The 114447-nt window shown below is 72.4% G+C and carries 97 protein-coding genes and 1 pseudogene (2 of these 98 only partly in view); 49 read left to right on the top strand and 49 right to left on the bottom strand.

All coding sequences use genetic code 11. The annotated features are described in order from the left end of the window. Positions 1-243, top strand: partial view of a hypothetical protein gene (locus tag ACWDZ7_RS09910; RefSeq protein ID WP_451796170.1) — the final stretch only. 264 nt of this gene lie to the left of the window's left edge; only the last 243 of its 507 coding nucleotides appear in the window; its start codon lies off the left edge, out of view; it ends in the stop codon at positions 241-243. Here ACWDZ7_RS09910 and ACWDZ7_RS09905 read toward each other — a convergent pair. The 6 genes from ACWDZ7_RS09905 to ACWDZ7_RS09880 are packed head-to-tail and all read right to left on the bottom strand — an operon-like array spanning position 176 to position 18718. Then, a complete protein-coding gene (locus tag ACWDZ7_RS09905) occupies positions 176-4231 on the bottom strand; it encodes a non-ribosomal peptide synthetase (RefSeq protein ID WP_451796169.1) in 4056 nt (1351 codons plus the stop codon). The genes ACWDZ7_RS09910 and ACWDZ7_RS09905 overlap by 68 nt on opposite strands. Continuing rightward, the gene (locus ACWDZ7_RS09900) at positions 4228-11205 is read right to left on the bottom strand and encodes an amino acid adenylation domain-containing protein (protein WP_451796168.1); all 6978 of its coding nucleotides are present in this window, start codon (positions 11203-11205) and stop codon (positions 4228-4230) included. The genes ACWDZ7_RS09905 and ACWDZ7_RS09900 overlap by 4 nt, the downstream gene beginning before the upstream one ends. Beyond that, positions 11202-14477, bottom strand: coding sequence for a non-ribosomal peptide synthetase (locus ACWDZ7_RS09895; RefSeq protein WP_451796167.1), 3276 nt, complete (start codon positions 14475-14477; stop codon positions 11202-11204). Before ACWDZ7_RS09895 ends, ACWDZ7_RS09900 begins: the two co-directional genes overlap by 4 nt. A 51-nt stretch (positions 14478-14528) precedes the next feature. Then, a complete protein-coding gene (locus ACWDZ7_RS09890) occupies positions 14529-15836 on the bottom strand; it encodes an MFS transporter (RefSeq protein ID WP_451796166.1) in 1308 nt (435 codons plus the stop codon). A 21-nt stretch (positions 15837-15857) separates the two neighbouring features. After that, on the bottom strand, positions 15858-16802 hold the full coding sequence (locus tag ACWDZ7_RS09885) for a TauD/TfdA family dioxygenase (RefSeq protein ID WP_451796165.1): 945 nt from the start codon (positions 16800-16802) through the stop codon (positions 15858-15860). After that, a complete protein-coding gene (locus tag ACWDZ7_RS09880) occupies positions 16799-18718 on the bottom strand; it encodes a RiPP maturation radical SAM C-methyltransferase (protein WP_451796245.1) in 1920 nt (639 codons plus the stop codon). Before ACWDZ7_RS09880 ends, ACWDZ7_RS09885 begins: the two co-directional genes overlap by 4 nt. A 400-nt stretch (positions 18719-19118) precedes the next feature. On the opposite strand from ACWDZ7_RS09880, the gene dhaK reads away from it, so the two are divergent. The 5 genes from dhaK to ACWDZ7_RS09855 all read left to right on the top strand — a co-directional run bounded on the left by dhaK (position 19119) and on the right by ACWDZ7_RS09855 (position 23047). After that, complete coding sequence (gene dhaK, locus ACWDZ7_RS09875; protein ID WP_451796164.1) at positions 19119-20111, top strand: dihydroxyacetone kinase subunit DhaK; 993 nt, start codon at positions 19119-19121, stop codon at positions 20109-20111. A gap of 46 nt (positions 20112-20157) precedes the next feature. Continuing rightward, complete coding sequence (dhaL, locus tag ACWDZ7_RS09870) at positions 20158-20784, top strand: dihydroxyacetone kinase subunit DhaL (RefSeq protein ID WP_451796163.1); 627 nt, start codon at positions 20158-20160, stop codon at positions 20782-20784. After that, entirely contained in the window at positions 20777-21205 is a 429-nt protein-coding gene (locus tag ACWDZ7_RS09865) for a PTS-dependent dihydroxyacetone kinase phosphotransferase subunit DhaM (RefSeq protein WP_451796162.1), read from the top strand. Before dhaL ends, ACWDZ7_RS09865 begins: the two co-directional genes overlap by 8 nt. Positions 21206-21374: 169 nt before the next feature. Continuing rightward, complete coding sequence (locus tag ACWDZ7_RS09860) at positions 21375-22340, top strand: fibronectin type III domain-containing protein (protein WP_451796244.1); 966 nt, start codon at positions 21375-21377, stop codon at positions 22338-22340. Between the two features lie 200 nt (positions 22341-22540). Continuing rightward, entirely contained in the window at positions 22541-23047 is a 507-nt protein-coding gene (locus ACWDZ7_RS09855; protein ID WP_451796161.1) for a hypothetical protein, read from the top strand. Between the two features lie 94 nt (positions 23048-23141). Here ACWDZ7_RS09855 and ACWDZ7_RS09850 read toward each other — a convergent pair whose 3' ends face one another. Next, positions 23142-23675, bottom strand: coding sequence for a PadR family transcriptional regulator (locus ACWDZ7_RS09850; RefSeq protein WP_451796160.1), 534 nt, complete (start codon positions 23673-23675; stop codon positions 23142-23144). Positions 23676-23708: 33 nt separating this feature from the next. Further along, positions 23709-25730 (bottom strand): oxidoreductase, encoded by a 2022-nt coding sequence (locus ACWDZ7_RS09845; protein ID WP_451796159.1) that lies wholly within the window; start codon positions 25728-25730, stop codon positions 23709-23711. A gap of 199 nt (positions 25731-25929) precedes the next feature. Between ACWDZ7_RS09845 and ACWDZ7_RS09840 the strand changes: the two genes are divergently transcribed. The 3 genes from ACWDZ7_RS09840 (at position 25930) to ACWDZ7_RS09830 (ending at position 27257) form a co-directional block, all read left to right on the top strand. Next, entirely contained in the window at positions 25930-26427 is a 498-nt protein-coding gene (locus ACWDZ7_RS09840; RefSeq protein ID WP_451796158.1) for a methylated-DNA--[protein]-cysteine S-methyltransferase, read from the top strand. After that, positions 26424-26594 carry a hypothetical protein gene (locus tag ACWDZ7_RS09835; RefSeq protein WP_451796157.1) on the top strand — a complete coding sequence of 57 codons (171 nt, stop codon included), beginning with the start codon at positions 26424-26426 and terminating at the stop codon, positions 26592-26594. Before ACWDZ7_RS09840 ends, ACWDZ7_RS09835 begins: the two co-directional genes overlap by 4 nt. 111 nt (positions 26595-26705) lie before the next feature. Continuing rightward, entirely contained in the window at positions 26706-27257 is a 552-nt protein-coding gene (locus ACWDZ7_RS09830; protein ID WP_451796156.1) for an EF-hand domain-containing protein, read from the top strand. Here ACWDZ7_RS09830 and ACWDZ7_RS09825 read toward each other — a convergent pair. The 6 genes from ACWDZ7_RS09825 to ACWDZ7_RS09800 all read right to left on the bottom strand — a co-directional run bounded on the left by ACWDZ7_RS09825 (position 27254) and on the right by ACWDZ7_RS09800 (position 34961). Beyond that, positions 27254-29629, bottom strand: a complete 2376-nt coding sequence (locus tag ACWDZ7_RS09825) for a phosphoketolase family protein (protein WP_451796155.1) — start codon at positions 29627-29629, stop codon at positions 27254-27256. The two genes, ACWDZ7_RS09830 and ACWDZ7_RS09825, sit on opposite strands and share 4 nt — an antisense overlap. Before the next feature lie 231 nt (positions 29630-29860). Then, positions 29861-31039 (bottom strand): methyltransferase, encoded by a 1179-nt coding sequence (locus tag ACWDZ7_RS09820; protein WP_451796154.1) that lies wholly within the window; start codon positions 31037-31039, stop codon positions 29861-29863. A 66-nt stretch (positions 31040-31105) separates the two neighbouring features. Continuing rightward, a complete protein-coding gene (locus tag ACWDZ7_RS09815) occupies positions 31106-31585 on the bottom strand; it encodes an NUDIX hydrolase (protein ID WP_451796153.1) in 480 nt (159 codons plus the stop codon). Positions 31586-31594: 9 nt separating this feature from the next. After that, positions 31595-33193: an apolipoprotein N-acyltransferase gene (lnt, locus tag ACWDZ7_RS09810; RefSeq protein WP_451796152.1), complete on the bottom strand. Its 1599-nt coding sequence runs from the start codon at positions 33191-33193 to the stop codon at positions 31595-31597. A gap of 334 nt (positions 33194-33527) precedes the next feature. Next, positions 33528-34091, bottom strand: a complete 564-nt coding sequence (locus tag ACWDZ7_RS09805; protein WP_451796151.1) for a hypothetical protein — start codon at positions 34089-34091, stop codon at positions 33528-33530. An 81-nt stretch (positions 34092-34172) separates the two neighbouring features. Continuing rightward, positions 34173-34961: a glutamate racemase gene (locus tag ACWDZ7_RS09800; protein WP_451796150.1), complete on the bottom strand. Its 789-nt coding sequence runs from the start codon at positions 34959-34961 to the stop codon at positions 34173-34175. Positions 34962-35019: 58 nt separating this feature from the next. On the opposite strand from ACWDZ7_RS09800, the gene ACWDZ7_RS09795 reads away from it, so the two are divergent. Beyond that, a complete protein-coding gene (locus ACWDZ7_RS09795; protein ID WP_451796149.1) occupies positions 35020-36231 on the top strand; it encodes a glycosyltransferase in 1212 nt (403 codons plus the stop codon). A 4-nt stretch (positions 36232-36235) separates the two neighbouring features. On the opposite strand, the gene ACWDZ7_RS09790 is transcribed toward ACWDZ7_RS09795, so the two are convergent. Next, the gene (locus tag ACWDZ7_RS09790) at positions 36236-37519 is read right to left on the bottom strand and encodes a TerD family protein (protein ID WP_451796148.1); all 1284 of its coding nucleotides are present in this window, start codon (positions 37517-37519) and stop codon (positions 36236-36238) included. Between the two features lie 307 nt (positions 37520-37826). On the opposite strand from ACWDZ7_RS09790, the gene ACWDZ7_RS09785 reads away from it, so the two are divergent. The 4 genes from ACWDZ7_RS09785 to ACWDZ7_RS09770 all read left to right on the top strand — a co-directional run bounded on the left by ACWDZ7_RS09785 (position 37827) and on the right by ACWDZ7_RS09770 (position 42456). Further along, the gene (locus tag ACWDZ7_RS09785; RefSeq protein WP_451796147.1) at positions 37827-38252 is read left to right on the top strand and encodes a DUF6643 family protein; all 426 of its coding nucleotides are present in this window, start codon (positions 37827-37829) and stop codon (positions 38250-38252) included. Between the two features lie 64 nt (positions 38253-38316). After that, a complete protein-coding gene (locus ACWDZ7_RS09780; protein WP_451796146.1) occupies positions 38317-39141 on the top strand; it encodes an MOSC domain-containing protein in 825 nt (274 codons plus the stop codon). 141 nt (positions 39142-39282) lie between these two features. After that, positions 39283-39888 (top strand): Rv1733c family protein, encoded by a 606-nt coding sequence (locus tag ACWDZ7_RS09775; RefSeq protein WP_451796145.1) that lies wholly within the window; start codon positions 39283-39285, stop codon positions 39886-39888. A 165-nt stretch (positions 39889-40053) separates the two neighbouring features. After that, on the top strand, positions 40054-42456 hold the full coding sequence (locus ACWDZ7_RS09770) for a right-handed parallel beta-helix repeat-containing protein (protein ID WP_451796144.1): 2403 nt from the start codon (positions 40054-40056) through the stop codon (positions 42454-42456). On the opposite strand, the gene ACWDZ7_RS09765 is transcribed toward ACWDZ7_RS09770, so the two are convergent. After that, positions 42416-44755 (bottom strand): hypothetical protein, encoded by a 2340-nt coding sequence (locus ACWDZ7_RS09765; RefSeq protein ID WP_451796143.1) that lies wholly within the window; start codon positions 44753-44755, stop codon positions 42416-42418. The two genes, ACWDZ7_RS09770 and ACWDZ7_RS09765, sit on opposite strands and share 41 nt — an antisense overlap. Before the next feature lie 214 nt (positions 44756-44969). On the opposite strand from ACWDZ7_RS09765, the gene ACWDZ7_RS09760 reads away from it, so the two are divergent. Together ACWDZ7_RS09760 and ACWDZ7_RS09755 are read left to right on the top strand one after the other, a co-directional pair. Then, positions 44970-45857, top strand: a complete 888-nt coding sequence (locus ACWDZ7_RS09760) for a DeoR/GlpR family DNA-binding transcription regulator (RefSeq protein WP_451796142.1) — start codon at positions 44970-44972, stop codon at positions 45855-45857. Between the two features lie 83 nt (positions 45858-45940). Continuing rightward, entirely contained in the window at positions 45941-46420 is a 480-nt protein-coding gene (locus ACWDZ7_RS09755; RefSeq protein WP_451796141.1) for an SRPBCC family protein, read from the top strand. A gap of 35 nt (positions 46421-46455) precedes the next feature. On the opposite strand, the gene ACWDZ7_RS09750 is transcribed toward ACWDZ7_RS09755, so the two are convergent. Next, positions 46456-47553, bottom strand: a complete 1098-nt coding sequence (locus ACWDZ7_RS09750; RefSeq protein WP_451796243.1) for a PLP-dependent cysteine synthase family protein — start codon at positions 47551-47553, stop codon at positions 46456-46458. A gap of 329 nt (positions 47554-47882) precedes the next feature. Between ACWDZ7_RS09750 and ACWDZ7_RS09745 the strand changes: the two genes are divergently transcribed. Further along, the gene (locus ACWDZ7_RS09745; protein ID WP_451796140.1) at positions 47883-48212 is read left to right on the top strand and encodes a hypothetical protein; all 330 of its coding nucleotides are present in this window, start codon (positions 47883-47885) and stop codon (positions 48210-48212) included. Between the two features lie 224 nt (positions 48213-48436). Then, the gene (locus ACWDZ7_RS09740; protein ID WP_451796139.1) at positions 48437-48910 is read left to right on the top strand and encodes an ATP-binding protein; all 474 of its coding nucleotides are present in this window, start codon (positions 48437-48439) and stop codon (positions 48908-48910) included. 119 nt (positions 48911-49029) lie between these two features. Here the strand turns inward: ACWDZ7_RS09740 and ACWDZ7_RS09735 are convergent, their stop codons facing one another. Genes ACWDZ7_RS09735 through ACWDZ7_RS09725 form a run of 3 tightly spaced genes read right to left on the bottom strand, consistent with a single transcriptional unit; the run spans position 49030 to position 52789 of the window. Beyond that, positions 49030-51591 (bottom strand): ABC transporter permease, encoded by a 2562-nt coding sequence (locus ACWDZ7_RS09735; protein ID WP_451796242.1) that lies wholly within the window; start codon positions 51589-51591, stop codon positions 49030-49032. Positions 51592-51605: 14 nt separating this feature from the next. Continuing rightward, a complete protein-coding gene (locus tag ACWDZ7_RS09730; RefSeq protein WP_451796138.1) occupies positions 51606-52499 on the bottom strand; it encodes an ABC transporter ATP-binding protein in 894 nt (297 codons plus the stop codon). Beyond that, entirely contained in the window at positions 52496-52789 is a 294-nt protein-coding gene (locus ACWDZ7_RS09725) for an SHOCT domain-containing protein (protein WP_451796137.1), read from the bottom strand. Before ACWDZ7_RS09725 ends, ACWDZ7_RS09730 begins: the two co-directional genes overlap by 4 nt. A 215-nt stretch (positions 52790-53004) precedes the next feature. On the opposite strand from ACWDZ7_RS09725, the gene ACWDZ7_RS09720 reads away from it, so the two are divergent. The 5 genes from ACWDZ7_RS09720 to ACWDZ7_RS09700 all read left to right on the top strand — a co-directional run bounded on the left by ACWDZ7_RS09720 (position 53005) and on the right by ACWDZ7_RS09700 (position 57252). Beyond that, positions 53005-53616, top strand: coding sequence for a TetR/AcrR family transcriptional regulator (locus tag ACWDZ7_RS09720; RefSeq protein WP_451796136.1), 612 nt, complete (start codon positions 53005-53007; stop codon positions 53614-53616). Positions 53617-53646: 30 nt separating this feature from the next. Then, a complete protein-coding gene (locus tag ACWDZ7_RS09715; RefSeq protein WP_451796135.1) occupies positions 53647-54231 on the top strand; it encodes a DUF4865 family protein in 585 nt (194 codons plus the stop codon). Beyond that, positions 54228-55151, top strand: a complete 924-nt coding sequence (locus ACWDZ7_RS09710; protein ID WP_451796134.1) for a phosphotriesterase family protein — start codon at positions 54228-54230, stop codon at positions 55149-55151. The genes ACWDZ7_RS09715 and ACWDZ7_RS09710 overlap by 4 nt, the downstream gene beginning before the upstream one ends. Positions 55152-55259: 108 nt before the next feature. Continuing rightward, the gene (locus ACWDZ7_RS09705) at positions 55260-55859 is read left to right on the top strand and encodes a TetR/AcrR family transcriptional regulator (RefSeq protein ID WP_451796133.1); all 600 of its coding nucleotides are present in this window, start codon (positions 55260-55262) and stop codon (positions 55857-55859) included. Between the two features lie 175 nt (positions 55860-56034). Then, complete coding sequence (locus ACWDZ7_RS09700; protein WP_451796132.1) at positions 56035-57252, top strand: MFS transporter; 1218 nt, start codon at positions 56035-56037, stop codon at positions 57250-57252. Here the strand turns inward: ACWDZ7_RS09700 and ACWDZ7_RS09695 are convergent. Further along, positions 57249-58481 (bottom strand): ROK family protein, encoded by a 1233-nt coding sequence (locus ACWDZ7_RS09695; RefSeq protein ID WP_451796131.1) that lies wholly within the window; start codon positions 58479-58481, stop codon positions 57249-57251. The genes ACWDZ7_RS09700 and ACWDZ7_RS09695 overlap by 4 nt on opposite strands. Beyond that, the gene (locus ACWDZ7_RS09690) at positions 58478-58651 is read right to left on the bottom strand and encodes a hypothetical protein (protein WP_451796130.1); all 174 of its coding nucleotides are present in this window, start codon (positions 58649-58651) and stop codon (positions 58478-58480) included. Before ACWDZ7_RS09690 ends, ACWDZ7_RS09695 begins: the two co-directional genes overlap by 4 nt. Before the next feature lie 25 nt (positions 58652-58676). Here ACWDZ7_RS09690 and ACWDZ7_RS09685 point away from each other — a divergent pair, with 25 nt between their 5' ends. Next, entirely contained in the window at positions 58677-59927 is a 1251-nt protein-coding gene (locus ACWDZ7_RS09685; protein ID WP_451796129.1) for an MFS transporter, read from the top strand. A gap of 51 nt (positions 59928-59978) precedes the next feature. Next, the gene (locus ACWDZ7_RS09680) at positions 59979-60722 is read left to right on the top strand and encodes a maleylpyruvate isomerase family mycothiol-dependent enzyme (protein WP_451796128.1); all 744 of its coding nucleotides are present in this window, start codon (positions 59979-59981) and stop codon (positions 60720-60722) included. Positions 60723-60801: 79 nt separating this feature from the next. Here ACWDZ7_RS09680 and ACWDZ7_RS09675 read toward each other — a convergent pair whose 3' ends face one another. Continuing rightward, on the bottom strand, positions 60802-61194 hold the full coding sequence (locus tag ACWDZ7_RS09675; RefSeq protein WP_451796127.1) for a MarR family winged helix-turn-helix transcriptional regulator: 393 nt from the start codon (positions 61192-61194) through the stop codon (positions 60802-60804). An 89-nt stretch (positions 61195-61283) separates the two neighbouring features. Between ACWDZ7_RS09675 and ACWDZ7_RS09670 the strand changes: the two genes are divergently transcribed. Together ACWDZ7_RS09670 and ACWDZ7_RS09665 are read left to right on the top strand one after the other, a co-directional pair. Beyond that, a complete protein-coding gene (locus ACWDZ7_RS09670; RefSeq protein WP_451796126.1) occupies positions 61284-62774 on the top strand; it encodes an MFS transporter in 1491 nt (496 codons plus the stop codon). 100 nt (positions 62775-62874) lie between these two features. After that, positions 62875-63180: a DUF6332 family protein gene (locus ACWDZ7_RS09665; RefSeq protein WP_451796125.1), complete on the top strand. Its 306-nt coding sequence runs from the start codon at positions 62875-62877 to the stop codon at positions 63178-63180. On the opposite strand, the gene ACWDZ7_RS09660 is transcribed toward ACWDZ7_RS09665, so the two are convergent. From ACWDZ7_RS09660 to ACWDZ7_RS09645, 4 genes are all read right to left on the bottom strand, one after another. Further along, positions 63141-63806, bottom strand: coding sequence for a response regulator (locus ACWDZ7_RS09660; RefSeq protein ID WP_451796124.1), 666 nt, complete (start codon positions 63804-63806; stop codon positions 63141-63143). The genes ACWDZ7_RS09665 and ACWDZ7_RS09660 overlap by 40 nt on opposite strands. Continuing rightward, complete coding sequence (locus ACWDZ7_RS09655) at positions 63803-65044, bottom strand: sensor histidine kinase (RefSeq protein ID WP_451796123.1); 1242 nt, start codon at positions 65042-65044, stop codon at positions 63803-63805. The genes ACWDZ7_RS09660 and ACWDZ7_RS09655 overlap by 4 nt, the downstream gene beginning before the upstream one ends. 102 nt (positions 65045-65146) lie before the next feature. Further along, complete coding sequence (locus ACWDZ7_RS09650; protein ID WP_451796122.1) at positions 65147-65989, bottom strand: EamA family transporter; 843 nt, start codon at positions 65987-65989, stop codon at positions 65147-65149. A 43-nt stretch (positions 65990-66032) separates the two neighbouring features. Further along, complete coding sequence (locus ACWDZ7_RS09645) at positions 66033-67235, bottom strand: geranylgeranyl reductase family protein (protein ID WP_451796121.1); 1203 nt, start codon at positions 67233-67235, stop codon at positions 66033-66035. Positions 67236-67370: 135 nt separating this feature from the next. Between ACWDZ7_RS09645 and ACWDZ7_RS09640 the strand changes: the two genes are divergently transcribed. Next, positions 67371-68726 (top strand): M20/M25/M40 family metallo-hydrolase, encoded by a 1356-nt coding sequence (locus ACWDZ7_RS09640; RefSeq protein WP_451796120.1) that lies wholly within the window; start codon positions 67371-67373, stop codon positions 68724-68726. On the opposite strand, the gene ACWDZ7_RS09635 is transcribed toward ACWDZ7_RS09640, so the two are convergent. Then, complete coding sequence (locus tag ACWDZ7_RS09635) at positions 68727-69803, bottom strand: NUDIX domain-containing protein (protein ID WP_451796119.1); 1077 nt, start codon at positions 69801-69803, stop codon at positions 68727-68729. Positions 69804-70132: 329 nt separating this feature from the next. Between ACWDZ7_RS09635 and ACWDZ7_RS09630 the strand changes: the two genes are divergently transcribed. The 6 genes and pseudogenes from ACWDZ7_RS09630 (at position 70133) to ACWDZ7_RS09605 (ending at position 74695) form a co-directional block, all read left to right on the top strand. Continuing rightward, the gene (locus tag ACWDZ7_RS09630) at positions 70133-70531 is read left to right on the top strand and encodes an STAS domain-containing protein (RefSeq protein WP_451796118.1); all 399 of its coding nucleotides are present in this window, start codon (positions 70133-70135) and stop codon (positions 70529-70531) included. A 76-nt stretch (positions 70532-70607) separates the two neighbouring features. Beyond that, positions 70608-70799 carry a CsbD family protein gene (locus ACWDZ7_RS09625; RefSeq protein ID WP_451796117.1) on the top strand — a complete coding sequence of 64 codons (192 nt, stop codon included), beginning with the start codon at positions 70608-70610 and terminating at the stop codon, positions 70797-70799. Positions 70800-70962: 163 nt separating this feature from the next. After that, entirely contained in the window at positions 70963-71337 is a 375-nt protein-coding gene (locus ACWDZ7_RS09620) for a hypothetical protein (RefSeq protein ID WP_451796116.1), read from the top strand. An 87-nt stretch (positions 71338-71424) separates the two neighbouring features. Further along, positions 71425-71994: pseudogene (locus ACWDZ7_RS09615) on the top strand (DinB family protein); the annotation flags it as partial. 9 nt (positions 71995-72003) lie between these two features. Continuing rightward, positions 72004-72471, top strand: coding sequence for an NUDIX hydrolase (locus ACWDZ7_RS09610; RefSeq protein ID WP_451796241.1), 468 nt, complete (start codon positions 72004-72006; stop codon positions 72469-72471). A gap of 136 nt (positions 72472-72607) precedes the next feature. Then, positions 72608-74695 (top strand): NPCBM/NEW2 domain-containing protein, encoded by a 2088-nt coding sequence (locus ACWDZ7_RS09605; protein WP_451796115.1) that lies wholly within the window; start codon positions 72608-72610, stop codon positions 74693-74695. A gap of 807 nt (positions 74696-75502) precedes the next feature. On the opposite strand, the gene ACWDZ7_RS09600 is transcribed toward ACWDZ7_RS09605, so the two are convergent. Then, positions 75503-76471, bottom strand: a complete 969-nt coding sequence (locus ACWDZ7_RS09600) for an ROK family protein (RefSeq protein ID WP_451796114.1) — start codon at positions 76469-76471, stop codon at positions 75503-75505. 172 nt (positions 76472-76643) lie between these two features. Between ACWDZ7_RS09600 and ACWDZ7_RS09595 the strand changes: the two genes are divergently transcribed. Then, entirely contained in the window at positions 76644-77684 is a 1041-nt protein-coding gene (locus ACWDZ7_RS09595; RefSeq protein ID WP_451796240.1) for a LacI family DNA-binding transcriptional regulator, read from the top strand. A 12-nt stretch (positions 77685-77696) separates the two neighbouring features. On the opposite strand, the gene ACWDZ7_RS09590 is transcribed toward ACWDZ7_RS09595, so the two are convergent. After that, a complete protein-coding gene (locus ACWDZ7_RS09590; RefSeq protein ID WP_451796113.1) occupies positions 77697-79451 on the bottom strand; it encodes a protein kinase domain-containing protein in 1755 nt (584 codons plus the stop codon). Positions 79452-79526: 75 nt separating this feature from the next. Next, entirely contained in the window at positions 79527-80819 is a 1293-nt protein-coding gene (locus ACWDZ7_RS09585) for a DUF6986 family protein (RefSeq protein ID WP_451796112.1), read from the bottom strand. A 251-nt stretch (positions 80820-81070) separates the two neighbouring features. Between ACWDZ7_RS09585 and ACWDZ7_RS09580 the strand changes: the two genes are divergently transcribed. Further along, a complete protein-coding gene (locus ACWDZ7_RS09580) occupies positions 81071-81970 on the top strand; it encodes an endonuclease/exonuclease/phosphatase family protein (protein ID WP_451796239.1) in 900 nt (299 codons plus the stop codon). Positions 81971-82026: 56 nt separating this feature from the next. On the opposite strand, the gene ACWDZ7_RS09575 is transcribed toward ACWDZ7_RS09580, so the two are convergent. The 4 genes from ACWDZ7_RS09575 to ACWDZ7_RS09560 form a co-directional block, all read right to left on the bottom strand. Then, positions 82027-82989, bottom strand: a complete 963-nt coding sequence (locus ACWDZ7_RS09575) for an electron transfer flavoprotein subunit alpha/FixB family protein (protein ID WP_451796111.1) — start codon at positions 82987-82989, stop codon at positions 82027-82029. A gap of 59 nt (positions 82990-83048) precedes the next feature. Then, positions 83049-83834 carry an electron transfer flavoprotein subunit beta/FixA family protein gene (locus tag ACWDZ7_RS09570; RefSeq protein ID WP_451796110.1) on the bottom strand — a complete coding sequence of 262 codons (786 nt, stop codon included), beginning with the start codon at positions 83832-83834 and terminating at the stop codon, positions 83049-83051. A gap of 230 nt (positions 83835-84064) precedes the next feature. Then, positions 84065-84589 carry a flavin reductase family protein gene (locus tag ACWDZ7_RS09565; protein ID WP_451796109.1) on the bottom strand — a complete coding sequence of 175 codons (525 nt, stop codon included), beginning with the start codon at positions 84587-84589 and terminating at the stop codon, positions 84065-84067. 219 nt (positions 84590-84808) lie between these two features. Continuing rightward, the gene (locus tag ACWDZ7_RS09560) at positions 84809-85162 is read right to left on the bottom strand and encodes a TlpA family protein disulfide reductase (RefSeq protein ID WP_451513826.1); all 354 of its coding nucleotides are present in this window, start codon (positions 85160-85162) and stop codon (positions 84809-84811) included. A gap of 210 nt (positions 85163-85372) precedes the next feature. Here ACWDZ7_RS09560 and ACWDZ7_RS09555 point away from each other — a divergent pair, with 210 nt between their 5' ends. Beyond that, complete coding sequence (locus ACWDZ7_RS09555) at positions 85373-86101, top strand: lysophospholipid acyltransferase family protein (protein ID WP_451513631.1); 729 nt, start codon at positions 85373-85375, stop codon at positions 86099-86101. Positions 86102-86113: 12 nt separating this feature from the next. Here the strand turns inward: ACWDZ7_RS09555 and ACWDZ7_RS09550 are convergent, their stop codons facing one another. The 8 genes from ACWDZ7_RS09550 to ACWDZ7_RS09515 form a co-directional block, all read right to left on the bottom strand. Continuing rightward, the gene (locus ACWDZ7_RS09550) at positions 86114-86809 is read right to left on the bottom strand and encodes a B3/B4 domain-containing protein (protein WP_451796108.1); all 696 of its coding nucleotides are present in this window, start codon (positions 86807-86809) and stop codon (positions 86114-86116) included. A 27-nt stretch (positions 86810-86836) separates the two neighbouring features. Then, complete coding sequence (locus tag ACWDZ7_RS09545) at positions 86837-87430, bottom strand: transglutaminase domain-containing protein (RefSeq protein WP_451796107.1); 594 nt, start codon at positions 87428-87430, stop codon at positions 86837-86839. Positions 87431-87503: 73 nt separating this feature from the next. Continuing rightward, positions 87504-88574, bottom strand: a complete 1071-nt coding sequence (locus ACWDZ7_RS09540; RefSeq protein WP_451796238.1) for a threonine aldolase family protein — start codon at positions 88572-88574, stop codon at positions 87504-87506. 38 nt (positions 88575-88612) lie between these two features. After that, positions 88613-89353 (bottom strand): SDR family NAD(P)-dependent oxidoreductase, encoded by a 741-nt coding sequence (locus ACWDZ7_RS09535; protein WP_451796106.1) that lies wholly within the window; start codon positions 89351-89353, stop codon positions 88613-88615. A 26-nt stretch (positions 89354-89379) separates the two neighbouring features. Next, positions 89380-90780 (bottom strand): DUF6421 family protein, encoded by a 1401-nt coding sequence (locus tag ACWDZ7_RS09530; RefSeq protein ID WP_451796105.1) that lies wholly within the window; start codon positions 90778-90780, stop codon positions 89380-89382. An 81-nt stretch (positions 90781-90861) separates the two neighbouring features. Further along, positions 90862-91986, bottom strand: a complete 1125-nt coding sequence (locus tag ACWDZ7_RS09525) for an alpha/beta hydrolase (protein WP_451796104.1) — start codon at positions 91984-91986, stop codon at positions 90862-90864. After that, positions 91983-93119, bottom strand: coding sequence for an LLM class flavin-dependent oxidoreductase (locus tag ACWDZ7_RS09520; protein WP_451796103.1), 1137 nt, complete (start codon positions 93117-93119; stop codon positions 91983-91985). The genes ACWDZ7_RS09525 and ACWDZ7_RS09520 overlap by 4 nt, the downstream gene beginning before the upstream one ends. A 121-nt stretch (positions 93120-93240) precedes the next feature. Further along, the gene (locus tag ACWDZ7_RS09515) at positions 93241-93657 is read right to left on the bottom strand and encodes an ATP-binding protein (protein WP_451796102.1); all 417 of its coding nucleotides are present in this window, start codon (positions 93655-93657) and stop codon (positions 93241-93243) included. Between the two features lie 212 nt (positions 93658-93869). Between ACWDZ7_RS09515 and ACWDZ7_RS09510 the strand changes: the two genes are divergently transcribed. Next, positions 93870-94715, top strand: coding sequence for an RNA polymerase sigma factor SigF (locus tag ACWDZ7_RS09510; protein ID WP_451796101.1), 846 nt, complete (start codon positions 93870-93872; stop codon positions 94713-94715). Between the two features lie 16 nt (positions 94716-94731). Here ACWDZ7_RS09510 and ACWDZ7_RS09505 read toward each other — a convergent pair whose 3' ends face one another. Then, positions 94732-95898, bottom strand: coding sequence for a PP2C family protein-serine/threonine phosphatase (locus tag ACWDZ7_RS09505; RefSeq protein WP_451796100.1), 1167 nt, complete (start codon positions 95896-95898; stop codon positions 94732-94734). Between the two features lie 103 nt (positions 95899-96001). Between ACWDZ7_RS09505 and ACWDZ7_RS09500 the strand changes: the two genes are divergently transcribed. The 6 genes from ACWDZ7_RS09500 to ACWDZ7_RS09475 all read left to right on the top strand — a co-directional run bounded on the left by ACWDZ7_RS09500 (position 96002) and on the right by ACWDZ7_RS09475 (position 100771). After that, positions 96002-96502 (top strand): MarR family winged helix-turn-helix transcriptional regulator, encoded by a 501-nt coding sequence (locus ACWDZ7_RS09500; RefSeq protein ID WP_451796099.1) that lies wholly within the window; start codon positions 96002-96004, stop codon positions 96500-96502. A 124-nt stretch (positions 96503-96626) separates the two neighbouring features. Then, entirely contained in the window at positions 96627-97505 is an 879-nt protein-coding gene (locus ACWDZ7_RS09495) for an STAS domain-containing protein (protein ID WP_451796098.1), read from the top strand. Continuing rightward, positions 97502-97903 (top strand): STAS domain-containing protein, encoded by a 402-nt coding sequence (locus tag ACWDZ7_RS09490; protein WP_451796097.1) that lies wholly within the window; start codon positions 97502-97504, stop codon positions 97901-97903. Before ACWDZ7_RS09495 ends, ACWDZ7_RS09490 begins: the two co-directional genes overlap by 4 nt. Before the next feature lie 122 nt (positions 97904-98025). Further along, positions 98026-98430: an anti-sigma regulatory factor gene (locus ACWDZ7_RS09485; protein ID WP_451796237.1), complete on the top strand. Its 405-nt coding sequence runs from the start codon at positions 98026-98028 to the stop codon at positions 98428-98430. Between the two features lie 29 nt (positions 98431-98459). After that, positions 98460-99467 carry a SpoIIE family protein phosphatase gene (locus tag ACWDZ7_RS09480; RefSeq protein ID WP_451796096.1) on the top strand — a complete coding sequence of 336 codons (1008 nt, stop codon included), beginning with the start codon at positions 98460-98462 and terminating at the stop codon, positions 99465-99467. After that, complete coding sequence (locus ACWDZ7_RS09475; RefSeq protein WP_451796095.1) at positions 99464-100771, top strand: PP2C family protein-serine/threonine phosphatase; 1308 nt, start codon at positions 99464-99466, stop codon at positions 100769-100771. Before ACWDZ7_RS09480 ends, ACWDZ7_RS09475 begins: the two co-directional genes overlap by 4 nt. On the opposite strand, the gene ACWDZ7_RS09470 is transcribed toward ACWDZ7_RS09475, so the two are convergent. Together ACWDZ7_RS09470 and ACWDZ7_RS09465 are read right to left on the bottom strand one after the other, a co-directional pair. Beyond that, positions 100768-101313 (bottom strand): FABP family protein, encoded by a 546-nt coding sequence (locus ACWDZ7_RS09470; RefSeq protein WP_451796094.1) that lies wholly within the window; start codon positions 101311-101313, stop codon positions 100768-100770. The two genes, ACWDZ7_RS09475 and ACWDZ7_RS09470, sit on opposite strands and share 4 nt — an antisense overlap. Before the next feature lie 67 nt (positions 101314-101380). Then, positions 101381-101776, bottom strand: a complete 396-nt coding sequence (locus ACWDZ7_RS09465; protein ID WP_451513646.1) for an STAS domain-containing protein — start codon at positions 101774-101776, stop codon at positions 101381-101383. A gap of 322 nt (positions 101777-102098) precedes the next feature. Between ACWDZ7_RS09465 and ACWDZ7_RS09460 the strand changes: the two genes are divergently transcribed. The 4 genes from ACWDZ7_RS09460 (at position 102099) to ACWDZ7_RS09445 (ending at position 109783) form a co-directional block, all read left to right on the top strand. Beyond that, positions 102099-105302, top strand: a complete 3204-nt coding sequence (locus ACWDZ7_RS09460) for an NACHT domain-containing protein (protein WP_451796093.1) — start codon at positions 102099-102101, stop codon at positions 105300-105302. A 96-nt stretch (positions 105303-105398) separates the two neighbouring features. Next, positions 105399-107465 (top strand): ATP-binding protein, encoded by a 2067-nt coding sequence (locus ACWDZ7_RS09455; protein WP_451796092.1) that lies wholly within the window; start codon positions 105399-105401, stop codon positions 107463-107465. 6 nt (positions 107466-107471) lie between these two features. After that, a complete protein-coding gene (locus ACWDZ7_RS09450) occupies positions 107472-109079 on the top strand; it encodes an ABC transporter substrate-binding protein (protein ID WP_451796091.1) in 1608 nt (535 codons plus the stop codon). Positions 109080-109135: 56 nt separating this feature from the next. After that, positions 109136-109783, top strand: coding sequence for a formylglycine-generating enzyme family protein (locus ACWDZ7_RS09445; protein ID WP_451796236.1), 648 nt, complete (start codon positions 109136-109138; stop codon positions 109781-109783). Here the strand turns inward: ACWDZ7_RS09445 and ACWDZ7_RS09440 are convergent. Next, on the bottom strand, positions 109775-110470 hold the full coding sequence (locus ACWDZ7_RS09440) for a GNAT family N-acetyltransferase (RefSeq protein WP_451796090.1): 696 nt from the start codon (positions 110468-110470) through the stop codon (positions 109775-109777). The genes ACWDZ7_RS09445 and ACWDZ7_RS09440 overlap by 9 nt on opposite strands. Before the next feature lie 59 nt (positions 110471-110529). Continuing rightward, complete coding sequence (locus ACWDZ7_RS09435) at positions 110530-112278, bottom strand: dihydroxyacetone kinase family protein (protein WP_451796089.1); 1749 nt, start codon at positions 112276-112278, stop codon at positions 110530-110532. Between the two features lie 287 nt (positions 112279-112565). Here ACWDZ7_RS09435 and ACWDZ7_RS09430 point away from each other — a divergent pair, with 287 nt between their 5' ends. After that, positions 112566-113363, top strand: coding sequence for an MmyB family transcriptional regulator (locus ACWDZ7_RS09430; RefSeq protein WP_451796088.1), 798 nt, complete (start codon positions 112566-112568; stop codon positions 113361-113363). A 27-nt stretch (positions 113364-113390) separates the two neighbouring features. Here the strand turns inward: ACWDZ7_RS09430 and ACWDZ7_RS09425 are convergent, their stop codons facing one another. After that, positions 113391-114447 carry the 3' portion of a diacylglycerol kinase family protein gene (locus ACWDZ7_RS09425; RefSeq protein WP_451796087.1) on the bottom strand. The gene runs 383 nt beyond the window's last position, so only the last 1057 of its 1440 coding nucleotides appear in the window; the start codon falls outside the window, past its right edge — the gene reads right to left on this strand; the stop codon is at positions 113391-113393.

Here is a 114447-nt window from a genome sequence, read left to right as displayed (position 1 = left end):
GACCGGCTCTCCCCCGGTGAGCTGCTCAACATGGCCTACTGGCTGCTCTTCGCCGCGGAACCGGTGGAGTTGGCGGGCGCCACCGTCACGGCCGGTGACAAGGTGCTCATCGTCCTCTCCGCGGCCTCAGACGATCGCCCTGCGACCTTCCGGTGCGCTACACCCCAGTGGGCCGCTAGTTGTCCCGGACCAGGTCCGCGGTTCTGGCCGAGGCACGGTCGATCAGGCGGGCGAGTTCGGTGACGTACGGCGGCTCGAACAGGGTCAGGTGGTCTCCTTCCAGGACGTGGTGGGTCAGGCGGGCGGGGGTGCAGACACGGGCCCAGGAGCGGATCGCGGCGCGCCGGAAGTCCTCGTCCTGTTTGTCGGCCTGGACGAGTGCGACCGGGCCCTCGTACCGCGACGGGCGGTAGGCCCGGGCGGCCCGCAGATGGACGCGGTTGGTGTGCCGTCGCAGGTCCAGCCGGAGCAGTTCGGCGGCGCTCATGTCCTCCTCCGCCACTATGGGGCCCGGCTCCTCCCGGTCGTCGTCCGCGTCGAACTCCGACAGCTGTGCGGAGAGGTAGCTCTCGACGAGGAAGACCATGTCCGCGCGCTCACCCCGAAGTTCGAGCAGCCGGGCCATCTCGAAGGCCACCAGACCGCCCATGGACCAGCCCAGCAGCCGATACGGGCCGGTCGGCGCCACCGCGCGTACGGCCGCCAGGTAGCGGGCGGCCAGTGCCTCGACGCTCCGGTCCTCCTCGCGGTCGGCGCCTTCCGGCGATGTCTGGAGGGCGTACAGCGGGCCGCGCAGTTCGTGGCAGGCGGCGAGGTGGCGGAAGCCGGTGGCCTCGCCGCCCGCCGGGTGGACGCAGAACAGCGGGGGGCCCTCGCCCCGGGGCCGCAGCGCCACGATGTCGTCGGGGAGGGCGGGAAGGGCCGGCAGAGCGGTGTTGCCCGCCTTGAGCAGCCGAGCCAGGTGCCTCGGCGTGGCCGCCCTTCCGGGCCCCCTCACCCCATGGGCCGTCCCCGGCTGCGGCTGCCGCTCCCGTTCCGGTTCCGATTCCGGTTCCGGTTCCGAGAACAGGACGGGGACCGGAAGCCTGGCGTGGAACTCCTCGTTGAGCCGGGCGATCAGCCGCACGGCCAGCAGGGAATGGCCGCCGAGCTCGAAGAAGTCGTCTTCCGCGCCGACGGCGGCGACTCCGAGCAGCTCCTCGAAGACCCGGGCCACGGCCGCCTCGACCGGGCCGGCCGTCGGCGGGCCCGTCCGACCCGCCGACGAGACGGGGGACCCGGTGGCGTCGGCCTGGACGAGTGACCGCACCGCGGCCTGGTCCACCTTGCCGTTCGGTGTGAGGGGTAGCGCCTCGGTCCTGGCATACGTGGCCGGCACCAGCTGCGACGGCAGCCGCTCCGCCAGGTGGTCCCGCAGGGCCCGCGGCGTCGTGGCGTGGACGTCGTCGGCGACGACACAGGCGGCCAGGCGGTCGCCGCGTTCCTCGTCCGCGACCAGGACGACGGCGGCGTCCCGCACGGCGGGGTGCCGCAGCAGCGCGGCCCGGATCTCCTCGGGCTCCACCCGCACCCCGTTGACCTTGATCTGGTCGTCCACCCGTCCCAGATACCGGATCAGGCCGTCCGGACCGACGCAGGCCAGGTCGCCCGAGCGGTAGAGACGGCGGCCGGGTTCCGGCGAGAAGGGGTGCGGTATGAACCGTTCGGCGGTGTCGGCGGGGGCGCCCAGATATCCGCGGGCGAGGCTTGTGCCGCCGACGTGGATCTCACCCGGCACGCCCACCGGTACGGGGGTGAGGTCCTCGTCCAGGACGAGGATCTCGGCGTGGTCCATGGGCCGGCCGATGGGCACCGGACCGGGGCCGTCGTGGGCGCCCACCTCGTGCACGCACACGCCGACGGCGGTCTCGGTCGGCCCGTACTCGTTGAAGATCCTCGTCCCCGGGGCGTGGGCGGTCCAGATGTCGACCGCGCCCCTGTCGAGGGCCTCACCGCCGAGGACGAGGGCGCCGGTGGTGCCGGCCAAGTCCTCCGGTTCCATGGACTGGTTGATCACCTTCAGGTGTGACGGGGTCAGCTTGAGCAGGTCCAGGCCGGTCCGGTCGGCCAGGTCCGCGGAGAGAGCGAGTGCGTCCCGCCAGGCGGGGTCGAGGAGGACGGGACGGCCGGTGACCAGCGGCAGGAACAGACTCGTCACGGTGAGGTCGAAGCCGATCGAGGAGTGCGCCATCGCACCGCCCTCGCCACCGCGGCCGTCCGCGGCGTCGCCGTCCTCGCCGTCGCCGCCTACGGCGTCTGAAGCGACGTACGTCCGAGCACTCCACAGCAGGTAGTCGCAGACGGCCCGGTGGGGCAGCATCACCCCTTTCGGCGTCCCGGAGGAGCCGGAGGTGAACATGATGTACGCGAGGTGGTCCGGCCCTGCCTCGCACGGCCGTCCGCGTTCGGCTTCCGCGTCCGTAGCCGCGGGCGGCGGCAGGTCGCGCAGGTCGACGCACGCGACGCCCTCGGCCGTCACCGCCTCGTCCGGCCGATCGGTGAGCAGCATGCGGCATCCGGCCCGTGCCAGGAGTTCCCGTGCCCGTAGGGGCGGGAGCCGCGGATCGAGCGGCACATACGCCCCGCCGGCCTTGAGCACGGCCAGCAGCGCCACGACCAGCGCGGCCGAGGGCGCCGCCCGCACCGCCACCGGGGATTCGACGCGGACGCCCCGGGCTCGCAGCGCTTCGCTCCACCGGGTCGCCCGCGCGTCGAGTTCCCGGAAGGTCAGCCGGTCGGTACCGGCCACGACGGCGAGGGCGTCCGGGGAGCGTCGGGCCTGCCGTTCGACGAGGCCGTGCAGGCAGCGGCCTTCCGCCGGGGCCGGGAGATGGTCCCGCGTCCGGGCGGCGCCGACCGCGGGAGGCAGGCCCGCCTCGCGTACGGGGGTGGCGGGCGCGGCCAGCAACTCGGCGAGCAGTGTGGCGTACTGGTCGGAGATCACCCGCACATAGGCGTCGTCGAACTGACGGCCGTCGTAGTGCCAGGCCGTGCGGCCTTCCGTCGCGCCCAGGGCGCAGGCCAGCCGCAGGGCGTGGGACTCGGTCTCGACGTCTTCGCAGGCCACGGCGTAGGTGATGCCGTCGGCGCACCGCGGTGCCGGGGTGTCCGCGCAGACGAAGCCGATGTCGCGCCCCGTCTGCTCCGCGGCACCGGAGGAAGGGGCGTCCTGCTGGGCCTCCTCGGCGTCGGACAGGGCGCGTTCCGCGCGTGCGGCGAGGGCGTCGAGGACCAGACCGGGGTCGATCCGCGCGGTGACCTCGGCCCACTGCGCGAAGTGGCCGAAGGCGGTGGCCGTCTCCTCGAACTCCCGCCCGCTGAGCAGCACGTCGACGGTGATGTCGGGCTGCCCGCCGATCCTGGCCAGCAGCGTCTGCCAGCAGGCGAGCAGCACGGCTCCCGGCCGCACGCGCCGCCGCAGCGCGTAGTTGTGGACGGCCGCCGTCATGCCGTCCGGCAGGGGCGCGGTGACGGTACGGCGCTCCGGCCGGCCGGAGCCGACCGGCCGCCGCAGCGGCAGGTACAGCCGTGGGGCGGCGTCGGGTGCCGGGTGCGGTGGTCCCTCACCGAAACCGCCGAAACCGCCGGGCCCGGCGGGCCCGGCGAACTCCTGGTGCTGCCACTCGGCGAACTGGCTGTACTGGAGCACCTCGTCGGTGGGCGGTGTGCCCGCGTATCGCTCGGTCAGTTCGTCGACGAGCAGGCGCAGCGTGTGGCCGTCGGCGGCCAGGGCGGTGGTGGTGAGCAGCAGTGCGTACCGGTGGGGGCCGAGGGTGAAGAGGGCCGCTCTCAGCACCGGGTCGTCAGGGCCGCCGTGGGGCAGCTCGCGCCGGGCGCGGGCCTCCTCGTCGATCCTGTGCGAGCGCGCCGTCTCGTCCAGGTGCCCCAGCTCCTCGTGGGACCAGGACGGGCCCGTACGGTCCGCGTCGTGGACGACGAGCAGCGCGGTGCGCGTGCCCGGCACCCGCCGGTAGACGGAGCGGAGGATCTCGTGCCGGGTCACCGTGTCGTGCAGCGCGGACGTGAGCCGGTCCGTGTCCAGTTCGCCGTCGATGGTGACGAGCACCTGCGCCCAGGACGGCACGCCGAGTTCGGCCAGCTCCCACAGCCGCTGTTGCTGGAACGACAGCCGGTAGCCCTCCACCTGCCGAGCCCGCTCCGTCCCCGCCCCCTTCGCCGTCTCCGCCGTCACCGGTACCTCACCATGCCGCCCATCGCGACGAGGAGTTCGCGTTCGCCGCGGAAAGGGTTGCGGGCGTGGGCGGCGAGGATGTTGTCCAGCAGCATCACGTCACCGCGCTCCCAGGGGAAGGAGACCTCCAACTCCTGGTAGACCCGCAGGATCCCGTGCATCGCCTCGTCGGGTATCGCGGTGCCGTCGCCGAACCGGCAGCCGCGCGGGAGTTCGTCCGGGGCCATGGTGGACAGCAGTGATTCCCGTGCCTCGGTGGAGAGGCAGGCGGTGTGCCAGTGCTGCGCCTGGTTGAACCAGGACCACTCGCCGGTGCGCGGATGGCGCAGCACGGCGGGCCGCACGGCGGTGGTGCGCAGCCGGTCGCCGTACCACTCGTGGCGCAGCCCCTGCCGGGCGCAGCGGGCCTCCGCCTCCGCCCGGTTCCCGGTGCGGAAGACGTCCCGCCAGTCGAGCCCGAGCCCGGTGCCGTAGTTGCGGACGTACATGACCCCCTTGGCGGTGAACTCCTCGCGGAGCGCCGGGTCGAGCGCGCCGTGGACGGCGCGGCTGTCGACCACGGGTGTCTCGCCGCCGGAGTCGGCCGGGCGGGCGCAGCAGAACCAGATGCGGGTGGGGCCCTCGTCGTTGAAGGAGTTCTCGTTGTGCCAGAGCAGCTTCTCCTCCGGCGGGAAGAACACCGGCGTGTAGACGTTGCCGCCGAGTGCGGCGCGCGGGTGCTCGCCGTTCTCTCCGAAGAGGTCGTCGACGAAGACGGAGGCGAAGCGTTCCAGGGCGTCCGGGTCGGTGATGTCGAAGCCCCGGAACAGCAGGGCGCCGTGCCGTTCCAGGTCGGCGTCGAGCCGGGTGCGGTGCGTCCGGGCCCAGGCCACCGGGTCGACGTCGGGGCGGGCCGGCCGCAGTACGAGCGGCAGGTCGGCTCCGTCCCGCAGCGGTTCCCTTACGACCACGTCGTCCGAGGCCACGGCGACCTTGGTGGGCTTGATCCCGCGCAGGGCGCCGGGGCCTCGCCGCCCGGACCGTCCCGGCGTGGAACGGGCCGGGCGGTGCGGGCGGACCGTCGTGGGCAGGGGCGCTTCGGCGATGGAGGCGTCCGGTCGGGCGGCCATGTCCGCGACCAGTGCGACGTACCGCTCGCGCAGTTCCGCCATGGTCGACGCGTCGAAGAGGTCGGGGTCGTAGTTGAGGAACCCGGCGATCCCGTCGTCGTCCTCTTCCAGGACGAGGGTGATGTCGAAGCGGCTGGTGTCGATGAGGTCCACCCGGAAGGGGCTCAGCCGCAGGCCGGCCATGGTGTCGGCGGCCCGCCGGTTGTTGTTGAGCACCAGCTTGATCTGGAACAGCGGGCTCTGGTTGCGGGTACGGGGCGGGCTGAGGGCCTTGACGACCTCCTCGAACGGCAGGTCCTGGTGCGCGTAGGCGTCCAGCGCCACTTCCTTGGTACGGCCCAGCAGGTCGCGCCAGGTCGGGGCGCCGGTGAGGTCGGCGCGCAGGACGATCTGGTTGACGAAGAAGCCGATCAGCGGTTCGGTCCTGCTGTCGGAGCGTCCTGCGACGTCCGAGCCCACAACGAGATCGGTCTCCCCCGTCTGCCGGTTCACCACGGCGAACAGCGCGGCGAGCAGCGCCATGAACAGGGTGCTGTCCTCCTCCCGGCACAGCGCGCGCATCCCGTCCGCGGCCGGGGCCGGGATGCGGAACCGCAGGCTCTCGCCCCGGTGTTCGGGGTGCGCCGGGCGTGGCCGGTCCAGGGGCAGCCCCGGCAGGTCGAGGATGCCGTTCAGGCGTGCGGTCCAGTGCTCCACCAGGCGGTCGAAGTGGCCGGCCTCGGCCAGTCGGCGCTGCCAGACCGCGTAGTCCGCGTACTGCACGGCCAGTTCGGCCAGTCGGGGCGAGCGCCGCTCGCGGTCCGCCGCGTACAGCTCGGCCAGTTCGTCAAGGAGGACGGCGGCCGACCAGCCGTCCACCGTCATGTGATGGGCCGTCAGCAGCAGTACGTGGTCCACCGGGCCGAGTCGGAGCAGCCCGGCCCGCAGTACGGGCCCGGTGGCCAAATCGAAAGCCTCGGTGTACTGCTCCTTCGCCAGCCGCCGCGCCTCCGTCTCCCGCCGCTCCGGCGGGTACGGCATCAGGTCGGTGAGCGGCAGCGCGGGTGGCTCGGCGGGCAGTACGGTCTGGAACGGCTGCCCGTCACGGACGGTGATCACGGTCCTGAGCACCTCGTGCCGACGTACGATCTCCGCCACCGCCCGGCGCAGCGCGCCGATGTCGAGTTCGCCCGTCAGCCGGACGAAGACCGGGAAGTTGTACTGGGCGGTGTCCGGGTCCATCTGGTGGAGGAACCACAGGCGTTCCTGGGCGAAGGAGGCAGGTACGGCCCCGTCCCGTTCGGTGGGGGCCAGGGCGGGCAGCACGGGCCGGTTCTTCTCGGCGGTCAGGCCGTCGACGAGGGCGGCCAGCGCGCCGAGGGTCGAGGCGTCGAACGGCCCGCGGATCGGCACCTCCACCTCGAACTCCTCCCGCAGCCGGAACACGAGCCGGAAGGTGAGCAGGGAGTGTCCGCCGAGGTCGAAGAAGTCGTCCTCGGCGCGGATGCCGTCGCGGCCGAGCAGTTCGCTCCAGATGGCGGCCATCCGGCGTTGTGTGGGCGTGAGTTCGGCCTCCGGCCGCGCTTCGGGGGCCCCGGTGGTGTCCGTGTTCTCGGGGTTCTCGGTTGTCAGCGGCAGGTCGGTGAGCGCGGCGCGATCGACTTTGCCGTTGGCGTTGAGCGGGAGCCGGCGCAGGACGACGTACCGGGAGGGAAGCAGGGGGCCGGGCAGCCGTTCGGCGAGCCGGGACTCGATTCCGGGCAGGGCGGCGAGCGCCGCGGGGCGCCAGAGCGGTGCGGTCGCCAGCCTGTGCGGTTCCGTGGCGGCGACCACCGGTGGCGGCATCGTCGGGGGCGTTCCCCGGCGGTGCAGCAGCAGGTCGTAGGAGCCGTCGGGCCGCCCCTCGGCCCAGCTCGGTTCGGCGTCGTACCCGTGGTGCCCGGCGAGGCGGCACAGCTCCTCCGGGTCGACGCCCGGCCGTACGGTGTCCGGCGCCGCGCCGGAGAGCCGGGCCAGCAGCCGCAGGTCTCCCGTCAGCCGGGCGTTGGGGATGCCGCGCAGCACGAGCCGGTCGGGGTGCTCGGCGCCGAGCAGCGTGTCCAGGGCGTCCGCGTCCAGGTGCTCCGTCTGCCAGTCCCGCTCCGGCGGTGACGCGGCCCCGGGGCCGTCGTCCGCCGTGCGCTCGCCGGTGACCGTGAGGATGACGTCGTAGCGGTACCGGGTCAGTTCGTTGTCGGCCGTTCCCCGCTTGGGCAGGACCCTGACCGGGCCGACCCGCGGCCACCGTGCGGCCAGCCCGCCGAAGAGCCGGGGATCGAGGCAGAGTTCGTTCTCGGTCTCCACGCCCCAGGTGGTCTCGCCGCGCAGGACGGCGTCGGACGTGCCCGGCTTCGCCCGGTGGGCGGCGACGGAGGCGTGGAAGGCGTCCAGGAGGGCGAGGTTGCGCAGGTCGCCGAGGAACACATGGCCACCGGCGGGCAGCGCGTCGATCGCCCGCTCCAGGACCGCCAGCAGATAGTCCACGGACGGGAAGTACTGGACCACGGAGTTCAGGATCACGGTGTCGTACGTCTCGCCCGGACGGATCGCGAGATGGGCGGGGTCGGCCCGCAGCCCGATCCGCTCGGGGGCGTCGGCGGTGGCGGCGACCTCGCGCCGCAGCCGTTCGACGACCTGCTCGGACAGGTCGACGCCCTGGTAGAAGTCGCAGTCGGGGGCGGTCCTGGCGAGGATGAGGCCGGTGCCGCAGCCGATCTCCAGAGCCCGGCGCGGCCGCAGCGTCCGTATGCGGTCGACCGTGGCGTCGAGCCACTCGCGCATCCCGTCGGCCTCCATCGGCTCGCCGGTATAGCTGCTGTTCCAGCCGGTCAGATCGAACGACGGGTCGGCGGGGCGCTCCGCGCAGCCGTAGGTGTCCTCGTACAGCGTCCGCCAGTGGTCCACCCAGGCCGTCTCCGCCGCCGCGTCCGACGGTGCGACGGCGCCGGTGTCGGTGTCCGGGCTGACGAAGGCGACCAGCTGCCGGGACTCGGGGGTGGAGCCGTGCGCGATCACGGCGGCCTCCCGGACCGCCGGGTCCCGGGCCAGCGCGGCGGCCACCTCCTGCGGCTCGACCCGGTGACCGCGGATCTTCACCTGGTCGTCGAGGCGGCCGAGGTATTCGAGGTCTCCGTCGGCCGTCCGGCGCACCCGGTCACCGGTCCGGTACAGGCGTGCGCCCGGCTCGCCGCCGAAGGGGTCGGGGACGAAACGCTCCGCCGTCAGGCCGGGGCGGTTCCAGTAGCCGTGGCAGACGCCATCGCCGCCGACGTACAGCTCTCCGGGCGCGCCCGGTGGCACCGGGTTCATCGCCTCGTCGAGCACGTACAACCGCGCGTGGTGCACGGGCCTGCCGATCGGCACCCGGCCGAAGCCGCCGGACGGGTGCGCGCTGTCGTACGCGGCGCAGGCCACGGCGGTCTCGGTGGGGCCGTACTCGTTGATGATCCGGGGCACTCCGGAGCCCGTGCGCCAGGCCGCGAGCCGCTCCTCGTGCAGTTCCTCGCCGCCGACGACCAGGGTGCGGGTCCACGCCCCGGCACGCGCGGGGGCCGCGGAGCCCTCCAGCATCTTCAGGTGCGAGGGGGTGAGCTTGACGAACGCGAGGCCGGTGTCCGCCTCGGCCGAGGCGCGCAGGGCCTCGCCGGGTATACCGGAGTCGTCGGCGAGCAGCAGGCGCCGGCCGGCGAGGAGCGGGGCGAACAGGCTCGTGACGGTCAGGTCGAAGGAGAGCGAGGAGTGCAGGGGGACGGCCCCGTCCGCCTCGGGCGGCAGGTACGTCTCCACCGCCCACAGCAGGTAGTTGGCGACCTGGCGGTGGGAGAGCATGGCGCCCTTGGGCCCGCCGGTCGAGCCGGAGGTGTACATCAGGTACATCAGGTCGTCGGGCCCGCCGTCGCCTTCTGGCGGGGCCCCGGTCGCCTCCTCGGCCACCCGGTCCGGGTCGAGCGCGACGACCGGGACGTCCAGGTCGCCCGGGTCGTCGGGCCCTGCTTCAGTGATCAGCAGTACGGCCCCGCTGTCGCGCAGCATGTGGCCGCGCCGGGCCGGCGGATAGGCCGGGTCGAGCGCCACGTACGCGGCGCCGCTCTTCAGTACGGCGAGCAGCGCGACCACCGCCTCGGGCGTGCGGGGCAACAGCACCGCGACGACGCGGCCGCGACCGGCGCCGAGGCCGCGCAGCCGGTGGGCGAGGCCGTTGGCGCGGCGGTCGAGACCGAGGTAGGTGAGGTCGGCGCGGCCGGGCGCCGACACCGCCACCGCGTCGGGGGCGGTGCGCGCCCGCTCGGCGAAGAGCCGGTCCACGCGTACGCCCTCGGGGCGGGGGGCGGTCGCGCCGTGGCCCTCGCGCAGGACCTGCTCGCGCTCCTCGGCCGTGAGCAGCGGCAGTTCACCGATCCGTGTGTCGGGGGCGGCGGCCACGGCGGCGAGCAGGACGCCCAGCGAACGGGCGAGCCGCTCACCGGTCGCCGTGTCGAACAGGTCCGTGGCGTGAATGAGCCGGCCCTCCAGTCCGGCGTCGGTCTCCCAGATGTTCAGGTCGAGGTCGAAGCGGGCGGCGTCGTGGTCCAGGTGGTCCAGCGGGGTGAGACCGATCCCGCCGGGCAGGGTGCGGACCGGGCGCAGTGGCGTGTTGTGGAGGGTGAAGTTGACCTGGTAGATCGGGTTCCGGCCGGTACCGCGCTCCGGGTGCAGCCGCCGGGCGACCAGGTCGAGGGGCACATCCTGGTTCTCGTACGCCTCCAGGCACGTCGTGCGGACCTCGGCGAGGAACTCCTCGAAGGACGCCCGCGGTGCGACCCGTGAGCGCAGCGGTACCGAGTTGGCGAAGAAGCCGACCAGATCGTGGAAGCCGCGGTAGCGCCGGTTGGCGACGGGGGTGCCGACCACCACGTCGTCGTGGCCGCCGTAGCGGGCGAGCACGATCTGGAACGCGGCGAGCAGCGCCATGAACAGGGTGCTGCCGGTGCGCGCCGACACCTCGCGCAACTCGTCGGCCACGGGCGCGGGAACGGTGAACACCGTGGACCCGGCGCGCCCCCCGGGACGCTCGGGCCGGGGACGGTCGGCGGGCAGCGGCATCGGGTCCGGGGCGCCGGCCAGTCTGCGCTCCCAGTAGTCCAACTGGCCTGCGGCCTCGTCGCCCTCCGCCCACTCGTGCTGCCAGCGCGCGTACTCGGCGTACTGCACCGTGTGGGCGGGCGGTTCGGGCGCCCGCCCGTCGAGGCGTGCCCCGTACGCGGTGCCCAGGTCGCTCAGGAGGACGCCCAGCGACCAGCCGTCGACGACCGCGTGGTGGAAGGTGAGCACCAGGACCGCGTCGTCGGCGGCGAGGCGCAGCAGCCGGAACCGCACCAGCGGTCCCTCGGCCAGGTCGAACCTCTCCTCGGCGTCCGCACGGGCGAGCCGCTCGGCCTCCGCCCGCCGGTCGTGGCCGGGCAGCGCGGTCAGGTCGACGACGGGCAGCGGCTGATGCCGGTGCGGCAGGACCCGCTGCACGGTGCGGCCTTCCCGGACCGGCAGGACGGTGCGCAGGACCGCGTGGTGGCGCAGCAGGTCGTTGAGGGCGGCTTCGAGAGCGGTGTCGTCCAGCGGTCCGGTGAGGCGGTGCACGACGGGACTGTGGTAGGCCGGGCTGTCCGGGTCGAGGCCGGACAGGAACGCCATCCGGCGCTGGGTGAAGGACGCGGGGGCCTCGCCGTCGTCGTCCCATGCGGGCAGCCCGGTCGGGGCGCCCTTCTCCCACAGACGCTGGCGCAGCAGGGCCCGCTGCCCGGCGGGGAGGCGTTCGATCCTGGCCCGCAGGTCCGCGTCGATCGCGTCGGCCGTCTTGGTAGTGCGCGTCATGCGGTTCCCCCCGCTCGTCCCTCGGCTCGCCGGGTCCCGGCGAGCCGCTCCAGTTCGGCCACCAGGCCGTCGAGTTGTCCCGGGTCGTCGTCCGCTCCCGCGGACGCTCGTACGGCCGCCGCCTCGTCGGTGGCCCGCTCGACCTCGACGGCGAGGCCGGCCAGCGTCGGCGCGTCGAACAGTGTCCGCAACGGCAGCGCCACGCCGAGCCGTTCGCGGATCGAGGCACGCACCACCGAGGCCAGCAGCGAGTGACCGCCGATGAGGAAGAAACTGTCGTACACCCCGAAGGACCGCACGCGCAGGGCGTCCGCCCAGATCTCCCACAGGGCGCGCTCCGTCGCCGTCCTCGGCGGCACCGTGTCCGCGTCCGGCGGGCCGCCGTCGATCTCGGCGATGCCGGGCAGCGCCCGCCCGTCGATCTTCCCGCTGGGCGTCGTGGGCAGCGCGTCCAGCAGGACGACATGGCCGGGCACCATGTGCGACGGCAGCCGGTCCCGGAGCCGGCCGAGCAGCTCCGGCGGGGACGGCCGACGCCCCGGCGCGGGGACGACGTAGGCGACGAGCCGCCGGTCCTCGGCGACGTCGACGGCCCGCACGACGCATTCGCGCACGTCGTCGCGGGCCAGCAGGGCCGCCTCGACCTCCCCGGGCTCGATGCGGTAGCCGCGGATCTTCACCTGTTGGTCGGCCCGGCCGAGGAAGTCCAGCGCCCCGTCCGGGAGCCTTCGCACCAGGTCGCCGGTGCGGTACATCAGCGCGCCCGGCCGGGGAGCGAACGGATCCGGCAGGAAGCGTTCCGCGGTCTGGCCCGGGCGGCCCAGATAGCCCCGGGCGACCCCGAGCCCGCCGACGTACAGCTCGCCGGCCACGCCGATCGGCACGGGGCCAAGCTCTTGGTCGAGGATGTGCAGCGTGGTGTTGGTGAGGGCGGAGCCGATGGGTACGCTCGTGGCGTCCTCCGGCAGCCGGTCCGCCAGGTGGGTCGTGGAGAACGTCGCGTTCTCGCTCGGGCCGTAACCGTTGTGCAGGCGCGCGGGCGGCGCGCCGCCGCGGAGCACCGCACGCGTGCGACGGGGGTCCATCACCTCTCCGACGACGAAGAGATGGCGCAGTCCGCCGAAGGCCGTCGGGTCGATGTCGGCCACCCGGTTGAAGAGCGTGCCGGTGAGGGCGACGATCGTGGGCCGCAGCTCACGCAGCGCGGCCAGCACCTCGTCGGGGCCGAGGGGTTCGTCGCCGGGCAGCACGTCCACCCGTGCGCCGTTGCACAGCGCCCCCCACACCTCGAAGGCGGTGATGTCGAAGGCCGGGTCGCCGAGGTGCAGCAGGACGTCGCCGGGGCCGATGGACACGTAGTCGGTCGCGGTGATCAGCCGTACGACGGCCCGATGGGGTATCCCGACGGCCTTGGGCCGCCCGGTCGACCCGGAGGTGTGCACCACGGCGGCCAGCCCGACGGGGTGTGAGCGCGGCCGCGGAAGCGGGCCGACGGCGCCGTCGCGTTCCGCGTCGGTGAGTCGCAGTACGGGTACGCCCGGACCGTGCGGCCAGGCGGGGGGTTCGGCGCGGCTGAGGACGGCCGTGATCTCGGCGTCGTCGGTCATGGACCGCAGTCGTTCCTCGGGGTGGCCGGGGTCGAGGACGAGGGGTGCGCCGCCGGCCAGGAGCACGCCGAGCATGCCCGTGACCAGGTCGGCGGAGCGTCGCATGTGCAGGGCGACGACGGAGTCCTGGGTGACCCCGGCCGCGATCAGGCTCCGTGCGACTCGGCCGGCCCGGTCCCGCAGCTGCTCGTACGTCCAGGTCCCCGTGCGGTCGGTGAGGGCGACGGCTTGTGGGGTGCGGTCCGCCCACACGCGGAACAGGCCGTCCACGGTGGCCGGTTCGGGCAGCGGACGGTCGGTCGTGTTCCAGGCGTCGATCCGGGCCCGGTCCTCGGGCGACAGTACGGGGATGTCCCCGATCCGCCGGTCGGGGTTCTCGGCGAGGGCGGTGAGCAGCGTGCGGAAGGCGGTCGCCATGCGGTCGGCCGACTCCGGCAGCCAGAGATCGGACGCGAGGCGCAGCTCGGCCTCGACGTCGCCCCGCCCGTCGGCCTCGGTCACCGTGCACTGCAGATCGCGGGGAACGGTCGTGTCGTCCAGGGTGAGCGCGGACGTGGTGAGCCCCGCCGCGGTGAAGCCCGTACGCCGCGCCTCCGTCACAGCGAAGACCGCCTGACAGAGGGGGGCTCCGGCGTGCCGCTCCGCCTCGTCCCGGGTGCGCGCGACACGACGGACCGCTTCCCGTAAAGAGGGACGGCCCGTCAGATCGGCCCGCAGCGGCAGCACATCCTCGTACGGCCCGAACGCCGTCCGCTCGGACGCCGGCGGGCGACGGTCCACGGGGGTGCCGAACACGACGTCGTACCGGCCCGTCCAGCGCGCCAGCAGCACGGCGAAGGCGGCGGCAGGTACCGCCCACGCGGGTACGTCCTCCTCGCGGGCGAGCAGCCGTAGGGCCTCGGCGTGCCGGGCGTCGATGACCAGCCTGCGGACCGTCGCCCGGTGGGTCGGCGTCCTCGGCCGGGTCCGGTCGAGCGGCAGGTCGAGTGATGGGGCGAGCGGCGGGTCGAGTGGTGGGTCGAGTGGTGGGTCGAGTGGTGGGGTCGCCTCCAACTGCCGCTTCCCCTCCGGCAACCCTTCGTCCATGCCCTCCCGCTCCAGGGCCGCCCGGTCCGTGTACGAGGGTGGGGGCTGCGCCGGTCCCTCGCTCAACCCCTCGTAACCGTGGGCCAGTTCACTCTCCAGCACGGTGAGCGAGGCCCGGTCGGCGACGATGCGGTGGGCCGTGAGCAGCAGCACGTGCCGCTCCTCGCCGGTGCGTACCAGGGTGGCGCGCATCGCGGGCCCTCGGTCGAGGGCGAAGGGCCGGGCGCTCTCCTCGGCGAGCACACCGTGCGGCTCCGCCTCGGGCAGGGCTTCGCCCGCGAGGTCCAGTCGCCGCAGGGGCACCTCGGCCGTGGCGCGGACGGTACGGCGCGGCCCGTCCCCGCGGTCGTCGAAGGTGCTGCGGAGCAGTTCGTGGCGGGAGACACAGTCCCGCAGCGCGGACGCGAGCCGGCCGGCGTCCAGTGGGCCCTCGACGAGGGTGGCGGCGGACACGTGGTGGACGGGGGCGCCGACGGCGGTCTGCTCCAGGTACCAGAGTCTTTCCTGGGTGTGGGAGAGCGGCAGCCGGGGCGCCTGTGCCGAGTGGGCCGTCGGTCGTATTTCCGGTTCGTCGTGCACGATGGCCTTCCCTGGTTCGCGGTGCGGCGGGGCGCGGTGACGGATCGGGAGTCAGTCCGGCCGGAGGCTCTCCTCCCGTGGTGCCGGCGCGTCGGTGGGCCCTTTCGGCGGGGGCTGTACGGCGGTCTGCTCCGGGTGGCGCTGTCGGATGGGAGTGAAGGCGGCGGCCACGACCACGGCCAGGAAGACGACGGCCACCGCGGTCAGCGGCCCGCGTGTCCCGAACCGGCCGACCAGGGCGGTGAGCAGGGCCGCACCGAGGGGCGCGAGGCTGCCGTGGATCGTCCAGAACGCGGAGGTGACCCGGCCGAGCAGATGGTCCGGCGTGACCTGTTGCCGCAGGGACATCGAGCAGACGCCCGCCAGCGCCATGCCGAAGGAGTACACGCAGATCGTCACGGCCGCCACGGATACCCGCCCGGTGCCGCCAAGGACCAGTACCGACACCGAACACAGACTCATCGCGCCGAGCCAGCAACGGCCGAACCCCCAGGAGCGGCGCAGCCTGGCGGTCGCGGCGGCGGCCACGCAGGTGCCGAGCCCGGCCAGCGCGAGGACGTAGCCCACCGTGCGTTCGTCCTGCTCCAGACCGTGCCGCAGGTGGTAGATGAACACGTCGGTCATGCCCAGGCTGAGGAAGGTGGTGACGGTCAGCAGCACGGTGAGCGACCGCAGTACCGGAGTGCGCCACAGGAACGCGGCGCCGACCCGGAAGCCGGAGCGCAGGTCCCGCGCCCGGGCCGCCTTGCTCCCGGCCTCGTCTCCCGACGGCCGCGCGGTGGGCCTGAGCCTGATGAACGCGAGGCCCACGAGGGAGATCCCGAAGCTGCCCGCGTTGATGGCGACGGCGGCCGTCGGCCCGAAGAACCCGGCCACCACACCGGCCAGGGCCGGGCCCGCGATGTACGCGATCGCGTTCGTCGCCTCCAGCCTGCCGTTCGCCGCGACGATCTGCTCCTTGTCGACGAGGTTGGCCACGGCGGTGACATAGGTGATCCTGAAGAGCATCTCGAAGACCGAGGCCAGCGCCATGACCACGTACAGCAGCCAGATCTGCGGGTTCAGGGCCCAGCAGAGCGGGATCACGCCGTACAGCACAAGACGGGCGGCGTCGCACAGCATCAGCAGACGCCGCCGGTCGAAGCGGTCGGCCCAGGCGCCGCCCACCAGACCGGTGAGCAGCGCGGCGACGCCCGCGACGGCCGTGAGCAGCCCCATCTGCGCCGCCGACCCGGTGGTGTGCAGCACCAGCAGCGGAAGCGCCACCAGGGAGAAGGCGTTGCCGACCTCGGAGAGCGCCTGGACCGCCCAGAAGACGGAGAAGTCCCGGTTGGACCGGAGGGAGCGCGCGGCGCACATGCGAGGTCTTCCGTCCTGGGGCTAGCGGTCGGGGGTGTACGGCTCCGCCATGGCGACCGCGATCCGGCGGGGCCCCGTGAACGGCTCGCGGCCGTGCGAGACCAGCATGTTGTCGATCACCAGGACGTCGTCCGCTCGGTAGTCGAAGCGGGTCGCCGCGGCCCGGTAGCAGGCCCTCAGGTGGTCCATGACGTCGTCCGGGATCGGTTCGCCGTCGCCGTAGTAGGTCTGGCTGGGGAGGTTCTCCTCGCCCAGCATCTCCAGGAGCCCGAGCCGGACGGACTCCGGCAGCGTGGTGGCGTGGAAGACCGCCGTGTGGTTGAACCACACCGGCTCTCCGGTCACCGGGTGCCGGTGCACGGCCTTGCGTACCGCCCGGGTGCGCAGCCCGCCGCCGGGCAGCCACTGTGCCTCGATGCCCCGCTCCCGGCAGTACCGCTCGACCTCCGCGCGGTCCGCGGTGGCGAACGCCTCCTGCCACTCCAGGCCGACCAGGTCGCCGTAGTTGCGTACGACCGTCCAGCCGCGCCGCTCGAACTCCCGGCGCACCCCGTCGTCGACGGCGGCCAGCACCCGGCGGGTGTCGGCCAGCGGGGTGGCGCCCTGGGTGAGCGGCGGGCGCACACAGTGGAAGTACAGCGTCAGCGGCCAACTGGCCTGGTACGAGTTCTCGTTGTGCAGGAAGATCTCTTCGCCGGGCGGGTAGTCGGTGGACGTGTAGACGTTCCCCTTGATCACGCTCCGCGGGGAGGAACGCTCGGTGTACGCCAGCGGCTCACCGGAGAGCGCGCGGACGATGTCCGCGAAACCGTCTGTACCGTCCACGTCGAAGCCGCGCAGCAGGAGCGCGCCGCGTTCGCGCAGCGCGGCCCGGAGTCCGTCGCGTCCGGCGCGCAGCCGTTCGACGGCCGGCTCGCCGTGCCCCTCGACGAGCAGCGGGAACATCGAGGTGCTCCCGACCGTCATCGCGGTGCCTCCGGCAGCAGCGGCAACAGCCGCCGGGCGCCGACCGCGGCGGGCTCCTCCCGGGGCGGCTCCTCGGTCTCGCCGTCCGCTCCGGTCAGGACGAGGCTCATCACCCGCCCGTTCTCCGCGAAGAGGTACCGCTGTTCGGTGAGCGTGTCCAGGCGCCGCCGCAGGTCTTCCGGCCCCTCCGGCCAGTCCCGGGCCAGCTGCTCGGGCTTGGCCGGCGAGGAAAGGCGGCGCAGCAGCCGGCCGGTGGCCGCGTCGACCGGACGCACCCGGAGAGTCCCGGAACGGGAGTCCCGGACCGCGAGCCGGCCGTCGTCACCGGTGACCAGCCGCAGCTCGTGACGGGCCGCTCCGTTTTCCCCGTACCAGGCCGCGCGCCACTGGGTGATCAGCGCGCTCAACTCGTCGTGCCACTCGACCGCGTCGAGCATGTACGGCGCCAGGTTCTGGTCGGCGAAGAAGTACGCGAGATCGGCCAGCGCCGACTCGTCGAAGGGGTACGTGAGGGAGTAGTAGTCCACCGGCTTCAGGGCGAGCCCGTACTCGTCGCTCCGCTTGAAGTAGGGGCTGAAGCGGTCGAAGCGCACCATGTACACGCCGTGCGGCGGCACCAGGTGGACGAAGTCGCGCATTTCCTCGACGTACTTGCGATAAACGTCCGCTTCCTCGCCGGGGAATCCGATGAGCAGGTTCCACTCGGGCTTGATCCCGAACTCCTCGCAGTTCTTGAGGAACTGCAGGTTCTGGAAAGCGGTCGTTCCCTTGCCCATCAGTTTGAGCGTCGAGGAGGACAGCGCCTCGATGCCGGGCTGGACGACGGTGACGCCCGCGTCCGTCATGGCACGCAGGTCCTGACGGCTCAGCGGGAGCTTGACCTCGTAGAAGATCTCGGTCCCCGGCGGCGGGTCGAGCCGGGGGAAGACCTCGCGCGAGTAATTGCGTGGCATGACATTGTCCGTGCAGAAAAGTGAGGTGTATTCGGGCGCGAAGCCGAACAGCCACTCGAACTGGCGGACGGCCAGGTCCGGAGCCATGGCCCGGAAGGCCATGCTTTCGCCGTTCAGTCCGCAGAAGGTGCAGTGTGAACGCTGTCCCCACCAGCAGCCGCGGGACGTCTCGAAGAACAGCATCGGTTTACTGGTCCCCGTGCGCTGCAGATCCGGATGGCTCTCCAGCGCCTCGAAGAAACTGTCGTAGTCGGGCAGGAAGAAGTCGTCGATATCGCGTTCCGCGCCGATGGCCTTGCGGAAGCGCTGGTCCCGGCAGTTCCGCTCGGAAAGGATTCCCGGAACGGCGTCGGCGCGCTCCACGTCGTCGTCGAGCACACACCGCATGAACGCACCGAAGGTGTTCAGCGCGGGCCCGGAGAAGACGAAGTCGACGGCCGGCACATGCTCGGCGACCACCGAGCCCATGGGTGCCTCGCAGTTCGCCCCGCCGAGCACGACGAGCGTCCGCGGGCTGCGCTCCTTGATCAGCCGCGCCAAAGCGATACTCGGCACATGCTGGGCGAACATCGAGCTGAACCCCACGATGTCGGCCTCGGCGAGCCGATATCGGTCGATCAGTTCCTCGCAGAAGTCCCGCAGTCCCTCCCGCGCCGACAGGATCCGCTCACGGAAGTCGGCCCACCGGGCACCCCGGTAGTAGCGCTGGAAGTACTCGGTGGCGGTGTCGGCCTCGTCGGGAAAGGCGATGTGCCGGAACAGCCAGTCCCCGATCCCTGTGTCCACATGATCGTGACTTACCGAGAGGGCCTCGTACAGACGTGTCCCGAAGAACTCGGCCATGTCCTGGTTGAGATAGCACACGCGCGCTTGCGCCTGGTCGTCGAACTCCCGGTGAACGAGAGTGGACAACTGTCCCAGGGCGAATGACGGACGATTCCAGTCGGCGAATGGCATGTTCACTAAAGCGACATGCAACAATTGCGGCCTCCCCGTGATCAATCATGGCGAGTCTAATGCGCCATGGCTTGAGTCGGCAGGGTTGTTCAGGCCAACGGGAGTTCCGACGGGCACGGGGTGAGGCCCGGTCGGACCCGGGTTCTCCTCCTGCTGCCGCACAGGTGCGTTCGCCGTGGTCGGACGTGTGTTCGCCGAAGATCTCGCGGGCGTGGCGGCCGGTCCGCGCGCGGGACGACGCGGTCGGTGCGGGGGATGATCCGGCCAGGCGTGACAAGCGCTTGAGCCCGCGGACGGAAGGGCAGTGGCCGAACAGGTCGATACTGCCCATGACAGCACTCCCGCTCACCCGCGGCCAACCGAGGCAGTCCGGCGGCCCACCTGCCGAGCCCACCAGGAGGTACCCGTGAAGATGCTGATCAACGTCGCCGAGACGGTCGTCGCCGACGCGCTGCGCGGCATGGCCGCCGCGCATCCCGAGTTGACGGTCGACGTCGAGAACCGCGTGATCGTCCGCGGGGACGCCCCCGTGGCGGGAAAGGTCGCCCTCGTCTCGGGCGGCGGGTCCGGGCACGAACCGTTGCACGCGGGGTTCGTGGGGCCGGGAATGTTGTCGGCCGCCTGTCCCGGGGAGGTCTACACCTCGCCCGTGCCGGACCAGATGGTGCGGGCAGCGGCCGCCGTGGACAGTGGTGCGGGCGTGCTGTTCGTCGTCAAGAACTACACGGGCGATGTGCTCAACTTCGACATGGCCGCGGAGCTGGCCGAGGACGAGGGCATCCAGATCGCGAAGGTGCTCGTCGACGACGACGTGGCGGTCACCGACAGCCTTTACACCGCCGGGCGCCGCGGCACCGGCGCCACGCTCTTCGTGGAGAAGCTGGCGGGCGCCGCGGCCGACGCGGGCATGCCGCTGGAGCGGGTCGAGGCGATCGCCCGGCGGGTCGACGAGAACGCGCGGAGTTTCGGGGTCGCGCTCAGCGCGTGCACCACGCCGGCCAAGGGCGGCCCCACCTTCGACCTGCCCGCGGGAGAGCTGGAGTTGGGCGTCGGCATCCACGGGGAGCCGGGCCGTGAGCGGCGCCCGATGATGACCTCCCGCGAGATCGCCGACTTCGCCGTGAACGCCGTACTGGAGGACCTGCGCCCGCGCAATCCCGTACTCCTGCTCGTCAACGGCATGGGAGCCACGCCTCTCCTGGAGCTCTACGGCTTCAACGCCGAGGTGCAGCGCGTACTCGTCGAGCGCGGCGTACCCGTGGCGCGCACCCTCGTCGGCAACTACGTGACGTCGCTGGACATGGCCGGGGCGTCCGTGACGCTGTGCCAGGTCGACGAGGAGCTGCTGCGGCTGTGGGACGCGCCGGTCAGCACGGCCGCGCTGCGTTGGGGCGCCTGATGGCCCCCGCAAGTATGGGCACGCCGATCGCGCAAAGGAGAGACCCGTGCTCGACGCCGACTTCTTCCGCCGCTGGCTGACGAACGCCGCCGCGGCCGTCGACCGTGAGGCGGCCCGGCTCACGGAGCTGGACTCGCCCATCGGTGACGCCGACCACGGCAGCAATCTGCGGCGCGGGTTCGCCGCTGTCGCGGCCGCCCTGGAGAAGGAGGCCCCGGCCACTCCGGGCGCCGTCCTCACACTGGCGGGGCGGCGCTTGATCTCCACCGTGGGCGGCGCGTCGGGGCCGCTCTACGGCACGCTGCTGCGCCGCACCGGCAAGGCGCTCGGTGACGCCGCCGAGGTCGATGAGGCGGCGTTCGCCGAAGCGCTGCGTACCGGCGTCGACGCCGTGGCCGCGCTCGGCGGTGCCGCGCCCGGCGACAAGACGATGCTGGACGCCCTCCTCCCCGGGGTGGACGCGCTCGGCGCCTCCTTCGGCGCCGCCCGGGACGCCGCGCGGGAGGGCGCGCTCGCGACGACGCCGTTGCGGGCGCGCAAGGGCCGGGCCAGCTATCTGGGCGAGCGCAGCGTCGGACACCAGGACCCGGGCGCGACCTCCTCGGCGCTGCTCTTCGAGGCGCTCGCGGGGACCGCGGGGGGCGTGGACGCGCACCCGGGCGATCATGGCTGACGGCCCGTCGGTCGACATGCCCGGCATGGTCGGCATCGTCCTCGTGTCGCACAGCGGCCCCGTCGCCGAGGCGGTCGCCGCCCTCGCCGCGGGGCTCGCCCAGGGCGGCGCCACCGCTCCCGTGGCGGCCGCCGGCGGGACGGAGGACGGAGGTCTCGGGACGAACGCGGAGCTGATCTCGGCGGCCGCCGCGCGGGTCGACCGGGGCGCGGGCGTCGCCGTCCTCGCCGATCTCGGCAGCGCCGTTCTCACCGTGAAGGCACTGCTGGCGGAGGGCGACGAACTTCCGGACGGCGCATGCTTGGTGGACGCCCCGTTCGTGGAAGGGGCGGTGGCGGCCGTGGTGACCGCGTCGGCCGGCGCGGACCTGGCCGCGGTCGCGGCGGCGGCCACGGAGGCGTACGGCTACCGCAAGGCGTGACCCCTGCCCGGTGAGCCACCGGTGCTTCCCTGCCCGCCGGAACCGACTCCGCACCGCCCAGCCCTTGATGTGACCCCGTCACCTGTGTCAAATAGGTCCGGACCAATGCCGTCGAGTGGAAGGCAGCCCCGTGCGACGGACCCCCCAGCTGTCCACCCCCCTGACCCCCGTGGCCTCCCTGACCCTGCTGACCGTCATCGCCGTGGCGGCGCTGAGCGGTTGCGCGTGGACCGGCCAGGACGACCGGCGGGACACCACGCCTCCCGCGGCACCCCGAGGCCTCACCGTCCAGGCGGGCAGCGCCACCACCGCCCACGTCATGTGGAACCAGGCCACCGACGACACCGAGGTCACCGGCTACGAGGTGTACCGCGACGCCAAGAAGGTCAAGGCGGTGCCGGGCAGGAAGCACATGGTGGACATCGTGGGCCTGAAGCCGTCGACCACGTACGCCTTCACCGTGCGCGCCCGCGACGCCGAGGGGAACGTCAGTCCGGACAGCAGGAAGCTGTCCGTCACGACGCCCGCCGCGGCCGCCGCCGACCGCGAGCCTCCGACGAGGCCCGCACGGCTCCGGGGCGAGGCCGAGGGGAGCCGGTCGGCGACGCTGTCCTGGGGGAAGTCGTCGGACAACCGGGGCGTGGCCTCTTACGAGATCTATCAGGGCGCCTCGAAGATCCACAGCGTGGGCGGCGGGCAGACCACGACGCTGGTCACGGGGCTGCGGCCCGGCACCGGCTACACGTTCACGGTCAAGGCGCGCGACGCCGCCGACAACTTCTCGCCCGCGAGCCGCGAGGTCCGTCTCACGACCGCCGCGGGCAAGGACTCGGGGCGCGGCACGGCGCCCACCGGGTTCCGTGCCGCGACGCACCGCGCCGACGGGGCGTACTACATCGATCTGTCCTGGGCGCCGCCGCGGACGGGCGGCGCGGTGACGGAGTACCAGATCCAGCTGGACGGCCGCACCGCCACCTCGCTCGTCTTCGGCGGCACGCCGCCACGGGGCAGGGCCGAGCACAACTTCTACATCGGCAAGAAGGCCGGGGAGCGGCACAAGGTGCGGATCCGCCCCAAGCTGCCGGACGGGACGTGGGGCGCCTACTCCCCCGAGCGGACCGTCACCACGGGCTGAGCCGGAGCGGCACCGGTCCGGCGCACAGGTGACGGCCGGTCAGCTGCGCCGGACGAAGGATTCCGTCACCTGCCCGGATGCAGTCCGCATGCGGTCCTCGCCCGCGGCACGTTGGCTCTTCGTCAGGTGGCACGGGCGTTCCCCGATCCCGCGGCGGCGCATGGGTTGTACCGCCTCCCGTGCCACCGGAGGGCAGACTCATGCGTACTACTCAGATATATGTCCGGGCCGGCCTGACCGTCGCCGCCGCCGCGCTGCCGCTGGGGCTTGCCGCTCCCTCGGCGTTCGCGGGCGGCGGGATCTCCGTCACCGCCTCCGGGTCCACCGTGCAGGTCACCACCGCCGCGTGCGCCACCGGCGGAACGGCCTCACTGATGGGCAACGGCAACGCGAGCTTCGCCGGAGGCCGACAGGTGCAGCTGACGAACGGCAGCGGCACCTGGCGGAATGTCAGCGCCGGCACCTACACGGTCCTGGTCGCCTGCCAGGACGGCTCGCAGGCCGGGCCTCAGACCGTCACCGTCGGCGGCACGCCGACGGCCTCCTCGACCGCCGCGCCCTCGCGTGGCGTCCGGGGTGGACTCGGGGGCGGTTCCGAGGACCGGGGCACGCTCACGCTCGTCACCGGCGGGACCCTGGTCGCCGCGGTGGCCGCGGGCGGCGGCGTCTGGTACCTGCGCCGACGCGGCGCGGGCCACCGGATCTGATCCCGGGTCCGGAGCAACAGGGGCATCAACGGCTGCCGCCCACCCGGCATCACTCCGGGTGGGCGGCAGCCGCCACGCGGACGTCGACACACGGCTAGGGTGCTTCCAGCTCCTCGATCGTCCGTATGAGCCACTGCGTCCAGAACGTCTCCAGATCGATGCCCGCGCGCAGGACCACATGGCGCAGCCGGTCCTCCACGGCGTCCTTCCCCGGCGGGAAGTCCCGCCGCTCGATCTCCTCGTACTCCGCCAACTGCCGCCTGTGCAGGTCGAGATGGCGGTGCAGGTCCTCCTGGATGCCGTCCGTGCCGACGACCGCGGCGGCGCGCAGGCGCAGCAGCAGGATGTCGCGCATCGGCTTGGGGTCCTGGCTCGTCGCGGTCCAGCGGGCCAGTTCGGCGCGGCCCGCGGGCAGCACCTCGTACTCCTTCTTCTGCCCGCGTGTCGCCCCCTGCCGCGGCAGCGCGCGGATCGCCCCCTCGCGCTCCAGTCTGCCCAGCTCGCGGTAGATCTGCTGGTGCGTGGCCGACCAGAAGTAGCCGATCGACTTGTCGAACCTGCGGGTCAGTTCGAGCCCCGACGACGGCTTCTCGAGGAGGGCGGTGAGGATCGCGTGCGGGAGTGACATGGGGGCAATCCTAGGGACGGGCGGGGGACGGACTCACAGGGCCGCGGCCAGCTCCGTGCCCTGCTTGATGGCGCGCTTGGCGTCCAGCTCGGCGGCGACGTCCGCGCCTCCGATGAGGTGCACGCCGCGCCGGGCGGCGAGCAGCTCCTCGTACAGGCCGCGGCGCGGTTCCTGGCCGGTGCACAGGACGACGGTGTCGACGGGGATGACGGAGGAGACGCCGTCGACGGTGATGTGCAGGCCCGCGTCGTCGATGAGGTCGTAGCTCGCGCCCGCCACCATCGCGACGCCGCGGTGTCGCAGTTCGGTCCGGTGGATCCAGCCGGTGGTCTTGCCGAGGCCCTGGCCGACCTTGGACGTCTTGCGCTGGAGCAGGTGGACGGTGCGCGGCGGCGTGGGCCGCTCGGGCTCCGTCAGGCCGCCGCGCTCGCGGTAGTCCATGTCGACGCCCCACTGGCGGAAGTACGTCGCCGGGTCCAGGCTCGCCTTCTCGCCGCCGTCGGTGAGGTACTCGGCGACGTCGAAGCCGATGCCGCCCGCGCCGATGATGGCGACCCGCTCCCCCACGGGCGCGCCGTCGCGCAGCACGTCGAGGTAGCTGACGACGCTGGGGTGGTCGATGCCGGGGATCTCGGGGGTGCGGGGGGTGACGCCGGTGGCGACGACCACATCGTCGTACGCCGTCCCCTTCAGGTCGTCGGCGGTGACGACGGTGTTCAGCTCGACGCGTACGCCGCGCAGTTCCAGCTGGGTGCGGAAGTAGCGCAGGGTCTCGTCGAACTCCTCCTTGCCGGGAACCTTGCGGGCGACGTTGAGCTGGCCGCCGATCTCGGAGGCGGCGTCGAAGAGCGTCACGTCGTGGCCGCGTTCGGCCGCCGAGACGGCGAAGGCGAGCCCGGCGGGGCCCGCGCCGACGACGGCGACGCTCTTCTTGGCGCGGGTCGGCGAGAGGACGAGTTCGGTCTCGTGGCAGGCGCGCGGGTTCACCAGGCAGGAGGTGATCTGGAGGTTGAAGGTGTGGTCCAGGCAGGCCTGGTTGCAGCCGATGCAGGTGTTGATCGCGTCGGACTGCTCGGCCTTCGCCTTGGCGACGAAGTCGGGGTCGGCGAGGAGCGGACGGGCCAGGGACACCATGTCGGCGGCGCCGTCGGCGAGCAGCTGCTCGGCGAGCTCGGGGGTGTTGATGCGGTTGGTGGTGACGAGCGGCACGGAGACCTCGCCCATCACCTTCTTCGTGACGAACGTGTACGCGCCGCGCGGCACCGACGTGGCGATGGTGGGGATGCGTGCCTCGTGCCAGCCGATGCCGGTGTTGATGATCGTGGCGCCCGCGGCCTCGATCTCCTTGGCGAGGTGGACGACCTCGTCGAGGGTGGAGCCCCCGGGGACCAGGTCGAGCATGGAGAGGCGGTAGATGATGATGAAGTCCGCGCCGACACGCTCGCGGGTGCGGCGGACGATCTCGACGGGGAAGCGGATGCGGTTCTCATAGGCGCCGCCCCAGCGGTCGGTGCGCCGGTTGGTGGGGGCCGCGACGAACTCGTTGATCAGATAGCCCTCGGAGCCCATGACCTCGACGCCGTCGTAACCGGCGAGCTTGGCCAGCTCGGCGGCGCGCACGAAGTCCTCGACGGTCTGCTCGACCTCGTCGTCGGTGAGTGCGCGGGGCACGAAGGGGCTGATGGGCGCCTGGAGGGCGCTCGGCGCGACGAGGTCCTGGTGGTAGGCGTACCGCCCGAAGTGCAGGATCTGCATCGCGATCCGGCCGCCCTCGGCGTGCACGGCGGCGGTGACGCCCGCGTGCCGCTTCGCCTCGGCCTCGGTGGTCATCTTGGCGCCGCCCTCGTAGGGGCGTCCCTCATCGTTCGGGGCGATGCCGCCGGTGACGATGAGGCCGACGCCGCCGCGCGCGCGGGTCGCGTAGAACTCCGCCATGCGCTCGAATCCGTTCGGCGCCTCCTCCAGACCCACGTGCATGGAGCCCATGAGGACCCGGTTGGGCAGGGTGGTGAAGCCCAGGTCGAGCGGGTTCAGCAGGTTCGGGTAACGGCTCATGCGGCCCCTCCGTACGCGGTGTCTACAGGACAGTTGTAGACGACGCGCGAAGCGTTGTGCAACTAGTTGCATAAAGCGTGAGCGGTGTCTCATGGCGGCCGGGTCCTGGCCGGTGAGCGCGGTGTCCGAATCCCGCCAGCCGCACCCTCGCGCGGGACGCAGACTGGACTCCAGTCACAGAACGCCGGAGGAGAGTCCGATGACCGTCCACACGACGATCGACAGCCCGCTGGGCGAGCTGCTGCTGGTGGGCGAGGCGTCGCCCACCGCCAAGGGCGGCACCGCGCTCGCCTCGCTGTCCATGCCGGGCCAGAAGGGCGCGGCCGTCGTCCGCGACGGCTGGGCCCGCGACGACGAGGCGTTCGCGGCGATCACCGCGCAGCTGCGTTCGTACTTCGCCGGGAGCCTGACCCACTTCGACATCGAGTACGCCGTCGGGGCGGGCACCCCCTTCCAGCGCAAGGTCTGGAAGGCCCTGGACACGCTGCCCTACGGCACCACGACCACCTACGGACGCCTCGCCGAACAGCTGGGCCTGTCCCGCGCGGCCGTCCGCGCCCTGGGCACGGCCATCGGCCGCAACCCGCTGCTCGTCGTGCGCCCCTGCCACCGGGTGATCGGCGCCGACGGCTCCCTGACCGGGTACGCGGGCGGCCTGGAGCGCAAGCGACACCTCCTCGACCTGGAGGCGGCGTGAGCACCGCGCGGCCGATCGCGGCGGCCGTCGACGCGGCGGGCCAGGCCAAGTCCTCGCAGATCCTGCTGCGCTACGAAGAGGGCGACTGGAACGTCCCTCACGGGGTGAGCACGGTGCGGTCGGGGCTGCGCAGGTCCCTGGGGCTGGTCTTCCACGACGCGGCCTAGCAGCGCCGCGTCGGCTCTCACTCATGTGGATGACCTGACGGCTGGCCGGGCGGAGGAGAGGGCACGTATGGCCCGACCGCCGCCGGACCACGGCCACGTACAGGAGCACTCATGCAGACGTCGGCACCCTCGACCGCATCGGCCACCGCTACCGCGACCGCGACCGCCAAGGGGCACATCTTCACCATGCTGGATGTGGACGGGGACGGTGTCATCTCCCGTCAGGAGTACCTCGCGCGTCCCCTTCGCGCGGCGACCGCCCTGGGACGCGACCAGGACGACCGGCTGGTCGTGGCCGCCCTCGCGGCGCACGAGCGCGTGTTCGCGTCGATGGACGCGGACGGCGACGGCCGGGTCACCTTCGAGGAGTACGCGGCGTGGGCGGGCGGCGAAGCCTTCGACGACGTCTGCCGGCAGGCGCTCGGGTCACTGTTCGACCTCGCCGACACCGACGCCGACGGAAATCTGGACCGGGCCCGGTTCACCCGGCTCCGTGCGGCACTGGGCAACCAGGCCGACAACGCCGATTCGGCGTTCGACGCGCTGGACACCGACGGCGACGGACGCGTGAGCCGGGACGAGTATCTCGCGTCGATTCGCGCCTACGTCGTCGAGGGGGTCTCGCCCATGGCCGAAGCCCTGCACACGAGCGGCAGCCGCTAGCGGGCGGCCGAGGCGTGCGGCCACGTCCAGCCGGCGACCTCGGGCAGGTCCGTGCCGTGCTCGCGGATCCACGCGTGGTGGCGGGTACGGGCGTCGGCCATCGCCTGGCGGACGGTCGTGGCGCGGACGGCGAGGCCGGGGACGCGGTCGATGACGTCCATGACCAGGCGGTAGCGGTCCAGGTCGTTGCGGACGACCATGTCGAAGGGCGTGGTCGTCGTGCCGGCCTCCTTGTAGCCGCGCACGTGCAGGTTCTCGTGGCCGGTGCGGCGGTAGGCGAGGCGGTGGATCAGCCACGGGTAGCCGTGGTAGGCGAAGATCACCGGCCGGTCCTGGGTGAAGAGCGCGTCGTACTCGGAGGCGGGCATGCCGTGCGGGTGTTCCTCGCGGGGCATGAGGCGGGCGATGTCGACGACGTTCACCACCCGGACGGCGAGTTCGGGAAGCAGCTCCCGCAGCAGACCCGCCGCGGCGAGGACCTCCTGCGTCGGCACGTCCCCCGCGCAGGCCAGGACCACGTCGGGGTCACGTGAGCCGTCGTCCGTGCCCGCCCACTCCCAGACGCCGGCGCCGCGCGCGCAGTGGGCGCGGGCCTCGTCGAGGGAGAGCCAGTCGAAGCAGGGCTGCTTCCCTGCGACGACCACGTTGACGTAGTCGCGGCTGCCCAGGACGTGCTCGGTCACCGAGAGCAGGGTGTTGGCGTCCGGCGGCAGGTAGACGCGTACGACATCGGGGCTCTTGTTGAGCACGTGGTCCACGAAGCCCGGGTCCTGGTGCGAGAAGCCGTTGTGGTCCTGGCGCCACACATGCGAGGTGAGCAGGTAGTTCAGGGACGGCACGGGCGCTCGCCAGGGCAGGGAGCGTGAGGTCTTCAGCCACTTGATGTGCTGGTTGACCATGGAGTCGACGATGTGGACGAACGCTTCGTAGCAGGAGAACAGGCCGTGCCGGCCGGTGAGGGTGTAACCCTCCAGCCAGCCCTGGCAGAGGTGTTCGGAGAGGACCTCCATCACGCGGCCGTCGGGGGCGAGATGCTCGTCGGTGTCGAGGGTCCGCTCCTGCCAGGCCTTGCCGGTGGCGTCGTAGAGAGCCCCCAGGCGGTTGGACTCGGTCTCGTCGGGCCCCACGACACGGAAGTCGCGCCGCCGCGCGGTGTCGGCCATGACGCGGGCGAGCAGACCGCCCGCGACCCGGGTCGGCTCGTGCGAGGTCGTGCCGGGACGGTCGACGGGGACGGCGAAGTCCTCCAGCGGCGGCAGCGGCAGCGGACGGCTGAGCAGGCCGCCGTTGGCGTGCCGGGTCGCGCCCAGCCGGCGCTCGCCCTCGGGCACGTACGACAGGACCTCCGGGGTGGGGGCGCCGTCCGCGCCGAAGAGTTCCTGGGGGCCGTAGGAGCGCAGCCACTCCTCCAGCTGCCGCAGGTGCTCGGGGTTCTCGCGGACCTTGGAGAGCGGCACCTGATGGGAGCGCCACGTGTTCTCGACGGGCTCTCCGTCCACGCTCTCCGGGCCCGTCCAGCCCTTGGGGGTGCGCAGCACGATCACGGGCCAGCGGTGGCGGCTGTGCGTGCCGCCGCTGCGGGCGGCCCGCTGGAGGGCGGAGATGCGGTCCAGCGCCTGGTCCATGGCCTCGGCCATCGTCTGGTGGACCGTGAGCGGGTCGTCGCCGGCGACGTACAGGGGCTCGTGGCCGTACCCCTTGAGCAGCGCGTCGAGTTCGGCGTCGGGGAGCCGGGCGAGCAGCGTCGGGTTGGCGATCTTGTAGCCGTTGAGGTGGAGGATCGGCAGGACGGCGCCGTCGTGCACGGGGTCGAGGAACTTGTTGGAGTGCCAGGAGCCGGCCAGCGGCCCGGTCTCCGCCTCGCCGTCGCCGATCACGCACGCCACGACGAGGTCCGGGTTGTCGAAGGCCGCTCCATAGGCGTGGGCGAGGGAGTAGCCCAGCTCGCCGCCCTCGTGGATCGAGCCGGGCGTCTCGGGCGCGACGTGGCTCGGCACGCCGCCGGGGAACGAGAACTGGCGGAACAGCCGCGCCATGCCCTCCGCGTCCCGGGGCACGGCCGGATACGTCTGCGTGTAGCTGCCCTCCAGCCAGGAGTTGGCGAGCACGGCGGGCCCGCCGTGGCCGGGGCCCCACACGCACAGCGCGTCCAGATCGCGCTCCTTGATGACGCGGTTGAGGTGGGTGTGGACGAGGTTGAGTCCGGGCGAGGTGCCCCAGTGTCCGAGGAGGCGCGGCTTGATGTGCTCGGGCCGCAGCGGTCCGGTCAGCAGGGGGTTGCTCATCAGATAGATCTGCCCGACGGACAGGTAGTTCGCGGCACGCCAGTGCGCGTCGAGTGCCGCCAGGTCTTCCTTCGCCATGGGCGCCATGAGGGTCTCCTCGCGAGGGTCGCGGGTGTGGCGGGATCCGGGGTACGTGGCTTCCGGGGGTACGTGGCTGGGGCGCGGGTTCCACAAGAGCGCCGGGTCAGTCGTCGGAACGGACCGGCCCGGCATTCCTCCCCCAGACGCTGCCACCGCCCGGGCGCCACCGCGAGCGCGGGGAGAGCCGTTCGGCCCCGCCCCGGAACGCGGGCGGAGTCCGACAGCGATCTGTGGCGCTCAGCGGTGGCCCTTCACCGCCCGCAGCACCACGAACTTCGGATCGCTCGCCACGACGTCCGCGTTGCCGAAGAGCTTGCGGAGCTTCACGTGGTAGCCGAGGTGGCGGTTGCCGATGACCCACAGTTCGCCACCGGGGCGCAGCGCGGCGCGCGCACCGCTGAACATACGCCAGGCGGTCGCGCCCGTCGTGGCCTGATGGCTGTGGAAGGGCGGATTGTTCAGGACCAGGTCCACCGTCCCCGGCGGCACGGCGGCGAGCGCGTCGCCCGCCACGAAGCCGGCCTTGGCGCCCTCGACGGCGTTGGCCCGGAAGGTGGCCTCGGCGGAGGCGACGGCCTGGAACGACTCGTCGATGAAGGTGACCGTGGCGTCGGGGTCGGCGACGGACGCGGCGGTGCCGAGCACTCCATTGCCGCAGCCCAGGTCCACGACGTGGGCGCCGCCGCGGGCGCGCGGCAGATGCTTCAGGAAGAAGCGGGTGCCGATGTCGAGCCGGTCGGCGCAGAAGACGCCGGCGTGGTTGACGACGGTCAGGCCGGCGCCCGCCCCGGAGTCGGCGGGCAGCACATAACGGCACGGCCAGGGCGTGGGCCCCGGGGCGCGTGCCGGGTCCGGGGTGCTGAGGACGAGCCGCGCCTTCTGCCGGGCGAGGGAGGTCCTGGTCGGGCCGACGAGCCGCTCGAAGAGCTCCAGCGTCGAGGTGTGGATCTCGGTGACCATGCCGGTGCCGACGACGACGGTGCCTTCGTGCAGGGCGGGCGCCAGCCGGTGGAGCTGGTCCTCCAGGAGCGCGAGGCTCTTCGGTACGCGGATCAGGAGTACGTCGATACGGGCGGGCGGAGCGTCCCTGGTCGTCAGGAGCCGCGCCGCGTCCGGCGCGTGGCCCGCCCGCGCCAGGTTGGCCCGCGTGGCCTGCTGGGCTAGGAAGGAGTCGGTGATCTGCACCGGCACACGCGCGTGGCCCGCGAGCACGGTGGTCAGCGCCCCCCACCGGTCGCCGACGACGACCACGGTGCCGGTGAGGTCGACGGCCGGCGTCTCCTCCTCCCCGGCTTCCCCGGCCAGGTGCCGCAGCAGATAGGCGTCGGCCGCCGACCAGGCGCGCAGCTGGTCGCGGGGGTCCTCCGGGAAGCGGGTGAGGTCGTACGCGCCCCATGACGTGCTCAAACGGTTCATCGTGCCCTCAGGCTAACGGAGGTCCCACAGGGCAAGGAGGTCAGCCCGCGAGCGGTACCGCGGACGTCACCGCCGGCCGGACGGCTCGAACCACGTGGGGCCGTCCGCCTGCGCCTGCTTGATGCGGGAGAGCGAGAACTCGTGCAGGTCCGGCAGCGCGTCCACGTCGAACCACGCCACTTCGAGCGACTCGTCGTCGTTGACACGCGCCTCGCCGCCGACGGCACGGCAGCGCAGGGTGATGTCCATGTACTGGCATGTGTCACCGTTGGGGTAGGTGACCGGGTCGAGCGCCTGCACCAGGACCACGCGTTCGGGTACGCAGTGCACGGCCGTCTCCTCGTACACCTCGCGCACCGCGCACTCGGCGGGCTGCTCCCCCGGGTCGGGGATCCCGCCGATCACCGACCACCTGCCGTTGTCGGAGCGCCGTCCGAGCAGCACTCTTCCCTCGTCGTCGAAGACGATGGCGGTGACACCGGGGAGCCAGAGCAGCTGCTGGCCCGCGTCGGCCCGGATGGTGCGGATGAAATCAGGAGTAGCCATGGTCCGACCCTAGCGGCGTCCCGCCACCGTCCTTGCCGCCCAGCCGAGTCCGCCGACGGCGATCAGCACCAGAACGCCCTCGGGCAGCACGCCGAGGCGGGTGGCCGGGGTCTGCGACGAGCGCAGCGGCACCTCCTCGACGAGCGAGTCGGCGGTGAACCACTTCGTCCTCGCCTTCACCGTGCCGTCCGGCATGATCACCGCGCTGACGCCGCTGGTCACCGGGACGGCGACGGCGCGGCTGTGTTCGACCGCGCGGACGCGGGACATGGCGAGCTGCTGGTACGTCATCTCGCTGCGGTCGAAGGTGGCGTTGTTGCTGGGCACCGAGATGATCTGGGCGCCGTTGGTCACGGTGTCGCGTACGGCCCAGTCGAAGGCGGCCTCGTAGCAGGTCGCGAGGCCCACCTTGGTGCCCGCCATGGTGAAGACGCCGGGCCGGGAGCCGCGGCTGAAGTCCTGGCGGACCATGTCGACGTCGCTGCTGAAGACGCTGATGAGGCCCCGCAGCGGGATGTACTCGCCGAAGGGCTGGATCTGCCGCTTGTCGTAGGTGTCGGTGGGGCCCTTCTCCGGGTCCCAGAGGATCTGCTCGTTGTACAGCTTTCCGTCCCGCGTCTCGACGACGCCGCCCACGGAGACCGGCACCCCGATCGCCTCGACGGCGCCCTCGATGACCCGCCGCGCGTCGGGGTTGGTGAACGGGTCGATGTCGGAGGAGTTCTCCGGCCACAGCACGAGGTCCGGGCGCTTGACCCTGCCGGCCTTCACCTCGGCGGCCAGGCGTTCGGTCTCGCGCGCGTGGTGGTCGAGGACGGCGCGGCGCTGCGCGTTGAAGCCGAGGCCCGCACGCGGGACGTTGCCCTGGATCGCGGCGATGGTCGCCGTGCCGTCCTGTGCCTCGTCGCTCACGAGCGGACGCGCGGCGAAGGCACCGAGGAGCGGGACGAGCACGCTGAGCACCGCCGCGGCCGCCGCACCGCGCCGCAGGACGCGCGTATCGCGTACGTGAAGGACCTGACGCACCGTCTCGAACAGCCCGAAGCCGCACAGCACGACCGCGAAGCCGAGCACGGGGGTGCCGCCGAGCGCGGCGAGCGGCAGGAAGACGCCGTCCGCCTGGCCGAAGGCGATCTTCCCCCAGGGGAATCCGCTGAAGGGCACACGCGCGCGTGCCGCCTCACCCGCGATCCACAGGGCCGCCGCCCAGAGCGGGTATCCGGGCAGCCGGGAGACGGCCGCGATGCCCGCGCCCACCAGGGCGACGAAGACGGCCTCGACGGCGGCGAGCGCCAGCCACGGGCCGGGGCCCACCTCGACGCCGGTCCACACCAGGAGCGGCAGCAGGAAGCCGAGGCCGAAGAGGTAGCCGAGGCCGAGGCCCGCCTTCCAGGTGCGGCCGTGCAGGGACCGGGCGAGGACGGCGAAGGCCGGGAGCGCCAGCCACCACAGCGTGCGGGGCGGGAAGCTGACGTAGAGCAGCACTCCGGAGAGGGCCGCCGCGGCGGCGGGCACGAGCCGTCGCAGGACGCGCTCGGCGCGGGAGGCCCGCGCGGGCTGCGGATCGAGCCGGCCCGGCTCGTCAACGGAGGTGGTGGTGGCGGTCACCCGGGGAGTCTACGGCGCGTCACCTGGGCGCCGACAGCTCGGCCGGGGGCGCCCTCGCCGTATCGTTCCCGCGCGACCGGTCCCGTGGCGGGGCGTCGGCCGTTGGCGTGTGGCCGAGTCCCTGACGCACGCCCGGCACGCCACCGCGAGCCGGTCCGCGCCGTCCGGGGCCGGCGGATACCGGGGGGCGACGGGGTGGGGTCAACGGGTGCGGCCGCGACGGCCGGTCCGGCGGGGGCGCGCGATCGGCGGGGCGCGTCCGACGCGGCGGGCGTGGCGCTGCTCGGCGCGTGTGCCGCTTGGGACAGGTGCCGGTGATGACGCCCCTGGCGGGTCAGAGCGTCTTGCCCCGGTGCTTCAGCCGGTGGCGGATCGCGCGGACCGCGGATTCGGCGTCGTCCACGGTCACCGTGAACTTGTGGCCGTCGCCGAGGCTGATCACCACGCCCTCGCCGCGCCGGACCACGACGGCCGTGCCCTTCTCGGGCCGCCAGCGGTAGCCCCAGCCGCCCCACTGCCGGGGCGTGACGGTCGGGGCGAAGTCCGCGCCGACGACATGGGAGAGCGGGATGTGGCGGCGCGGCAGGCCCAGATGGCCGCAGCGCACCTCCAGGAAGTCCTTGTCGACCTTCACGGCCACGTGGACGAAGGCGAGGGTCCCGAAGAGCATCAGGAGGCCTACGGCGATGCAGCCCACGACGGACATCACCAGGGGCGCGATGCCCGAGGTCCACATGGAGCCGACCGCAAGCTCGATGCCGAGCGCCAGGCAGGCGGCGCCCGCGCAGGCCAGCAGCCACTGGACGCGGTTGGTCGCGCGGCCGGTCCAGACCTCGGGCTGGCCTTCGGCCGCGGCTCGCTCGCCGTGCTCGTCATGAGCGCCTGAGTGGTCCCTCATGTCTCCGAGACTACTCACGTTCCGCCGCGAAGGCACGGCGTCACGCAGAGTGACCTTCCGGCCCGCGGAACCCCGCGGAAATCAGAGCGCGGGACTGACCGCCGCGAGCATGCGCCCCTCCGCGTACGCGAGCGCCGCCCCCGGCAGCGGCTCCTCGCGCCCGCTGAGCAGCACGGTGAGACCGGGCGCCACGGCGTCGTGGGCGGTGCCGGGACGTGCACCGATCCTGCGCAGCGCCTGGGCGGCGACGGCACCGGCCGAGCCGTGCAGGACGAGGGGCGGCAGATGCGGCTGCTGAACGGCGGCGCGGATACGTTCGGCCACCAGCTCGTAATGGGTGCAGCCAAGGACGACGGCCCTTACATCGGGCGGGGTGATGGCAGCGGCGGCGGCGATCGTCTCGTCGATGGCCTTCTCGTCCGCGTACTGCACGGCGTCGGCGAGGCCCGGACAGGGCACCTCGGTGACGGGGACGTCACCGGCGAACCGCTCGATGAGGCCGCGCTGGTAGGGGCTCCCGGTGGTGGCGGGCGTGGCCCAGATGGCGACAGGACCGACGCCCGCCGCGGCGGGCTTGATGGCCGGCACGGTCCCGATGACCGGGATCTCGGGCTCCAGGGCGGCCCGCAGCGCGGGCAGCGCGTGCACGGAAGCGGTGTTGCAGGCCACGATCAGCGCGTCGGGCCGGTGCGCGGCGGCGGCCTCGGCGACGGCGAGGGCCCGCCCGGTGAGGTCCTCCGGAGTACGCGGCCCCCACGGCATCCCGTCCGGGTCCGAGGAGAGCACGAGATCGGCGTCGGGCCGCAGGCGACGCACCACGGCCGCCGCGGCGAGCAGTCCGATACCGGAGTCCATGAGCGCGATCTTCACCCGGTCACCATAGTCGATGCGCCCCACAGCGACCGCCCTGTGGGGCAGACTTCGACGGATGAGCGCCGTTGCGTGGATCGCCGCCGGATCGCTTGCCGCGTGGCTGTGGCTGCTGTTGGGGCAGGGCTTCTTCTGGCGTACGGACGTGCGTCTCCCACCGCGCACGGACCCCGCCCACTGGCCGTCGGTCTGCGTCGTCGTACCCGCCAGGGACGAGGCCGACATGCTGCCCAAGAGCCTGCCGTCGCTGCTCGCGCAGGACTATCCGGGGCGGGCCGAGGTCTTCCTCGTCGACGACGGCAGCTCGGACGGCACGGGCGAGCTGGCCCGCGCGCTGGCCGAGCGGCACGGCGGCCTGCCGCTGACCGTCTGCTCCCCCGGCGAACCGCCCCCCGGGTGGACGGGCAAGCTCTGGGCGATGCGCCATGGCATCGGCCTCTCCCGCGCGCGGGACCCCCAGTATCTGCTCCTGACCGACGCGGACATCGCCCATGAACCGGACACCCTGCGGAACCTGGTGGCCGCCGCGCACGCGGGCGGCTTCGACCTCGTGTCCCAGATGGCCCGGCTGCGGGTGCGCAGCGTGTGGGAGCGCCTGGTGGTCCCGGCGTTCGTCTACTTCTTCGCGCAGCTCTACCCCTTCCGCCGGATCGCGCGGAAGGGGGCACGGACGGCCGCCGCGGCGGGCGGCTGCGTCCTGCTGCGCGCCGACGCCGCCGAGCGGGCGCGGATCCCCGGCGCCATCCGGCACGCGGTGATCGACGATGTCGCGCTCGCGCGGGCCGTGCGGCGCTCCGGCGGCCACATCTGGCTGGGGCTCGCCGAGCGCGTCGACAGTGTGCGCCCCTACCCGCGCCTCGCGGACCTGTGGCGCATGGTCTCGCGCAGCGCGTACGCCCAGCTGCGGCACAACCCGCTCCTGCTCGTCGGCACGGTCGCCGGACTGGTGCTCGTGTATCTCGCTCCGCCGGTCTGTCTGGTCGCGGGTCTCGCCATGGGCAGCCCGGCCGCCGTGGCGGCCGCGGGCCTGGCGTGGCTGGTGATGACCGGGACGTACCTGCCGATGCTCCGCTACTACCGGCAGCCGCTGTGGCTCGCCCCCCTGCTGCCCGCTACGGCCTTCCTGTACCTCCTGATGACCGTCGACTCGGCGGTCCAGCACTACAGGGGGCGGGGCGCGGCATGGAAGGGACGTACGTACGCGCGTCCGGACACCGCCACGAAGCCCGCCACGGAACCCTCCACCGAACCCGCGTCGGAGCAGCGGTGAGCGGTCACTTCCTGCCCGGCGTCCAGTTCATGCCCCAGCCGTAGGCGTGGTCGATGGTGCGCTGCGGGCTGACGCCGCGCTCGGGCACGAGGTAGCGGGCCTCCCGCTGGACGACGAGGTCGCCGCCGTCGTTGGTGAGGAGAGCCAGCGCGCACACCGTCGAAGGGACCGTGCACTCGTCGAGCGAGAAGTCGACCGCGGCGCCGTGCTGCGGCTGGAGCGTGACCGTGGCGTTGAGGTCGGCGAAGCTGCGCGCGCCCTCGTAGATGGTGACGAAGATGACGATGCGGCGGAAGTCCTTGATGTGGTCGAGGTTGATGGTGAGGTTCTCGCCGCTGTCGACCGCGCCGGTGCGGTCGTCGCCGTCGAGCAGCATGTACGGCGGCTGGTGCAGCGCCCCGAAGGCGTTGCCGAGGGCCTGGACGACTCCTTTGCGGCCGTCGGCGAGTTCGTAGAGCGCGCAGAGATCCAGATCGAGGTCGGCGTGCATGGCGACGGCTCTGCCGAGCTTCGCGCCCCATCCCTTGAACTGCTTGCGCGTCTGCCAGTTGAGGTTCACGCGCATGCCGCCCGAGGTGCCGCCCTGTTTCGTCAGTGAGACGGACGGGGCGTCTTTCGTCAGGGTGACCTTGGTCAGGCGCACGGGCTCGGCCGGGGCGGGGGCGGGAGGGGTGACGGGTGAGGGGGGCGTCGCGGCGCGTGCGGGAGGCGTCGCGGCGGGCGCGGGCGCAGGCGAGACCGCGGGGCGCGCCGCCTGTTGTGGCTCGTCCACCGTGATCCCGTAATCCGTGGCGAGGCCTTCCAGCCCGCTGCCGTACCCCTGGCCGACGGCGCGGAACTTCCAGGCGCCCTGGCGCCGGTAGAGTTCCCCGAGGACGAAGGCCCTCTCCACGGTCGCGTCCGCGCTGTCGTAGCGCGCGAGTTCGGCGCCGCTCGCCGCGTCAAGCAGACGGATGTACAGGCCGGGGACCTGCCCGAATGTACCGCTGTCGGCCGACGCCGCGAGCACCACGGTCTCGATCGTGGGCTCCACGCGCGCGAGGTCGACCGTCAGCACATCGCGCACACCACCGTCGAAACGCTGCTTGCCCTCGTACCGCACCGCTCCGGAGGAGTGCGTCGGCTGGTTGTAAAAGACGAAGTCCGCGTCCGAGCGCACCTTTCCGGAAGAGGCCAACAACAGCGCGGACGCGTCGGCGTCGGGCAGTCCCGCGCCGGAACCCCACCCCAATTCCACCCGTACCACGGGTGCCGGTACGGGAACATTCGATCCTTTAGGCATTGTCATGTCCGCCCCCATCGCAAGTCGCCGCGTCCGGCGGAGCCGCCGAAGAGCCGTCGATTCCGTTCGCGGCCAACCTATTACCCGGATCACCGTGAGGCCCACGCACCGCGCCCCACGGGCCTGCGGGCCCCTATCACGGCCGACCCCGGGTAACCCGCCGAGAGCTCGGCCTTTACACGATCCGTACGCCGTTCGACGACCGATTTTCCCAAGTTCGCTCGCATTGGGGATCGATCGCCACGGGCGACACGTAAAACAACCCTCTTATCGGTCTCCCCAACCAGCACATCAAGGGCTTAACTTATGGAGCATGACCTCCCCCCGCTCCACCTATGGCGGCGGTTACTACTCCGCGCCGTCCTTCACGGACACTCCGATCTACGACTCCCTCGTCGCAGAGCGGGGCACTCCTCAGATCGCCCCGATTCGGGTTCCTTCCGCGTACGACACGGGCAGCCATCTGCCCGCACTCCCGGCCGCGCTGCCCGCCCTGCCGGCCGCCCCTTCCCACCACAACCCGGTGTACGGCTACCCGCAGGCCCAGCAGCCCGCCCCCATGCAGCAGCCGCACACGCCGTACATCCCGCAGCAGGCCGCAGGCCCGCGCGGGTACCCGGGCGCCCAGCCCCAGCGGCCGGCCACCGGCACGGGGTACGAGGCGATGCGCCCCGCGGCGCCCCGTCCCGCCCCCGCGCCGTACGAGGATCCGTACAACCGCCCGTATCGCGGGTACTGACCGCCTGTCGCGGACACCGCCGCCTGAGGGCATCACTGTCAGTGGCTGCTGGCAGGATGTCCTCATGTCGAATCCAGCACTGCGGTCGATCCACGTCCACCCGCTCAAGGCGGCCCGGGGACTCTCTCCTCGTGAGGCCGCCGTGGAGCCCTGGGGACTCGCGGGTGACCGACGGTGGATGCTGGTCGACCAGGACGGCCGGTTCGTCTCCCAGCGGCCGCATCCGCGCATGGCCCTGGCCGCCGCCGAGCTTCTGCCCGACGGCGGCCTTCGCGTGTCCGCGCCCGGCCGAAAGGCCCTGACGGTCGCGGTGCCCGAGCCCATCGGGACGGTGACGGCGGAGATCTGGCGGGACAAGGTCGAGGGGGTGCCCGCGAGCGCCGAGGCGCACGCCTGGTTCAGCGCCTACTTGGACACGGACGTGACCCTCCTTCACCTCGACGATCCCGAGAAGCGACGGCCCCTCGACCCCGCGTATGCCGAGGAGGGCGAGACGGTCAGCTTCGCGGACGGCTTCCCGCTGCTGCTCACCACGCTCTCCTCGCTCGACGCCCTCAACTCCCTGATCGCCCAGGGGGACCACGCGGACGAGGGCCCGCTGCCGATGGACCGCTTCCGGCCCAACGTCGTCGTGGACGGCACCCCGCCCTGGGCCGAGGACGACTGGAAGCGCGTGGCCATAGGTGACGTCACCTTCCGCGTCGCCAAGAAGTGCGGGCGCTGCGTCGTGACGACCACCGACCAGAACACCGCGGAGCGCGGCAAGGAGCCGCTGCGCACGCTCGCCCGTCACCGCCGCTTCGGCGACCAGCTCGTCTTCGGGCAGAACCTGGTGCCCGAATCGACCGGAACGATCCGCCTCGGTGACGCGTTCACGATCCTCGAATGATTCCTCGAATGTCCGGCGTCCGGATGGGGAACCCCATGGCGGAGCACGGACGTTGAGCTTCGTGGACACGCCGGGAACCGCCACCCGCGTGTGGGCCGTGCCGTTCCTGGTCGTGACGGACGCGGAAAGGGGTGCAGGGCTGTGCGAGCAGTCGTCGGGCTCTGGCGCTGGCGGCACAACCCGCTGCGCCGCGGCACCGACATCGTGGAGGCCTGGGTGGCCCTCGCCGCCCTGGTGCTGATCGTCGTCGCCGCCCCCGTCATCGGCACGCTCACCACCGGCCTGACGCGGGACGCCCTCCTGGCCTCGGTGCGGGAGCAGCGCGAGGACCGCCACGCGGTCGTCGGCACGGTCCTGCGGAAGGTTTCCTCTCCCCCGCTCGACCCGGACCCCGAGACCGCCTCGGCGCGCGACGCCCACAGCCGGGTCCTCGCGCGCTGGACGGCACCGGACGGCACCGACCGCTCCGGAGTCGTCATGGCCAAGCTCGGCGCCCCGGGCCCCGGCGACCGCTTCAGGCTGTGGACCGACGAGCGCGGCCGGGTCGTCGGCCGCCCGCTGGACACCGCGACGGCGACCACGCACGCGGCGCTCGCCGGATTCGGCGCGGCCGCGGCGAGCGCCGCCCTCATCGAGGGCACCCGCAGACTCGTCCTCTGGCGCATCGTGCGCGGGCGTCATGCCCGGCTGGACCGGGCCTGGGCCAAGGCCGGCCCCGACTGGGGCAGGACCGGTACCGGCCCCTGACCGGCCCCGTGGCCGGGCCACGCGGCCGGGAGCCGGGCGATCGGGTCAACTCGCCCTGCCCACGCGCGCTACGGTGGACCGGCCGAACTCTTCGGCTCCTTGCGCAGCGAAGCGGCACATCGGCGCAGGGTCCCGCGTACGACCAGGTGGGGGCAGAGCAACTCCATGGCACAGGGCACGGTCCAGGTGACGCACACCGGCACGTCGCGGTGGCGGCGCCGCACCGGCGAATACGCATCGCTCGCCGCCGCCTTGGAGGCCGCGAGCGACGGCGACATACTGACCGTCGCCGCCGGCACCTACCGCGAGAACCTCGTCGTCGAGCGCGCGGTGACCCTGCGCGGCCCCGATGGTTCGGCGGGCTCCGTGCGCATCGCGCCGTCCGACGGAGTACCGCTCACGGTGCGCGCCTCCGCCGTCGTCCAGGACCTGCACGTCGAGGGCCAGGACTCGTCCGCGCCCGCGCTGCTCGTCGAGGACGGCGCCCCCGAGCTGACCGGCATCCGTGTCGTGACCCGCTCCGCGGCCGGCATAGAGGTCCGCGGCGGCGCCCGTCCCACGGTGCGCCGCTGCACCGTCGACAACCCCGGCGGCATCGGCATCGCGGTGCTCGACGGCGGCGGCGGTGTCTTCGAGGAGTGCGAGATCGTCGCGGCGGGCCAGTCCGGCGTCGCGGTGGGCGGCGGCGCGCACCCCCGTCTGGAGCGCTGCCGGGTGCACCACGCCTCGGGCGCCGGGCTGTCGGTGACCGGCGAGCACACCGGCCTGGAGGCCATCGGCTGCGAGGTGTACGAGGTCAAGGGCTCGGGCGTGCAGGTCACCGGGCGGGCCACGGCGCATCTGACCGACTGCGACGTGCACCGCACCACCTCCGACGGCGTCACGCTCGACACGGACGCCGTGCTGACCCTGGCGGACTGCCGCATCCACGACATCCCGGAGAACGCGATCGATCTGCGCTCGCGTTCCGTGCTCACGCTGACCCGCTCCACGGTCCGCCGGTTCGGGCGCAACGGCCTGTCGGTGTGGGACCCGGGCACGCGCGTGGACGCCAACCAGTGCGAGATCCAGGAGAGTACGGGCGACTATCCGGCGGTCTGGGTCAGTGACGGCGCGACGGTCGTCCTGGAGTCGTGCCGGGTGCGGGACGTGCCGGACGCGCTGTTCGTCCTGGACCGCGGCTCCCGCGCCGACGTCGTCGACAGCGACCTCACCCAGGTGCGCAACACGGCGGTGTCGGTGAGCGACGGCGCGACGGCGCAGCTCGACGACTGCCGCATCCGCGAGGCCGCGACGGGCGCGTGGTTCCGCGACCACGGCAGCGGTGGCACCCTCGCCGACTGCACGATCGACGCCGTCCAGACGGGCGTGATCGTCACCAAGGGCGCGGACCCCACCATCGAGCGCTGCACGGTCACCTCGCCCGCCGAGGCCGGTTTCTACGTCTCCGCGGGCGGCCGGGGCAGCTTCCACGGCTGTCGCGTCGGCGACAGCGGTGGCTACGGCTTCCACGTCATCGACGGCTGCCGTACGACGCTGACGAAGTGCCGCACGGAGCGGTGCGCGCGCGGCGGCTTCGAGTTCTCGGAGGAGGGCCCGCTGGTCGAGGAGTGCGCGAGCGACGAGAGCGGCGGCCCGCGCACCCCGGTGGCGGCGCCTGAGCCGCCCGCCGTACGGACGGCCACACAGAGCGTCGGACTGCTCGGCTCCGTCCCCGTCCAGCAGGCCCCGCGGCCGCCGGGACCCGAGAAGACCACCCGCGCCTCCAAGGAGGTCCTCGGCGAACTGGACACCCTGGTCGGCCTGGACAGCGTCAAGCGGGAGGTGCGCGCCCTCACCGACATGATCGAGGTGGGCCGCCGCAGGCAGCAGGCCGGGCTGAAGGCCGCCTCCGTCCGCCGCCACCTGGTCTTCACCGGCTCGCCGGGCACGGGCAAGACGACCGTCGCCCGTCTCTACGGCGAGATCCTGGCCTCGCTCGGCGTCCTGGAGAGCGGCCACCTCGTCGAGGTCTCGCGCGTCGACCTGGTCGGCGAGCACATCGGTTCGACGGCGATCCGCACCCAGGAGGCCTTCGACCGGGCGCGCGGCGGCGTGCTGTTCATCGACGAGGCGTACGCGCTCTCCCCCGAGGACTCCGGGCGCGACTTCGGCCGTGAGGCCATCGACACGCTCGTGAAGCTGATGGAGGACCACCGCGAGGCCGTCGTGGTGATCGTCGCGGGCTATACGGCGGAGATGCGGCGCTTCCTCTCCGTCAACCCGGGTGTGGCGTCCCGCTTCTCGCGGACCATCACCTTCAGCGACTACGTCCCCGAGGAGTTGCTGCGGATCGTGGAGCAGCAGGCCGAGGAGCACGAGTACCGCCTGGGCACGGGCGCCGGCGAGGCGCTCCTGAAGTACTTCACGGCGCTCCCGAAGGGTCCCGCGTTCGGCAACGGCCGCACCGCGCGGCAGACGTTCGAGGCGATGGTGGAGCGGCACGCGGGCCGGGTCGCCCAGTTGCCCGAGCCGAGCACGGACGACCTCACCCTGCTGTATCCGGAGGATCTGCCGGAGCTGGTGTGACCGCTTCCGTCGCCGCGGGCCTCGGGGACGGCACGACCGCCTTGAGGCGCGCGAGGAGCCGTGCGCGCTCCTCGGCGAACGCGGGGTCCGCCTGGTAGTCGCTGTGGCCGTGGATCGGCGCCGGGAGCGGGTGGGCCTCCGTACGGCCGTAGGCGAGGGGGTCCTTGAGGGCGGCGCGGTCGACCTGTGGGCCGCAGTCGCCGCGCAGGCTGATGGGGCCGCCTATCGGGTCGGTGGGGCGGTGCAGATTGCGCCAGCAGTCGACCTCGCGGTGCAGGGAGGTGAGCGCCGCCGGGCCGAAGTGGGCGGGGAACCAGCGGCTGTAGAGGCGCTCCAGGGGCGAGCCGTAGGTCAGCAGGGCGACACGCCTGCGGACCGAGGGGCGCAGCTGCCAGGCGGCCGCCGCCGCGAGGACGCTGCCCTGGGAGTGCCCGGAGATGACGAGGCGGCCGCCCGTGGCGCTGGTGGCGCGGGTCCAGGCGGCCATGCGCCAGGTCAGGTCGGGGACCGCGCGCTCGGCGTAGCAGGGCGGTGCGAAGGGATGGGCCGCGCGCGGCCAGAACGTACCGACGTCCCAGAGGATGCCGATGGTGCGGCGGGCCGAGGCGTCCTTGTAGGCGCGACGGCCCCAGGTGACGAACAGTATGAAGCCGAAGCCGATCAGCCAGGAGCCGAGCGCCTGGGACGTCTCCGCGGCGCCCTCCACGATGTCGGGCGTGCCCTGCGCGGCCTTGGCGGGGACCTTCTCCGTCAGCCACGCGCCGGCGAGGGCTCCCGTGCCGAGCAGCAGCGTGACGGCGGAGACGAGGCCGACGAGCAGGGGCGCGCGGTCGGTGAGGGCGGCACGCGCGCGTGTCCCCGCGATGCGGCGGGTGCGGGCGGTGTCCTTGGGCTCTCCGGGGTAGTCGGCCGCCACCTTCGCCATCTCGCGGCGCTTGCGTTGGAAGGTGCGTACGCCTAACCAGAGGCAGAGCACGGCGACGACGGCCAGGAGCGGCGGGATGACGGACGCCTGCCAGGTGAGCAGCACGGGCGGTCCGTCGATGGAGCCCTGGGTGCCGTCCAGCCAGTCGGCCACCCGCTGCGCGCCGCCGCCGGACATGACGCCGGCCAGGGCGCAGGACAGCATGGCGACGGCGGGGCCGCCGAGGCCGCGGATGGCGGTACGCGCGTTCGGCGAGGTGCGGTACAGGGAGTGCGCCACCACCGCGAGGGCGATGACCAGGAGGCCCTGGACGAGGGCGATGCCGCCGAAGGTCGCGTCGCCCGGCAGCCTGCCGTCGGACCGCCAGCCGGGGCGTGACCAGCCCGCGTACAGCAGGGTCAGGACGAGCAGGGCCAGCGCGGCGAGGGGAAGCCCGCGCACGAGCGCCCGGTCCAGCTTGCGGTCGAGCCTGTGCTCGCTGCGGCCCCTGCGGCACACCACCCACACGACGAATCCCCCGCCGAGGACGAGCGTGGTGACGAGGGTCCAGCCGATGACGTGGAGGAACGCGGGGCCTCCGGGGCGCCGGTCGTGGCGTGCGGCCGACGCGCCGACCGCCGCCGCGACGGTGACCAGCCCCGCGGCGGTGTGGGCGGCGCGCAGCCGGGCGACGAGGCGGCGGCCGTACCAGAAGCCGGGCCTGCCGAGCGCGGTGCGGCTCGTCTCCTCCTCCGGGTCCGGCTCGTGGGGCAGCGGCTGCTGGGACTCGTACGCGTTCCAGGTGCGGTGGGAGAGGTACCAGAGCAGACCGGTGAGCGCGGCGGGCAGCAGGCCGGCGAGGGCCAGGCGGCGTCCGGGCTGCGACCACCAGCCGCCGTGCCCCGAGTCGTCGGTGGCGAGGAAGCCGAGCCAGGCACGGTCGGCGGCGCACTCGGGGGTACCCGCGCACTGCCAGGCCGTGAGGTCGAGCGCGACTTCGCAGGCGGCGGCGACGAGCAGCACGGTGAGGGTGAGCCCGATCAGCCGCACCAGGAGGCCGTAGGCGCGCGCGAGCCGTCGGCGGTGGCGCGAGGTGGGGCGCATCCAGTGGGCGAGGTTGACGACCATGAAGGGCAGCAGCAGGAGCCACAGGGCGCGGGAGCCGTTGCCGGAGGTCAGGTTGCACCAGACGTACGCCTCGGGCACCGGTTTGCCGCGGTAGTCGTCGGGGCGCCGCTCCGCGTCGGCGTCCTCGGCGCGGCGGAAGACGGCCGCCGTGTCGTCGCCGGAGATCCGCACGGTACGCGGGTCGCCGAGCATCTGTTGCGGTGTGGTGCCCCCCACTCCATGGACCAGAAGTTCCAGGGCTGTCTCGTCCTGCGTCGCACGCTCCACTGTTCCGCTTCCCCCGACATGTGCGTGGTGAGGTGAGGAACAAGAATCCCGGCTCTCCGCCGTCGGCGCACCCCTCGTCACGCAATCTCCCCTTCCGGGGGGTGGGCGTGAACCCGCGCGGGTGCCGGCACGGCTGTCGGTGGCACATGCGAGGATGAGGCTGTGCGCCGGTCGGGCGCGGCGGGTGTGACGGGGCAGAAGGGCCGGGCCTGGCGTGAGTGAGAATCAGAACCTTCTCGCCGAGCAGCGCCGTGCCCTGATCCTCGACGAGGTACGCCGCCGGGGCGGGGTCCGGGTCAATGAACTGACGCGGAAGCTCGGCGTCTCGGACATGACGGTCCGCCGTGATCTCGACGCGCTGGCCCGCCAGGGCGTCCTGGAGAAGGTCCACGGCGGCGCGGTGCCGGTCGTCGAGGCGAGCACGCACGAGCCGGGGTTCGAGGCGAAGTCGGGCCTGGAGCCGACCGCCAAGGAGGACATCGCGCGGGCGGCGGCGTCCCTGGTGGCGCCGGGTTCGGCGATCGCGCTGTCCGGCGGCACGACGACGTACACGCTGGCGCACCGTCTCCTGGACGTGCCGGACCTGACGGTGGTGACCAACTCGGTGCGGGTCGCGGATGTCTTCCACTCCGCGCAGCGCACCTCGGGGCAGCGGCAGGGCGCGGCCACGGTCGTGCTGACCGGTGGGGTGCGCACCCCGTCGGACTCGCTGGTCGGGCCGGTCGCGGACCAGGCGATCGCGTCGCTCCACTTCGATGTGCTCTTCCTCGGCGTGCACGGCATATCGCCGGAGGCGGGCCTGTCGACGCCGAATCTGGCGGAGGCGGAGACGAACCGGCGCCTGGTGCGGTCGGCGCGGCGGGTGGTGGTGGTCGCGGACCACACCAAGTGGGGCACGGTGGGCCTGAGTTCGTTCGCCACGCTGTCGCAGGTCGACACGCTGGTGACCGACGCGGGGCTGCCCGCGGAGGCGCGCGCGGAGATCTCCGAGCATCTGCACCGGCTCGTGGTGGCGGGCGAGCGCGAAGGTCGCGACGACGCGGACGCCGACGCCGGCGAGGCAGAGGACATGGGGGGCACCGAGGGGACCCGAGCCCCTTAGCAGCCCCGCAGACATCTGACGGGCCGCCAGCTATGGTGACCGTGCCCGGTCAACTGCCGCACTCCGCTGGGGGGCCACGTTCGATGGCACGCCGACTGAGCCCCGTAGGGCTTGAGTTCATCGAGTCCGCCGCGCTGCGTCTGGTGTTCGCGCGCGAAGTGAACGCCCCGCCCGAGGCGGTCTACCGCGCCCTCGCCGATGACGTGGCGGGCTGGCCCACGTGGTTCACCGCGGTCACGCACTGCCGTCCGACGGACGGGGGCAGGGGCCGCGAGGTCCGGCTCAAGGGCGGTACGCGCTTTCGGGAGACGGTACTCGCGGCCGACGAGCCGGGGCGGTACGCCTACCGCGTCGACGAGACGAGCGCGCCGGGGCCGCGCGCCCTCGCGGAGGAGTGGCGGCTCACCCCGGCCGGGACCGGCACCCGCGTCCAGTGGACGTTCGCCGCGGACGGCACCGCGCCCTTCCGCCTCACGCTGAGGCTCGCCCGCGCGGGCCTGGACCGGGCCTTCCGCGACGCGGTCACGACCCTGGACCGGCGGCTGGCGGCGGCCTCCGCGTAGGGCGGGGCTGTTGTACGGGCCGGGTGGGGCTCGCGCTACCGAGGCCACCGTCCGGTCGTGAGCAGCGTGTCGATCGCCTCCGCGTAGGGCCTGATGTCCAGGCGCTGTCCGGCCAGCCACGCGTCGGAGTAGTACTTGTCCAGGTAGCGGTCGCCCGGGTCGCAGATCAGTGTGACGACGCTGCCCGTGCGGCCCGCGGCCACCATCTCGGCGACGATCTTCAGCGAGCTCCACAGGCCCGTGCCGGTGGAGCCGCCCGCCCTGCGGCCGATGGCCCGGTCCAGGGCGCGCACGGCGGCGACGGACGCCGCGTCCGGGACCTTCATCATGCGGTCGATCGCTCCGGGCACGAAGCTCGGTTCCATGCGGGGGCGGCCGATGCCCTCGATGCGGGAGCCGCAGTCGCTCGTGGCGTCCGGGTCGTTCTTCGTCCAGCCGTCGAAGAAGCAGGAGTTCTCCGGGTCCGCGACGCAGATGCGGGTGTCGTGCTGCATGTAGTGGACGTAGCGCGCGATGGTCGCCGAGGTGCCGCCGGTGCCCGCCGTGGCGACGATCCACGCGGGCTCGGGGTAGCGCTCCAGTCTCAGCTGCTGGTAGATCGATTCGGCGATGTTGTTGTTGCCGCGCCAGTCGGTGGCCCGCTCCGCGTACGTGAACTGGTCCATGTAGTGGCCGCCGGTCTCGACGGCGAGGGCGGCCGACTCGGCGTACATCGTGCGCGGGTCGTCCACGAAGTGGCACCGGCCGCCGTGGAATTCGATCAGTCGGATCTTCTCGGCGCTGGTCGTGCGCGGCATCACCGCGATGAAGGGCACCCCGATCAGCTTGGCGAAGTACGCCTCGGAGACGGCCGTGGAGCCGCTGGAGGCCTCGATGACCGGACGCCCTGGCCTGATCCAGCCGTTGCACAGGCCGTAGAGGAAGAGCGAGCGGGCGAGGCGGTGCTTGAGGCTGCCCGTCGGGTGCGTCGACTCGTCCTTGAGGTACAGGTCGATGCCCCAGTGTTCGGGCAGCGGGAAGCGCAGCAAGTGGGTGTCGGCCGAACGGTTGGCGTCGGCCTGGACCTTGCGGACCGCTTCTTTCAGCCAGGCGCGGTACTCCTCGTCGCTGTGATCGACGTCGAGTGTGGGCATCGGCCCGTCGGCTCGGTCCTGCTGTGCGGTGCTCACCGCGGGGCTCCTTCGCGTCGTGCCGGACGCGATTCGACGCGGCCGTACCCCCCGATCTTAAACACCGTCCGCACGCTTCCCACCTGCATAAACACACCTTTGGGTACCTCAAAGGCACTGCTGGCGCAGCGGGTCGGCGGGCGTGCGCCGGAGGGGCGCACGAGGGGCGTCGCCGTGCTGGCCCGACGTCTCCATGCGCACTGGTGCTCGACGCCTGGTGCGTGCACACTGCACCGCGGGGCAACTGTCCCCACAGGAGCGATTCACCGAAGCGCACAAGGGGGCGGAGCGTCATGGCGGAGCCGGAGTTCACGGCCACGGGCGTGCGGATCGGGCGGCGCTTGCGCTCCCTCACCCGGGCCGGGCAGGTCCGAATCGCCGACGGCAGGCTGGAGTTGCTCACCAGCTACGGCAAGGAGATCGACAGCGCGCCGGTGCAGGCGGTGCGCACGGGCAAGCCGTGGTTCGCCGCGGACGACCGCGCGCTGGCCGAAGTGAACGGCAGGCGTTACAAGCTCACCCTCGGCGGGCACGAACCGGGGCCCGGCCAGGGCGGGCCGCCGACCGTGCGCAGGTTCATCGAGGCGGTACGCAGGGCCGGGGAGCGCCGTCGGCGGGGCTGAGCGGTGGGACCCCGGCGCCGCGGGCCGGTGGGGCCCCGGAGCCGCACGTGAGTTGCACACCCGCACCCCCTGGGTCACTCTGGTCTCACATCACTCTGGGTTTACCGGCGATGACGCTGAAGAACCAGCCCGCCGCCGGCCACGTAGCAGGCGGCAGACCAAGCGGCCCCCTGCTCGATCCGAACGTCGTCTTCTTCCGGACCTCAATTCGGGGAGTCGCAGCCGTGATCAGCCAACCAAGCAGGCATTGCACGGTGGAGCTCCAGGCTCTGCCGTCGCGGATCCGCCAGGTCCGCAGAATCGTCTCTGCGCAGTTGCGCTACTGGCATCTCGATCCCTTGATAGACCAGGCCGCCCTCGGTGTGACCGAGTTGCTCAGCAACGTCCACCGGCATGCCGAGCCGGACAAGGACTGCACCGTGGAGATCGAGCTGCTGCTCGACCGTCTCACGGTCTCCGTCCACGACCACGACCCCCGACTGCCCGAGGTCCACGACGCCGAGCCGTTCGCCACCTGTGGCCGCGGTCTCGCGATGGTGGCGGCGGTGAGCGAGAGCTGGGGCGTGTGCCCGCAGGGCGACGCCGGAAAGACCGTGTGGTTCACGCTCCCCGCGTCCTCCCCTTCGGCGACCGTGCCGTCGTACCCCGTGTACGGGCCGGCCGCGAAGACTCCCGCCCGGTCGGCCGTTGCCGGCTGACCGGGCGGTGACCGTACACGCCGACCGGACGGTGACCGTACGCATCGACCGAGCAGTGACCGTACGCGCCGACCCGGCGCTGACCGTACGCCGTGCCCTCACTCGGTGGCGCCGCGGCCTCACTCGGTGGCGATGGCCCGCAGCACATCGAGGCGTGCCGCCCGCCGAGCGGGGCGCAGGCCCGCCAAGGCTCCCGCGGCCAGGCCCACCAGTGCGACCACCGCGAGCTGGGCCGACGGCACGGTGAACGCGAAGTCACTGCCGCTCGCGCCGTCGGACGCCTTGACGAGCACCCAGCCGAGGAAGCCGCCGAGCGCGAGCCCGCCCGCCGTCCCGAAGGCGGCGACGAGCACCGACTCCCAGCGGACCATGGCGCGGAGCTGCGCCCTGGTCTGGCCGACGGCGCGCAACAGGCCCAGCTCCCGGGTGCGTTCGTGGACCGCGAGGGTCAGCGTGTTGGCGATGCCGAGCAGCGCGATCAGCACCGCGAGGGCGAGCAGCGCGTAGACGAGGGTGAGCATCATGTCGATGCCGCTCGCGGAGGAACGGGCGTACTCGTCCCGGGTCTCTACGTCCGGGTTGCCGTGGTCGCGCGCGGTCTCGGTGACCGCGGCCTTGCCCTCGGCCGTGCTCACGCCGTCCTTGAAGGTGACGGAGACGAGGCTGTCCGCGTCCTGCGCGCGGTGGGGCGCCCAGGCCTCGCGGGTGATGACGTAGTCACCGGCGAGTTCGGAGCGGCCGTAGACGGCGCGGACCGTGAAGGTCTCCTTCTTGCCGTCGGCGAAGGCCAGTTCGGCCTTGGACCCGACCTTCAGATCCTGTTTCTCCGCCTCCGCGCGGGTGATCGCGATGCCGTCGTCACCGAGCGCGTCGAGCGATCCTTCGACCCTGCCGAGGTCGAAGGAGTCGGCGAACGGGCCCGGGTCGGTGACGGTCAGGGCGCGTCCCTCGCCGTCCACCTTCGCGGCGCCTCTGCCGAGGCCGACGGCCGTCTCCACCTCCGGGCGCTCGGCGAGGGCCGGGGCCAGCTTCGGGCTGAGGCCGCTGCCGCCCGCGCCGAAGCCGGGGGTGCTCACCGCGACGTCGCCCGCGAAGGAGCGGTTGACCGTCTGGTCCATGGTCGCCTTCAGCGAGGCGCCGAAGACGGTGAAGAGGGAGACGACAGCGACGCCGATCATCAGCGCGCTCGCGGTGGCGGCGGTCCGGTCGGGGCTGCGCAGGGCGTTGCGCCGGGCGAGCCCGCCCGTGACACCGCGCAGCCGGTCCAGGGGCCCGCCGAGAATGCGTACGGCACGGGAGGACGCGACCGGCCCGAGCACCACGAAGGCGGCGAGGGCGAGGACGGCGCCCGTCCCCGCCAGCCAGATGGACGGGGTGACCAGTACACCCGTCAAGGCCAGGCCCACGGCGGACAGTGCGAGGCCGAGGCCGACGACGGCCCGGCTCCGTGACGTCCCCGAGTGGTCGACCGCGGTCTCGCGGAGCGCGGCCAGTGGTGCGGTGCGCCCGGCCCGTACGGCGGGCAGCAGCGCGGAGCCGAGGCAGACCACGACGCCGACGGCGAGGGGCAGCAGCATGGACAGCACGCTGATCGCCAAGTCGCCCTCGGGGAAAGGGAATCCGATGGCCGGGAAGAGTGCCCGCAGGCCCACCGCGACGCCGATGCCGCCCGCGAGACCCGCGGCCGATGCGACCACGGCGACGACGCCCGCCTCGACGAGGGTCGACACGGTGACCTGGCGTCGCGAGGCGCCGAGCGCGCGAAGGAGCGCGTTCTCGCGGGTGCGCTGGGCGACGACGATGGCGAAGGTGTTGTGGATGCTGAAGGTGGCGACGAGCAGGGCGACGCCGGAGAAGACGAGCAGGAAGCTGGTGAAGAGCGTCAGGAACTGGCCGGAGATGTTGTCCGTGTTCTCCGCGGCCGACGCCTCACCGGTGATGGCCTCGACTCCCCTGGGCAGTGCGGGCGTCAGCGCGTCGACGAGTTCCCGCTCGCTCACGCCGGGCCCGGCCCGCACCTGGATGGTCGCGGCCTCGCCGGGCTTCGGCGTCAGGTACTTCTCGGCGTCGGCCCGCGTCATGCCGGTGAAGGTCGTCTGCGCCATGCCGTCCTCGCCGCCGAACGTCGCGAGACCGACGATCCTCACCTCGACGGGGTCCGGGGTGCGCAGCGTCGTCGTATCGCCGACCTTCAGGTCTCCGGCCTCGGCGGCGCCGCGGTTGACGACGACCTCGCCGGACTTCGACGGGGCGCGGCCTTCGGCGAGTCGGTACGCGTTGAGGTCGGCGTCGTCGATCCAGTTGCCGGCGAGCGTGGGCGGGCCCTCGCCGCCGATGGGCTCGCCGTCCCTGGCGAGGAGTTGGCCCGCGCCCTGGATGCTGGGCGCGGCGGCGGCCACGCCGTCAATCTGCTCGATCTTCTCGGCCAGGGAGGTCTTGACGGGCCTGCGCGTGCCCTGGCTGTCGTCGGGCGTGGTGATCGTGTCGGCGCTGCGGACGACCGCGTCGGTGCCGCTGGTCGCGTTGTCGAACATCGTGTCGAAGCCGGCGCGCAGGGTGTCGCCCATGACGAGGGTGCCCGCCAGGAAGGCGACACCGAGCATGACGGCGAGGAACGTACCGGCGAAGCGGCGCTTGTGACCGCGCAGCGAGGACAGGCTGATGCGGGCGGAGGCGCCCAGTGAACTCCGGGTGCTCATGATGGTGCTCCCTCCGTGCCCGCGCATGCGCCCGCGCGCGTGTCTGCGCCTGTGCGCGTGCCCGCGCCTGTACGCGTCTCCGTGCCTGTGCGCGTGCCCGTGGCGGGGCCCGTGGTGGGGCTGATGTCGGTGTCGAAGGACTTCAGCCGGTCCAGGACCGTGTCCGCGGTCGGCGAATCCAGCCGGTCCACGAGGCGGCCGTCGGCGAGGAAGACCACCTCGTCGGCGTGGGCGGCGGCGACCGGATCATGGGTGACCATGACGACGGTGCGGCCCATCTGGCGCACCGCGCGGCCCAGCAATTTCAGCACCTCTTCACCGGAGCGCGAGTCGAGGTTGCCGGTCGGCTCGTCGGCGAAGACGACATCGGGCCGGCCCGCGAACGCCCGCGCCACGGCGACGCGTTGCTGCTGCCCGCCGGAGAGCTGGGCGGGCCGGTGGTGCAGCCGGTCCCGCAGTCCGACGATGTCGATGAGCGCGTCGGCCCACTCGTGGTCGCCACGGACGCCCGCGAGGTCCATGGGCAGGGTGATGTTCTCGGCGACGGTCAGCGTCGGCACCAGGTTGAACGCCTGGAAGACGAAGCCGACGCGGTCGCGGCGCAGCAGCGTGAGGCGCCGGTCGTCGAGGGAGCCCAGTTCCGTGTCGCCGATGAAGGCGGCGCCCGAGGTGAGCGTGTCCAGGCCCGCCGCGCAGTGCATGAGCGTGGACTTGCCCGAGCCCGACGGGCCCATGATCGCGGTGAAACGTCCGGCGGGGAAGCCGACGCTCACCCCGTCCAGGGCCCGCACGGCGGTGCCGCCGTCGCCGTGGACCTTCACGGCGTCGGTGACACGGGCGGCGGCCTCCACGGTGCCGGTGCTCGTGGCCCCGCCGGTCGCGGCGTTCATGCCGCACCGCCTTCGGAGGCCCGGCCGAACTCCTCGTCGAGGACGGAGAGCCGACGCCAGTACTCGTCCTCGTCGATCTCGCCGGAGGCGAAGCGACGGCCGAGGACGGCGATGGGCGAGCTCGCGTCGACGCCGGTGGGCCCGCCGGGTGCCCTCAGCGGTCCGTGGCGCCCGCGCCACACGGTGCGGCGGAGCAGGGTGACGGCGCCGATCACGACGACCGCCCAGATCAGCGGGAAGAACAAGATCCACGGGCCGGGCCCGCCGTCCCAGTGCGCCAGGGTCTGCATCTGAATTCAGCTCCTCAGGGAGTGTTTCTCGTGGTGCCTTCTCGTGGTTTCCGTGCTGCGTCGAGACTCGCTCCGTGAGGGGCCGCACGTCGTCGTACGGCCGGCGGCACCGCGCGTACCACGGCGGAAGTATCCGGCCTGGCCCTGACTGCTCCCGGCGCCGTGCTGAGGTCGCGCCGCCGTCGCGCCGTCAGTGGATCTCTGTACCTACTAGTATGTACAGTGATTTCATGAGCACTCCGGAGCGTCTGATCGAGTCCACGCGCGAGCTGCTGTGGGAGCGGGGCTATGTCGGTACGAGCCCCAAGGCGATCCAGCAGCACGCGGGCGCGGGGCAAGGCAGCATGTACCACCACTTCACCGGCAAACCCGACCTCGCGCTCGCCGCGATCCGGCGTACGGCCGAGGAGATGCGGGCCACCGCCGAGTCCGTCCTCGCCGGTCCGGGGTCGGCGTACGCGCGTATCGAGGCGTATCTGCTGCGTGAGCGCGACGTGTTGAGGGGTTGTCCGGTCGGTCGGCTCACGATGGACCCGGACATCATCGCGAGCGACGAGCTGCGCGCGCCGGTCACCGAGACCCTCGACTGGCTGCGCGACCGGCTCGCGGGAATTCTCGAAGAGGGGCGTGTCCAGGGCGAGTTCACGTCCGCGCTCGTTCCTCGGGAGATCGCCTCTGCGGTCGTCGCGACGGTGCAGGGCGGCTATGTCCTGGCCCGCTCGTCGGGTTCGCCGGCCGCGTTCGACGCGGCGGTACGCGGCCTGCTCGCGCTGCTCGGAGCCTGCGCCGCCCCTCTCCGCATCACCACCGACTCCCGCCCCAACTGACCCCGCAGCCAAGGAAGACGGAAGTACGCGATGCACGCCATGCAGTACGAGATCACTCTGCCCGCCGACTACGACATGGGTGTCATCCGCCACCGCGTCGAGTCGAAGGGCCATCTCCTCGACGCGTTCGCCGGGCTCGGTTTCAAGGCCTATCTGATGCGCGAGCGCGGCAGGGACGGCTCGCCCGTCAACCAGTACGCGCCGTTCTACTGCTGGAACACCGCCGCGGGCATGAACTCCTTCCTCTGGGGGCCCGGCTTCCAGGGGCTCGTCGACGACTTCGGCCGGCCCGCGGTGCAGCACTGGCCGGTCCTCGCGTACGAGGACGCACTCGCGCCCGGGATCACCCCGAGGGCGGCGGTACGCCGCCGTCGACGCATCCCCGAGCCGTCACGCCTCCCCGAGCTGGCGCATGAACTCGCCGACGAAGCACGCCGATTGGTCCGGCAGGACGGCGCGGTGACCGCACTGACGGCCGTTGACCCGCGGACCTGGGAAGCGGTGCACTTCTCGCTCTGGGATCACGAGGCGCCCCAGGGCCTCGGGGACGTCTTCCAGGTGCTGCACCTGTCGACACCGGAGCACGAGAAGCCCGCGAACGGGCGGCAGTGGTGACCGCGGCCCAGGGCACCGTCCGCACGGTTCTCGGCGACATCACCCCGGCGGACCTCGGTGTCTGCGACGCCCATGACCATCTCTTCCTGCGCAGCCCGCGACTCCCGGGCCAGGAACTGGACTCGGCCGGGGCGGCGGCCGACGAGCTGGCGGCGTTCCGCGCGGCGGGCGGGCAGAGCGTCGTGCAGTGGACACCGCACGGGATGGGGCGGCACGCGGGGCGGCTGCCGGAGCTGTCCCGGGCGACGGGCGTACGGATCGTCGCGGCGACGGGACTGCACCAAGCCGCCCACTACACACCGCAGCTGCTGGAGCGGCTCCGCACGGAGGGCCTCGCGGAGCTGTTCGTACGCGAACTCACTGAAGGCATCGGGCACTTCGGCGTACGGGCCGGGCTGATCAAGGTCGCGGGCGGCTTCCACGGGCTCGACGCCCACGCGCGGTGGACGATGACCGCGGCGGCCGAGGCCCATCACGCGACCGGGGCCCCGATCGCCGTACACCTGGAGCTGGGCACGGCCGCGCTGGACGTACTCGACCTGCTCTGCGGCGAGTTGGCGGTCCCGCCGCACCGAGTGATCCTCGGCCATCTCAACCGCTCCCCCGATCTCGCCCTCCACCACAAGGCCGCCGAGGCGGGCGCCCATCTCGCCTTCGACGGTCCCTCCCGCGCCCATCACGCCACGGACTGGCGCATGCCGGAAGCGGTGCGGTCCCTGGCCGACGCGGGCTTCGGCGACCGCCTCCTCCTTGGCGGCGACACGACCACGGCGGGGGCACGGTCGGTGAGCGGCGGCCCGGGCATGCCCCATCTGCTGCGCGGAGTGCGGCGCCGACTGGAGCTGGCCGTGGGCGAGGAGCTGACGGAGCTGATCCTCACGGTCAACGCGGGGCGGGCGTTCGGAGTGGAGTGGGCCTAGCCGGAGGGCGGGCTCAGCTGCGGAGTGGGTCCAGCCGAGGAGTGGGCCCAACCGTGGAGTGCGCTCAGCTTATTGCACCGAGCGTTCCAAAACCGGTACGGTCTCCCCATGGCCCGACCGAGGACTTTCGACGAGGAGCGGGCCCTGGACGCGGCGATGCACGCCTTCTGGGTGAACGGCTACGAGGCCACCTCGACCCAGGACCTGTGTGAAGCCACCGGCCTGGGCCGCAGCAGCATCTACAACACGTTCAGCAGCAAGCACGATCTCTTCCGGCGCGCCCTGGCCCGCTACATGGACACGATGAACACCGCCCAGATCGAGATCCTGGAGGACGTGGGGCAACCGGCCACGGAGCGGCTCCGCGCACTGTTCGCCCGGATCATCGAGGGGGAGTTCGAGCACCGGGAGGACGGGCACAGCATCGGCTGCCTCACCGTCAACACGACCGTCGAGCTCGCCGCGCGCGACCCGGAGGCGGCCGCGATGCTGGAGCGCGACCTCGCGACGCGGCTCACCGTGCTGCGGGCCGCGATCCGCTCCGGACAGCGGGACGGCGACATCACGAAGGGGCGGGACGCGGACACCCTCGCCCGCTACGTCAACGCCGTCATCGGCGGCATGCGGGTCTCCGCGCAGGGCGGTGCGGACCGGGCTGCCCTGGAGGACATCGCCGACACCGCGCTCGACGCACTGACGGTGCGCTAGCCGGCCCACACCGGCCGCCGGTGAACGGCCCTTCCCCGTGCACCGCCCCCCTGCACCGCCCCCGTACGCCACCACCCCGCGCGCCACTCCCACGCCGCCACCCGGCGCGCCTCTTCATGCCCTTGTTTTGTACTGAGCTATCCAAAATGACCTGACCCGACAGGAGCACACCGCCATGCCCCGCGCCGTATACGTACTCGCCCTTGGCATCTTCGCCATGGTGACCAGCGAATTCGTGGTCGCAGGACTGATGCCGCAGATGGCCGAGGGACTGGACGCCACGATTTCCGAGATCGGCTATCTCATCACCGCCTTCGCCGCCGCGATGGCCCTCGGTGGACCCCTCCTGACGGTCGCCGTCCTGAGGATGCGCCAGAAGACGGCTCTGGTGCTGCTCTTCGGCATCTTCCTCGGGGGCAACGTGCTCGCCGCGCTCGCTCCCGACTACCGCACCATGCTGGTGGCCCGCGTGCTCACCGGCATCGCCTCGCAGGCCTTCTTCGGCGTCTCCATCTCCCTGGCCTCCCGCATCACCCGGCCCGAAGTGCGCGGACGCGCCGTCGCCGTGGCCCTCAACGGGCTGATGCTGGGCACGCTGCTCGGTCTGCCGCTCTCCACCGTCATCGGTGAACACCTGGGCTGGCGCGCCGCGTTCTGGGCCATCACCGTCCTGACCGTGCTCGCGGCCCTCGCCACACTCGCCGGAGTGCCGGGCGCCGACGGCGGGGCCGAGGAGAGCGGCGGCCTCCGCGAGGAACTGGGCGCCTTCCGCAGTCCGCGGCTGTGGCTCACCCTCACCACCAGCACCTTCGTCATCGGCGCCACCTTCTCCGCCTTCAGCTACCTCAATCCGATCCTCACCGAGATCACCGGGTTCTCCACCGGAACCGTTCCGCTGCTGCTCATCGCGTACGGCGCCGCCACCGTCGTCGGCAACACGGTCGTCGGACGGCTCGCAGACCGCCGCGCCATCCCGGTCCTCGTCGTCGGCCTCGCGCTGAACCTGGCCTTCCTCGCCGGGTTCGCGCTCTTCGCCCATCTGACGGTGCCCGCCGTCGTGCTGATGATGGGCATCGGCCTGGTCGGGGTCACCATGAACCCGGCCCTCGTGACCCGTGTCCAGCGCACCGGCAACGCACGGCCGCTGGTGAACACGGTCCACTCCTCCTTCATCACGCTCGGCATCATCATCGCCACGTCCGTCGGCGGCCCCGCCATCGACACCTTCGGTCTGCGGGCGCCGCTGTGGATCGGCGCCGGGCTCGCCCTGCTCGGGCTCGGCACGCTGGTGCCGGACCTGCTGCGCCGCCGGGCCGAGGCGCGGACGACCGCGGCGGCGGTGCCGGTCGAGAGCGGGCGCCCCGCCGCGCGGGATGTGGTCGAGACGGTCTAGCCCAGCGCCCCGAGGGGGTCGTCGAGCACCGGCTGCCAGGCCAGCTCGGCGGCCCCCACCAGGCTGTTGTGGTCCAGCGTGCAGGCGAGGATCGGCACGCTGCCGCTGCGCCCCCACAGACTCCGGTCCGCGACGACGGCGCGCAGCCGCTCGGGGTCCGCCTCCAGGAGGGCGCGGTGCAGACCGCCGAGGATGATCCGGTCCGGGTTGAGGATGTTGACCAGGCCCGCGAGCCCGAGACCGAGCCGGTCGATCAGCGCCTCGGCCGCGCGGCGCACGGAGGGCTCTCCGTAGCCGTCACGGAGCAGGGCGCGGGCCTGTACGAGCAGCCCCTCGGGGCCGGGCTCGCGGCCGGCCTCCGTCAGGAACGCGAGGGGGTCCGTCTCGACGTCCAGGCAGCCACGGCTGCCGCAGTGACACGGCCACCCCTCGGGGTTCACCGTGAGGTGGCCGACCTCCAGCGCGAGGCCCGAACTCCCCGTGTGCAGGCGGCCGTCGAGGACGAGGGCGCCGCCCACACCGCGGTGGCCGGTCGCCACGCACAGCAGGTCCCGGGCACCGCGGCCCGCGCCGTGGCGGTGCTCGGCGAGCGCGGCGAGGTTCACGTCGTTGCCGGCGAAGGCCGGGCCCTCGATGCCCGCGGCGCGCACGCACTCGGTGAAGATCTCCCGGACCTGCGCGCCCGCGGGCCACGCCAGGTGCAGCGGATTGAGGGCGGTGCCCTCCGGCTCGGCCACCGCGGACGGCACCGCGAGGCCCGCCCCCACACAGCGTCTGCCGGTCTCCCGGAGCAGCCGCGCGCCCGCGTCGACCACGGAACCGAGCACCTGCGCGGGGTCCGCGTCGATGGTCTCGCAGCCGGGCGCGGTCGCGACGGTGCGCCCGCCGAGCCCGACCAGCGCGGCCCGGAACCCGTCCGCGTGCACCTGCGCCGCCAGCACGACGGGCCCCTCGTCCGCGACGGCGAGGCGGTGCGACGGCCTGCCCTGCGATCCCGCGGCCGCGCTCGGCTTCGCGTCGATCCGGATCAGGCCGAGCGCCTCCAGCTCGGCGGCGACGGCGCCCGCCGTGGCACGCGTGACGCCCAGCTCCGCGGTGAGCACGGCACGGGTCGGGGCGCGCCCGGTGTGGACCAGTTCGAGCGCGGGGCCCAACGCGCCGCGCCCTCGCTCCAGGCGGGTACGCGTGGTCACTTCCCCCTCGGCACGGGGGTCAGCCTTGCCGTTCATGAGGGCGAGTCTCCCATGATCCGTACACGGCTTGCCCGTTCGTGCGGCATCCGCTCGTTCGTCCCCTGAAGCGTGTTGTACGTCGCCTGACACGTCTCGTACATCGCCTGACACGTCTCGTACATCGCCTGGGACGTCTCGTACGCCGCCAGAAACGTCTTGTACGTCACCGGCGCGCACCCCTACTCTGACTTTGTGCCGCTACTAAACAAACCCGGGACCGCAGCGCCGCGGCCCACCGCCCCCGACCTCCGCCGCCTGCGCGTGGCGGTCACCGTCTTCTTCGCCCTCGACGGCTTCGTCTTCGCCGGCTGGGTCGTCCGCGTCCCCGCCATCAAGGAGCAGACCGGCGCGTCGGCGAGCCAGCTGGGCCTCGCGCTGCTCGCCGTGTCCGCCGGTGCGGTCGTCACGATGACACTGACCGGACGGCTGTGCGGGCGTTACGGCAGCCTCCCTGTGACAGTCGCGTGCGGAGTGCTGCTTCCCCTGAGCGTCGCGCTGCCGCCGCTGACGGATTCGGTCCTCGTGCTCGGGCTCGTCCTGCTGTTCTTCGGAGCCGCGTACGGCGGCATCAGCGTGGCGATGAACAGCGCCGCCGTCGACCTCGTGAACGTGCTGCGGCGGCCCGTGATGCCCAGCTTCCACGCGGCGTTCAGCCTCGGCGGCATGCTCGGCTCCGGGCTCGGCGGCCTGGTCGCGGGGCACCTGTCCCCCACGCCTCATCTGCTCGGCATCACCGTCCTCGGCCTCGCGGTCACCGCGGCGACCGCGCCCGCGCTGCTGCGGCACGGGGCTTCGGACCGCATCCGGGCGCACTCCTCCGCCCGCCCCAAGGGCCCGTCCACCGCGCCGGAGGGCGGCACTCCGCGCCGCATGGACCGCCGCACCCGTGGCCTGGTCCTCGTCTTCGGGCTCATCGCGCTGTGCACGGCGTACGGCGAGGGCGCCATCGCCGACTGGGGCCCGCTGCATCTGGAGCAGGACCTCCACGCCCATCCGGGCATCGCCGCCGCCGGCTACTCGTGCTTCGCCTTCGCGATGACCATCGGCCGCCTCCTCGGCACCACGCTCCTGGAACGGCTCGGCCGCACCCGCACGGTGGTCGGCGGCGGCGCCCTCGCGTGCGCCGGGATGCTGCTCGGCGCGCTCGCGCCCTCCGCGGGCCTCGCCCTGGCGGGCTTCGCCGTCACCGGGCTGGGGCTCGCCAACATCTTTCCCGTGGCGGTCGAACGCGCGGGTGCGCTGGCCGGTCCGGGCGGAGTCGCCGCCGCGTCGACGCTCGGCTACGGCGGCATGCTCGTCGGGCCGCCCCTCATCGGGTTCATGGCGGACTGGTACTCCCTGCCCACCGCCCTGACGAGCGTGGCCGTGCTGGCCGGGGTCGCCGCGTGCGTCGGCTTCGCGACCCGGCGCACGGAGCGCGAGCCGTCTACGGAAACGGTCTGACATCTACCGGAGGCTTCCGTTCGCGCGCGCTCCATCCGACACAATCCCCGCATGGACATTTCCCGGCACATACAAGTAGTCAGCGACGAGGGGCGGTTGCTGGCCCGGGCCGCCGAGGAGGCAGGACCCGACGCCAAGGTGCCCACCTGCCCGGTCTGGGAGGTGCGGGACCTGCTGCGGCACACAGGGATGGTGCATCGCTGGGCGGCGGCGTTCATCGCCGAGCGGCGCACCGAGTTCCGGCTCGGCGGGGAGCTGCCGGACCTGGACGGCGCGGCACTCCTCGACTGGTTCCGTGAGGGGCACGCCGCGCTGGTCGACACGCTCACCACCGCGCCGCCCGACGTCGAGTGCTGGGCGTTCCTGCCCGCCCCTTCGCCGCTGGCCTTCTGGGCGCGGCGGCAGGCGAACGAGACGACCGTCCACCGGGTCGACGCCGAGTCCGCGCGCGGGGGCACGCCGTCACCGGTGGGCGCCGACTTCGCCGTGGACGGGATCGAGGAACTGCTGCTCGGCTTCCACGCGCGCGAGAAGAGCCAGGTGCGCACCGACGTACCGCGCGTGCTGCGGGTGCGGGCCACGGACGCGCCCGACGAGCGGAGCTGGACCGTACGTCTTTCCGAGGCGCCGCCGGTCGCGGAGCGCGGCGCGACGGCTCCCGCCGACTGCGAGGTGTCCGGGCCCGCGGCCCATCTCTACCTGGCGCTGTGGAACCGGCTGCCGTTCCCCGAGGTGAGCGGCGACCGCTTGCTCGCGGCGCTGTGGCGGGAGAAGTCGGCCATCGTCATGCGCTGACGGCAGGCGCCGGAGCCAGGTGTCTCCATAGGTGCCCGCTCGGTCGGCCAGGCGCCCGTTCAGCCGGCTGGATGCCCGTTCAGTCGGCGAGCATCCGCCTGAGGACCGCCCGCTGCAAAGGCCGCACCTCATGGTGCAGTTCGCGCCCCTTGTCGGTGAGGGAGACCCGCACCCCCCGCCGGTCCTCGCTGCACATGCCGCGCTCCACGAGTCCGTCCTTCTCCAGGCGGCCGATGAGGCGGGAGAGAGCGCTCTGGCTCAGATGGATCCGCGCCGAGATCTCCTGCACGCGGAACGCGCAGCCGCCGTCGTCCGACGGGCCCTCGGCCAGCACGTCGAGGACCTCGAAGTCGCTCGCTCCCAGGCCGTGCGGATGCAGCTCACGGTCGAGTTCGCACAGTGTGCGCGCATGTACCGCGAGGATGTCCCGCCATTGATCCACGAGCCCCTGCTCGGCCGTTTTCGCCGCCATGACATCGCACGTTAGCAGAGAACGCCCCGTTTGTTGCATCGTAATTAAATGCACTTGCACTCAATGCATCTGCATGTACCTTACTCCGCATGACTTCTCCGCTCACAGCTGTCTCCGCGTCCCCGGAGCGCTGGACCCCGCGCCTGTGGGGCACTCTGCTGGTGCTCTGCGCCGCGATGTTCCTCGACGCGCTCGACGTATCGATGGTCGGCGTCGCCCTGCCCTCCATCGGCTCCGAACTGAACCTCTCCACCTCGACCCTCCAGTGGGTCGTCAGCGGCTACATCCTCGGCTACGGAGGGCTGCTGCTCCTCGGCGGACGCGCCGCCGACCTCCTCGGCCGCCGCCGGGTCTTCCTCATCGCGCTCGCCGTCTTCGCGCTCGCCTCGCTGCTCGGCGGCTTCGTCGACTCGGGGCCGCTGCTGATCGCCAGCCGCTTCATCAAGGGCCTGAGCGCCGCGTTCACCGCGCCGGCGGGCCTGTCCATCATCACCACCACGTTCGCCGAGGGCCCGGTCCGCAACCGCGCGCTCACCATCTACACCACCTGCGCCGCCACCGGCTTCTCCATGGGCCTGGTCCTCTCCGGCCTGCTCACCGAGGCAAGCTGGCGCCTGACCATGCTGCTGCCCGCGCCCATCGCACTGCTCGCGCTGGTCGCCGGCATCAAGCTGATCCCGCGCAGCGCCCGCGAGCAGAACAAGGGCGGTTACGACATTCCCGGCGCCGTCACCGGCACGGCCGCGATGCTGCTGCTCGTCTTCACCGTCGTGGAGGCCCCCGAAGTCGGCTGGGCGTCGGCCCGCACGCTCCTGTCGTTCCTCGTCGCCGCCCTCCTGCTCGCCGTCTTCATACGCATCGAGCTGCGCTCCGCCAGCCCGCTGGTCCGTCTCGGCGTCCTGCGCTCCGGACCGCAGCTGCGGGCGCAGCTCGGCGCGATGACGTTCTTCGGCGGCTACGTGTCCTTCCAGTTCCTCGCCACGCAGTACTTCCAGTCGCTGCTCGGCTGGTCCGCGCTGGAGACCGCGCTCGCCTTCCTGCCCGCGGGCGCGCTGGTCGCGCTGTCGTCGACGAAGGTCGGCTCGGTGATCGACCGGTTCGGCACGCCACGCGTCATCGTGGCCGGGTTCGTCCTGCTCGTCGCCTCGTACGTACTGTTCCTGCGGATCAGCCTCACTCCGGCGTACGCGGCCGTGGTCCTGCCGTCCATGATCCTGCTCGGCCTGGCGTGCGCCCTGGTCTTCCCCTCGCTCAACATCCAGGCCACCAACGGCGTGGACGACGACGAGCAGGGCATGGTCTCCGGGCTGCTCAACACCTCGATCCAGGTGGGCGGCGCGATCTTCCTCGCGATCGTCACGGCCGTGGTCACCGCGTCGTCCCACGCCGGTGACTCCTCGCCGCAGGCCGTCCTGGACAGCTTCCGGCCGGGCCTGATCGTGGTGACCGTCATCGCGGTCGCCGGGCTCCTCATCACGCTCACCGGGGTGCGGACACGGCGTACGCCGGAGACGGTCGTCATCACGAAGTCGGTGCCTCAGTCGGACGCCGACCGGGAGCGTGTGGCCGTCCGCGACTGATCCGTCCCGAAGGTGTGAGCCAGGTGCCCGGCGGCGGACCACTGCCCGCCGGGCACCCTGCTCCTTGCCCGCGGGGCACCTGGCTGTGACACTTCCAGGCATGGCGGAAACGGGGTATACGAGGCGGCGTTCGGCGGCCGAGCGGGACGCGATCACGATCGAGATCGGGTACGCGCTCGTCAGCGGGGCCGTCGTGGCCCTCGCCGTGATCGGTGTGGTGACCGCCGGCCCTCTCCTGGCGTTCGACCCGCCGCGCGCCGTCGCGAGCGCGCTCCGGGTGGTGGGGCCCGCACTCGGCGCGGCGGCGTTCGCCGTGCGGGTGGCCACCGTGCTGTGGAGGTTCCACAGCCGCGGGCGGGGGGCGGTTCAGCCCAGCCAGCCGGGGCGGACCAGGCCCGACTCATAGGCGAGTACGACCAGTTGGGCTCGGTCGCGGGCGCCCAGCTTCACCATCGTCCGGCTCACGTGCGTCTTGGCGGTGAGCGGGCTGACGACCAGACGGCGGGCGATCTCCTCGTTCGAGAGGCCGATGCCGACGAGCGCCATCACCTCCCGCTCCCGCTCGGTGAGTCCGGCGAGGGCGTCGGCGGCGGTCGGCTCCTTGGAACGGGCCGCGAACTCGGCGATGAGCCGGCGGGTCACGCCCGGCGAGAGCAGCGCGTCGCCCTCGACCACCGCCCTGAGCGCGCGCACCAGTTCGTCCGGTTCGGTGTCCTTGACGAGGAAGCCGGAGGCTCCGGCGCGGATCGCCTCGAAGACGTACTCGTCGAGTTCGAAGGTGGTGAGCATGACCACCTTCACGCCGCCCGACTCCGGCTGCTCCGTGATCCGGCGGGTCGCGGCGAGGCCGTCCAGCCGTGGCATGCGGATGTCCATGAGGACGACGTCGGGGCGCAGTTCGCGCACCAGCCGCACCGCTTCCTCGCCGTCCGCGGCCTCCCCGGCGACCTCGATGTCCGGCTGGGCGTCGAGGAGCGCCTTGAAGCCCGCCCTGACCAGGGACTGGTCGTCGGCGAGCAGTACGCGGATCACTGGTCCTCCCGGGGTGCCGTGCGGGCCTTGCGGTCCCGGCCCGCCGCCAGGGGCAGTACGGCCGTCACGCGGAAGCCGCCGTCCGTGCGCGGGCCCGCCTCGATCGTGCCACCCAGGGCGGCGGCGCGCTCCCGCATCCCGGCAAGTCCGTTGCCGCTGCCGCCCGCGTCGGCGCCGGTGGCCGGCCCGTCGTCGTCGACGCGCAGGGTGAGCGCCGCCTCGTCGTTGCGCACCAGCACGCGCGCGTGGCGCGAGCCGGAGTGGCGTACGACGTTCGTCAGCGCCTCCTGGACGATGCGGAACGCGGCGAGGTCCGTGCCCGGCGGCAGCTTCGCGCGGGCACCCTCTGTGGTGACGTCGACGGTCAGCCCCGTACTCCGGGCCTGCTCGACGAGTTCGGGGAGCCGGTCGAGCCCGGGGGCGGGGGCGCGGGGCGCCTCGCCGGGGGCTCGCAGGGTGTCCAGGACGTGGCGCACCTCGCCCAGCGCCTCCTTGCTTGCGGCCTTGATGGTGGTCAGGGCGGTGCGGGCCTGTTCGGGGTCGGAGTCGAGGAGGGCGAGGCCCATGCCGGCCTGGACGTTGATGACGGAGATGCTGTGGGCGAGGACATCGTGCAGTTCGCGCGCCATCCGCAGGCGTTCCTCGTCCGCGCGCCGCTTGGCTGCCTGCGCGCGCTCGGCACGCTCCTTGGCCCACTGTTCACGGCGTACGCGGCCGAGCTCGGAGACGGCGAGGATCGCGACGACCCAGACGGCGGCCACGGCCTCCTCGCTCCAGGGGCGCGCCCCGTCACCGCCGGGCGGCAGCCACCGGTAGAGCCAGTGCGCGATGAGCAGATGCCCGGCCCACAGCGCGCCGACGGCGCCCCATGCGGCACGCCGGTGCCCCGCGACGACTGCGGCGAAGCAGGCCACGGCGACGGCGAGGAGGACCGGTCCGTACGGATATCCGGCGCCGATGTAGACCAGCGTCACCCCGGCGGTGGTGTACGCCACGGTGACCGGACAGCGGTGGCGCGGCAGGAGCGCGGCCGTGGCCAGGAGGAGCAGCGTCCTGGCGAAGGGGTCGAGTGGCTCGCGGTCGAGCTGGCCGTGCCCTGCGAAGCCGGAACCGACCTGTACGAACGCGGTGAGCGCGAGCGTCGTCAGCCAGGGCAGCCGGTGTCCTGTCCTCCCGTCCCGCGTCGCCGGGTTCCACCAGGGCGGGCCACCGGGCCCGCGTTCGCGCCGCTCGTCCATGACGTCACGCTAGACCGCGCGTGGTCCGGCGGGCGTCCGCCAGGCGTGGCGGTCACGCGTACTCCCGCGGGAGTACGCGCGTCGGCTCAACCGCTCAACCGCTCAACCCAGGGTGAGCAGGACGACGGCCGCGGCCGCGCCCACCAGGCCGGTCACCTGCGCCCGCGTCACCCTCTCGCCCAGCACCGCGAGCCCCAGGGCCGTCGGGACGGCCGGGTACAGGGAGGCGAGGACGACGGCGACGGCCAGCATCTGCTGCTGGGTGGCCCAGAAGTAGAGGATGAGACCGAGGGCGGCCCCCGCGCCGATCAGCAGGGCCAGACCGGACAGCTTCAGGGGCTGGTGGAACTCGGCCGTGATCCGGCAGGCGCCCGGCAGCAGCAGCGCGACCGCCGCGAGGCGCCCGGCGGCGACGGGCCACACGCCGCCCGCCGGGTCGGCCTGGGCGAGGCCGATGTACTGCACGGCCACTCCCACGCTGGCGATCAGACCGTCCACCGGCAACCGCTCGGACGCCTTCCCGCCGGCGGAACCGGCGCCCCCGGCGGAGACGAGCCAGAGCGCGGGCACGGTGACGCAGATGCCGAGCCAGGACAGCGCGGTGGGCCGGTCGCCGAGGAACATCACGCCGCACAGCACGGAGAGCGCCACGCCCGTGACGGCGCTCACCGGTACGACCACGCTCATGGCGCCACGGCTGAGCCCACGGTTCAGGAAGTGCATGGCGGCGGCGCTCCCGACACCGGAGACGGCGCCCCACGCCATGTCCACGGCCCGAACCTCTTCCGCGGGAACGGCAAGAGCCACGGCCAGAGCGAGAACCAGCCCGCCGACCTGCCCGAGAAAAGTGACCACGGCGAAGTGCACGCGACGGGACAGCAGCCCCCCGGCGAAGTCGACGACGCCGTAGCAGCCCGCGGAGGCCAACGCGAAAAGAGCACCCATCCCTTGCAGGTGCCCCGCAGATCACTCGTGACCCAACGGCCGCCTAGCGGTCTATCGCGCTGAGCGCCCGCCCCGCCAGGGGATGCGTGCGGACCAGTTCCGCCAGCGTCGTCGAGCCTCGGGTGATCTTCGCGAAGGCGTTCCACGCGGGGCGGAAGCCCGTGATCGCCGCGTGCAGTACGCCGGGGCGGCGTTCGAAGATCTGGAGCATGCGGCGGCCCACGCTCATCTCCACGCCGAGGCCCGCCTTGATGGCGAAGGCGTAGTTCAGGGCCTGGCGGCGGGCGTCCACCGCGTCGTGCGACTCCGCGATCCGCACCGCCCACTCCCCCGCGAGCCGCCCGGAGCGCAGCGCGAAGGAGATGCCCTCGCGGGTCCACGGTTCGAGGAGGCCCGCCGCGTCGCCGCACACCAGCACCCGGCCACGGGACAGCGGCGAGTCGTCGCTGCGGCAGCGGGTGAGGTGCCCCGAGGAGATGCCGGGCTCGAAGCCCGCGAGGCCGAGCCGGGCGATGAAGTCCTCCAAGTACCGCTTGGTGGCGGCGCCTTCGCCGCGCGCGGAGATCACGCCGACGGTGAGCGTGTCTCCCTTGGGGAAGACCCAGCCGTAACTGCCCGGCATGGGGCCCCAGTCGATGAGGACCCGCCCCGCCCAGTCCTCGGCGACGGTCGCCGGCACCGGGATCTCCGCCTCCAGGCCGAGGTCGACCTGGTCTAGCTTGACCCCGACATGCGCCCCTATGCGGCTGGCGCTGCCGTCGGCGCCGACCACGGCGCGGGCGAGGACGCTCTCACCGCCCTGGAGCACCACGGCGACGGTCCGCCGGTCGGGCACCTCGGGGCCGTGCTGCTCCACGCGCGCGACGGTGACGCCGGTGCGCAGCTCGGCGCCCGCCTTCTGCGCGTGCTCGACGAGCTGCTGGTCGAACTCGGGTCGGTTGATCAGCCCGAAGAGCGTCTGCCGACTGCGGCGGGTGCGCGTGAACTTGCCGTCCAGCGTGAACGTCACCGCGTGCACCCGGTCCCGCAACGGCAGCTCGAAGCCGGGCGGCAGGGCATCGCGCGTGGGACCGATGATGCCGCCGCCACACGTCTTGTAGCGAGGCAGTTCGGCTTTCTCCAGGAGCAGCACGCTGCGTCCCGCGACGGCTGCCGCATAGGCCGCCGAGGCCCCCGCGGGGCCGGCCCCGACCACGACGACGTCCCACACGTACCGGGCGTCGTCCGCTGAGTTCTCGCTGCTCACGTTGGTCTACCGCTCCTGATCCCGCTGTTGGCCGCGCTTTCCCCAGGCATCCTACGGCGGAGCCCTCCGGGCCCCTCCTGTGGGAGGATCGCATGCACCCACATGTACAACGTCGCACCTACGAGGAGCGTGCCCATGTCGCCGAATCCGATCGCCGAGACCGTCGCCTCGCTCATGCCGAAGGCGAAGGCGGAGCTCACCGAACTGGTGGCCTTCAAGTCGGTGGCGGACTTCGAGCAGTTCCCGAGGAGCGAGAGCGAGGCCGCCGCGAACTGGGTGGCGGACGCGCTGCGCGCCGAGGGCTTCCAGGACGTCGCGCTGCTCGACACCCCGGACGGGACGCAGTCGGTGTACGGCTTCCTGCCGGGCCCCGAGGGCGCGCCGACCGTCCTGCTGTACGCGCACTACGACGTGCAGCCGCCGCTGGACGAGGCCGCGTGGACCACCCCGCCCTTCGAGCTGACCGAGCGGGACGGCCGCTGGTACGGCCGGGGCAGCGCCGACTGCAAGGGCGGCGTCATCATGCACCTGCTCGCGCTGCGCGCCCTGAAGGCGAACGGCGGCGTCCCGGTGAACGTGAAGCTGATAGCCGAGGGCTCGGAGGAGCAGGGCACGGGCGGCCTGGAGCGGTACGCGGAGGGCCACCCCGAGCTGCTCGCGGCCGACACGATCGTCATCGGCGACGCGGGCAACTTCCGGGTCGGCCTGCCGACGGTGACGGCGACGCTCCGTGGCATGACCCTCGTACGCGTCAGTGTCGACACCCTTGAGGGGAACCTGCACTCGGGGCAGTTCGGCGGCGCCGCCCCGGACGCGCTCGCGGCGCTGGTGCGCGTGCTCGACTCGCTGCGCGCCGAGGACGGCTCGACGACGGTCGACGGTCTGCCTGGCGACGCCGTCTGGGACGGACTTCAGTACGAAGAGGACACCTTCTGCAAGGACGCCAAGGTCCTCGACGGTGTACAGCTGATCGGCGAGGGCACGGTCGCCGACCGGGTCTGGGCGCGTCCCGCCGTCACCGTCCTCGGTATCGACTGCCCGCCGGTGGTCGGCGCGACGCCCTCCGTGCAGGCGGGCGCGCGGGCGCTGATCAGCCTGCGGGTGCCGCCGGGCGTGGACGCCACGGAGGCCACGAAGCTGCTCCAGGCGCATCTGGAGGCGCACACCCCGTGGGGCGCGCGGGTGCACACGGAGCAGATCGGTCAGGGCCAGGCGTTCCGCGCGGACACCACAAGCCCGGCGTACGCGGCGATGGCCGAGGCGATGGGCGAGGCCTACCCGGGCGAGGAGATGCAGTACGCGGGCCACGGCGGCTCGATCCCGCTGTGCAACACCCTCGCGGCGCTCTACCCGCGCGCGGAGATCCTGCTGATCGGCCTGAGCGAACCCGAGGCGCAGATCCACGCGGTCAACGAGAGCGTGTCGCCCGAGGAGCTGGAGCGGCTCTCGGTCGCCGAGGCGCTGTTCCTGCGGAAGTACGCGGCGAGCTGATCAACGGCGGTCGGACCGGTTCGTGTCGGACGGCTGTCCGTCGATGGGGACGCCCGCCTCCAGGTAGAGCGCGGCGCCGCGCTCGCGTGCCCGCAGCGCCCAGCGCAGCCGTTCGTAGCGCACCGAGGGCAGCAGATCGGCGGCTTCCCGTTCGGTGACGAAGCGCCAGTCGCGCAGTTCGGGGCCGGGCAGCAGCATGCGGCCGGCCTCTGTGCTGTCGAGCCGGCCGCCGTCGAAGAGGAACCGCATTCCTCCGTAGCCGGGCGGTTTCGGTGGCTCCCAGTCGGCGACCAGCAGACGGAGGCCGGCGGAGAGCTGGATGCCGGTCTCCTCGGCGACCTCGCGCACGCCCGCGCGCGCGGGGGCCTCGCCGGGTTCGACGACGCCGCCGGGGAACTCCCAGCCCGCCTTGTACGTGGGGTCGACGAGCAGCACCCGTTCCTGTTCGTCGAAGAGCAGCACCCCGGCGGCGAGGGTCTCCGCGGTGGGCTCGGGCGTCTGCACGATGTCGCAGACGGACGCGGCGCCGGTGCGTACCGCGTCGGCGAGGTGTACGGCGGTTTCGTACGGAGTCAGCGCGCTGGTGTCGACGCGGTGGGCGTCGGCGCCGAGCCAGCCGGCGAGGGCGGCGCGGTACGGCTCGATGTGGTCGAGCGCCCACTGGCGCAGGCGCAGGTCGCCGTCGGGCAGGTCCGGCGGCACCTCGCGGCCGGTTATCCGCTCGCGCAGGATCGTTTCGTCCGGGGCGAGCAGGATGTGACGTACGGAAATCCTGCGCGAGGCGAGGCCGCCGAAGATCTCGTCGCGGTACTCCTGGCGCAGCAGTGTCATCGGCACCACGAGGACGCCGCCGACCTCGGCGAGGAGCGCGGCCGCCGTGTCGACGACGAGGCGGCGCCAGACCGGCAGGTCCTGGTAGTCGCTCACCTCGGCGAGCCGCTTGGGCGGCAACAGACAGGGCAGTGCGCCGCCGATGACTTCCGGGTCGAAGAGTGTGCTGTTCGGGATCAGCTCGATCAGTTCCCGTGCGGCGCTGGTCTTGCCCGCACCGAACGCGCCGTTGATCCAGACGATCACGGTTCCCCCCTCTGCCGTTGGCCCCCTGTGGCTTGCCCGCAACACCCTGTCATGGAAACCAGGCGCTGATGGATGCGGACGGATGCCGATGCATGCTGGTGGATGCCGATGAATGAGGAGCACGCCCCACCCAAGATCCCGTCAAGCGGTTCCCTTGATTTTCACCCGTTCGCGTGGAGCTCGGTTTTTGTGAATCGTTCCCGCACTCCAGAGCGCGTCGGCCCCCGCTAGCGTGACCCTTCAGGCGCCCCAGTCCCCGGTGCCCTGAAGAGGTGGCATTCCGGTGCGCCGCTCCCCGCGGGAGATCGGCGTCGGCGCTGGGGGGATTGATGCAGCAGGACGAACTGAGTGAAGACGCGTGCGAGGACTTCGTCCTACCACGCGTGTACGGGCTCGACCACGCGATCGTGGTCGAACTGCATGGCGAGATCGACCTCGTGACCTATCAGCGGATGGTCCCGTTGTTCGACGCGGTGGCGTCGGGGCCGGAACCCATCATGGTCGTCGACCTGAGCCAGGTCGGCTTCTTCGACTGCTCCGGCATCTCCCTGCTGATGCGGGCCCATCGGCGGGTGAGCGGCAGAGGGGGCCTGCTCTGCATCGTCTGCGCACACCCGCTGACCCTGCGCATGCTGCGCCTCACGAACCTCACCGGGACCCTCTCCCCCGCGCCGACGGTGGGAGCGGCGTTAGCCGCCCTCGGCGATGTCACGCAGCGCGACGCTTGAGCGAGCGCGCCGCGCCCCGTCGTCTTACGTTGGCCGGGTAAGCCCCCGGCGAAAGACAGAAGGCAGAGGAGCAGCCATGGCTGGCAAGGGCAGCATGGACAAGATGAAGGGCAAGGCCAAGGAGATGGGCGGCAAGATCTCCGGCGACGATCGTCGCACCGCGGAAGGCCGAACCGACCAGGCCAAGGGCGGCGCCAAGAAGGCCATGGACTCCGCCCGCGACAAGGCCAAAGGCATGAAGGACTCGATGAAGCGGGACCATTCCTAGAAAGGTCCCCGGCCTTGCGGCCTGCCGTGCCCCTCGCCCTGGGCGGGGGGCACGGCCGTTGTCGGCGACGCCGTGATCGGTAAATCTCCCCATGGCGGCGCTTTCGCGCATACGATCACCAACGGCCTCCAGGGGGGAGGCCGTTGCCATGAAGGAGGGGACCATGTCCGGAGTTTCCAGACGTGCTGTGTTGGGTTATTCGGGTTCGGCCGCGGCCGGCGCCGTCATCGCGTCGACAGGCTCGGCGCAGGCCGCCGAGAGCCAGGCGCCCGTCGCCCAGGCGCCTGTCGCCCAGGCGGCCGACGCGGAGCAGGCCTCAGCGATCGAGTGGGGGCCGGGGACCGAGTTCAGGGGTCACAGCAGCATCGGCGACGTCGACGCGTCGATGACGGTGAAGTTCAGCCTGGACATCGAGTACGCGCCGTCGGGGAAGGCCATCACGGCACTGGACATCGCGGAGGCCATCAACAAGCTGGTCGAGTCCCGCGGTTGGCCCCGGATCCAGTTCCACGGAATGGTGAGCGCCCCGCTGAACTGACGTACGTCCGAGTGCCCCCGCCCAGCGATGGGGCGGGGGGTCCGTGCTGCTTGAGCCCGTCGACGGCGCCTGGCAGGCTCACGGTTCATGATCGATGAATTCGCGAAAGAGTATCTGCACAGCGACTTGCGTGAGATCCGCGAGACGATGCTGTGGAAGCTCGACGGGTTGGCCGAATATGACATCCGCCGTCCCCTGACCATGACCGGAACGAACCTGCTCGGGCTGGTCAAGCACCTGTCGTTCTGGGAGTCCAGATACTTCGGCGAGGTCTTCGGCCGGCCGTTCCCCGAGCCCCTGCCCCGGTGGGACGACGCCGCCGGACGCGGCGCCGACAGTTGGGCGACCGAGCACGAGACGCGCGAGGAGATCGTCGACCGCTACCGTCGCGTCTGGAAGCACTCCGACGCGACGATCGACGCCCTCGCCATCGACTCGCCCGGCCATGTGCCCTGGTGGCCGCGGCCTGACGTGAAGCTGTTCAACATCCTGGTCCACATGCTCACCGAGACCGGCCGGCATGCCGGGCACGCCGACATCCTGCGCGAGCAGCTCGACGGCTCCACAGGTACGGCAGCCGCGTACGGAAACACGCAGGGCGACGCCGCGTTCTGGGCGGCCCGGCGCGCGACGATCGAACAGGCCGCCCGACAGGCGAATCCTGACGTGCGGCTGGCGGCGTACGCCGTCTGCGTCGAGGACGGGCACGTGCTGCTCGCCCACGCCGTGAAACCGGACGGGGAGAAGACCTGGACCCTCCCGGGAGGCAGGGTCGAGCACGCGGAAGATCCCGTCGACGCGGTGGTCCGGGAGGTCGCCGAGGAGACCGGCCTCGACGCCGTCGTCGAACGCCTGCTGGGCGTGGACTCAAGGGTGGTACCCGCCGCCGAGCGCCGCTCGCCCGGCAAGCCCGCGCTCCACAACATCGGCATCTTCTACCAGGTCCGCATCGTCGGCGGCCGACTCCGGCCCGAGCCGAACGGCGAGACCGCCGAGTCCGTCTGGACTCCGATCCCCGCTGTCGCTCGCCTCGGCCGGTCGTCGCTGCTCGACATCGGCCTCGCCCTGGCCCAGACCGTTCCGGCAACCGGCCACGTCGCGCCCGTACCGGTCGGCGGCCTGATCCGGCACTGAGCCATCGCCCGTCGGCCTTGTGTTCGTACCCCTGTTTCCGGAAGAGACTCTTGCGGTGTGAAACGGCCCACGGATAGTAGTGCAACCAGCAGCACGCCATCTTCCGCATCTTCCGCGAGTCCGGAGGAACGTAACCATGCGTCATCTCCCATCCCGCACCATCCACCGGAGAGCGGCCGGATCGCTCGCCGCCGCCCTGCTCTGCGCCGGTGGCCTCGCCGGCCCCGCCACCGCCTCCGCGCGTGACGCGGCCGAGTGGCCCGCCGCCGATCGCGCCACCGATCGCGTCGGTGATCCCGCCGGCGATCCCGCCGTCCGGCTCCCCGACGGCCTGGCGGCCACTCCCCCCATGGGCTTCAACAACTGGAACTCCACGCACTGCAGAGCCGAGTTCGACGAAGCGATGATCAAGGGGATCGCGGACATCTTCGTCGAGAAGGGGCTGAAGGACGCCGGTTATCAATACGTCAATCTCGACGACTGCTGGGCGCTGCCGGAGCGCGACGCCAACGGCAAGCTGGTGCCCGACCCCAAGCGTTTTCCCAGCGGGATCAAGGCGGTTGCCGACTACGTCCACTCCAAGGGGCTCAAGCTCGGCATCTACACCAGCGCGGGCACGAAGACCTGCAACGAGGCGGGGTTCCCCGGCGCGCTCGGCCATGAGCGCAGCGACGCCCGGCAGTTCGCGGAGTGGGGTGTCGACTATCTCAAGTACGACAACTGCAACAACCAAGGCGTGGACGCCAAGAAGCGGTACGTCGCGATGCGCGACGCGCTCAAGGCCGCCTCGGAGAGCACCGGCAGGCCCATCGTCTACAGCATCTGCGAGTGGGGCGAGAACAAGCCGTGGGAATGGGCCGCGGACGTCGGCCATCTGTGGCGCACCACCGGTGACATCAGCGACAACTGGGCATCCATGCTGTCGATCATGAAGCAGAACCTGCCGCTCGCGAAGTACGCGGGTCCGGGGCACTGGAACGACCCCGACATGCTTGAAGTCGGCAACGGCGGCATGACGGACACCGAGTACCGCACGCACTTCTCGATGTGGTCGGTCATGGCAGCGCCGCTGCTCATCGGATCCGACCTGCGCAAGGCCTCCCCGGAGACGTTCGAGATCCTCGGCAACAGGGAGGTCGTCGCCGTCGACCAGGACCCGCTGGGCAAGCAGGGGGAGGTCGTCTCCTCCCAGGACGGCCGATGGGTCGTCGCCAAGGAGATGAAGGACGGCAGCCGTGCCGTCGCCCTCTTCAACGAGGGGGGCACCGCGCGGACCGTCTCCACCACGGCGGAGGCGGTCGGCCTGCCGGACGCCGCCGCGTACACGCTGCGCGATCTGTGGCAGCACAGGAGCTACCACACCGCCGGCACGATCTCGGCGACCGTCCCCGCGCACGGCACCGTACTGCTGCGCGTATCGGCCGACGGCAAGTGGGCCGAGCACCCGCCCGCCGTCGAACTGGGCCTCGACGGCGATGACCTCTTCGAGGCGGGGAAGAGCACGCCGCTCACCACCTCCGTCACCAACCTCGGCCGTGTGCCCGCCCGCCACGTGAGCGCCTCGGTCGAAGCGCCCGGCGGCTGGCGGACCCGGGCGACCTCGCCGAGCACCGCCCGTTCGCTCTCACCCGGTAGGACCCTGCGCACGTCGTGGCAGGTCAGCGCGCCGCCGGGGGCCACCCCCGGGACGTACGACCTGAAGGTGGCGGCGAAGTACCGCTCCCCGGCCGGCACGCGCACCCAGAACGTCCTGCCGCTGAGCGCGCGGGTGGTCGTCGCACCGCCCGCGGGCGCCTCGGCGCTCGGCGACCTGCCGTGGCTGTCGATGACCAACGGCTGGGGGCCCGTGGAGCGGAACACCAGCAACGGCGAGGGCGCCGCCGGTGACGGCAGGCCGATCACCATCGGCGGCAAGGTGTACGCCAAGGGGCTCGGCGCGCATGCCGCGAGTGACGTCGGCTTCTACACCGGCCGTGCCTGCGAGAAGGTCACCGCGGACGTCGGAATCGACGACGAGACCCGCACCGACGGCACGGTCGCCTTCGAGATCTGGGCGGACGGCAAGAAGGCCGCGTCGACGGGCGTCCTCACCAACGCCATGCCCGCGCAGCCGCTCTCCGCGGACGTGACCGGCGCCCAGGTCGTACGCCTGGTCGTCACCGACGGCGGCGACGGCATCTACGCCGACCACGGCGACTGGGCCGACGCGACACTCAACTGCTGACGCGCGCCCTGGTCCGGAGCACCGGCTGTACGCATAGGCCGCGCGGCCACGTCGTGCACCGACGGCACGCACGGACCGCGCGGCCACATCGTGCACGAGCGGTACGCACCGACTGCGCGGCCACATCGTGCACGAGCAGCACGCACCGACTGCGCGGCCACATCATGAACTAGCGGCACGCACCGACTGCACGGCCACATCATGAACTAGCAGCACGCACGGACCGCGCGGTCACATCGTGCACGAGCAGCATGCACGGACCGCGCGGCACGTCGTGCGCTGACGGTACGCACGGACCGCGCGGCCCACATCGACCAACCGAAGCCCCGGCTGACCGCGCCCACGGTAGGCAGCCGAAGCCCCGGCCGCCCCGCCCCGCGCCGGGCGCTCGGAACCCGGCCGCCTCGCCGCACGGTAGGCGCTCGGAACCCGGCCGCCCCGTGGCACGGTAGGCAGCCAAAACCCCGGCCAGCGCGCCCCGCGCTGAGCGCTCGAAGCGCCGGCCGCCCCGCCCCGCGCTGGGCGCACGGAACCCGGCCGCCTCGCCGCACGGTGGGCGTCGAAGCCGGGGCAGCCCGCCCCGCAGCAGGTCGTCGAAGCCCCGGTCAGCACGCCCGGCGTAGGCGGTCGTAGCGCCGGTCGGGCGTCCACGATGGCCCACCAAGCCCGGCGGCCCAAGGAAAGGCCGTCGAAACCCCGGCCGGCCCGTCCTGCGGCCGCCCACCAGCCCCGTCCCACGCCGCCCCCAGCCCTGCCCACACGAGACCCCCAAAACCCCGCCCCGCCCCGCCGCGTCGGCCCCCCGCCTCAACCCCCCACCACAGACCCCACCCCGACCGCCGCCCCAGGCGCCCCGCCGAGCGCCGTCGCCGCTGCTCCTACCAGGCCCGCGTCCGTGCCCGTCAGCGCGGGGGCCACTGTCAGGCGGCGGACGAAGGAGAGCGTGGCGTAGTCGCGCAGGGACCGGCGCAGGGGGGTGAAGAGGATGTCGCCCGCCTTTGCCACTCCCCCGCCGATCACCGCGATGTCGATCTCGACGAGCGTGGCGGTGGCGGCGATGCCGGCGGCCAGCGCTTGGGCGGCACGTTCGAAGGAGGCCAGCGCGACCGGGTGCCCGGCGCGGGCCGCGCTCGCCACGGCGGCCGCCGATGTGTCGCCGTCGGGGCCCGGAAGCCAGCCGCCCTCCACGGCACGGCGGGCGATGTTCGGGCCGCTGGCTATGCGCTCGACGCAGCCGCGCGCGCCGCACGGGCAGGGGTCGCCGTCGAGGTCCACGCTGATGTGACCGATGTGGCCCGCGTTCCCGGTGGGGCCGGGGTGGAGCTTGCCGCCGAGGACGAGGCCGCCGCCGACGCCGGTCGAGACGACCAGGCACAGCGCGTTGTCGTGGCCGCGGGCCGCGCCCTGCCAGTGTTCGGCGGCGGTCATCGCCACACCGTCTCCGACCAGGTGGACGGGCAGCCCGCCCGTCACCGCGCGGACCCGCTCCACCAGCGGATAGCCGCGCCAGCCGGGGACGTTCACCGGGCTGACCGTGCCCGCCGACGCGTCCACCGGGCCCGCGCTGCCGATGCCGACAGCGGTGGCCCCGCCCCACAGCTCGTCGGCGGTCAGCTCGCCCAGTACCTCCTCGACCGCCCGCATCACCGTGTCGCCGTCCTCGCGCGCGGGCGTGGGCCGCTGGGCGCGCAGCAGGATGCGCCCGCGCCCGTCCACCAGGGCGCCGGCGATCTTGGTGCCGCCGATGTCGAGTGCGGCGACGAGGTCCATGTGCATCTGTGTCTGGTCTCCTGGTGTAAGGGCAGGCCGGAGAGTGCGAAGGTCAGTCTCTCTCGCTTCTGACAACGTTGTCCAGGCCCTATGCTCGACGCCACATGCTCATACGCCCCGGGGCGGCCCCACGGCCCCGGGAGAGTTCGTGGACGACGACAGGACAGGACAGCGCACCGTGGCCGAGACCGCCGCCCGACGACCCGACAACCGCTACGGCAACCGTCCGACCATGAAGGATGTCGCCGCCCGCGCCGGAGTCGGCCTGAAGACGGTCTCGCGCGTCGTGAACGGTGAGACGGGGGTCACCCCCGACACCGAGCGCCGCGTCCAGGAGGCCATCGAGGCCCTGGGCTTCCGCCGCAACGACAGCGCGCGTGTGCTCCGCAAGGGCCGCACCGCCAGCATCGGCCTCGTCCTGGAGGATCTCGCGGACCCGTTCTACGGCCCGCTGAGCCGCGCCGTGGAGGAGGTCGCCCGCGCCCACGGGGCGCTGCTCATCAACGGGTCGAGCGCCGAGGACCCGGACCGCGAGCAGGAGTTGGTGCTCGCGCTGTGCGCGCGCCGGGTCGACGGGCTCGTCATCATCCCGGCCGGTGACGACCACCGCTATCTGGAACCGGAGATCGCCGCCGGGGTCGCGACCGTCTTCGTCGACCGCCCGGCCGGGAAGATCGACGCCGACGTGGTGCTCTCCGACAGCTTCGGCGGCGCCCGGGACGGCGTCGCGCATCTCATCGCGCACGGCCACCGCCGCATCGGCTTCATCGGTGACCAGCCGCGCATCCACACCGCCATAGAGCGGCTGCGCGGCTACCGTGCCGCGATGGAGGACGCGGACATCCCCGTCGACGAGGCATGGGTGTCGCTGGGCGTCACCGGTCCGGAGCGGGTGCGGGCGGCGGCCGAGGCGATGCTCTCGGGTCCCGAGCCGGTCACGGCGGTCTTCGCGGGCAACAACCGCGTGACCGTGACGGTCGTCCGCGTCCTGGCCGCTCTCGACCGTCCCGTCGCCCTGGTCGGCTTCGACGACATCGAGCTGGCGGATCTGCTGGACCCCGGCGTGACCGTCGTCGCGCAGGACGCGGCGCGGCTGGGCAGGACGGCGGCGGAGCGGCTCTTCCGGCAGCTCGACGGCGCGTCCGGGGCTCCGGAGCGGGTCGAGCTGCCGACGCGGCTCATCACACGCGGGTCGGGGGAGCTGCCGCCCGCGCCCTGACGACCGCGCCCCTCAGCAGACGGGCAGGCCCGGCAGCGGCTTGTCGTTGTCGCCGCCCTTGATGTAGACGTCGCTGACGAAGACGCCGGTGTTGCCGCTGTCGTCGTCCGTCTTCGCCCACCAGACGTTCGTCCACTCGTCGTGCGTCTCGCGGCGGCCCAGGTTCTGCTGGCAGTAGAAGTAGTTCGTGCCCGCGTTCAGGGTGCCCACCTCGGCGCCGGAAGCGGTGTACGACACCGCGGTCTTCCACACCGAGCAGTTGTACTTGCCGCCACCGGCGGGGTGGCAGACGGGGTCCTGCGCGGAGCCGCCGTCACCGCCCGGCCTGCTCGTGGAGCCGGGCGGCTTGGACGTGGATTCGGGGCGCGAGGCGGACTTGTCCCTGTCCTTGGCCTTGTCGTCGGCCTCGCCCTTTTCACGGTCGGCCGTGTCGGTGGCGTCCTCGCCGTCGTCGTTGGAGCGCCGCGCGTCCGGCTCGCGGGCCTTCTCGTCGTCCTTCTTCGCCGGTTCGGGGCGTTTCGACTCGCCGCCCAGGGAGCCTCGGCTGTCGTCGTCCTCGGTGGAGCCGGAGCCTCCCGGCGTGGTGTCCTGCCGCGCCTGGCTGTCGCCGTCGTCCTTTCCGTTCAGGAAGGCCACGGTCGCTCCGGTCGCGGCGAGGACCACGGCCACGGCGACGGCGGCGAGCAACGCCCTGCCCGGGCGCGGGCGTTGGGCGGAGCGCGTCTCACCGAGGGCGACGGGCGGCGTGGGGGAAAGCGGTACCGAAGGCGGGACCGAGAGCTGCATGGGGGAAGGCCGCGCGGCCGAAGGCGGCGGTCCGAAGCCCGGCGGCGGCGTGCTCGGGATGCTGCGCTCCGTGGCCTCGCGGGGCGGGGTCCCGCCATCCCCGAACGCGGCCGCGTCCCCGTGGCTCATGGCCGCCACCCCGGCGAGCAGCCGCCGTGCCGACTCCGCGTCGGGGCGCGCCTGGGGGTCCTTGTCCATGAGCTGCCGCAGTACGGGGGTCAGCGGGCCGGAGCGGAGCGGCTCGGGCAGCGGGTCGGCGACGATCGCGGTGAGCGTGGACCACGTCGACGTACGGCGGAAGGGCGAGGAGCCCTCGACCGCGGCGTACAGCGTGGCGCCGAGCGCCCAGACGTCCGAGGCGGGGCCCGGGTCGTGGCCCTGGGCACGCTCGGGCGCCAAGTAGTCGAGGGAGCCGACCAGTTCGCCGCTCCGAGTGAGGTGCGTGGCCGAGCCGTCGCCCGGGTCGTCCATCGTGGCGATGCCGAAGTCGGTGAGGACGACGCGGCCGCCGGTCTCCAGGAGGATGTTGCCGGGCTTCACGTCGCGGTGCAGGACGCCCACGCGGTGCGCGGCGGCGAGTGCCTCCATGACCTTGGCGCCGATGGCCGCGGCCTCGCGCGGGTCGAGGGCGCCGCGCTCGCGCAGCACGTCGTCCAGGGAGGGGCCGTCGACGAGTTCCATGACGATGAGGGGCCGTCCTTCGACCTCCGCCACGTCGTGCACGGCGACGACTCCGGGGTGGCGCACGCGGGCGGCCGCGCGGGCCTCGCGCTGCATCCGCAGGCGCAGGTCGGCCAGTTCCGGACCGGCCGCGTCCGTGTACGTACGCAGTTCCTTCACCGCGACCTCGCGGTGCAGCACCTCGTCGAGCGCGCGCCATACGACGCCCATGCCGCCCCGGCCGAGCTGTGCCACCACGCGGTAGCGCCCGGCGAGGAGTCTGCCCGCCTCGCCCGTCTGTTCCTGGTCCCCCGAAAACACCGCTGCCCCGTCCGTGTGACGCCACTTTCCGTGGCGTACAGACTACGGGGCAGCAGTGACGGCGGGTGCCGGGTGTTACTTGCCCGAGGCCGTGAGGTCGCCGCGGCGCGGACCGGAGAAGCCCTGGAGACGGGCCAGGGTCAGACCGGTGAGCCGGGTGACCTCCCCCGCGTCGAGGGCGCCGCAGTCCAGGCCGCGCAGCAGATAGCCGGCGAGGGCCTTGGCGGTGGCGGGCTCATCGGCCACGCCGCCGCCCTCGTGGTGACCGGCGTACGCGGCCAGGCGCTTGGCGGCGGCCTCGAAGCCCTCGCGGTAGAAGGCGAAGACGGCGGCGTAGCGCGTGGGGATGTGGCCGGGGTGCATGTCCCAGCCCTGGTAGTAGGCGCGGGCCAGGGCGCGCCGGGTCAGGCCGTAGTGCAGGCGCCAGGCGTCGTGGACCTGCTCGGTGGTGCCGACGGGCAGGACGTTGGTGGAGCCGTCGGAGACGCGGACGCCCGTGCCGGCGGCGGCGACCTGCATGACGGCCTTGGCGTGGTCGGCGGCCGGGTGGTCGCTGGCCTGGTAGGCGGCGCTGACGCCGAGGCACGCGCTGTAGTCGAAGGTGCCGTAGTGCAGGCCGGTGGCGCGGCCCTCGGCGGCCTGGATCATGCGGGCGACGGCGGCGGTGCCGTCGGTGGCGAGGATGGACTGGCTGGTCTCGATCTGGATCTCGAAGCCGATGCGGCCCCGCTCCAGGCCGCGCGCCTTCTCGAACTCCTCCAGGAGGCGCACCATCGCGGTGACCTGCTCGGGGTAGGTGACCTTGGGCAGCGTCAGGACGAGTCCGTCGGGGAGGCCGCCCGCCTCCATGAGGCCGGACAGGAAGATGTCGAGAGTGCGGATGCCGCGGTCGCGTACCGCCTCCTCCATGCACTTCATGCGGATGCCCATGTACGGGGCTGCGGTGCCGTTCCTGTACGCCTCGGCGATCAGACGCGCCGCGCGGGCGGCGTCCTGGTCCTCGTCGGCGCCCTTGTAGCCGTCCTCGAAGTCGACGCGCAGGTCTTCGATCGGCTCGCGCTCCAGCTTGCTCCGTACGCGCGTGTGGACGGCCTCGGCCAGATCGTCGGCCAGGCCGAGGACCGCGGCGAAGGAGGCGGCGTCCGGGGCGTGCTCGTCAAGCATCGTCAGGGCCTTGTCGCCCCAGGTGCGGATGGTGTCGGCGCCGAACTGCTCACCAGGGACGTACACGGTGTGGACGGGCTGGCGCGTGCCGGGGTCTCCGGGGTAGCGGCGCTCCAGCTCCGCGTCCACGGGGGCGAGGGAAGCGCTGATGCCCTCGCTGACCGCGCCGGCGAGGCTCGTTGCCACCTTCTCTTGCTGACCCATTCCCGCATCCTCCACACAGTCGGTGCCGCGCCCGGCAATTCCGCTTCACGGAATCAACAATCCGTATAGCGAAGTTATCCGTGACCTTCGTGCTGGTCAACACCCTCCCGCGTCCTGCATCCGTAGCCGACCCCGGCCGTTCACGCGTGTCCCGGGACCGGTGAGCCGCCTGTCGCCTGGATACTGCCGCCACACCCGCGCGCCGCGCTCAGGTTGCGCGAACCCGGATCTAAGGAGACCGTGTGCCGATCGTGCCGACCGACCCCCGCTTCACGCGCCGTGCCGGCCTGCGAGCCGCGCTCGCCGCGACCGTGGCGTTCCCCCTGCTCGGCACGGCGCTGTCCGCCGGCCCCGCCTACGCCGCCGAGGCGCCGGACGCGCGTCTGAAGGTCATGTCGTACAACGTCCGCTTCGCGAGCAACAGGCCGCCGCACACGTGGCCCGAACGCCGCCCGGCGACGAAGGAGATGCTCCTGCGCGCCAAGCCGCACATCATCGGCACCCAGGAAGGCCTCTACTACCAGCTGCAGGACATCGAGGCCGACCTCGGCGCGGAGTACGACTGGGTCGGCACGGGGGTCGGGGGCGGCAGCCGCGACGAGTTCATGGCCGTCTTCTACGACAACCGCAGACTGTCCCCGCTCGAATACGAACACTTCTGGCTCTCGGACACCCCGTACACCATCGCCTCCAACACCTGGGGCGCGAACTCGCCCCGCATGGCCACCTGGGTGCGCTTCCTCGACCAGGTCACGGGCGGCCAGCTGTACGTCCTCAACGCGCACTTCGACCACGTCAGCCAGAACGCACGCGCGCGTTCGGCGACCCTGATGGCCGAACGCATCGCCCAGCTCAAAGCGACCACGCCGCTCATCGTGACGGGCGACTTCAACGCGGTCGCCCACAAGAACCCCGTCTACACCACCATGCTGGCCGCCGGCCTCGTCGACACATGGGACACCGCGAAGGTGCGCGGCAAGGCCTACGGCACCTTCCACGGCTACCGGCCGCCCATCCCGGGCGGCGGCCGGATCGACTGGGTCCTGACCAGGCCGACGGCGCAGGTCCACACGGCGTCGATGAACACGTTCTCGCTCGGCGGGCAGTACCCGAGCGACCATCTGCCGGTGCAGGCGACGCTGACGCTGTGACGCGGCCGAGGCCCTCACCCCGCGCACGGGGTGAGGGCCTCGTACAGGCGGCGAGGTCAGCCCTTGCGGGACTTGACCTCTTCGGTGAGGGCCGGGACGACCTCGAAGAGGTCGCCGACCACGCCGTAGTCGACCAGGTCGAAGATCGGGGCCTCGGCGTCCTTGTTGATGGCCACGATGGTCTTCGAGGTCTGCATGCCCGCGCGGTGCTGGATCGCGCCGGAGATGCCGGACGCGATGTACAGCTGCGGGGAGACCGACTTGCCGGTCTGGCCCACCTGGTTGGAGTGCGGGTACCAGCCGGCGTCGACCGCGGCGCGCGAGGCGCCGACGGCGGCACCGAGCGAGTCGGCGAGCGCCTCGATGATCGAGAAGTTCTCCGCGCCGTTGACGCCGCGGCCGCCGGAGACCACGATCGCGGCCTCGGTCAGCTCGGGGCGGCCCGTCGACTCGCGCGGGGTGCGCGAGACGACCTTGGTGCCGGTGGCCTTCTCGGAGAAGGAGACGGAAAGGGCCTCGACGGCGCCCGCGGCCGGGGCGGCCTCCACGGCGACCGAGTTCGGCTTGACCGTGATGACCGGGGTGCCCTGGGTGATGCGGGACTTGGTGGTGTAGGACGCGGCGAACGCGGACTGCGTGGCCACCGGGCCCTCCTCGCCGGCCTCCAGGTCGACGGCGTCCGTGATGATGCCGGACTTGATGCGGACCGCGAGGCGGGCCGCGATCTCCTTGGCCTCGGCGGAGGAGGGCAGCAGCACGGCGGCCGGGGAGACGGCCTCGTACGCGGCCTGGAGCGCGTCCACCTTCGGTACGACGAGGTAGTCGGCGAACTCGGGGGCGTCGGCGGTGAGCACCTTGACCGCGCCGTGCTCGGCGAGCGTGGCGGCGGTGGCCCCGGCGCCGGAGCCGAGGGCGACGGCGACGGGCTCGCCGATGCGGCGGGCCAGGGTCAGCAGCTCAAGGGTGGGCTTGCGGACGGCGCCGTCCACGTGGTCGACATAGACGAGAACTTCAGCCATGGGACTTCAATCTCCTGCGATTACGAAGAAGTTGGGGCGGTTGAGGGGTCGGCTGAAGCTCAGATGAACTTCTGGCCCGCAAGGAACTCGGCCAGCTGCTTGCCGCCCTCGCCCTCGTCCTTGACGATCGTGCCGGCCGTGCGGGCCGGACGCTCGGCGGCGGAGTCGACCTTGGTCCAGGCACCCTCCAGGCCGACCTCTTCGGCGTCGATGTCCAGGTCGCCCAGGTCGAGCGACTCCACCGGCTTCTTCTTGGCGGCCATGATGCCCTTGAAGGACGGGTAGCGGGCCTCGCCCGACTGGTCCGTCACGGACACGACGGCCGGCAGGGAAGCCTCCAGCTGCTCGGAGGCGCTGTCGCCGTCGCGGCGGCCCTTGACGACACCGTCCTCGACGGAGACCTCGGAGAGCAGCGTGACCTGCGGGACGCCCAGGCGCTCGGCGAGGATCGCCGGCAGGACACCCATGGTGCCGTCGGTCGAGGCCATACCGGCGATGACCAGGTCGTAGCCGGTCTTCTCGATGGCCTTGGCGAGCACCAGCGAGGTGCCCATGACGTCGGTGCCGTGCAGGTCGTCGTCCTCGACGTGGACGGCCTTGTCGGCGCCCATGGAGAGCGCCTTGCGCAGCGCGTCCTTGGCGTCCTCGGGGCCGACGGTCAGCACGGTGATCTCCGCGTCGTCCGCCTCGTCGGCGATCTGCAGCGCCTGCTCGACCGCGTACTCGTCGAGCTCCGACAGCAGGCCGTCGACGTCGTCGCGGTCGACGGTCAGGTCATCGGCGAAGTGCCGGTCGCCGGTGGCGTCGGGCACGTACTTCACACAGACAACGATCCTCAAGCTCACGCCGGCTCTCCTACTGCATCGTCTTTACTGGGCTGCTGCCTCGGCTATGGCTACTGCCTTCTTGCAGGCAGCATAGGCGCCTGAAGCGGCGGATCCCGGTCGGGGCGGCCCGCGCTCCGATCGAAATATTACTCATGAGTACACCCAGTTCATTCCCACTGAGCAAGCGCTTTGAACTGTGACCTTCCCAACGCTCCGTAATCACGCGACGTGCCCGCTCACGGGAACTCTCAGTCGCGCAGCGCGTTGAAGCGCCCCTGGTGGTACAGGAGCGGCCGGCCCTCGCCCGCGGGGTCGCCGACGACGGCCTCCGCGAGCACGAGACGGTGGTCGCCCGCGGGCACCCGCGCCACGGTCCGGCAGACCAGCCAGGCGAGCGCGCCGTCGAGCACGGGCACCCCCTCGGGTCCCCAGCGCCAGCCGGTGGGCTCCCCGAAGCGGTCGGCGCCGCTGCGCGCGAAGGTGGCGGCCAGCTCCTGCTGGTGCTCGCCGAGTATGTGCACGCCGACATGCGTGGCCTCGGAGACCGCGGGCCAGCTGGAGGCGCCGGTTCCGATGCCGAACGAGATGATCGGGGGCTCTGCGGAGACCGAGGTGAGCGAGGTGGCGGTGAAGCCGACGGGGCGGGAGCCGTGGGCCGCGGTGATCACGGCGACCCCCGCCGCGTGCTGCCGGAAGACCGAGCGCAGCAGATCGGGGGTGGCGGGCCGGTGGGTGGCGGGCCGGTGGGTGCCGAGAGCGGGTGATGCCGTCATGGAGTTGTCCTTCTGCCGGAGGTACGAACGAAGACGTCGGTGCTCAGCAGTGCGGACAGCGCGCACTGGCGTGGCGGGCGAGGTCCACATGGACGCGCTCGTACAGAAGGAGGTCCCGGGGCATGGAAGAAGGCTCGCGACAGGTGCCGCATACAGTCAAGTCCGTTCCGGGATGTGAAAGGCATGTCACTGGCGTGCGCCCGGTCGGGGAGCGGTCGGTCACACGGCCTCCCCGAGAGCCGCGATCACGTCGGCCTTGCGGGGCTGCCCGGCGGCGCGTCGCACCACGCGGCCGCGCGCGTCCAGGACGAGCACGGTCGGTGTCTTCAGGACGCGCAGCTCTCGTACGAGATCGAGGTGGTCCTCGGCGTCGATCTCCACGTGGGTCACGCCCGGGACCATGGCGGCCACGTCCGCGAGGACTCTGCGGGTCGCGCGGCAGGGCTGGCAGAAGGCGCTGGAGAACTGTACGAGCGTCGCCCGCTCCCCCAGGCCCTCGCCGATGTCCGCCGCGCCGAGCCGCCGCTCGGTATCGCGTCCTGGCACTTGTTTCTCCCGCCCCTCGGCCTTGATCTCGTCGCTCCCCGGTTCAGCGTTCCCGTACCCGCAAAAGATTCCGGAGAAGATTTCCGACGTGATGAGAATCTCCCGGATTGAGGGCACCAAGACTGGTCACTCGTCCGTTCTTGGGGCACGATCTGCGCAACGCCGAAAAACCTACGGCTGCGTAACCTCCCGCCGGGCGCCCCCTCCCCAGGCAGAAACGAAGGGCCCACCCCACCCATGGCCGAGCTTGTCTACCGTCCCGTCATCGGTGCAGCGAAAACGCTGTTCAAGGCATGGGACCTGAAGATCGACTGCAAGGGGTCGGAGAACATCCCACGCTCCGGCGGCGCGGTCCTCGTCAGTAATCACATCAGCTATCTCGACTTCATCTTCGACGGCCTCGCCGCCCTGCCGCAGAAGCGGCTGGTGCGCTTCATGGCCAAGGAGTCGGTCTTCCGGCACAAGATCTCGGGGCCGCTGATGCGGGGGATGAAGCACATTCCCGTGGACCGCACGCAGGGCGAGGCGGCCTATGCGCACGCGCTGGACTCACTGCGCTCCGGGGAGATCATCGGCGTCTTCCCCGAGGCGACGATCTCGCAGTCCTTCACCCTCAAGACCTTCAAGTCGGGCGCCGCGCGGCTGGCCCAGGAGGCCGGGGTGCCGCTCATCCCAATGGCCCTGTGGGGCACGCAGCGGCTGTGGACCAAGGGCCACCCGCGCAACTTCAAGCGCAGCCACATCCCGATCACGATCCGCGTCGGCGAGCCGGTCGAGGCGCCCAAGGACCAGTACGCGGGCGCGATCACGCGGCGGCTGCGCGAGCGCTGCCAGGAGCTCCTGGAGGCCGCCCAGCGCGCCTACCCGGTGCGCCCCAAGGGTCCGGACGACACCTGGTGGATGCCGGCGCACCTCGGCGGGACGGCGCCGACCCCCGCCGAGGTGAAGGCCGCCGAGGCGGGCTGACCGGCCGCCGGGTCACCGCGGCGGGTGGACGGTGATCCGCGCGCCGGGGCTGAACTTCTCCAGGAGCTCGGCCAGCTCGGCGCCCGCGGCTTCGAGTCCGGCGTCGGGGCCCATGCCCTCCAGCAGGAAGATCGCGTTCACCGACTCCTCGGTGAGGCGGGTGCGCGGCCCCTGCCGCCAGTTCCAGCGGCGGCAGGTGACGCCCTCGTCGTCGCACCACACGACCTCGCCCGCGTCCGGGTGCTCGACGACCCGCTCCCCCGCCGTGGCGGTCACGAAGTCCTCGGCGCCGGTGGCCCGTACCAGGCGCATGCCGCCCCTGATCCGGTCCAGGTCCTCGCCGCCGACCGGGATCAGATGGGCCACGCTGATCGCGTTGTAGAGGTCGACGAGGGTGTTGATCCGGGGCAGTCCGCCGTCGGCGAGCGCCCGCTTGGCCAGTGCCTCGGCGGAGTTGCGGGTGCGCGAGGGCTTCGCGCCGAAGGCCGTGTAGGCGGCGCGCCAGGCGGCCATGTGCGGGTCCTCGTGCGGGGCACGGCCGTCGAGCCGTACGGCCAGGCGCCGCGCGGCTTCGTCGAGAAGGGCCCCACTGGCGTCGGTGGTCGGGCCGTTGACGAGGCCGTGCGCCTCGATGGCGACATGGGAGAAGCCGGGCGCGAGGGCACGCACCCCGTCGGAGACGGTGAGCGTCAGGGGCGCGTTGGTCATGAGGCTGCCTTGCTGCGTCGGGGCTGGTCAGAGCGCGTCGGGAAGGTTCTCCCACAGGTGCGGTCGGTCCGTGGCGTTCTTCAGGACGCTCAGGACGACCGGGTGCGGTGCAGAATAGAGTACCGGATAGTCCACTTCACTGCACTTGCCGTCCGGCGCGAAGGCCAGCCTCTCCCCGGCGAGTGAGAACCGCGCGTCGACACCGGGCTTGTTTCCGCGACAGTCCTGGCGGTGCCACGCCCCGTGGAAGCGCACGGCGACCAGACCGTGGACACAGTGGCCGGTCCCGGCGTCATGGGTGAGCCGCTGATAGCAGAGCGCGGTCGGGATGTCCTCGGCCCGCAGCAGCGCGGCCAGCGCGTGGGCCTTGGCGTGGCAGATGCCGGTGCCCTGCTCCAGGACGTCCGAGGCGCGCCAGGTGACGCGCGTGTCGCCGCTGTCGGCGGAGTGGGGGATGGCGTCGCGCACGAATTCGTAGGCGGCCTGGGCGTATACGTATGAATCCGTGGCCTTCTCGGCTAGTCGTGCGGCGGTCTCGCGCACGAGGGGGTGGTGATGGTCGATGGCCTCGTCCGCCGCCAAGTAGGCGGACAGGTCAGGGTTCTCCTGGATCAGCTGCATGCCACGGGAGCATAGGAATACGGCCGACCGTAAGTCAATGACTTTACGGTCGGCCGCATATCTATGCAGTCAGTTAGCGCGCCATCTCTTCCTTCAGCACCGCCAGGAAGCCGTCGACGTCCTCCTCGCGGGTGTCGAACGAGCACATCCAGCGCACGTCGCCCGCCGCCTCGTCCCAGAAGTAGAAGCGGTACCGCTTCTGGAGGCGCGCGATCACATCGTGCGGCAGGCGCGCGAAGACGGCGTTGGCCTGCACCGGGTGGAGGATCTCCACGCCGTGCACGGAGCGGACGCCCTCCGCGAGGCGCTGCGCCATCTCGTTGGCGTGCCGGGCGTTGCGCAGCCAGAGGTCCTTGGCGAGCAGCGCCTCCAGCTGCACCGAGACGAAGCGCATCTTGGAAGCCAGCTGCATCGACATCTTGCGCAGGTGCTTCATGCGGCGGACGGCGTCCTGGTTGATGACGACGACGGCCTCGCCGAACAGCGCGCCGTTCTTGGTGCCGCCCAGCGAGAGGATGTCGACGCCGACCGCGTTGGTGAACGTGCGCATGGGCACGTCGAGCGCGGCCGCCGCGTTGGATATCCGCGCGCCGTCGAGATGCACCTTCATACCGAGCTGGTGCGCGTGGTCGCAGATCGCGCGGATCTCGTCGGGCGTGTAGAGCGTGCCCAGCTCGGTGTTCTGCGCGATCGAGACGGCCTGCGGCATCGCGCGGTGCTCGTCGTCCCAGCCGAACGCCTGCTTGTCGATCAGCTCGGGCGTCAGCTTGCCGTCGGGCGTCGGCACCGTGAGCAGCTTGATGCCGGCCATGCGCTCGGGCGCGCCGCCCTCGTCCACGTTGATGTGCGCGGACTCGGCGCAGATCACCGCGCCCCAGCGGTCGGTGAGCGCCTGGAGCGCCACCACGTTGGCCCCCGTGCCGTTGAACACCGGGAACGCCTCGGCGGTCGGCCCGAAGTGGCCACGGATCACCTGCTGGAGGCCGGCCGTGTAGTCGTCCTCGCCGTACGCGATCTGGTGGCCGCCGTTGGCGAGCGCCAGGGCGGCCATGACCTCCGGGTGGGCGCCCGCGTAGTTGTCGCTGGCCAAGCCGCGGAGGTCCGGGTCGTGGTGGCGCCGGGCGTCGGTCTTCGGCGGGTTCACGGCCTCTCTGGCGGCGGCGCCCATGGCGTCTCGGTCGGTCACGGCGTATCGGTCAGCCACAGGCGCTTTCCGTTCACTTCCCCGGCGGGCCGCTCCCAGACGCCGGCGATGGCCTCGGCCAGCTCCGTGACGTCCGTGAAACCCGCGAACTTCGCGCTCGGCCGCTCCGCGCGCATCGCGTCGTGCACCAGCGCCTTGACCACCAGGATGGCAGCCGCCGCGCGCGGCCCGTCCTCGCCCCCCGCCTTGCGGAAGGCGTCGGCGAGGGCGAGCGTCCAGGCCTCGGCCGCCGCCTTGGAGGCCGCGTACGCCGCGTTGCCGGCGGTCGGCTTGGACGCGCCCGCCGCGCTGATCAGCAGATAGCGGCCGCGGTCACTGCGCCGCAGACCGTCCTCGAAGGCGAGCGAGGTGTGCTGCACGGTGCGGATCAGGAGCTTTTCGAGGAAGTCCCAGTCGCCGAGGTCCGTCTCGGCGAAGCTCTTGCTGCCACGCCAGCCGCCGACGAGGTGGACCAGGCCGTCGATCCGCCCGAACTCCTTCTCCGTGCGCATCGCCCACTCGCGGGCGGCGGCCAGGTCCAGGAGATCGACCGTGTCCCCTATGACGGTGGCCCCGCCGTGCGCGTACCGCGCGGCGTCCACGGCCTCGGCCAGGCGCACGGGGTCGGCGTCCGACGCCACGACCGTGGCGCCCGCCTCGGCCAGCCTCAGCAGCGTGGCGCGTCCGGCGGGTCCGGCGGCTCCGGCCACCGCGACCACCGCTCCATCGAGTGCGGACATGGTCCTCGCCTCCTCCTGGTGGCCGCTCACGCGGCGACCCTCTCGGCGCCCGAGGCGGTGATCCCCTTGGTGGAGGCGATCACGTTCTTCAGCTTCTTGGAGAGCGCCTCATAGAACATGCTGAGCGGAAACTCGTCGGGAAGCACCTCGTCGACCAGTTTGCGCGGCGGCAGCGAGGTGTCCAGGGCGTCCGGGCCCTTGGCCCAGCGCGATCCGGGGTGCGGGGCGAGGTAGGTGGAGACCAGGTCGTAGGCGGCGAACCAGTGGACCAGCTTCGGGCGGTCGATACCCGCGCGGTAGAGGTCCTCGATCTCGCCGCACAGCTGGTTGGTGACCCGCGGCGCGCGCTCCCAGTCGATCCGGAGCGTGTTGTCGGTCCAGCGGACCACGTCGTGCTTGTGGAGGTAGGCGAAGAGGAGCTGGCCGCCGAGCCCGTCGTAGTTGCGTACGCGCTCACCCGTGACGGGGAAGCGGAACATCCGGTCGAAGAGCACCGCGTACTGCACGTCACGGCCCTGCGGGAAGCCGTCGGCCTCCAGCTTCACGGCCTCCTTGAAGGCGGTGAGGTCGCAGCGCAGCTCCTCCAGGCCGTACATCCAGAACGGCTGGCGCTGCTTGATCATGAAGGGGTCGAAAGGCAGGTCGCCGTGGCTGTGGGTGCGGTCGTGGACCATGTCCCACAGCACGAACGCCTGCTGGCAGCGGTCCTGGTCGCCGACCATCTCGCGGATGTCGTCGGGGGGTTCGAGCCCGAGGAGGTCCACCGCGGCCTCGGTGACGCGGCGGAAGCGGGCCGCCTCGCGGTCGCAGAAGATGCCGCCCCAGGAGAAGCGCTCGGGGGCCTCGCGCACCGCGATGGTCTCGGGGAAGAGGACGGCCGAGTTGGTGTCGTACCCGGCGGTGAAGTCCTCGAAGGTGATGCCGCAGAAGAGCGGGTTGTCGTAGCGCGTGCGCTCCAGCTCGGCCAGCCACTCGGGCCACACCATGCGCAGCACGACCGCTTCGAGATTGCGGTCGGGGTTGCCGTTCTGGGTGTACATCGGGAAGACGACCAGGTGCTGCAGGCCGTCCCGGCGGTTCGCCGCGGGCTGGAAGGCGAGCAGCGAGTCCAGGAAGTCCGGCACCTCGAAGCCGCCCTCGGCCCAGCGGCGCAGATCCGCGACGAGCGCGCGGTGGTACGCGGCGTCGTGCGGCAGCAGGGGGCTGAGCTGCTCGACCGCGGACATCACGCGGTCCACGGCGAGTTCGGCGACGGCCTTCACCGGGGCGCCCTCCGCCGCGAAGTCGATGGAACCGTCCTGGGACTGCCAGGGCCTGATCTCCTCCACGGCCTCCTTGAGCACCGGCCACGCCGGGTGGTCCACCACCCGCCCTTCAGCGGAATGAACCGCACCGTCCGTACCCGCCTGCACAAGAATTTCCGTCATGTCCCACCTTCCACGGGAGAACCTCGCGTATGGACACCGTATGGGTGCAGGGTTCTCCGTGACAAGGGGAGACTCGGGAAATTATCCTGCGTCACCCCCTCCTTCACCGCTGTTTTTCCCGTCCTTCACGGTTGAGGCAATCGCTTCTGCCACACCCGCCAGGGCCTCCTCGGCGTCGGGGAGCAGTTCGGGGAAGCCCAGGAAGCCGTGGAACATGCGCGGCCAGTGGCGACCGGTCACGGGGACTCCCGCGGTGGTCAGCCTCGCCTGGTAGGCGAGGCCCTCGTCGCGGAGCGGATCGCAGCCCGCGGTGACGATGTGCGCGGGCGGCAGTCCCGTGAGGTCGGCCGCCCGCAGCGGCGAGGCGAGGGGGTGGGCGCCGTCGCCGTCCGGGCCGAGGTACTGCCGCCAGAACCAGCGCATGTGCGTGGCGGTCAGGAAGCCGCCCGTCGCGTTCTCCCGGTAGGAGGCGGTGTCCTGGGCGGCGTCGAGCACGGGGTAGATCAGCACCTGACGCGCGACGGCGGGGCCCCGCAGGTCGCGGGCGCGCAGCGCCACGGCCGTGGCGAGCCCGCCGCCGCTGCTGTCCCCGGCGGTGACGAGGGCGCCGGGCGCCCCGCCGAGCGCCGCGCACCCGTCCGCGGCCCAGCACAGCGCGGCGTACGCGTCGTCGACGGCCGCCGGGAAGCGGTGCTCGGGGGCGAGGCGGTAGGCGACGCTCACCACGACAGCACCCGACCTGGCGGTCAGCCGACGGACCGTGGCGTCGTGGCTGTCGAGACCGCAGAGGGTGTAACCGCCACCGTGAAAGAACACGACGGTCGGCCGGGGCCCCGGAAACCGCTCGGGGTCCGGGAAGTACACGCGTACGGGGATCTCTGACGGCTCATGCCCATCCGGCACCCCGCGCCCTTCCGGCACCCCGCGCCCTTCCGGCGCCCCAGGAATACCCCGCTCCACGACGGCGGCGACGGGCGGTCGGGTCCTCCGGGGAGTGGGTGCGCGGGCGAGGATGCGGCGGGCCTCGGCGGCGTCGTCGACGGCGCCGCCGACATCGGGGAACGCGGCGCTCAGGGCGGCGACGAGGGGGCGGGCGGCGGGGGCCAGGCGGGTGGCGGTGGGCTCGGTGGATCGGCGCGGCGGGTCGGGCCGTGCCGGCGGGGCCGCCGACGCGCCCCGCGGCTCAAGCCCTTCGCCGCGCGTCACAGCGCCGCCGCTTCCCGCGTGCGGAAGCAGGGGATGACCTTCTCGCCCCACTGGCGCAGCGTCTCCAGGCAGGCCTCCTGCGGGACCGTGCCCATCTGGATGAGGCACATGATTTCGTCGGCCCCGGCGTCGCGCAGCCGTTCCACGTAGGCGATGGCGTCGTCCGCGGTGCCGTACGCGTGGTCGGCGTTGAAGGTCGCGGTCGATGTCGGGCGTACCGGAATGTTGTGTTCGTTGAGGCGGGCGACGACCTGTTCGGCGGCTTCCCGCATCCTGGCGGCCTCGTCGCCGCCCTCGACCACCGCCTCATCGGGGACACCGGCGCCGCCGTACCAGTGCCCGATGGACTGGGCGAAGAACCGCTGCCCCCGGATGCCGACGCGCCGCGCCGCCTCGCGGTCGTCGAGGACGATCGTCGGACAGAGCACGGAGAAGTGGTCGTTGACGACGCTGGACACGAGGCGCGCGCCGGTGCGGGCCGCGATCGCGGCGTCGTACGCCTGCCGCATCCCGGCGATCGACTCGGGCCCCGCGAAGCCCATCACCAGCGCGCCGATGCCGAGTTCGGCCGCCTGCGTCAGGGTCTCCGTCCTGCTGCAGGCGAGGAAGAGCGGCGGGTGCGGGGTCTGCTTCGGGCGCGGCAGGATCGGATGCGGGCCGATGTCGAGGAGTTCGCCATGGTGCTCCAGCTCCTCCTTCTCCCATGCCTTGCCGATGACACGCAGGGCCTCCTCGACCTCTTGGGTCGTCCGCGCCTTGTCGACTCCGCACAGCGACGTCTCCTGCTCGGTGCCGCCCCGTCCCGCGCCGAGGTCGAGCCGTCCGCCGGAGAGCAGGTCCAGCATCGCGGCGCGCTCCGCGACCCGCGCCGGGTGGTTGAAGTTGAACGGCATGCAGACCACACCGTGCCCGATCCTGATGGTGCTGGTGCGTGCGGCGACCCAGGTCAGGAAGATCTCCGGGGCGCTCATATGCGCGTACCACTTGAGGGAGTGGTGCTCGACCGCCCAGACGCGGTCGAACCCCACCTCCTCGGCGAGCACGGCCTGCTCGACGCTGTCGTGGATGACCTGGTGCTCGCGCTCGACGGTCGGGTCGGCGAGCTGCGCCTCGAAGATGACGGAGAACTTCACGTGCCCTCCAGGGAGTTGTGCCGCTGCGGCATGGCCCGCACTTCGATCAGACATATGACTAATCGTCAGATGCAGAAGTCGCAAGGCTTCGCGCAGGCTTTTCCCTGACGGTTGGCTCGGGTCAGCCTCGGGGCAGGTCCGCCCGGACCGTCTTGCCCTGGGACCCCGTGCTCACGTCGACCGCCAGGGCCATGCTCTTGACCATGGGCCAGCCGAACCCGCCGGTCCCTCCCGCCAGGTCGGGGGTCCGCTCGCGCGGCGGCCGTGGGTCGGCGTCGGTGACGGCGACCGTGACGGCGTCCCGGCGCGCCACAAGCCGCAGCGAGCAGGCGAGGCCGCGGGCGTGCCGCACGGAGTTGGTGACGAGTTCGGAGACGGTGAGTTCGACGCTCGCGGCTGCTTGTTCGTCCATGGCGGGACTGAGGCCCTTCATGAAAGCGCGGGCGAAATCCCGCGCCAGTGCGACCACTTCCGGCCGTTTGTCGAAGACTGTCCGGTCCAACGGCTTGATGCGGTGCGGCAGGTGATCCGTCCTCATACGCCCCTCCTCTATCAGGGGTGGACTGTACGAATGGGTCTCTTGCCCCCGAAGTCGTCTTCTTAACGCCCCTCCCCGGGCCGAAGACCAGGCCGTGTGGTCGGTATCACGCAAGGCGTGTGGTGACAGGGGGACATGAAGCAATGGAGGACGGGTAGTCGCTGCTCACCAACCCACAGGGGACGAGGGGGTTGGCGGACAGGGAGGTAGACATGACGATGGCCACTGGAACCCAGACGGACACCGGCATCACGGAACTGCCGGAGGTGGTGGATCCGCAGGCGGTGACGCCGCGGGACTCCCGTGCCTTGTCCCAGCTGTTCTTCGATCAGCTCGCCGTACTCGAAGAAGGCACGGCCCAATACCAATACGTACGCAATACTCTGATCGAATTGAACATGTCGCTGGTCCGCTACGCGGCCGGGCGATTCCGCAATCGCGGTGACGAAATGGAAGACATCGTCCAGGTCGGCATGATCGGCCTCATCAAGGCCATCGACCGTTTCGAGCTCTCCCGCGAAGTGCAGTTCGCCACCTTCGCGGTGCCTTATATCGTCGGGGAGATCAAGCGGTTCTTCCGCGACACGTCCTGGGCGGTGCACGTTCCGCGCCGCCTCCAGGAAGCCCGGGTCGAACTGGCCAAGGCCACCGAGGAGCTGAGCAGCCGTCTGGGGCGCGCTCCGACCGTGGACGAGCTGGCCACGCTGATGAATCTGACCGCCGACGAGGTCATCGAGGCACGGCTCGCCTCCAACGGATACAACTCCGCCTCCCTCGACGCCGTCCTCCACGGCGACGCCAATGACGAGACTCCCCTGGCCGACTTCATCGGCGAGGAGGACCCCTCCCTGGAACTCGTGGAGGACTTCCACGCGCTCGCCCCGCTCGTCGCCGAACTCCCCCAGCGGGACCGGGAGATCCTGCATCTGCGCTTCGTGGAGGAGATGACCCAGTCGCAGATCGGCGAGCGTCTCGGAGTCTCGCAGATGCAGGTGTCCCGGCTGCTCTCGCGCACCATCGCGACCTTGCGCACGGGCATGATGCCCGCCTCCGGCTGAGGCCCGGCCCCGAGGGTCAGGGCCGGCCGTGCCAGTCGAGACAGACGATCATGGCGTCGTCGTCGGCGTCGATGGGTCCCCGGTGTCCCGCGAGTTCATGGAGCATGGCTCGCGGGACCTGCGAGGGAGGCAGCAGACGCGTGCTGGCCATGGCGCGGGTGAGCGCTCGTTCGCTGTAGCGCTCACCCGCCGGGGAGGCCACGTTGTAGACGCCGTCGCTGACGAACAGCAGCCGGTCCCCGGGCTCCACCCGGAAGCGCTCCGTCACGTACAGGGTGTCCTCGAACATGCCGAGCGGGAGCTGCGCGTCCAGTTCGATCGCCTCGGCCCTGCCGTGCCGCATGCGCCACATCTTGGGGGAGCCGGCGTCGATGATCTCCGCCTCCCCGGTCTCCAGGTCGAAGCGCAGCAGCAGCATCGAAAGGTGGACATCGCCGTGGTAGTGGCCGTAGACGGCCTGGTCCGCCAGGCATGCCTGGTCGGCGAGCGACAGGCCGGCGCGGCGGGCGTTGCGCAGCGCGTTGATCGCGAGGTTGGTCAGGAGGGCGGCCTCGATGCCCTCCCCCATGCCGTTGGTGACCGTGAGGGTGAGGTGGTGGGCCGAGGTGGACCAGTCGAAGTTGTCGCCGTAGATCGCGTAGGCGGGTTCGAGCTGGGCCCCGAGTTCGTACTCGGGGCGCGAGCAGGCGCGTCCTGGCAGCAGCTGCCACTGCATCTCGGCGGCCAGGGTGAGGCGGTCGGCGCGGCGCGCCTGGAGGTAGAGGTCGGTGTCCCGCTCGGCGACGACGATCTCGTGGCCGAGGACTTCCGCGACGTCCTGGAGCTCGCGGGCGGTGGCGCTGTCGTAGGCGTCCGCCGGAAGGCGGACGGTGAGGATGCCTATGCGGTCGCCGCGCACGCTGACGGGCAGGTGCACGGTGACGAGGCCGGCCGCTTCGTCCGCCTCGACGTGGGGCTCCTGGGCCCCGAAGGCCCGGCCCGGGGCGCTGGTGTGGACGGAGACGGGCTCGGCGGTGTAAGGCAGCGCGTCGACGGGCTGAAGTATGGTCATCGCGTAATCCGCCACGAGCAGCTCGACGGAGAGTGCGTCGTAGTGGGCGGTGAGCGTGGACCGCACCGCTTCGAGGAGTGCGTGCGGCGCGGCTCCGCGCAGTGCGCGTTCCACCACCCTGAATCTGTCCACCTGCCGGTTACCACCTATCTGGAATGACATAGCAAGAAGGAGCGAACAGCCCCTCATGTCTCAGCGACTGACAAGGTCATTGCGAAGTGTCACAGTTGAGGGCATGAATCCCGACCTCTCCGGCAGCGGCGACCAGGACGCCGCCGCGCACGCGGTCCGGGACGTCACCGAGCTGCTCGAAGTGCTGTGGAACAAAGGCCGGGAGATCACGTCGTCGGCCCCGGTGTCCTCGTCACAGCTCCGGGTGCTGTACGTCCTGGACGGCGCCCAGGGGATCAATCTGCGCACCCTCGGTGAGGTGCTCGGGTCCGCGCCCTCGTCGGTGAGCCGTATGTGCGACCGCCTTCACGCGTTGGGCTTCATCGAGCGCTCCCTCAGTTCGGCCAGCCGCCGCGAGCTTGAGCTGCGCCTCTCGGGCCGGGGAGAAAGCTACCTCAAAGAATTGCGCGCACGTCGTGAGAGTGCCCTGCTCGACGTCATCTCCGGCATGACCGGGACGGACCTCGCGGCGCTGGAGAAGGGCCTGAGCGGGTTCCGCACGGCCGTCGAGGAGACCGGCCCGAAGAGCGGGGCCGCGGCCGGCGGCACGGTGGAATCCGCCTGACGGCTTCCCTGTCGGTTCCCCTCGCCTGACGGCTCGGCCCGATCTCACCACCGGCAGGACTTCCGATGATCGGGCCCTCTCGACTAACGTTTGCCGTGCGACAACAATTGCTAAGGTGGATGTAATGAACGCCAGTGAACCCGAGGCCCGGCTCAGCGTCAGTGCGGCACTGCGCGAGCAGGGCGAGAAGGTGGCCGACCGGTGGGTGCAACTCCAACTGGAGCGCGCGGTTCTGGGCACCGGCATCACCGAAGCCGAGCTGCGTGAGGAAGCCGACGCCTTCGTGGACGCCCTGCGCGCGGGGCTCGACACCGGGCATCCGGTCGAGCGGGTGGCCACCGCCCACCCGGAGCTGCGCCAGGCGATCACCGACCTGTCCCTGCGCCGGGCGCGGGGCGGCGCCACGCCCACCGTGACCTCGCTGGCCGTACTGGCCCTCAAGGAAGCGCTGCTCGAAGCGGTGCAGCAGCAGGCGCGCGACACCCACGCGCTGTACCACGCCGCCGTGTTCGTCAATCGGCTCCTCGACACGGCGGGCGCCCTGTCCTTCGCCACCTACGTGGAGGGACGCGAGGAGATCATCCGTCGGCAGAGCCGGCAGCTCCTGGAGATCTCCACGCCGGTGGTGCGCCTGTGGGACCGGGTCCTGGCCGTCCCGCTGATCGGAACGCTCGACACCACCCGTACCCAGGTGGTGATGGAGAACCTGCTCCAGGCCATCGAGCGCGACGAGGCGCAGGTGGCGATCATCGACATCACGGGCGTGCCCACCGTGGACACGGCTGTCGCCCATCACCTCATGCAGACCGTCAACGCCGTACGCCTCATGGGCACCGACTGTGTGATCAGCGGCATCCGCCCGCCGATCGCCCAGATCATCGCCCAACTCGGCATCGACCTGTCCGCCATTCCGACCCGGGCGACACTCGCCGACGCCCTGGCCGCCGCCATCTCCCTCACCGACCGGGCGACCCGCTCGGCGGACCCCGCGGGCCTGCGATGACCGGCGGCCCCCGCGGCGGTGTGCCGATCCTGCGCCTGGGCGACGTACTCGTCACCGGGCTGCTCAACGAACTCGACGACAAGAGCGTCGTCGCCTTCACCGAGGAACTCACCGAGCGCGTCGTCGCCGACCGCGCCCGCGGGATCCTCATCGACATCTCGCGCCTCGAGCTCATCGACTCCTTCGTCGCCCGCACCCTGATGGAGCTCACCACGACGGCCCGCCTCCTGGGCGCCCGGGTCATCGTGGCGGGCATGCGTCCCGCCGTGGCCATCACCCTCGTCGAGCTGGGCCTGCAACTCTCCGGCGTGGAGACCACGTTGAACGCCGAGCAGGGCCTGCGGGCGCTGGGCTGGGAGAAGGCGCCCGTCCCGCCGACCGGAGGGGGCGTCAGTTGACCCTCTACGGCGACCTCGAGGAGATCCCCGCCGTCCCGTCCCCCACCGGGGCGGCCCACCCTGCGGAGCGCCCGCGCGACAGCACCGGCGTGACCCATGGAATCGGCGCCGCGAACCACGAGATCCGTACCGTGGCCCACGAGATCCGTGCCGAGGAAGACCTCCTCTCCGCGCGTCACGCCGTCCGGGAGGCCACCCTGCGCGCGGGCTTCGGCCTGGTGGACCAGACCCGCATCGTCACCGCGGCGAGCGAACTCGCCCGCAACGCCTACGTCCACGGCGGTGGCGGCACCCTGGTCATCGAACTCGTCCAGCGGGGCGGCCGTCAGGGGCTGCGGCTCTCGGTCAGCGACGACGGCCCCGGCATCGCCGACCTCGACGCGGCGTTCCAGGACGGCTACACCACCGGTGCCGGACTGGGGCACGGGCTCGGCGGGGCACGCCGCCTCATGGACGAGTTCGAGGTGACCAGCGCGCCCGGTCGGGGAACCACCGTCACCGCCGTCCGCTGGCTCGGACCTCGATGAACGCCCCGGCGACGCCCACCACGCTGCACGTGCCCATCGATCACCACAGCGCCGTGCAGACCGCGGCCGGCCGTGCCCGCGCCCTCGCCCATGCCTGCCGCATGCCCGGAGCACTGCCTGAACAGGCGGCCGTGCTGGCCAGTGAACTCGCCAGCAACATCAGCAAGCACGCCCGCAACGGCGCGCTCTTCCTGCAGCAGTCGCCCCTCGGACGGCAATCCCCGCTGGACGCCGCGCCGGATACCGCGCTGGACATCGTGGCGGTGGACCGCGGCCCCGGCATCCCCGACATCGGGCTCAGCCTCACCGACGGCTACAGCACCACGAAGACCATGGGCGCGGGACTGGGAGCGGTGCGTCGGATAGCCACCGACTTCACGCTGCGTTCCGCGGCGGGGCGCGGCACCCTCGCCCATGCCCGGCTCGCGGTCCCGCACGGAAGGCGGTCCGCAGCCGACATCGGCGCCCTGTGCCTGCCCGCCGACGGGGAGGAGATGTGCGGGGACGGATACGCCGTCGTCGAGGACGGCGGGAACTGGACGGGCCTCGTCATCGACGGGCTCGGCCACGGCCCGGACGCGGCGGCGGCCAGCCGGCGCGCCGTGCGCACCTTCCTGTCCTGCGCCGACGCCCCGCTGCGGAACGTGCTGGACGCCCTGCACAGCGCGCTGCGGCACACGCGCGGCGCCGCCGCGACGACGGTGCGGATGGGCTCCGGCCGCGCCGAACTCTGCGGGGTGGGCAACATCCGCGTGGCGACGCTGTCCGTACGCGGCGTCCATCAGCAGCTCACCGGGCAGGCGGGCATCGTCGGCTACAACCTGCCCGTGCCGCGCAGCCGGTTCCTCGACCTGTCCGAGTGCACCGCCGTGGTCCTCCACACGGACGGCATCGACCATCGGTGGACACACGATCCGGCCCCCGACCGACTGACCCTGCCGCCGACCCTGCTGGCGGCATCCCTGGCCCATACACACCGGCGACACCGTGACGACGCCACCGTTCTCGCCCTCGGCAGCTCTCTGGGAATCGGATGACCAGCGCCACCTTCCGCACGCCCGCCGCGCTGCGGCGCGCCGTACGCAGGATCGCCCTCGCCCATCGGCTTCCCGCCGAGGACAGGGCCCGGATCGTGCTGTCGCTCAGCGAGACGGCCGCCGCCGCGTTGCACTCCGGCCGGCCCGTCACGCTGACCGCGGCCGACGGGGCGGGCGACGACGGAACCGGCCGGCTGACGCTCGCGCTGAGCCTTCCCCCCGGCCCGGAAGCTCAGGTGACGGCCGATCGGCTTCCGCTGCCGGGCGAGGCGAGCGCCGACGGCACGGTGGTGTGGCGGGTGCCGCTGCCGTCGGCGGCCGCGCCGGTCGCCGCGGTCATACCTCGGCCCGCCGCAGAGCCCTTGGCGGCGCCCGCCACCCACGCCGCCCACAACGGCGACGCCGATCTGGCACTCATCGAGGAGGAACTGCGCGCCGCGCTGGCCCGGGCCGACCTCCTCGCCGACGAGCACCGCAAGCTCAAGCATGAGCTGGCCGAGACCAACAGCGGCGTACTGGCGCTCTACGTACAGCTGGAGGAGCGGGACGAAGAGCTGCGCAAGGCGCACGGCCGGACCCTGCGCGCCCTGGAGGACGCGCTGCGCCCCAGGCCGCTGCACGTCGACGGCCTCGAACTCGCCGTCCACTACGCTCCCGCCAGCGACGACATCCCCACCGGCGGGGACTTCTACGACTGGTTCACCCTCCCGGACGGGACGGTCCACATCACCATCGTCGACGCCCTGGGGCACGGCGTCACGAGCACGCGCACCGCGCTGACCGTCACCCACGCCGTGCGCACGCTGGCCCTGGAAGGCCATCCTCTGGAGACGATCGTGGCCCGCACGGACGAGATCCTGGCCCCCTTCGACCAGAGCGTCATGGCCACCCTGCTGCTGGCGCACCTCGACCCCGCGAGCGGGCGGCTGTCGCTGGCCAACGGAAGCCACCCGCCGGCTCTCCTCGTACGCGCCGACGGGGAGGCCGGCTTCCTCGAAGTGCGGGGCCGGGGCGTCGGCTTCCCCCTGCCGGGGAGCGAGCGCGTCCTGACCACCACGCTGGGCTCCGACGACCTGCTGATCCTGTACACCGACGGCCTCACGGAGAGCCGCAGGGACCCCCGCGAGGGCGAGGAGCGCCTGCTGCGCACGGCCCGCCGCTATCGCGGCAGGCCCACGGAGGATCTGCCGGGTGCCATAGCGCGCGACATGCTCACCGACGTCCTCCACGAGGACGACACGCTCGCCATGGCCGTCCGCTTCCGTCCGCCGTACGCGACGGGCGGCCGGGCGGACGCGGTCTAGTCCTCGCGTCGCAGCCGCGCCGAGAGGTGGTGCTGCAGCGGCTCGCCGACGGCCGCGAGGTCGTGGACGAAGGTGAGCGTGTCGGGGTCGGCGAGGGTGTAGCGGCGGCGCGTGGCGTCGACCTTCTTGGCGGTCGGCGCGAGGGCGACCTCGTGCGTGGAGAGGTCCACGGCGCCGTCGGCCGCGTGGCCCACGGCGATCTCCGCGATGCCGGTGGGCTGGGTGATCAGCGCCTCCACCCGGCCGTCGGGCTTGAGCCGCCACCAGCCGCTCTCCCGGGCCGAGGGGCGCAGCGGCCGGCCGTCGGCGTCGACCAGCCAGGCGCGGGCCTCGTAGTGGAGGAAGGGGCGGCCGTCGTGGCTGAAGGTGACCTCCTGCGCGTACGCGAACTCCCCGTCGAGCGTGGGGTACCCGCCGCGGCCCCGGCCGTGCCAGACGCCCAGGAGGCCGAGCACGGGCGTCAGCAGGGCGTGCGGGGCGGGCGCCGCGTCCGGGCGGAGGGCGTCGGGGTACGGGTGCTCCTGCGGTGCGGGGTCGAACACGGTTCGCGCTCCTGAAGTGTCGGGTCGGGTCGGGATCGGCGGGTGCCGGGGTGCGGAGCGCGCCGTCTCAGTCCTGCACGGGCGGCCAGACCGGCCGTTGCGGTTCCGGGAGTTCGGCCAGGGCGAGGCCGACCGTCCGGTGGCTGGGGAGCAGTTCGGCGCTGCCGGTCTGCGCGAGCAGTTCGGTCAGCCGGCGTCCGGCCCCCGCCAGGAGGAGCTTGCCCGCGCGGCGCTCCAGCAGCCACCGCATGGCGAGCAGGCAGTTGAGCCCCCGCGAGTCGCAGAACGACAGGGCGGTGGCGTCCAGGACCAGATGCCGGTGCCCCGCGTCCACATAGGCGCCGAGCGTGCCGAGGAAGTGGGCCTCGCCGGTCTGGTCGAGTTCACCGGTGACACGCAGCACCGCGCAGTCGTCACAGCTCGCCAGCTCCGTGATGATCAGACGACGGATCTGCGTGGACATCGGCGCCTCCCTCTCTACGCGGCGCCACCCTACGCCCGCGGCGACCGTTGATCGGCACTCTTTTCAGGAGTGCGCATACGCGTACCCGACAGGGCCGGGCACAGAATGTCGGGTCCTCAACGAGGCCCCGACAAGGGGCCGTCGTGGTTCGCCGTGACGTCCGAGTACCACTTCCGGCGGCTTTTCTCCGCGCCGGCGGGAATTTCTCTGGCGGAGTACATCCGACGCCGGCGGCTCACCGTGGGTCCACGGCTACGCTGGTCGGGTCACCACCGCGCGGACGGGTTCCGGCCGTGGGGTCGGAGCGGCAGAGGGAGGGTGCGTGGACGGGGGCACGGTAGGGCTGCGTATCGCGTCGGCGGTGATCGCGCCGCTGCTGAAGCGGCTGCTGCTGCCTCCCGCGAAGGCGCCCGGCGCACAGTACGACGACCGGCCGATCCCGGTGCGGCGCCTCATGGCCTTCTCCCGCGAGCACCGCACCCTCACCGAGGACGACCTGCACAGGATCGCCCGGGAGCTGGTGCGCCGCGCGGTGCGGGCCGCGGGGCCGTACGACCCACCGGTCGGCGCCGACGAGAAGGACGCCGTGGGCCTTGCGCTGACCCGGACCCTGCACGCGCTCGGCGACCTCGACATGGACGACGTCCAGGCCTTCGCGCTGGGACCCGAGAGGCTGGCCGCCGAGTTGTCGAGGCGGGCGGGGCCCGAGACCCGCAGACTCCTCAGCGACGACGCCGCCCGCTTCCACGACCGGCTCCTGGAGACGGCGTGCGTCCACGTGGTGCGGTTCTTCAGCGAGCAGCCGGGGTTCGCGGCGCGCACGCAGGTCGAGCAGAGCCGTGAGGTCCGCGAGCAGAGCGAGCGCCTCGACCGGATCCTGGAGCGCCTTCCCGACATCTCCGCGCAGGACGCCCGGTTCGAGCAGGAGTACGCGCGCTATGTCGTCCAGTGCCACGGCAGGCTCACCATCCACGGCGTCGACCTGCGCGAGCCCGCGGGCCAGGAGTGGCCTCTGGAGACGGCGTACTTGAGCCTGGAGGCCGCCCCCTACCGCGGCCTGTCGGACGCGGTCCCGATCGCGGAAGGCGAGTCGGCCGAGCGCGCGGCGGCGCCGGTGGAGACGACGCTCGCCACCCACGACCGTGTGCTGCTGCGCGGTGTCGCGGGGACCGGCAAGACGACGCTCGTCCAGTGGCTCGCCCTCACCACGGCGCGGCAGGACCGGGTGCCGGGCTCCCTCTCCCAGCTTCTGGGGCGCGTGCCGTTCGTCATGCCGCTGCGCGCCCTGGCCCGCAAGGGTGCCGAACTGCCGATGCCGCAGGACTTCCTCCGCTGGATCGACTGCCCCCTGCTCGGCACCGAGCCCGAGGGGTGGGCCACGCGCGTGCTGCAGAACGGCCGGGCGGTGATGCTGATCGACGGCGCGGACGAGATCCCGAAGGGCGAGCGCGGCCGCGTCAAGACCTGGCTGCGCAAGCTCCTCGCGGTCTTCCCCGGCAATCTGTGGCTGCTCACCTCCCGTCCCTCCGCCCTTGAGCAGGGATGGCTCCGGCACGAGGGGTTCCACGAGTTCGCGCTCAGCGGGATGCCGCCCGCCGACATGCGGCGGTTCATCGAACGCTGGCACGTGGCGGCGGGGGCGCCCGCCGACCTCGGCGAGTCGTTGACGCTCGCGTTGCGCAGCAGGCCGGAGCTGAGCCGCCTGGCGACCAACCCGCTGATGTGCGGGCTGATCTGCGCACTGCACCGGGAGCGCCGCGGTTTCCTGCCGCGCGGCCGTACGTCGCTCTACGAGGCCGCGCTCGCCATGCTCCTGGAGCGGCGCGACGTGGAGCGCCGGGTCTACGACGGCGGCAGCGGCACCCCGCAGCTGGACCAGAAGTCGGCCACCGAGCCGCTGCGGCGCCTCGCCTACTGGCTGATCCGCAACGAACGGACCGAGCTGGACCGGGCGGACGCCGTCGACGTCGTACGCCGTCTGATGCCCTCGGTGGAGCGCCTCGCGGAGATCGGTGAGGCGGAGGACGTCCTCCAGCTCCTTTTGGAGCGGTCCGGGCTGCTGCGCGAACCCGCCCAGGGCGCCGTCGACTTCATCCACCGCACCTTCCAGGACTTCCTCGGCGCGCAGGCGGTGCTCGAAGAGCGGGACATGGGGATGCTGGTGAACAACGCGCACCTCGAGCAGTGGGAGGACGTGGTGCAGATGGTCGTCGCCCAGGCCCGGCACCACGAGCGCGGTGAGCTGCTCACCCGGCTGCGCGAGCGGGGCGAGCGGGAGAGGGACCCGGCCGTCCAGGCGCGGCTGCGGCTGCTCGCGCTCGCGTCCCTGGAGCAGGCCACCAGTGTCGCGCCGGTGGTGCGCGAGGCCATCGAGGCTCAGGCGGCTCGCATGGTGCCGCCGCGCAGCCTGCGCGAGGCCAGGTCCCTGGCGCAGACGGGGCCGCTGCTCCTTGGCCTGCTGCCGGGCGCCGACACCCTGACGGGCGACGAGGAGCTGGCCACCGTCCACGCGATCTGCCAGATCGGCGGGGACGCCGCCATCCCCCGCCTGCGGCCGTTCCTGCACACCGGCCAGAGCGCCGTCCGGGCGCAACTGCTGCACCACTGGAACCGGTTCGACCCCGAGGTGTACGCCGAGGAGATCGTCCGGCCGCTCCTGGAGATCGCGCCCGACGAGATGGTCACGGTGCGTTCGCGCGCCGAGCTCGACGTGCTGCGCACCATGGCCGGGTACCGGCGCGTCAGTCTGCGGGGCGACTTCACGTCGGACGACATCCGCTCGGCGTTCGACGCACGCCATCTGCGGGAGCTGCAGCTGCGCGACATCCTGTCCCTGGACTCGCTCGACGTACTGATCCACTACACCGAGCTGGAGTCGCTCGGGCTGCGCGGGTGCCGCAACGTCCAGGACCCCGGGCCTCTCGCCCGGCTCCCGCGGCTTCGGCGGCTCGCGCTGCGGGACCTGCCCCGCTTCGAGCCGCTGCACGAACTGGCCGGCTGCGCCCGGCTCGACACGCTTCTGATCGGCGCGGACGTCCCCTGGCGCGGCCTCGCCGACCTGCCGTGCCCCGAGCGGCTGCGGGTCCTGTCGCTGCCGCCGACCGCCACCCGCCTCGTGGACATCGCCGCCTGCGTGAACCTCACGGAGCTGCGTCTGCGGGAGGCGAGCGAGCGGCTGGCGCCCGACTCCTGGGGCACGCTCCTCGGTGACCTGCCCGAGCTGCGTACGCTCACGCTGACGTCGGCACAGCTGAGCATGCTGCTCTTCGCGCCGCGTACGCAGCTTCCCCGGGTCACCCGGCTGGACGTGCACGCCGGCGCCGGTACCGCGGTGCCGCTGCGCCGGATCGCCCTGCGCCTGCCGGGCCTTGAGGAGATCCATCTGACGGAGGCCGCCGAGGTGGACCTCGCCTCACTGGCCGCGCTGCACCGGCTGCGCCGCGTCCGGCTCGCCTACCCCGGTGAAGTACGCGGCATGGAGGCGCTCTCCTCGGATGTCGAGCTCTCCATCTACCCACAGCCGTGATCAACGGACTGGCACCGGCTGTGTGCTCAGGGTAAGTTCTCTGCCCCCGAGGAGGGTTGAGGACAGGACGGTACTACGGAGGCGGGAACCAGTCGCATGGACAGAGCGGAAGACGTGCCGCTGTACGGCAGGGACCCGCTCCTGCGCGCGCTCGTCCCTCGGCTGACCGGCCTCAAATACGATGAGCGCTCGCGGGCTGCGAGGGAGTTCCAGCAGGACCTGCCCGTCGTCCTGGTGACGGGGCGTCACGGCATGGGGCGGACCGCCGTGCTGCGGGAGCTGGCGGCGCACTACCGCGGCAGGCTGCCCCTGGCCCACATCCGGATCGCACCGGCCGGTGCCGCGGCCTTCGCGCCGGCCGGGTCCGACGCCGACGGTCACCTCGCCACCGATCTGGTCGGCATTCTGATCGAGCTGGCGCGGCAGCTGGGACCTTCGTACCGGCGCGCCTTCCCCGTTCTGCTGCCTGGCCTGTTCGCCGTGTCCAGCTGGGAGCCGGGCGACGACGCCGAGCGGGACACGGCCTGTCTGCGGCTGGCCCGTCTGCTGATCGCCTGCCATTTGGCCGACGAGCCCGAGCAGGAGCTGCGCCAGGCATGGGCCCTCGCGGTGGAGGCACGTGCCGAACCGGTGGCTCCCGGGGTGCCCGGCGCACCGAGGAGCGGGGCGGCGAGCATCTCCCGCGCCCTGCACGGCGAGTACGCGCACCGGTACCGGGCCGGGGCGGAGAGGGACTGGTACCGCGGGCGCTTTCCCCAACTCGCCGACGGCGCCGACCCGTTGGAGCTGCTCGCCGACTGGTACCACCAGGGCGGTGACTACCGGCGTGCGGTCGAGCGGACGCTCGTGGCGGCGTTCCGGCACGATGTCGCCGGTGCGTACGGCCGGCTCCAGCGCTGGAACCGCGAGCCTTGGCCCCTGGTCCTCCTCGACGACGTGCATGTGCCCGCCGGGCGGCGCTTCCTCGACCTGCTGCTCGAACACCGGGCGATGGCCGAGTCCCCTGAGCGCGAGGAGCTGGTCGTCGTGGCCACCCGGCTCGGTGAACCACCGGGCAGCGACCCCGGCCCCGTCCGGCGCGAACTGGCCGATCTGGTACGGACGTCCGGCTGGCAGCGCCTCGGCACCGCGCCGTCGGCGGGCCTGCTCACCGTCCCGCTGACACCGCTGAGCCGCGACGACGTCCTGCCGCTCCTGGAGGCCGGTTCGATCGGCGCCCCGCTCCACCCCTACCTCGCCTCCGCCCTGCACACGCTGACCGGCGGCCATCCCGCGGCCACGACCATGCTGTGCACGGCGGTACGGGACGCGACCCGCGCGGGCCGCGCCGTCGCCCCCAGGGACCTCCTCGAACTGTCCGCGAGGGACGGCCGCCCCATCGGCGAGGCGCTGCTGGAGCGGCTGCTGCCGGACCGGCGCCAGCGGGACCGGCTCACCCTCCTCTCCCTGGCCAGGGACAGCACGGCGGCCGAGGCGCTCGCGACGCGGCTGCGTCTGGAGGGCCCGGAGCAGTTCCCCGCGAACGCGGTCACCGACTACCTCGAACAGCAGCACTGGCAGCGCCTCACGCCGCCCGAGAGCCCGCTGGTCACCGATCCGCTGCTCCAGACGCTCCTGGTGCACGAGGCCCGCCGGCTCTCCCCGGGGCCCGACGACAGCCGGGGCTGGCAGGAGATCCACCGATTCCTCCAGAACCACCACACCCAGCGCGGCGACGAGGGCGAGGCGGACGCCCTGCGGCACATGCTCGCCGCGGGGAGCGTGGACACGGTGGTGGCCTCGCTGACGGAGGAGTTCCAGTCCGAGCAGGTCGAGCGGGGAGCGGGCCACTGGCTGCGGTGCCTGCGGTACGCCGCCACCGCCCCCACCCCGCCCGCGCGCGACTGGGAGGACGACCGTCTGCGGATCGCGCTCGGCGCGCACGACGGCCGCTACGTCCACCTCGACGACACGGAGCGCTGCGTCAACCGGCTGCTGCACGCCCTGTGGTACCTGTCCGAACCGCACACCGAGCCGGACCCCGACACCTGCACCGCCATCGAGCAGGAGCTGGCCTATCTCTCCCTGCGCCACCCTTCCTGGCGCGTCGCGCTCGGCCAGGCGGCCCGCAGATGGCCCGCCGCCGCCCGCGACAAGCGCCCCCTCCCCATACCAGGACAGTGAGGAAGCATGCTGTTCCGTCGCCATCCCCGCGAATGGGGACCGATCGAGTGGGCCGCCGTCCTGGGTCTCGCTCTGGTGGCCTCAGTGGTCGCCGCCCTGCTCACCCTTGGCGCGCGCGGGCCCGGCAGGTGCGGTGACGATCTGCGCGAACTCGGCGGGGACTGCGTCGGGGTGACGGAGCACGCCTTCGACGCCGACCCGCGCGTCGAGAGCCTCATCGAGGCGGTGGCCGACGAGAACGCCGAGGTGGAGCGGGACGCGGAGTCCCCCGAGGGGAACGCGGCGCGGATCCCCTACGTACGGATCGCGCTCATGATGCCGTTCACCTCGGACGAGTCCAGCGCGATGACCACCGACATGATCCGCCGCGCGCTGGCCGGGTCGCTGGCCGCCCAGCAGGAGGCCAACAGCGGCAGCGGGCCGCACTACCAGCTGCTGCTGGCCCCTGACGGCCGCAACCTCGACCACTGGTCTCCCGTCGTCGACCGGCTGGTGGAGCTGGCCAAGGACAAGCGTGCCCCCTTGATCGGCGTGACCGGCATCCCCAGCAGCACCCCCGAGACACGGCGGACGATCACCGCGCTCAGCGAGCGCGGCATCCCCACCGTCGGCCCCGTCATCACCGCGGCCGACATGAACGCCGGCCACTTCTTCAAGACGTCACCGAACAACGACCAGTTCGCCCGCGCCCTCAAGCAGTACCTCGCCAAGCGGCCCGGCCAGGAGCAGGGGTTCCTGGTCTGGGACAACCGCAGCGAGGACGTCTACTCGCGGAACCTGCGCCGGGTCTTCGAGAAGCACTTCGGCGAGAAGTACGACTTCAAGGGCCACAATTCCAACTTCACCGGCTCATCCGGCACCGACAAGGGCATCCCCCAGCGGTTCACCGACGCCGTGCAGAAGATCTGCACCGCGCGGTCCGACACCGTCTTCTTCGCCGGACGCGACCAGGACCTGCCGGCGTTCATCAAACGTCTCGCGCAGGAGGGCGACTGCGACCGCGGCTCGCGGCTGCGCCTGCTCAAGGTGGGCATCGGTCTCGAACCGACCCTCACCACGCCGGAGACCACCCGCTGGCTGAAGGAGGCGCGGGCCATGATCGTCGACGCGTCGTCCGTGGACCCGGCCTGGTGGGACAGCAACGGCGACAAGGACAACAACGATCCGCCGAAGGCGCTCGGCCGCTTCATCGACCGCTTCAATAAGCTCAAGTTCGAGCACCAGCTGGGACCGGATTCGCTGAACGACGGATACGCCGTGATGTACCACGACGCGTTCACGCTGCTCGCCGACGCCGTCGACCGTACGTACAGCGACATCAACGACAGCGCCGGGAAGCCGATGAAGAAGGGGCCCCCGCTGATCCCGAAGAAGGACGACGTCTACAACACCCTCATCAACCCCACCATTTCCGCGGACGGCTGCAGCAACTGCCTGCGGGGAGCCGCCGGTACGTACGGATTCGAGGGCCCCGGGGTCAACGATCAGTGGGCGGTCTGCAAGCCGGTCCCGATCGTCGAGCACCCGGCCGCGGAGGGTGGCCGGCCCGCGGGGGAACCTCTGCCGCTGTACCGGACGTTCAGAGGCGGTGACAAGAGCGCCTGCCCGGCGTGATCACTTTCGTACGACACCGCGAGGACCGCCGCGTGAACGCAATCGAAGAGCAAGAGATGATCGCCGTCCCGCCGGGGCAGGTGACGCTGTCCGACCGACGCACGCAGCGGAGTTGGAAGGTCGACCTCGCGCCGTACCGGCTCGCGGCGCTTCCGGTCACGCAGGCGCTGTACGCCGAGGTCACCGGCCTGCGGCCGAGCACCGCGCACGGTGACCGGCTGCCCGTCGAGGGCGTCTCGTGGTGGGACGCCGTCAGTTTCTGCGATGCCCTGTCCGAGCGCGCCGGTCTCACGCCCGCCTACCGCGTCGACGCCGACGGCGAGGGCGTCGCGTGGGACGCGTCGGCGGACGGATACCGGCTGCCGACCGAGGCCGAATGGGAGTACGCCTGCCGCGCGGGCACGACGGGGCCGCGGTACGGGCCGCTCGACGACATCGCCTGGTACCGCGGGAATTCCGGGGAGCGCCTCCATGACGTGGGCGGCAGGCGGGCCAATGCCTGGGGACTGTACGACATGCTCGGCAATGTGTGGGACTGGTGCTGGGACGTGTACGACGCCGAGGTCTACGGCGGTTACCGCGTGCTGCGCGGCGGGGGCTGGTTCGACGAGCACTGGAGCTGCCGGGCGTCCGCGCGGCGCCGCAGCCACCCGAGCTACCGCGTGGACGACGTGGGCTTCCGCGTCGCGCGTTCCTCACCGTGACGGCGGGGCGTCGATCCGCTTCTCGAACCAGTGGTGGGCGTACGGCTCGTCGTTGAACGCGGGGACCTCCCGGAAGCCGTGCGAGCGGTAGAGGCCGACGGCGGCGGCGAGCGCCTTGTTGGTGTCCAGGCGCAGTACGTCGTGGCCGTGCCGGGCGGCGCGCGCCTCCAGCTCGGACAGGAAGCGGCGGGCGAGGCCGAGGCCACGGGCGTGCGGCGCGACCCACATGCGTTTGATCTCGGCCGGTGAGCCGGGCGGCAGCTTCAGCCCGGCGCAGCCGATGGGCTCGCCGTGCGTCCGGGCGACCAGGAACACGCCGTGCGGCGGCCGGAGTCCACCCGCGTCGGGCAGCAGGCTGCGGGCGGGGTCGAAGCCGGTGTCGAAGCTCTCCTGGAGTTCGGCGAAGTAGGCGTGCAGGCACCTCTGGGCGTCGGGGTGGTCCGGGTCGACGGCGTCCAGGGTGACGGTCGAGGCGCTCAGGAGCCGGACGGTGCGCGTCCGCCGGTCCTCGGGCAGCGGCTCCACGGTCACCAGGGCGTCGGCCTCCAGGGAGCGCAGCAGGCGGCTGACGTAGCCGGAGTCGAGGCCGAGGCGCTCGCGCAGGCTCCGTACGTCCTGGCCGCTCGCGCCGATCTCCCGGAGCAGCCGGGCTTCCATCCGCGCCCGGCCCGCCTCGTCCATTCCCATTCTCCGACCTTAGTCAGGCAATGGACGAGGCGCAGGCGTGTCCCGGAGTGTGGGCGCCGTCAGGGCAGGGTGATGTAGCCCGGCGCGGGCAGACGCGGGGCCGTGGCGGGCTCGTGGATGTCCGCCAGGGCCATGAAGAGGAGGGCCACGGCGAGGGCGCCGGGGTCCGGGACGCCGAGGGCGTGGTCGCCCACGTAGCTGGCGCGGCCGCGCCGGGGCCGCAGGGACGCGGTGGCAAGCGCCCCGCGGATCGCCGCCTGGGCCGCGTCGGTCAGCGGGGCCTCGGCGGCCTCGTCGCGCGCGGAGGCGGCCAGCGCCTCGGCGGCGGGGGCGAGGGCGTCGACCAGCGTGCAGTCGCCGGGGTTCGCGCCGCCGACGCGGTGGATGGCGGCGAAGCCCTCCTCTGCGGCCCGCGCCAGCGCGCCGACGGACGGCGCCCGGTCGTCCGTCGGGGTGGCGGAGGCCAGGTGCTGGAAGAGGAGGCCGAACAGCGGGCCGCTGGTGCCGCCGACGTCGTTGAGGAAGGCCTCGGCGAGGGCCGCGGTGCCGCCCAGGCCGCGCTCGTCGGCGAGCTTCACCGCGCGTCGTACGCCGCCCGCGAGGTTGTCGCCGAAGTCGCCGTCGCCGACGAGCTGATCGAGCTTGGTCAGGTTGTCGCGGACCTGGGTGACCGTCAGCGCGTAGCGGTCGAGAAGGGCGCGGTTGCCGCTGGTGATAGGGGCGGCGGCGGTGTCCGCCGGGGAGCTGACGGGCTCCTGCGCCGGCTTGACCGGACCGTCGACCAGGCCGTCGACCGGGCCGTCGGGAGTGAGCGTGGGGCGCGGCAGGACGAGCGGCGTGCGGGTCGGCGCGGTCCACAGCTCGGCCCACCCTTCTTCGAGCCGCGTCAGGGTGAGGGAGAAGCCCGCCATGTCGAGGGCGGCGGTGAAGGTGCCGGGGACGAGGAGGACCGGCCGGATGCCACGGGCGGTGAGCTCGTCGTTCAGCAGGACGCTGATGGCGTGCAGCTCCAGCTCGGTGGTGGCGCCGAGGCCGTTGACGAGGGCGAGCACCTCGCTGGGGCCTTCGGGAAGGGCGTCGAGCAGGTCGTCGGTCATCCGCCGGACGAGGTCACCGGTCGCGGGGCGGGCGATGGTGCGGGTGCCGCGTTCGCCGTGGATGCCGACGCCGTAGTCGAGGGTGCCCGCGTCCAGGGTGAAGGCCGGGGCGAGTGTGGTGGGCGAGGTCTGGGCGCGGGCGGCGACCGCGACGCTGCGGGACGCGGCGACGATCCGGCGGCCCAGTTCGGCGAGTTCCTCCAGTGTGGCGCCCCGGTCTGCCGCGGCGCCGAGGAGCTTCTCGACGACCACCGTGGCTGCGGTGCCCCTGCGGCCGGTGGCGCTGTCCGCGCTGTCCGTGGCCAGATCGTCGTCGACCAGGACCGTGGCGACCGGGATCCCGTCGTGCCGCAGGCGTTCCGCCGCGATCTGGAAGTTGATGACGTCGCCGGTGTAGTTCTTGACGATGTGCAGGACGCCGCCGCTCTTGGCGGCGTCCGCGCTCGCCTCGTAGATCTGCCGGTTGTGCGGGGAGGCGAAGATCTCGCCGGGGCAGACGGCGTCGAGGCCCCCGCGCCCCAGGAGTCCGGTGTGCAGGGGCTCGTGCCCGGAGCCGCCGCCCGAGACCAGTGCGACCGTGCGGTCCGGGTGCGGGTCACGCGCCCGCAGGTACAGAGGGGCGCTGTTCACCTCGATCATCCCGGAGTGGGCGAGGGCCAGACCGCGGGCGGCGGTCAGCACGGGGTGGTTCTCCGGCAGGAAGTAGCTCATCGTTGAGTTTCTCCATACGTGTGCGGGGCCTGCGGCGATGTGCGTCGCCGCAGGGTAGGCGGGCCTGCGGCGGTGTGCGTGGCGCAGGGTAGGCGGCCCGTGGTCGCGGCGCTCACCATGGCCCTCCTCCCGCCCTCAAGAACGGCACGTCTCGCTACCGGCACTCTCCTGTTCCGGTCCCGAGGCTCGTGTGCGACGCTGTCAACCTGCCCCGGCCCGGGCGAGCGAGCGCGCGGGCCACGCGGCGTTCCCCGCCCGTCAATCCCACCTTTGCGAGGTATTTACCTTTGCCGGACGTACGACGCGAAGACCTCGGGCGGATGCTGCGCGCCTGGCGGATGGCGCGGGACCCGGGACTGCTGCCGGGCCCCGTGCCGTTCCGCGGTCACCGCAGCTACCTCACTCAGCTCGACATGGCCCTGCTCCTCGGCGTCTCCGAGCGCTGGTACCGCGCGCTGGAGAGGGGCGAGGACCGCGGATACGCGCCGGAGATGATCGCCGGGGTGGTGCGGATCCTGGACCTCTCCCCCGCGCGGGCCGACGCCCTGTACCGCGGTACGGGCCAGCGGCCGCCGCGCCGCCCGGCCGAGGGCGCGCGGCCCGACGAGGCGATGCTCGATCTGCTGCACCAGCAGCGCCGCGTGAGCTGGATCTGCGACCAGGCCTGGGACGTGGTCGCGGCCAACGCCGTGGCCGCGCGCCACTGTCCCTGGCTGGTCCACCCGGACGCGAATGTCATGACCTGGGCGTTCTCGCCGCAGGCCCGCTATCAGCTGCGGGAGTGGGACACCGAGTGGGCGGGCCCGCTGCTCGCCCGGCTGCGCCTGGCCTGGCAGCGCTGGCCGGACAACGAGCGGCTGGACGAGGTGGTGCGGACCGTGCGGCGCGAGCCGGGCGTCGCGCGGCTGTGGGACGGCACCGCCGACGTCCCCGACCCGGACGGCGCGGAGGCGCGTCCGATGTACTTCCCGCTGGTCGCGCCCGACCCCATCGACGTACGCGTCCTGACCTACGCCCGCTTCGGCGACACCTCGCTGCGCTGGCTCGTCCTGACGCCCGTGGACAGCGGCATCACATTCCCCTGACGCCCCCCCTGACGCACGGTCCGCGCGTCAGCCGGCCGTCGGGCGGTACACGGTGAGCGCTTCGGGGAGCTTGTCGATCAGGAGTGCGGCGGGGGCGTCCGCCACCTCACCGTCGTACGCCATCTGCGTCCCCTCGGGCAGCCCCGAGATGACGACCCGCTGGGGCCGGGCGGCCGCGTAGGCGCGGGTCCTGGCCAGCTGGCCCGCGAGCGCCGCGGCCAGCAGCCTGCTGCGCGCGAAGCGCCCGGCGTGCGCGACACGGACGTCCAGCAGGCCGTCGGCGAGGTCGTGCCGGCGCACCGGGGCGATGCCCACGCTGCGGTAGGCGCCGTTGCCCGCGAAGAGCAGCCATATGGAGCGGCGGCGGCCGTTCACCACGGCCCGCAGCGGGCGCCCCGTGCGCAGGATCTGGACGACGCCGAGCAGCGTGGCGGGCGGGCCGCCGATCTTCGGGGACCAGTGTTCCCGGCTGCGGACGAGGTCGGGGTAGCTGCCGAGGCTGAAGGTGTTGAGGAAGTAGGACGGCCCGGTGGGGGTCCTGCCGGCCGGGCCGATCCCGGCCAGCGGCTTGATGCGGCCGACGTCGGCCCGTACCGCGCTGCCCTCGGCCACGGCGGCGCAGGCGTCCGCGACCGTGTCGACGCCGAGGTCGGCGGCGAAGTGGTTGAACGTGCCGCCGGGCAGCACCATCAGCGGCACCTTGAACCGCAGGGCGGGCGCCACGGCGGCGTTGACCGTCCCGTCTCCCCCGCACACGCCGAGGACACCGCCGCGCCGGGCGGCGTCCCTCGCCGCCTCCTCCAGGACCTTGGGCAGGGCCCCGGCCTCCTCCTCGTAGAACACCACCTCGGCGCGCGGCAGGGCGGTCCTCAACTGCCGCACAGGATCCGCGAGTTGCGGCTGTGCACCGGAGGACGGATTGACCACCACGACCAGGCCGTCGCCCTCCGGCAGGGCGGGCGCGTCGACGCGCGGCCGTGCGGGCGGCGGGAGTTGGGCGCGGGTGGGCACCATGCCGCGCACCGCGTAGGCGGCGCCCACGCCGAGGGCCGCGCCGACCAGGACGTCCCTGGGGCCACTGGCG

This window comes from Streptomyces sp. NPDC003032 (assembly GCF_053591415.1).
The sequence above is the reverse complement of the archived record's forward strand: the minus strand, read 5'-3'. Positions and strand labels throughout refer to the sequence as shown.

Excerpts from the sequence above, each read along its gene's own strand:
- ACWDZ7_RS09585 (WP_451796112.1), bottom strand. The coding sequence starts at position 80,819 with ATGGGTCAGCAAGAGAAGGTGGCAACGAGCCTCGCCGGCGCGGTCAGC.
- ACWDZ7_RS09900 (WP_451796168.1), bottom strand. The coding sequence starts at position 11,205 with ATGACGCGCACTACCAAGACGGCCGACGCGATCGACGCGGACCTGCGG.
- ACWDZ7_RS09750 (WP_451796243.1), bottom strand. The coding sequence starts at position 47,553 with ATGCCCACACTCGACGTCGATCACAGCGACGAGGAGTACCGCGCCTGG.
- ACWDZ7_RS09890 (WP_451796166.1), bottom strand. The coding sequence starts at position 15,836 with ATGTGCGCCGCGCGCTCCCTCCGGTCCAACCGGGACTTCTCCGTCTTC.
- ACWDZ7_RS09795 (WP_451796149.1), top strand. The coding sequence starts at position 35,020 with ATGAGCGCCGTTGCGTGGATCGCCGCCGGATCGCTTGCCGCGTGGCTG.
- ACWDZ7_RS09885 (WP_451796165.1), bottom strand. The coding sequence starts at position 16,802 with ATGACGGTCGGGAGCACCTCGATGTTCCCGCTGCTCGTCGAGGGGCAC.
- ACWDZ7_RS09805 (WP_451796151.1), bottom strand. The coding sequence starts at position 34,091 with ATGAGGGACCACTCAGGCGCTCATGACGAGCACGGCGAGCGAGCCGCG.
- ACWDZ7_RS09440 (WP_451796090.1), bottom strand. The coding sequence starts at position 110,470 with ATGGGAATGGACGAGGCGGGCCGGGCGCGGATGGAAGCCCGGCTGCTC.
- ACWDZ7_RS09495 (WP_451796098.1), top strand. The coding sequence starts at position 96,627 with ATGAACGCCAGTGAACCCGAGGCCCGGCTCAGCGTCAGTGCGGCACTG.
- ACWDZ7_RS09845 (WP_451796159.1), bottom strand. The coding sequence starts at position 25,730 with ATGAGCCGTTACCCGAACCTGCTGAACCCGCTCGACCTGGGCTTCACC.
- ACWDZ7_RS09790 (WP_451796148.1), bottom strand. The coding sequence starts at position 37,519 with ATGACAATGCCTAAAGGATCGAATGTTCCCGTACCGGCACCCGTGGTA.
- ACWDZ7_RS09490 (WP_451796097.1), top strand. The coding sequence starts at position 97,502 with ATGACCGGCGGCCCCCGCGGCGGTGTGCCGATCCTGCGCCTGGGCGAC.
- ACWDZ7_RS09500 (WP_451796099.1), top strand. The coding sequence starts at position 96,002 with ATGAATCCCGACCTCTCCGGCAGCGGCGACCAGGACGCCGCCGCGCAC.
- ACWDZ7_RS09720 (WP_451796136.1), top strand. The coding sequence starts at position 53,005 with ATGTACAGTGATTTCATGAGCACTCCGGAGCGTCTGATCGAGTCCACG.
- ACWDZ7_RS09695 (WP_451796131.1), bottom strand. The coding sequence starts at position 58,481 with ATGAACGGCAAGGCTGACCCCCGTGCCGAGGGGGAAGTGACCACGCGT.
- ACWDZ7_RS09535 (WP_451796106.1), bottom strand. The coding sequence starts at position 89,353 with ATGTCCGCACTCGATGGAGCGGTGGTCGCGGTGGCCGGAGCCGCCGGA.
- ACWDZ7_RS09815 (WP_451796153.1), bottom strand. The coding sequence starts at position 31,585 with ATGGCTACTCCTGATTTCATCCGCACCATCCGGGCCGACGCGGGCCAG.
- ACWDZ7_RS09545 (WP_451796107.1), bottom strand. The coding sequence starts at position 87,430 with ATGCAGCTGATCCAGGAGAACCCTGACCTGTCCGCCTACTTGGCGGCG.
- ACWDZ7_RS09605 (WP_451796115.1), top strand. The coding sequence starts at position 72,608 with ATGCGTCATCTCCCATCCCGCACCATCCACCGGAGAGCGGCCGGATCG.
- ACWDZ7_RS09680 (WP_451796128.1), top strand. The coding sequence starts at position 59,979 with ATGGACATTTCCCGGCACATACAAGTAGTCAGCGACGAGGGGCGGTTG.
- ACWDZ7_RS09755 (WP_451796141.1), top strand. The coding sequence starts at position 45,941 with ATGGCACGCCGACTGAGCCCCGTAGGGCTTGAGTTCATCGAGTCCGCC.
- ACWDZ7_RS09780 (WP_451796146.1), top strand. The coding sequence starts at position 38,317 with ATGTCGAATCCAGCACTGCGGTCGATCCACGTCCACCCGCTCAAGGCG.
- ACWDZ7_RS09550 (WP_451796108.1), bottom strand. The coding sequence starts at position 86,809 with ATGACCAACGCGCCCCTGACGCTCACCGTCTCCGACGGGGTGCGTGCC.
- ACWDZ7_RS09475 (WP_451796095.1), top strand. The coding sequence starts at position 99,464 with ATGACCAGCGCCACCTTCCGCACGCCCGCCGCGCTGCGGCGCGCCGTA.
- ACWDZ7_RS09700 (WP_451796132.1), top strand. The coding sequence starts at position 56,035 with ATGCCCCGCGCCGTATACGTACTCGCCCTTGGCATCTTCGCCATGGTG.
- ACWDZ7_RS09515 (WP_451796102.1), bottom strand. The coding sequence starts at position 93,657 with ATGAGGACGGATCACCTGCCGCACCGCATCAAGCCGTTGGACCGGACA.
- ACWDZ7_RS09855 (WP_451796161.1), top strand. The coding sequence starts at position 22,541 with ATGCGTACTACTCAGATATATGTCCGGGCCGGCCTGACCGTCGCCGCC.
- ACWDZ7_RS09830 (WP_451796156.1), top strand. The coding sequence starts at position 26,706 with ATGCAGACGTCGGCACCCTCGACCGCATCGGCCACCGCTACCGCGACC.
- ACWDZ7_RS09865 (WP_451796162.1), top strand. The coding sequence starts at position 20,777 with ATGGCTGACGGCCCGTCGGTCGACATGCCCGGCATGGTCGGCATCGTC.
- ACWDZ7_RS09640 (WP_451796120.1), top strand. The coding sequence starts at position 67,371 with ATGTCGCCGAATCCGATCGCCGAGACCGTCGCCTCGCTCATGCCGAAG.
- ACWDZ7_RS09820 (WP_451796154.1), bottom strand. The coding sequence starts at position 31,039 with ATGAACCGTTTGAGCACGTCATGGGGCGCGTACGACCTCACCCGCTTC.
- ACWDZ7_RS09510 (WP_451796101.1), top strand. The coding sequence starts at position 93,870 with ATGACGATGGCCACTGGAACCCAGACGGACACCGGCATCACGGAACTG.
- ACWDZ7_RS09825 (WP_451796155.1), bottom strand. The coding sequence starts at position 29,629 with ATGGCGCCCATGGCGAAGGAAGACCTGGCGGCACTCGACGCGCACTGG.
- ACWDZ7_RS09785 (WP_451796147.1), top strand. The coding sequence starts at position 37,827 with ATGACCTCCCCCCGCTCCACCTATGGCGGCGGTTACTACTCCGCGCCG.
- ACWDZ7_RS09670 (WP_451796126.1), top strand. The coding sequence starts at position 61,284 with ATGACTTCTCCGCTCACAGCTGTCTCCGCGTCCCCGGAGCGCTGGACC.
- ACWDZ7_RS09840 (WP_451796158.1), top strand. The coding sequence starts at position 25,930 with ATGACCGTCCACACGACGATCGACAGCCCGCTGGGCGAGCTGCTGCTG.
- ACWDZ7_RS09715 (WP_451796135.1), top strand. The coding sequence starts at position 53,647 with ATGCACGCCATGCAGTACGAGATCACTCTGCCCGCCGACTACGACATG.
- ACWDZ7_RS09450 (WP_451796091.1), top strand. The coding sequence starts at position 107,472 with ATGCTGTTCCGTCGCCATCCCCGCGAATGGGGACCGATCGAGTGGGCC.
- ACWDZ7_RS09530 (WP_451796105.1), bottom strand. The coding sequence starts at position 90,780 with ATGACGGAAATTCTTGTGCAGGCGGGTACGGACGGTGCGGTTCATTCC.
- ACWDZ7_RS09675 (WP_451796127.1), bottom strand. The coding sequence starts at position 61,194 with ATGGCGGCGAAAACGGCCGAGCAGGGGCTCGTGGATCAATGGCGGGAC.
- ACWDZ7_RS09565 (WP_451796109.1), bottom strand. The coding sequence starts at position 84,589 with ATGACGGCATCACCCGCTCTCGGCACCCACCGGCCCGCCACCCACCGG.
- ACWDZ7_RS09665 (WP_451796125.1), top strand. The coding sequence starts at position 62,875 with ATGGCGGAAACGGGGTATACGAGGCGGCGTTCGGCGGCCGAGCGGGAC.
- ACWDZ7_RS09745 (WP_451796140.1), top strand. The coding sequence starts at position 47,883 with ATGGCGGAGCCGGAGTTCACGGCCACGGGCGTGCGGATCGGGCGGCGC.
- ACWDZ7_RS09655 (WP_451796123.1), bottom strand. The coding sequence starts at position 65,044 with ATGGACGAGCGGCGCGAACGCGGGCCCGGTGGCCCGCCCTGGTGGAAC.
- ACWDZ7_RS09555 (WP_451513631.1), top strand. The coding sequence starts at position 85,373 with ATGGCCGAGCTTGTCTACCGTCCCGTCATCGGTGCAGCGAAAACGCTG.
- ACWDZ7_RS09770 (WP_451796144.1), top strand. The coding sequence starts at position 40,054 with ATGGCACAGGGCACGGTCCAGGTGACGCACACCGGCACGTCGCGGTGG.
- ACWDZ7_RS09625 (WP_451796117.1), top strand. The coding sequence starts at position 70,608 with ATGGCTGGCAAGGGCAGCATGGACAAGATGAAGGGCAAGGCCAAGGAG.
- ACWDZ7_RS09600 (WP_451796114.1), bottom strand. The coding sequence starts at position 76,471 with ATGCACATGGACCTCGTCGCCGCACTCGACATCGGCGGCACCAAGATC.
- ACWDZ7_RS09630 (WP_451796118.1), top strand. The coding sequence starts at position 70,133 with ATGCAGCAGGACGAACTGAGTGAAGACGCGTGCGAGGACTTCGTCCTA.
- ACWDZ7_RS09620 (WP_451796116.1), top strand. The coding sequence starts at position 70,963 with ATGTCCGGAGTTTCCAGACGTGCTGTGTTGGGTTATTCGGGTTCGGCC.
- ACWDZ7_RS09455 (WP_451796092.1), top strand. The coding sequence starts at position 105,399 with ATGGACAGAGCGGAAGACGTGCCGCTGTACGGCAGGGACCCGCTCCTG.
- ACWDZ7_RS09730 (WP_451796138.1), bottom strand. The coding sequence starts at position 52,499 with ATGAACGCCGCGACCGGCGGGGCCACGAGCACCGGCACCGTGGAGGCC.
- ACWDZ7_RS09850 (WP_451796160.1), bottom strand. The coding sequence starts at position 23,675 with ATGTCACTCCCGCACGCGATCCTCACCGCCCTCCTCGAGAAGCCGTCG.
- ACWDZ7_RS09465 (WP_451513646.1), bottom strand. The coding sequence starts at position 101,776 with ATGTCCACGCAGATCCGTCGTCTGATCATCACGGAGCTGGCGAGCTGT.
- ACWDZ7_RS09705 (WP_451796133.1), top strand. The coding sequence starts at position 55,260 with ATGGCCCGACCGAGGACTTTCGACGAGGAGCGGGCCCTGGACGCGGCG.
- ACWDZ7_RS09575 (WP_451796111.1), bottom strand. The coding sequence starts at position 82,989 with ATGGCTGAAGTTCTCGTCTATGTCGACCACGTGGACGGCGCCGTCCGC.
- ACWDZ7_RS09435 (WP_451796089.1), bottom strand. The coding sequence starts at position 112,278 with ATGAGCTACTTCCTGCCGGAGAACCACCCCGTGCTGACCGCCGCCCGC.
- ACWDZ7_RS09725 (WP_451796137.1), bottom strand. The coding sequence starts at position 52,789 with ATGCAGACCCTGGCGCACTGGGACGGCGGGCCCGGCCCGTGGATCTTG.
- ACWDZ7_RS09650 (WP_451796122.1), bottom strand. The coding sequence starts at position 65,989 with ATGGGTGCTCTTTTCGCGTTGGCCTCCGCGGGCTGCTACGGCGTCGTC.
- ACWDZ7_RS09445 (WP_451796236.1), top strand. The coding sequence starts at position 109,136 with ATGATCGCCGTCCCGCCGGGGCAGGTGACGCTGTCCGACCGACGCACG.